100 protein-coding genes and 4 pseudogenes are annotated in these 102,273 nt (G+C 58.3%); 48 read left to right on the top strand and 56 right to left on the bottom strand.

Going from position 1 to position 102,273, the window contains the following annotated elements; translation table 11 throughout:
* The 6 genes from ACKLKD_RS13380 to ACKLKD_RS13405 form a co-directional block, all read right to left on the bottom strand.
* The coding region (locus tag ACKLKD_RS13380; protein ID WP_420061976.1) for a tyrosine-protein kinase family protein at positions 1 to 961 on the bottom strand (961 nt) is incomplete at its 3' end.
* A complete protein-coding gene (locus ACKLKD_RS13385) occupies positions 958 to 1,335 on the bottom strand; it encodes a HEPN domain-containing protein (protein ID WP_087804966.1) in 378 nt (125 codons plus the stop codon). The genes ACKLKD_RS13380 and ACKLKD_RS13385, both read right to left, overlap by 4 nt.
* A 209-nt stretch (positions 1,336 to 1,544) precedes the next feature.
* The gene (gene nhoA, locus ACKLKD_RS13390) at positions 1,545 to 2,390 is read right to left on the bottom strand and encodes an N-hydroxyarylamine O-acetyltransferase (protein ID WP_008804723.1); all 846 of its coding nucleotides are present in this window, start codon (positions 2,388 to 2,390) and stop codon (positions 1,545 to 1,547) included.
* Positions 2,391 to 2,466: 76 nt separating this feature from the next.
* Complete coding sequence (locus ACKLKD_RS13395) at positions 2,467 to 4,122, bottom strand: ABC transporter permease (protein WP_080896807.1); 1,656 nt, start codon at positions 4,120 to 4,122, stop codon at positions 2,467 to 2,469.
* 57 nt (positions 4,123 to 4,179) lie between these two features.
* The gene (locus ACKLKD_RS13400) at positions 4,180 to 5,148 is read right to left on the bottom strand and encodes an ABC transporter substrate-binding protein (RefSeq protein ID WP_065890457.1); all 969 of its coding nucleotides are present in this window, start codon (positions 5,146 to 5,148) and stop codon (positions 4,180 to 4,182) included.
* Positions 5,145 to 5,849, bottom strand: coding sequence for an ABC transporter ATP-binding protein (locus tag ACKLKD_RS13405; RefSeq protein ID WP_004189827.1), 705 nt, complete (start codon positions 5,847 to 5,849; stop codon positions 5,145 to 5,147). The genes ACKLKD_RS13400 and ACKLKD_RS13405 overlap by 4 nt, the downstream gene beginning before the upstream one ends.
* 211 nt (positions 5,850 to 6,060) lie before the next feature.
* Between ACKLKD_RS13405 and ACKLKD_RS13410 the strand changes: the two genes are divergently transcribed.
* Complete coding sequence (locus tag ACKLKD_RS13410) at positions 6,061 to 6,642, top strand: flavin reductase family protein (protein WP_004151228.1); 582 nt, start codon at positions 6,061 to 6,063, stop codon at positions 6,640 to 6,642.
* Positions 6,643 to 6,697: 55 nt separating this feature from the next.
* On the opposite strand, the pseudogene ACKLKD_RS13415 reads toward ACKLKD_RS13410, so the two are convergent.
* Positions 6,698 to 7,520: pseudogene (locus ACKLKD_RS13415) on the bottom strand (helix-turn-helix domain-containing protein).
* A gap of 205 nt (positions 7,521 to 7,725) precedes the next feature.
* Between ACKLKD_RS13415 and ACKLKD_RS13420 the strand changes: the two are divergent.
* From ACKLKD_RS13420 to ACKLKD_RS13430, 3 genes are read left to right on the top strand one after another with little or no spacing between them, the layout of a single operon-like run.
* Entirely contained in the window at positions 7,726 to 9,294 is a 1,569-nt protein-coding gene (locus ACKLKD_RS13420; RefSeq protein ID WP_080896806.1) for a family 78 glycoside hydrolase catalytic domain, read from the top strand.
* 23 nt (positions 9,295 to 9,317) lie between these two features.
* Positions 9,318 to 10,700, top strand: a complete 1,383-nt coding sequence (locus ACKLKD_RS13425; protein WP_025712686.1) for an MFS transporter — start codon at positions 9,318 to 9,320, stop codon at positions 10,698 to 10,700.
* Between the two features lie 42 nt (positions 10,701 to 10,742).
* The gene (locus ACKLKD_RS13430) at positions 10,743 to 12,359 is read left to right on the top strand and encodes a carbohydrate porin (RefSeq protein WP_025712685.1); all 1,617 of its coding nucleotides are present in this window, start codon (positions 10,743 to 10,745) and stop codon (positions 12,357 to 12,359) included.
* A 39-nt stretch (positions 12,360 to 12,398) separates the two neighbouring features.
* On the opposite strand, the gene pptA is transcribed toward ACKLKD_RS13430, so the two are convergent.
* The 3 genes from pptA to ACKLKD_RS13445 form a co-directional block, all read right to left on the bottom strand.
* Positions 12,399 to 12,626 carry a tautomerase PptA gene (pptA, locus tag ACKLKD_RS13435; protein ID WP_025712684.1) on the bottom strand — a complete coding sequence of 76 codons (228 nt, stop codon included), beginning with the start codon at positions 12,624 to 12,626 and terminating at the stop codon, positions 12,399 to 12,401.
* 70 nt (positions 12,627 to 12,696) lie between these two features.
* Complete coding sequence (locus ACKLKD_RS13440; protein WP_087804964.1) at positions 12,697 to 13,314, bottom strand: glutathione S-transferase family protein; 618 nt, start codon at positions 13,312 to 13,314, stop codon at positions 12,697 to 12,699.
* Positions 13,315 to 13,397: 83 nt separating this feature from the next.
* Complete coding sequence (locus ACKLKD_RS13445) at positions 13,398 to 14,402, bottom strand: LacI family DNA-binding transcriptional regulator (protein WP_042929427.1); 1,005 nt, start codon at positions 14,400 to 14,402, stop codon at positions 13,398 to 13,400.
* 303 nt (positions 14,403 to 14,705) lie between these two features.
* Between ACKLKD_RS13445 and ACKLKD_RS13450 the strand changes: the two genes are divergently transcribed.
* Positions 14,706 to 15,902 (top strand): L-talarate/galactarate dehydratase, encoded by a 1,197-nt coding sequence (locus tag ACKLKD_RS13450; RefSeq protein ID WP_087804962.1) that lies wholly within the window; start codon positions 14,706 to 14,708, stop codon positions 15,900 to 15,902.
* Positions 15,903 to 16,106: 204 nt separating this feature from the next.
* Positions 16,107 to 17,417: an MFS transporter gene (locus ACKLKD_RS13455; protein ID WP_080924105.1), complete on the top strand. Its 1,311-nt coding sequence runs from the start codon at positions 16,107 to 16,109 to the stop codon at positions 17,415 to 17,417.
* A gap of 65 nt (positions 17,418 to 17,482) precedes the next feature.
* On the opposite strand, the gene ACKLKD_RS13460 is transcribed toward ACKLKD_RS13455, so the two are convergent.
* The 8 genes and pseudogenes from ACKLKD_RS13460 to ACKLKD_RS13495 form a co-directional block, all read right to left on the bottom strand.
* The gene (locus ACKLKD_RS13460; protein ID WP_165931866.1) at positions 17,483 to 18,334 is read right to left on the bottom strand and encodes a transporter substrate-binding domain-containing protein; all 852 of its coding nucleotides are present in this window, start codon (positions 18,332 to 18,334) and stop codon (positions 17,483 to 17,485) included.
* A gap of 38 nt (positions 18,335 to 18,372) precedes the next feature.
* Positions 18,373 to 19,152 (bottom strand): amino acid ABC transporter ATP-binding protein, encoded by a 780-nt coding sequence (locus tag ACKLKD_RS13465; protein WP_080896803.1) that lies wholly within the window; start codon positions 19,150 to 19,152, stop codon positions 18,373 to 18,375.
* Positions 19,136 to 20,062, bottom strand: coding sequence for an amino acid ABC transporter permease (locus ACKLKD_RS13470; protein ID WP_008804709.1), 927 nt, complete (start codon positions 20,060 to 20,062; stop codon positions 19,136 to 19,138). Before ACKLKD_RS13470 ends, ACKLKD_RS13465 begins: the two co-directional genes overlap by 17 nt.
* A 9-nt stretch (positions 20,063 to 20,071) precedes the next feature.
* The gene (locus ACKLKD_RS13475) at positions 20,072 to 20,581 is read right to left on the bottom strand and encodes a GNAT family N-acetyltransferase (protein ID WP_025712678.1); all 510 of its coding nucleotides are present in this window, start codon (positions 20,579 to 20,581) and stop codon (positions 20,072 to 20,074) included.
* A gap of 11 nt (positions 20,582 to 20,592) precedes the next feature.
* Positions 20,593 to 22,856, bottom strand: a pseudogene (locus ACKLKD_RS13480) (NtaA/DmoA family FMN-dependent monooxygenase).
* 24 nt (positions 22,857 to 22,880) lie between these two features.
* On the bottom strand, positions 22,881 to 24,002 hold the full coding sequence (locus tag ACKLKD_RS13485) for a M20 peptidase aminoacylase family protein (RefSeq protein ID WP_080896799.1): 1,122 nt from the start codon (positions 24,000 to 24,002) through the stop codon (positions 22,881 to 22,883).
* On the bottom strand, positions 23,992 to 24,999 hold the full coding sequence (locus ACKLKD_RS13490; RefSeq protein WP_080896798.1) for an MsnO8 family LLM class oxidoreductase: 1,008 nt from the start codon (positions 24,997 to 24,999) through the stop codon (positions 23,992 to 23,994). The genes ACKLKD_RS13485 and ACKLKD_RS13490 overlap by 11 nt, the downstream gene beginning before the upstream one ends.
* A 91-nt stretch (positions 25,000 to 25,090) precedes the next feature.
* Positions 25,091 to 25,642: a shikimate kinase gene (locus ACKLKD_RS13495; RefSeq protein WP_080896797.1), complete on the bottom strand. Its 552-nt coding sequence runs from the start codon at positions 25,640 to 25,642 to the stop codon at positions 25,091 to 25,093.
* Positions 25,643 to 25,737: 95 nt separating this feature from the next.
* Here ACKLKD_RS13495 and ACKLKD_RS13500 point away from each other — a divergent pair, with 95 nt between their 5' ends.
* On the top strand, positions 25,738 to 26,433 hold the full coding sequence (locus tag ACKLKD_RS13500) for a class I SAM-dependent methyltransferase (protein ID WP_080896796.1): 696 nt from the start codon (positions 25,738 to 25,740) through the stop codon (positions 26,431 to 26,433).
* Between the two features lie 23 nt (positions 26,434 to 26,456).
* Here the strand turns inward: ACKLKD_RS13500 and dapF are convergent, their stop codons facing one another.
* Positions 26,457 to 27,323: a diaminopimelate epimerase gene (gene dapF / locus ACKLKD_RS13505; RefSeq protein ID WP_080896795.1), complete on the bottom strand. Its 867-nt coding sequence runs from the start codon at positions 27,321 to 27,323 to the stop codon at positions 26,457 to 26,459.
* Between the two features lie 194 nt (positions 27,324 to 27,517).
* Between dapF and ACKLKD_RS13510 the strand changes: the two genes are divergently transcribed.
* Positions 27,518 to 28,405, top strand: a complete 888-nt coding sequence (locus tag ACKLKD_RS13510; RefSeq protein ID WP_025712670.1) for a LysR family transcriptional regulator — start codon at positions 27,518 to 27,520, stop codon at positions 28,403 to 28,405.
* Between the two features lie 189 nt (positions 28,406 to 28,594).
* On the top strand, positions 28,595 to 30,049 hold the full coding sequence (gene ansP / locus ACKLKD_RS13515) for an L-asparagine permease (RefSeq protein ID WP_025712669.1): 1,455 nt from the start codon (positions 28,595 to 28,597) through the stop codon (positions 30,047 to 30,049).
* 50 nt (positions 30,050 to 30,099) lie between these two features.
* Here ansP and ACKLKD_RS13520 read toward each other — a convergent pair whose 3' ends face one another.
* Entirely contained in the window at positions 30,100 to 30,321 is a 222-nt protein-coding gene (locus tag ACKLKD_RS13520; RefSeq protein WP_025712668.1) for a YgdI/YgdR family lipoprotein, read from the bottom strand.
* 171 nt (positions 30,322 to 30,492) lie between these two features.
* Positions 30,493 to 31,554 (bottom strand): YncE family protein, encoded by a 1,062-nt coding sequence (locus ACKLKD_RS13525; protein ID WP_080896793.1) that lies wholly within the window; start codon positions 31,552 to 31,554, stop codon positions 30,493 to 30,495.
* Positions 31,555 to 31,812: 258 nt separating this feature from the next.
* Between ACKLKD_RS13525 and pqqU the strand changes: the two genes are divergently transcribed.
* Both pqqU and ACKLKD_RS13535 read left to right on the top strand, forming a co-directional pair.
* Entirely contained in the window at positions 31,813 to 33,918 is a 2,106-nt protein-coding gene (gene pqqU, locus ACKLKD_RS13530; RefSeq protein ID WP_080924110.1) for a TonB-dependent receptor PqqU, read from the top strand.
* A 197-nt stretch (positions 33,919 to 34,115) separates the two neighbouring features.
* Positions 34,116 to 35,822, top strand: coding sequence for an amidohydrolase (locus ACKLKD_RS13535; protein ID WP_080896791.1), 1,707 nt, complete (start codon positions 34,116 to 34,118; stop codon positions 35,820 to 35,822).
* Positions 35,823 to 35,920: 98 nt separating this feature from the next.
* On the opposite strand, the gene ACKLKD_RS13540 is transcribed toward ACKLKD_RS13535, so the two are convergent.
* Together ACKLKD_RS13540 and ACKLKD_RS13545 are read right to left on the bottom strand one after the other, a co-directional pair.
* Positions 35,921 to 36,220 (bottom strand): DUF406 domain-containing protein, encoded by a 300-nt coding sequence (locus tag ACKLKD_RS13540; protein WP_025714929.1) that lies wholly within the window; start codon positions 36,218 to 36,220, stop codon positions 35,921 to 35,923.
* A gap of 86 nt (positions 36,221 to 36,306) precedes the next feature.
* Positions 36,307 to 36,530: pseudogene (locus tag ACKLKD_RS13545) on the bottom strand (hypothetical protein).
* On the opposite strand from ACKLKD_RS13545, the gene rihA reads away from it, so the two are divergent.
* Positions 36,492 to 37,427: a pyrimidine-specific ribonucleoside hydrolase RihA gene (gene rihA / locus ACKLKD_RS13550; RefSeq protein ID WP_080924112.1), complete on the top strand. Its 936-nt coding sequence runs from the start codon at positions 36,492 to 36,494 to the stop codon at positions 37,425 to 37,427. The pseudogene ACKLKD_RS13545 and the gene rihA overlap by 39 nt on opposite strands.
* A 60-nt stretch (positions 37,428 to 37,487) precedes the next feature.
* Here the strand turns inward: rihA and ACKLKD_RS13555 are convergent, their stop codons facing one another.
* Positions 37,488 to 38,525, bottom strand: a complete 1,038-nt coding sequence (locus tag ACKLKD_RS13555; RefSeq protein ID WP_080896790.1) for an NADP-dependent oxidoreductase — start codon at positions 38,523 to 38,525, stop codon at positions 37,488 to 37,490.
* Between the two features lie 65 nt (positions 38,526 to 38,590).
* Positions 38,591 to 39,172, bottom strand: a complete 582-nt coding sequence (locus ACKLKD_RS13560) for a helix-turn-helix domain-containing protein (protein WP_025714521.1) — start codon at positions 39,170 to 39,172, stop codon at positions 38,591 to 38,593.
* Between the two features lie 162 nt (positions 39,173 to 39,334).
* Here ACKLKD_RS13560 and ACKLKD_RS13565 point away from each other — a divergent pair, with 162 nt between their 5' ends.
* Both ACKLKD_RS13565 and ACKLKD_RS13570 read left to right on the top strand, forming a co-directional pair.
* The gene (locus ACKLKD_RS13565) at positions 39,335 to 39,853 is read left to right on the top strand and encodes a GNAT family N-acetyltransferase (RefSeq protein WP_080896789.1); all 519 of its coding nucleotides are present in this window, start codon (positions 39,335 to 39,337) and stop codon (positions 39,851 to 39,853) included.
* Positions 39,850 to 40,299 carry a DMT family transporter gene (locus ACKLKD_RS13570; RefSeq protein ID WP_025714523.1) on the top strand — a complete coding sequence of 150 codons (450 nt, stop codon included), beginning with the start codon at positions 39,850 to 39,852 and terminating at the stop codon, positions 40,297 to 40,299. The genes ACKLKD_RS13565 and ACKLKD_RS13570 overlap by 4 nt, the downstream gene beginning before the upstream one ends.
* Positions 40,300 to 40,307: 8 nt before the next feature.
* Here the strand turns inward: ACKLKD_RS13570 and ACKLKD_RS13575 are convergent, their stop codons facing one another.
* Positions 40,308 to 40,541: a YdcY family protein gene (locus tag ACKLKD_RS13575; RefSeq protein ID WP_025714524.1), complete on the bottom strand. Its 234-nt coding sequence runs from the start codon at positions 40,539 to 40,541 to the stop codon at positions 40,308 to 40,310.
* Positions 40,542 to 40,557: 16 nt separating this feature from the next.
* The gene (locus ACKLKD_RS13580; protein ID WP_080896788.1) at positions 40,558 to 42,156 is read right to left on the bottom strand and encodes an ABC transporter substrate-binding protein; all 1,599 of its coding nucleotides are present in this window, start codon (positions 42,154 to 42,156) and stop codon (positions 40,558 to 40,560) included.
* A gap of 269 nt (positions 42,157 to 42,425) precedes the next feature.
* Here ACKLKD_RS13580 and ACKLKD_RS13585 point away from each other — a divergent pair, with 269 nt between their 5' ends.
* Positions 42,426 to 43,859: an aldehyde dehydrogenase gene (locus ACKLKD_RS13585; RefSeq protein ID WP_080896787.1), complete on the top strand. Its 1,434-nt coding sequence runs from the start codon at positions 42,426 to 42,428 to the stop codon at positions 43,857 to 43,859.
* A 13-nt stretch (positions 43,860 to 43,872) separates the two neighbouring features.
* Here the strand turns inward: ACKLKD_RS13585 and ACKLKD_RS13590 are convergent, their stop codons facing one another.
* Both ACKLKD_RS13590 and ACKLKD_RS13595 read right to left on the bottom strand, forming a co-directional pair.
* Positions 43,873 to 44,622, bottom strand: a complete 750-nt coding sequence (locus ACKLKD_RS13590) for an alpha/beta fold hydrolase (RefSeq protein ID WP_025714527.1) — start codon at positions 44,620 to 44,622, stop codon at positions 43,873 to 43,875.
* 88 nt (positions 44,623 to 44,710) lie between these two features.
* Complete coding sequence (locus ACKLKD_RS13595; protein ID WP_004202771.1) at positions 44,711 to 44,884, bottom strand: GhoT/OrtT family toxin; 174 nt, start codon at positions 44,882 to 44,884, stop codon at positions 44,711 to 44,713.
* Positions 44,885 to 45,079: 195 nt separating this feature from the next.
* On the opposite strand from ACKLKD_RS13595, the gene yncL reads away from it, so the two are divergent.
* The gene (gene yncL / locus ACKLKD_RS13600; RefSeq protein ID WP_071993330.1) at positions 45,080 to 45,172 is read left to right on the top strand and encodes a stress response membrane protein YncL; all 93 of its coding nucleotides are present in this window, start codon (positions 45,080 to 45,082) and stop codon (positions 45,170 to 45,172) included.
* A 51-nt stretch (positions 45,173 to 45,223) separates the two neighbouring features.
* Here the strand turns inward: yncL and ACKLKD_RS13605 are convergent, their stop codons facing one another.
* A complete protein-coding gene (locus tag ACKLKD_RS13605) occupies positions 45,224 to 45,475 on the bottom strand; it encodes a hypothetical protein (RefSeq protein WP_080896786.1) in 252 nt (83 codons plus the stop codon).
* Positions 45,476 to 45,964: 489 nt separating this feature from the next.
* Between ACKLKD_RS13605 and ACKLKD_RS13610 the strand changes: the two genes are divergently transcribed.
* Positions 45,965 to 46,087, top strand: coding sequence for a small membrane protein (locus ACKLKD_RS13610; RefSeq protein WP_042929916.1), 123 nt, complete (start codon positions 45,965 to 45,967; stop codon positions 46,085 to 46,087).
* A gap of 334 nt (positions 46,088 to 46,421) precedes the next feature.
* On the opposite strand, the gene patD is transcribed toward ACKLKD_RS13610, so the two are convergent.
* The 6 genes from patD to ACKLKD_RS13640 form a co-directional block, all read right to left on the bottom strand.
* Positions 46,422 to 47,849, bottom strand: a complete 1,428-nt coding sequence (gene patD / locus ACKLKD_RS13615; RefSeq protein WP_025710783.1) for an aminobutyraldehyde dehydrogenase — start codon at positions 47,847 to 47,849, stop codon at positions 46,422 to 46,424.
* Positions 47,850 to 47,871: 22 nt separating this feature from the next.
* Entirely contained in the window at positions 47,872 to 48,678 is an 807-nt protein-coding gene (locus ACKLKD_RS13620; RefSeq protein WP_080896785.1) for an ABC transporter permease, read from the bottom strand.
* Positions 48,668 to 49,597: an ABC transporter permease gene (locus tag ACKLKD_RS13625; protein ID WP_025710785.1), complete on the bottom strand. Its 930-nt coding sequence runs from the start codon at positions 49,595 to 49,597 to the stop codon at positions 48,668 to 48,670. Before ACKLKD_RS13625 ends, ACKLKD_RS13620 begins: the two co-directional genes overlap by 11 nt.
* A gap of 1 nt (position 49,598) precedes the next feature.
* Complete coding sequence (locus ACKLKD_RS13630) at positions 49,599 to 50,612, bottom strand: ABC transporter ATP-binding protein (RefSeq protein ID WP_025710786.1); 1,014 nt, start codon at positions 50,610 to 50,612, stop codon at positions 49,599 to 49,601.
* Positions 50,613 to 50,628: 16 nt separating this feature from the next.
* The gene (ydcS, locus tag ACKLKD_RS13635; protein WP_025710787.1) at positions 50,629 to 51,774 is read right to left on the bottom strand and encodes a putative ABC transporter substrate-binding protein YdcS; all 1,146 of its coding nucleotides are present in this window, start codon (positions 51,772 to 51,774) and stop codon (positions 50,629 to 50,631) included.
* 305 nt (positions 51,775 to 52,079) lie between these two features.
* Positions 52,080 to 53,492 (bottom strand): PLP-dependent aminotransferase family protein, encoded by a 1,413-nt coding sequence (locus tag ACKLKD_RS13640; protein ID WP_080924117.1) that lies wholly within the window; start codon positions 53,490 to 53,492, stop codon positions 52,080 to 52,082.
* A 530-nt stretch (positions 53,493 to 54,022) separates the two neighbouring features.
* Between ACKLKD_RS13640 and ACKLKD_RS13645 the strand changes: the two genes are divergently transcribed.
* From ACKLKD_RS13645 to ACKLKD_RS13665, 5 genes are all read left to right on the top strand, one after another.
* Complete coding sequence (locus ACKLKD_RS13645) at positions 54,023 to 55,420, top strand: cytochrome ubiquinol oxidase subunit I (protein WP_087804957.1); 1,398 nt, start codon at positions 54,023 to 54,025, stop codon at positions 55,418 to 55,420.
* Positions 55,420 to 56,430, top strand: a complete 1,011-nt coding sequence (gene cydB, locus ACKLKD_RS13650) for a cytochrome d ubiquinol oxidase subunit II (RefSeq protein WP_087804955.1) — start codon at positions 55,420 to 55,422, stop codon at positions 56,428 to 56,430. Before ACKLKD_RS13645 ends, cydB begins: the two co-directional genes overlap by 1 nt.
* Positions 56,430 to 56,555, top strand: coding sequence for a DUF2474 domain-containing protein (locus tag ACKLKD_RS13655; RefSeq protein ID WP_080896782.1), 126 nt, complete (start codon positions 56,430 to 56,432; stop codon positions 56,553 to 56,555). Before cydB ends, ACKLKD_RS13655 begins: the two co-directional genes overlap by 1 nt.
* A gap of 94 nt (positions 56,556 to 56,649) precedes the next feature.
* On the top strand, positions 56,650 to 56,955 hold the full coding sequence (locus ACKLKD_RS13660; RefSeq protein ID WP_080896781.1) for a hypothetical protein: 306 nt from the start codon (positions 56,650 to 56,652) through the stop codon (positions 56,953 to 56,955).
* Between the two features lie 151 nt (positions 56,956 to 57,106).
* The gene (locus tag ACKLKD_RS13665) at positions 57,107 to 57,331 is read left to right on the top strand and encodes a DUF2554 family protein (RefSeq protein WP_087804953.1); all 225 of its coding nucleotides are present in this window, start codon (positions 57,107 to 57,109) and stop codon (positions 57,329 to 57,331) included.
* 15 nt (positions 57,332 to 57,346) lie between these two features.
* Here ACKLKD_RS13665 and ACKLKD_RS13670 read toward each other — a convergent pair whose 3' ends face one another.
* Positions 57,347 to 59,308 carry a peptidase U32 family protein gene (locus ACKLKD_RS13670; protein ID WP_025710793.1) on the bottom strand — a complete coding sequence of 654 codons (1,962 nt, stop codon included), beginning with the start codon at positions 59,306 to 59,308 and terminating at the stop codon, positions 57,347 to 57,349.
* Between the two features lie 32 nt (positions 59,309 to 59,340).
* On the opposite strand from ACKLKD_RS13670, the pseudogene ACKLKD_RS13675 reads away from it, so the two are divergent.
* Positions 59,341 to 59,508: pseudogene (locus ACKLKD_RS13675) on the top strand (hypothetical protein).
* Positions 59,509 to 59,518: 10 nt separating this feature from the next.
* On the opposite strand, the gene ACKLKD_RS13680 reads toward ACKLKD_RS13675, so the two are convergent.
* Positions 59,519 to 60,088: a helix-turn-helix domain-containing protein gene (locus tag ACKLKD_RS13680; protein ID WP_025710794.1), complete on the bottom strand. Its 570-nt coding sequence runs from the start codon at positions 60,086 to 60,088 to the stop codon at positions 59,519 to 59,521.
* Between the two features lie 182 nt (positions 60,089 to 60,270).
* Between ACKLKD_RS13680 and ACKLKD_RS13685 the strand changes: the two genes are divergently transcribed.
* Positions 60,271 to 61,437 carry a benzoate/H(+) symporter BenE family transporter gene (locus tag ACKLKD_RS13685; protein ID WP_080896779.1) on the top strand — a complete coding sequence of 389 codons (1,167 nt, stop codon included), beginning with the start codon at positions 60,271 to 60,273 and terminating at the stop codon, positions 61,435 to 61,437.
* On the opposite strand, the gene ACKLKD_RS13690 is transcribed toward ACKLKD_RS13685, so the two are convergent.
* Positions 61,414 to 62,283, bottom strand: coding sequence for an AraC family transcriptional regulator (locus ACKLKD_RS13690; protein WP_025710796.1), 870 nt, complete (start codon positions 62,281 to 62,283; stop codon positions 61,414 to 61,416). The two genes, ACKLKD_RS13685 and ACKLKD_RS13690, sit on opposite strands and share 24 nt — an antisense overlap.
* Before the next feature lie 182 nt (positions 62,284 to 62,465).
* Here ACKLKD_RS13690 and ACKLKD_RS13695 point away from each other — a divergent pair, with 182 nt between their 5' ends.
* On the top strand, positions 62,466 to 63,362 hold the full coding sequence (locus ACKLKD_RS13695; RefSeq protein ID WP_025710797.1) for a DMT family transporter: 897 nt from the start codon (positions 62,466 to 62,468) through the stop codon (positions 63,360 to 63,362).
* Positions 63,363 to 63,409: 47 nt separating this feature from the next.
* Here the strand turns inward: ACKLKD_RS13695 and ACKLKD_RS13700 are convergent, their stop codons facing one another.
* The 3 genes from ACKLKD_RS13700 to tehA form a co-directional block, all read right to left on the bottom strand.
* A complete protein-coding gene (locus ACKLKD_RS13700) occupies positions 63,410 to 64,078 on the bottom strand; it encodes a DUF3313 domain-containing protein (protein WP_025710798.1) in 669 nt (222 codons plus the stop codon).
* A gap of 266 nt (positions 64,079 to 64,344) precedes the next feature.
* The gene (gene tehB, locus ACKLKD_RS13705; protein ID WP_025710799.1) at positions 64,345 to 64,941 is read right to left on the bottom strand and encodes a tellurite resistance methyltransferase TehB; all 597 of its coding nucleotides are present in this window, start codon (positions 64,939 to 64,941) and stop codon (positions 64,345 to 64,347) included.
* Positions 64,938 to 65,942, bottom strand: a complete 1,005-nt coding sequence (gene tehA / locus ACKLKD_RS13710; RefSeq protein WP_087804951.1) for a dicarboxylate transporter/tellurite-resistance protein TehA — start codon at positions 65,940 to 65,942, stop codon at positions 64,938 to 64,940. Before tehA ends, tehB begins: the two co-directional genes overlap by 4 nt.
* 111 nt (positions 65,943 to 66,053) lie before the next feature.
* Here tehA and ydcK point away from each other — a divergent pair, with 111 nt between their 5' ends.
* Positions 66,054 to 67,034, top strand: coding sequence for a YdcK family protein (gene ydcK / locus ACKLKD_RS13715; RefSeq protein WP_080896777.1), 981 nt, complete (start codon positions 66,054 to 66,056; stop codon positions 67,032 to 67,034).
* On the opposite strand, the gene rimL is transcribed toward ydcK, so the two are convergent.
* Positions 67,020 to 67,598, bottom strand: a complete 579-nt coding sequence (gene rimL / locus ACKLKD_RS13720; protein ID WP_025710802.1) for a 50S ribosomal protein L7/L12-serine acetyltransferase — start codon at positions 67,596 to 67,598, stop codon at positions 67,020 to 67,022. The two genes, ydcK and rimL, sit on opposite strands and share 15 nt — an antisense overlap.
* Positions 67,599 to 67,650: 52 nt before the next feature.
* The gene (locus ACKLKD_RS13725) at positions 67,651 to 69,306 is read right to left on the bottom strand and encodes a glucan biosynthesis protein D (RefSeq protein WP_080896776.1); all 1,656 of its coding nucleotides are present in this window, start codon (positions 69,304 to 69,306) and stop codon (positions 67,651 to 67,653) included.
* A 441-nt stretch (positions 69,307 to 69,747) separates the two neighbouring features.
* Between ACKLKD_RS13725 and ACKLKD_RS13730 the strand changes: the two genes are divergently transcribed.
* A complete protein-coding gene (locus tag ACKLKD_RS13730) occupies positions 69,748 to 70,836 on the top strand; it encodes an NAD(P)-dependent alcohol dehydrogenase (protein WP_080896775.1) in 1,089 nt (362 codons plus the stop codon).
* Positions 70,837 to 70,890: 54 nt separating this feature from the next.
* Here ACKLKD_RS13730 and ACKLKD_RS13735 read toward each other — a convergent pair whose 3' ends face one another.
* Together ACKLKD_RS13735 and ACKLKD_RS13740 are read right to left on the bottom strand one after the other, a co-directional pair.
* Positions 70,891 to 72,396: a carboxylesterase/lipase family protein gene (locus tag ACKLKD_RS13735; protein WP_080896774.1), complete on the bottom strand. Its 1,506-nt coding sequence runs from the start codon at positions 72,394 to 72,396 to the stop codon at positions 70,891 to 70,893.
* Between the two features lie 41 nt (positions 72,397 to 72,437).
* Entirely contained in the window at positions 72,438 to 73,781 is a 1,344-nt protein-coding gene (locus ACKLKD_RS13740) for a VOC family protein (protein ID WP_080896773.1), read from the bottom strand.
* 239 nt (positions 73,782 to 74,020) lie between these two features.
* Here ACKLKD_RS13740 and pcaH point away from each other — a divergent pair, with 239 nt between their 5' ends.
* The 4 genes from pcaH to ACKLKD_RS13760 all read left to right on the top strand — a co-directional run bounded on the left by pcaH (position 74,021) and on the right by ACKLKD_RS13760 (position 79,148).
* Positions 74,021 to 74,761 (top strand): protocatechuate 3,4-dioxygenase subunit beta, encoded by a 741-nt coding sequence (gene pcaH / locus ACKLKD_RS13745; protein WP_025710807.1) that lies wholly within the window; start codon positions 74,021 to 74,023, stop codon positions 74,759 to 74,761.
* Positions 74,758 to 75,378: a protocatechuate 3,4-dioxygenase subunit alpha gene (gene pcaG, locus ACKLKD_RS13750; RefSeq protein WP_025710808.1), complete on the top strand. Its 621-nt coding sequence runs from the start codon at positions 74,758 to 74,760 to the stop codon at positions 75,376 to 75,378. Before pcaH ends, pcaG begins: the two co-directional genes overlap by 4 nt.
* 175 nt (positions 75,379 to 75,553) lie before the next feature.
* Positions 75,554 to 76,477 carry a LysR substrate-binding domain-containing protein gene (locus tag ACKLKD_RS13755; protein ID WP_080896772.1) on the top strand — a complete coding sequence of 308 codons (924 nt, stop codon included), beginning with the start codon at positions 75,554 to 75,556 and terminating at the stop codon, positions 76,475 to 76,477.
* A gap of 298 nt (positions 76,478 to 76,775) precedes the next feature.
* Positions 76,776 to 79,148 (top strand): glucose/quinate/shikimate family membrane-bound PQQ-dependent dehydrogenase, encoded by a 2,373-nt coding sequence (locus ACKLKD_RS13760; RefSeq protein WP_080896771.1) that lies wholly within the window; start codon positions 76,776 to 76,778, stop codon positions 79,146 to 79,148.
* Positions 79,149 to 79,203: 55 nt separating this feature from the next.
* Here the strand turns inward: ACKLKD_RS13760 and ACKLKD_RS13765 are convergent, their stop codons facing one another.
* From ACKLKD_RS13765 to cybB, 3 genes are all read right to left on the bottom strand, one after another.
* The gene (locus ACKLKD_RS13765) at positions 79,204 to 80,322 is read right to left on the bottom strand and encodes an S-(hydroxymethyl)glutathione dehydrogenase/class III alcohol dehydrogenase (protein WP_025710811.1); all 1,119 of its coding nucleotides are present in this window, start codon (positions 80,320 to 80,322) and stop codon (positions 79,204 to 79,206) included.
* 24 nt (positions 80,323 to 80,346) lie between these two features.
* The gene (locus tag ACKLKD_RS13770) at positions 80,347 to 80,622 is read right to left on the bottom strand and encodes a metal/formaldehyde-sensitive transcriptional repressor (RefSeq protein ID WP_004101746.1); all 276 of its coding nucleotides are present in this window, start codon (positions 80,620 to 80,622) and stop codon (positions 80,347 to 80,349) included.
* A gap of 105 nt (positions 80,623 to 80,727) precedes the next feature.
* The gene (gene cybB, locus ACKLKD_RS13775) at positions 80,728 to 81,255 is read right to left on the bottom strand and encodes a cytochrome b561 (protein WP_025710812.1); all 528 of its coding nucleotides are present in this window, start codon (positions 81,253 to 81,255) and stop codon (positions 80,728 to 80,730) included.
* A 254-nt stretch (positions 81,256 to 81,509) separates the two neighbouring features.
* On the opposite strand from cybB, the gene ACKLKD_RS13780 reads away from it, so the two are divergent.
* Positions 81,510 to 81,872: an RND transporter gene (locus ACKLKD_RS13780; protein WP_080896770.1), complete on the top strand. Its 363-nt coding sequence runs from the start codon at positions 81,510 to 81,512 to the stop codon at positions 81,870 to 81,872.
* 9 nt (positions 81,873 to 81,881) lie between these two features.
* Here the strand turns inward: ACKLKD_RS13780 and ACKLKD_RS13785 are convergent, their stop codons facing one another.
* Positions 81,882 to 82,067 carry a hypothetical protein gene (locus ACKLKD_RS13785; protein ID WP_080896769.1) on the bottom strand — a complete coding sequence of 62 codons (186 nt, stop codon included), beginning with the start codon at positions 82,065 to 82,067 and terminating at the stop codon, positions 81,882 to 81,884.
* Between the two features lie 220 nt (positions 82,068 to 82,287).
* Here ACKLKD_RS13785 and add point away from each other — a divergent pair, with 220 nt between their 5' ends.
* The gene (gene add, locus ACKLKD_RS13790; protein ID WP_087804949.1) at positions 82,288 to 83,289 is read left to right on the top strand and encodes an adenosine deaminase; all 1,002 of its coding nucleotides are present in this window, start codon (positions 82,288 to 82,290) and stop codon (positions 83,287 to 83,289) included.
* Between the two features lie 35 nt (positions 83,290 to 83,324).
* On the opposite strand, the gene ACKLKD_RS13795 is transcribed toward add, so the two are convergent.
* Entirely contained in the window at positions 83,325 to 84,365 is a 1,041-nt protein-coding gene (locus tag ACKLKD_RS13795; RefSeq protein WP_080896768.1) for an oxidoreductase, read from the bottom strand.
* 188 nt (positions 84,366 to 84,553) lie between these two features.
* On the opposite strand from ACKLKD_RS13795, the gene blr reads away from it, so the two are divergent.
* The 13 genes from blr to gstA all read left to right on the top strand — a co-directional run bounded on the left by blr (position 84,554) and on the right by gstA (position 96,353).
* Complete coding sequence (gene blr / locus ACKLKD_RS13800) at positions 84,554 to 84,691, top strand: division septum protein Blr (protein WP_025710817.1); 138 nt, start codon at positions 84,554 to 84,556, stop codon at positions 84,689 to 84,691.
* Between the two features lie 115 nt (positions 84,692 to 84,806).
* The gene (locus ACKLKD_RS13805; RefSeq protein WP_025710818.1) at positions 84,807 to 86,177 is read left to right on the top strand and encodes a GH1 family beta-glucosidase; all 1,371 of its coding nucleotides are present in this window, start codon (positions 84,807 to 84,809) and stop codon (positions 86,175 to 86,177) included.
* A gap of 216 nt (positions 86,178 to 86,393) precedes the next feature.
* Positions 86,394 to 86,609, top strand: a complete 216-nt coding sequence (gene ydgT / locus ACKLKD_RS13810; protein WP_004202843.1) for a transcription modulator YdgT — start codon at positions 86,394 to 86,396, stop codon at positions 86,607 to 86,609.
* Between the two features lie 75 nt (positions 86,610 to 86,684).
* Entirely contained in the window at positions 86,685 to 87,125 is a 441-nt protein-coding gene (locus ACKLKD_RS13815) for a DUF2569 domain-containing protein (protein WP_025710819.1), read from the top strand.
* 78 nt (positions 87,126 to 87,203) lie between these two features.
* Positions 87,204 to 87,785 (top strand): electron transport complex subunit RsxA, encoded by a 582-nt coding sequence (rsxA, locus tag ACKLKD_RS13820; protein WP_087804947.1) that lies wholly within the window; start codon positions 87,204 to 87,206, stop codon positions 87,783 to 87,785.
* Positions 87,785 to 88,363 (top strand): electron transport complex subunit RsxB, encoded by a 579-nt coding sequence (rsxB, locus tag ACKLKD_RS13825; protein WP_025710821.1) that lies wholly within the window; start codon positions 87,785 to 87,787, stop codon positions 88,361 to 88,363. Before rsxA ends, rsxB begins: the two co-directional genes overlap by 1 nt.
* Positions 88,356 to 90,509, top strand: coding sequence for an electron transport complex subunit RsxC (rsxC, locus tag ACKLKD_RS13830; RefSeq protein ID WP_080896767.1), 2,154 nt, complete (start codon positions 88,356 to 88,358; stop codon positions 90,507 to 90,509). The genes rsxB and rsxC overlap by 8 nt, the downstream gene beginning before the upstream one ends.
* Positions 90,510 to 91,562, top strand: coding sequence for an electron transport complex subunit RsxD (gene rsxD, locus ACKLKD_RS13835; protein WP_025710823.1), 1,053 nt, complete (start codon positions 90,510 to 90,512; stop codon positions 91,560 to 91,562).
* 9 nt (positions 91,563 to 91,571) lie between these two features.
* The gene (rsxG, locus tag ACKLKD_RS13840; RefSeq protein ID WP_025710824.1) at positions 91,572 to 92,192 is read left to right on the top strand and encodes an electron transport complex subunit RsxG; all 621 of its coding nucleotides are present in this window, start codon (positions 91,572 to 91,574) and stop codon (positions 92,190 to 92,192) included.
* A 2-nt stretch (positions 92,193 to 92,194) separates the two neighbouring features.
* On the top strand, positions 92,195 to 92,893 hold the full coding sequence (locus tag ACKLKD_RS13845) for an electron transport complex subunit E (protein WP_025710825.1): 699 nt from the start codon (positions 92,195 to 92,197) through the stop codon (positions 92,891 to 92,893).
* A gap of 1 nt (position 92,894) precedes the next feature.
* Positions 92,895 to 93,530 (top strand): endonuclease III, encoded by a 636-nt coding sequence (gene nth / locus ACKLKD_RS13850; RefSeq protein WP_025710826.1) that lies wholly within the window; start codon positions 92,895 to 92,897, stop codon positions 93,528 to 93,530.
* Between the two features lie 601 nt (positions 93,531 to 94,131).
* The gene (gene dtpA / locus ACKLKD_RS13855; RefSeq protein ID WP_080896766.1) at positions 94,132 to 95,637 is read left to right on the top strand and encodes a dipeptide/tripeptide permease DtpA; all 1,506 of its coding nucleotides are present in this window, start codon (positions 94,132 to 94,134) and stop codon (positions 95,635 to 95,637) included.
* Between the two features lie 110 nt (positions 95,638 to 95,747).
* On the top strand, positions 95,748 to 96,353 hold the full coding sequence (gene gstA / locus ACKLKD_RS13860) for a glutathione transferase GstA (RefSeq protein WP_025710828.1): 606 nt from the start codon (positions 95,748 to 95,750) through the stop codon (positions 96,351 to 96,353).
* Positions 96,354 to 96,395: 42 nt separating this feature from the next.
* Here gstA and pdxY read toward each other — a convergent pair whose 3' ends face one another.
* From pdxY to anmK, 5 genes are all read right to left on the bottom strand, one after another.
* Positions 96,396 to 97,256 (bottom strand): pyridoxal kinase PdxY, encoded by an 861-nt coding sequence (pdxY, locus tag ACKLKD_RS13865; RefSeq protein WP_080896765.1) that lies wholly within the window; start codon positions 97,254 to 97,256, stop codon positions 96,396 to 96,398.
* Between the two features lie 60 nt (positions 97,257 to 97,316).
* Positions 97,317 to 98,591, bottom strand: coding sequence for a tyrosine--tRNA ligase (gene tyrS / locus ACKLKD_RS13870; RefSeq protein ID WP_025710830.1), 1,275 nt, complete (start codon positions 98,589 to 98,591; stop codon positions 97,317 to 97,319).
* 124 nt (positions 98,592 to 98,715) lie between these two features.
* Positions 98,716 to 99,372: a pyridoxamine 5'-phosphate oxidase gene (gene pdxH, locus ACKLKD_RS13875; protein ID WP_025710831.1), complete on the bottom strand. Its 657-nt coding sequence runs from the start codon at positions 99,370 to 99,372 to the stop codon at positions 98,716 to 98,718.
* A gap of 57 nt (positions 99,373 to 99,429) precedes the next feature.
* Entirely contained in the window at positions 99,430 to 99,753 is a 324-nt protein-coding gene (gene mliC / locus ACKLKD_RS13880; protein ID WP_042929030.1) for a C-type lysozyme inhibitor, read from the bottom strand.
* A 91-nt stretch (positions 99,754 to 99,844) separates the two neighbouring features.
* Positions 99,845 to 100,969: an anhydro-N-acetylmuramic acid kinase gene (gene anmK / locus ACKLKD_RS13885; RefSeq protein ID WP_080896764.1), complete on the bottom strand. Its 1,125-nt coding sequence runs from the start codon at positions 100,967 to 100,969 to the stop codon at positions 99,845 to 99,847.
* A 267-nt stretch (positions 100,970 to 101,236) separates the two neighbouring features.
* Between anmK and slyB the strand changes: the two genes are divergently transcribed.
* Positions 101,237 to 101,704: an outer membrane lipoprotein SlyB gene (gene slyB, locus ACKLKD_RS13890; RefSeq protein ID WP_002907749.1), complete on the top strand. Its 468-nt coding sequence runs from the start codon at positions 101,237 to 101,239 to the stop codon at positions 101,702 to 101,704.
* A 223-nt stretch (positions 101,705 to 101,927) separates the two neighbouring features.
* On the top strand, positions 101,928 to 102,273 hold a 346-nt coding region (locus ACKLKD_RS13895; RefSeq protein ID WP_420061977.1), incomplete at its 3' end, for an MASE4 domain-containing protein.

Consider the following 102,273-nt stretch of genomic DNA (forward strand, 5'->3'; position numbering starts at 1 on the left):
AATGTGAAAAAAGCAATTCAAAACCCAAAATGGTTTGAGGTTGATTGACACCAAAAAAGAATATATTTGCACCTAGACCAACAAGCAATGATGCGGTTGTTTCATGGAGTCCTGACCGAGCGTCAATCAAAATTATATCATAACGATTAATTTGTGAGTAATAGTCCATTAATTTTTGGACATTTGTCATAAGTAATGATTGATTCATCACATCAGATTCACTTAGGTAAGCTCGGGATATTTTACCCAACACATTTTCAGGATGTTGTAAAGATACACTTCCAAGTGCAGGAATAACGTCAACGCGCCCTTTACCATCAGATACCCACGATGATCCTACGAGATCTATCATGAATTTATCATCAACGTTATCTAAACTACTCTCCACAAAATAATCTAGTAAACCAAACTTTGGCATTACATCAGGTTTTATTAGCATTGACCCTAGACCTGGAGCTTCCAGATCCATATCAATGGTAAGTACTCTCTTGCCCTCACGAGAAAAATGTGCGGCAATAATGCAAATAGCTGTAGTACGGCCCACTCCACCTTTTATACTTGAGAACACGATCTTTGCCGGTTTAGAATTAATATTATTAACAGATGACAACCAATCTGAACCAACAATTCGGCGTTCAATTAAATTGATATTGAATGACAATCCAGAATATGAGACTTTTATCTTCCTCCATTTTTCTTTTTGCGTCAAACTATCATCAAATAAATCATCAGGTGTTGCGATGATGTAATCACGATCTAAATATGGTGATAATTTACTTGATGATTCCTTAATGAACCTCTTTATTTTATTGAATTGCAATACTTCATTTTGGTAAACAAAGGTTAATTTTCCTTGTGCATCACGAAGAAAAACATTTCTCTCCAATACATCTTTTCCAAAAACATCATTAACTATACTAACAAAGCATGCCAATGCATCATCGTAATATATTTCATTCATTTTTTACTCCTTATTTCAGCCGCAGCAAAAATTCTCTTCGTTTGTGAAATCCACTTACTAACTTCTTCCGACTGCATTGTCCCATTTGCATAATAACGATAATTAATATCCCATCCTTTTAAAACATCTTCCTTCGAAGAAAGAACGGAAAACAAAGACTTAGACTCTCTTCCTGTTAATCTTTTTTTTGCTGCCGCCAATATATATGGAAAATGCATTTTTGGATTATCATTATTATTTAATTCAATTTTATATTTAATTGCACACTCTGCTGCAAAACCGATCAGATGGCCAGCATTATCCACAGAGTTACTTTCTAAAAGTTTTTCAGAATCATTTAAATGTCTAATTGCTGCTTCTCGATAGTTTTCCATTTGCACCTACAATTTTATCGAATCTAAATGAATGAAGAGTTTTTCACCCTGTACGCATTTTTGTCAAAAGGAAAAAACAGTTTTTGTGAATTACCCATAATACACCATGCTTATAGAAGAACAAGATTTCACGCTTTTTAGAGGCTTGTGATGTGTATTGGTTAGATCTTTAATGAAATTGAGTGCTGATAATCAACACTCAATTGCTCTTACTTCCCGGCTTCCGGATGGGTATCGAACGCCGCCATCACCGCCGCCAGCGCCGCTTCACTAAAGCCATGTTTAGGATCGTCCACGCCCAGCCCGAAGCGGGTCTGCAGCGCTTCATACAGCGCGGAGACATCGGCAAAATCGATCTTCTCCACCACGTGGTTATTCTCCCAGTGGGTAAAGTGGAAATTGGTGAGGGTCATTTTGCCGCCGTCCGGCAGATGACGGCACATCAGCAGATGGTGACGGAAGTGAGACTGTGGCCAGTGCGCCGACCAGAAGTTGCCCATCACATAATCAGACGCATACTGGCGGCCTAAATCGAAATGGTACATCGACTGCCAGTGTTCGTGATGGTTGAACTGCAGCGTCCACTCATCGCCCTCATGCACCAGACGATAGCTGCCATGCGGCGTTTGCTGGGGGATATCGGCCAGCAGTTTGATCGGCGCGGTCAGCGTCTGGCCGCCGAAGCCGACGTCGGCGATCCAGCGCTCGCCCGCCACTTCCACCAGCAATAAACGGTGAGTACGCGGCGGCATCTGCGGCGGATTGGCCAGCACCACGCGGCCCAGCAGGCTGCGGACGTTAAAGCCTATCTCGCGCAGCGCGCGCTCCAGCAGACCATTCTGTTCAAAACAATACCCCCCGCGGCGGGCGGCGATCAGCTTCTCTTCCAGAGCCCGATCGTCAAGGTGGATCTCACGCGGCAGCAGGACGTCGAGGTTTTCAAAGGGGATGGCGCTGTTATGCTGCAGATGCAATTCCCGCAGGGTATCAATGGATACATCAGGCTCACCCGTCCAGCCCAGACGGGAAAAATAGGCGCGTAAAAAGGGACTCATCAAGGCCTCCAGCTGTAGGTGTCCGACATTTATAGCCTATTTTTCCGCGCCGACCGTCTTTTTTGTGCGCTTGTCGTTAACCGCGCGTGCTGCGCTGCATCAGCGCCAGCGCCGTCAGCATCAGGACCAGACCGGTCAACAGCGTCAGGCTGGCCATCGCCATGCCCTGACCGACGGAGCCCTGTTCGAACTGGCGCCAGATAAACACCGCCACGGTTTGCGTACCGGCCGGAGAGAGCAGCAGCGAGGTCACCAGCTCCCGGGAGGCCACCGCGAACACCATCAACATCGCCGCCAGCAGCGCCGGAAAGACCAGCGGCAGAACAATCAACCGCAGCGCCTGCAGTGGCGACGCCCCGTGCACCCGGGCGGCGGGCTCAAGATTGGGGCCCAGCTGGCGCAGCGCGCTGCCGACATAGCGCACCGGCCAGGGCAACAGCAGGCAGCAATAGGAGAGCAGCAACATCCACAGCGTGTTATAGGGCGAGCGCGGCCAGAAAGGCTGATTCCACAGCAGGATCAAACCGACTCCCACCACCACGCCCGGCAGCGCCGCCGGCATCAGCGACAGCGCGTCCACCATCCCGCGCCCTTTAATCTTCTGCACCATCACCAGCCAGGCGGCCAGCAGGCCCAGCACGCCGACGATCAGCACCGAGCCCAGGGCCAGCGACAGGCTGGTGCCGAGGGCCGACAGGGCATCCCCCTGCTGGTCAAACAGCGCCGCGAAGTGACGTAGCGTGACATTCTCAACACTCACGCCCCCTGAGAGCGTGCCCATCACGCTGGTGAGCATCATCGAGGCGGCGGGGACGCCGACCGCCAGGCCGCCGACGGCCGCCATCACCAGCACGGCGGGCAGCGTCATCCAGCCCAGCGATGCCCCGTGGTTCTCCCCCGGCTTACCGGTGATGCTGGTGACCTCTTTCTCCCCCACCAGCCGCCTTTGCAGCCACCAGGCGAACAACGCCACCGCCATCAGCAGCAGCGACAATAGCGCGGCGCCAGGGAGATCCACCGGCCAGTCGGCCAGCTTTTTCTCAATACCGACCGTCAGCATCACCACTCCCGCCCGGCTGCCCAGCGCCGCCGGTACGCCAAACTCCTCGATGGCGAGGGTAAACGCCAGCAGCATCCCCGCCGCCAGCGCCGGAGAGAGCATCGGTAGCGTCACGTGCCAGAAGGCGCGCCAGGCGCTGGCGCCATGGACGCGGGCGACCACCGCCAGCCGGGTCCCGCTCGCCAGCAGGCTGCGGGAGACGGCAAAGTAGACCACCGGAAATATATTAAAGGTCATCACCAGCACGATCCCGCTGCGGCTGAACAGCAGATCGTTCAGCTGCCAGCCGGTCAGCTGCTGCAGATAGCCCTGGCTTTGCAGGGCCAGCATCCAGGAGAGCGCCGAGATATAGGGCGGCGTCAGAAAGGGGATCAAAAACAGGAGATCCCACAGCCGGGGCAGCGGCAGCGAAAACATACCGCGCAGGATGCCGAGCGGCAGGCCAATCATTACGCTGACCAGCGCCACGCCGGCGGCGATCCACAGCGTACCGCCGAGCATCGCCGGCAGCTGAGGATCGGCCAGCAGCGCCGGGATGCCGCCAAAGGCGTCCCCGAGCGAACCGGCGCTAAAATGGGGAAAAATCGCCTGCAGCACAATAAACACTAACGGTAACGCGACCAGCATCACCAGGGCGGCAAGGGTCGCGCCGGAAAGGAATGTTTGTTTCACAACCGGTTCCTGAAGCTGAGGGTCCTCCGGCGGCCAGCGCCGGAGAAACGGGATCAATTACTGCGCGTACAGCTGACTGAAGCGGGCGAGCACGGTGCCCCGCTCGCTGCTGCCCTCGCTGGTGGTGGGCAGCACCTTCAGCGCGTCCAGTAGCGGACGTTTAGCCGCCACGTCGCGGCGGGCGGGCATCAGCCAGGCGTCGGCGACCTTCGCCTGACCTTCCGGCGACAGCACGTAATCGATAAAGGCTTTAGCCTCGCCGGGATGCTGGCTGGTTTTGAGGATCATCATCGGGCGCGGGGCAATCACCGTTCCGCTGGCCGGGAAGATCACCTTCAGCGACTCGCCCTGCTGAATATTGCCGTAGGAGACATAATCCACCGCGCCAAACACCGCCGCTTTCGCCCCCTGCATCACCGGCGTCACCGCCTGGGCGTTGGGTCCGCTGACTACCATGCCGTTCTTTTTCAGATCGTCAAACAGTTGCCAGGCCTGGTCGCCCATGCTGTTTTGCAGCCCGATCAGCAAATCCAGCGACGCGCCGGAGAGCGCCGGGTCGGGGGTTGTCACCTTGTCTTTAAACGCCGGCTGGGTGAGATCCCGCCACTCTTTCGGTTCCGGGGTGCCGCTTTTACTGTTCCAGACAATACCCAGGGCGGAGACGCCCTGGGCGATATAGTCCGCCGATTTCAGGTTCGCCGGTACCTGGTCGGCGTTGGCGCTCGCAAAAGGCAACAACCAGCCCCGCTGGTGCAGATCTTCGGCGGTATCCCACGAGGCGGAGATCAGCACATCCGCCTGCGGGTTGGCCTGCTCGGCCTCCAGTCGGGCCATCACTTTGCCGGTGGTGGCCTGAAAAACGGTCACCTTCACCCCGGTCTGTTGTTCAAAACCGCTGGCCAGGCTTTTCGCCAGCGAGCCGGGTCCGGCGGTGTAAACGGTCAGCGCATGGGCGCTGGAGAGCATCATGGCGGAGAGAGCCATCGCGAGTACCACTCCTTTCTTAACGGTCATAACGGTGTTCATGCAACTTCCCCTGAGGTTGGCGTAACGGCGCGGACAGCGGCCACGCGGCCCGCGGATAAATAGACAATCTGGTCGGCTAACAGCTCGGCTTCACGTCGGTCATGGGTGACATACAGGGCGGTGATGCCGAGCTGTCGCAGCAGGCGGCTCATTTCGCCACACAGCGATTCGCGTAGTTCGCTGTCCAGGTTGGAGAGCGGTTCATCAAACAGCAGCACCCGCGGCGCGGCGACGATCGCCCGCGCCAGCGCCACCCGCTGCTGCTGACCGCCGGAGAGGCCTGAAGGCTTACGTTCGGCAAAGCCGTTGAGGCCTACCCGCGCCAGTGCCTCGCTGACCCGGCGCTCGCGTTCGCTGCGGGAGACGCCGCGCATGCGCAGCGGAAAGGCGACGTTCTGCGCCACGCTCATATGCGGCCAGAGGGCGTAATCCTGAAAAACCATGCCGATATCGCGCTGCTCCGGGGGCAATCCCCATCCTGCGCGGGCGACCAGCCTGTCGCCAAAGCGGATTTCGCCGCTGGCCGGCACGCTCAGCCCGGCCAGCAGACGCAGCAGTGTGCTTTTGCCGCAGCCGGAAGGGCCCAGTAACGCCACGATGCGGCCGGGTTCGATATGCAACGTGAAGCGGTCAAGAATAGGGGTCTCTGCGAAGGCGAAAGAGACCTCCTGCAGGGTGATAGGGGTCAGCGTGCGCATCATCGCCCTCCCTTTCGGGACAGCGAGACCAGCCCGGCGGTCGACATCCGACGGGGCACGCTCACCTGGGATAGCATCAGGGGAGCCAACATATTGTGATCCTCTTTGGGACTTAGTGCTGGCGACTATAGTCAGACGAGATGACGTATTGATTACATTTTCATTGCGGCATAACGTGTTATCTGCCAACCGACCCATTATTCAAGGAACACCTATGAGCCGCTTTCGCCACGTTGAACTGCAGTATGCCAGCCGCCTGCTCAACCACGGCCCGACCATTTTGATCACCAGCTACGACGCCCCGTCCGACCGGCGCAACGTTATGGCCGCCGCCTGGTCAATGCCGGTGGAGTTCGCCCCGCCGCGGGTGGCTATCGTGGTGGATAAAAGCACCTGGACGCGGGAGATCATCGAGCGCAACGGCACCTTCGGCATTGTGGTTCCCGGCGTCGCCGCCGCCAGCTGGACCTACGCCGTCGGCAGCGTCAGCGGCCGCGATGAGGACAAATTCAATGCCTGGGGGATTCCGGTGGTGACCGGTCCGGAGCTGGGGCTGCCGCTGATCGAAGAGAAGTGTCTGGCGTGGATGGAGTGCCGCCTGCTGCCGGCGACGGCGGCCCAGACCCAGTACGACACCCTGTTCGGGGAGGTGGTGTCTGCCGCCGCCGATGAGCGCGCGTTCGTCACCGGACGCTGGCAGTTCGACGACGATAAGCTTAATACCCTGCATCATCTTGGCACCGGCAATTTTGTCGCCAGCGGCCGTCATGTGCGGGCAAACTCCCTCGACGAATAAGCGTCACTTGCCGCGGGCGGCAGGTTTTCCCCCTGCCCGGCCTGCGGCCCCCTTTTTAACCCAGCGGGCGGCGGCGATCGGCGCTGGGCGTGAGGCCAAACACTTTTATACAGGGTGGTAAAGTGATTACTGTTGGCAAAGCCGCACAGATAAGCCACTTCGGTAATAGTCATCTCCGTTTCGCGTAATTTGACCCGCGCGGAGACCAGCCGCAGACGTTTCAGATAATTATCCGGCGTCAGGCCGGTAGCCTCTTTAATATGGCGAAACGCCGTGCGGGTGGTGAGATGAAATTGCTCCGCCAGCTGCTGCCAGTTATGATCTTCAAAACAGTGTTCCTGCAGCCAGGTCAGTAATTTATGCAGCTTATAGCGGGTGCTGCTGTATTCCGCTTCCGACTCGGCAGTAAGAATGGTGGTCACCAGCTGAAAAAAGAGAGACTCCCGTAGCGGGGTATTATCCGCCGCCCTCAGCGCCGGGGAAAATATCTTTTCCACCAGTTCCCGACAATAGCTGCGGGTCTCCGGGGCCAGCCAGCCATAGCAGGCGGCGCGCTGCGCCGATAATTGCCGCAGCAATCCCTCCATTTGCTGTAAATAGTGAAAGCTCACCCCCGGGTTAATTAACACATTAATCAGCTTGAGCGTCCCCAGCTCATCATAATAATGGACATCGCCAGGCTGGACGTAAAAAACATCGCCCTGCTGAATATACAGCGGGCGGCCATTAATAACGTGTAGTCCATGCCCCTCCTCGACGATCACCAGTTCGGCAAACTCATGGCCATGCTCCTGGCTATTATCCTCCGGATCGCTGGCGTACATGCCGAGCTTATCCTGGGGATGGGTGAAATAATACTCAACGGTCAGTGTCATCATTACAGCAAATCCTGAACAACCTTATGGCGCAGGGGCACGATAATCTATTCCGGCCCTCGCCACGCGCCCGATGTGCGGATTTGTGATCGCCAGCGCCCCCACCTCATTATTCCTGCCATTTTCACTGACGGTTTGGCATTGCCAGAGTGGTGCCGTCGCCGGACGACGGCCTATGCTGCGCCTAACCTAATTGAGAGGACGCAGTATGTCACAGGCAATTCAATACAACTCCAGCGTGGCGATGATCCGCCATCCGCGCTTTTTACAGCGTGCGGCCGACCTGACGCCCGCGCTACATCACCAGCGCCAGATGCCGCAGGCCATCGTCGAGGCCGTCGCCGATCCGGCGGCGCTGAACGGCTGGCGGGGACACACCGTCTGCACGCCGGAGCAGTTTTATCAGCAGCCGCTTCGCGTCGGCGACAGCTTCATTATTGATTTTGGCAGCCATTTTGTTGGCTACCTGCAGTTCAGCTGCCGCAGCGTCGGCAGCCCGCCGGATGCCCCGGCCCATCTGCACTTCACCTTCGGCGAGACGCTGAGCGAAGTCTATGAGCCGTTCAGTGAGTACCAGGGATGGCTGAGCAGCAGCTGGTTGCAGCAGCAGGATCTGTGGCTCGATGTCCTGCCCGCCCGGGTCGCTCTCCCGCGTCGCTACTGCCTGCGCTACCTGAAGGTGGAGGTCAAAGCGCTGTCGCGCAAGTTTCGTCTGCAGTTCGATGAGATCGCCCTGGACACCGTGACCTCTGCCGGCAGTCCGCAGCTGGCGGAAATCGCCGATCCGCAGCTGAAAGCCATTGATGACGTTGCCGTTCGCACCCTGAAAAACTGCATGCAGGAGGTGTTTGAGGATGGGCCGAAACGCGACCGGCGGCTGTGGCTGGGCGACCTGCGCCTGCAGGCACAGGTGAACGACGTCACCTTCGGCCACCACGATCTGGTCCGCCGCTGCCTGTACCTGTTTGCCGGCCATACCCGGGAAGATGGCATGGTTTCCGCCAATGTCTTTGTTCAGCCGGAGGTGCGCGCCGATGACACCTTTCTGTTTGATTATTCATTGTTTTTTGTCGACGTGCTCTATAACCACCTGCAAAGCACTGGCGACACGGACACCGCCCGTGAACTGTGGCCCACGGCGCGACGGCAAATCGAGCTGGCGCTGACCCGCTGCGATCCCCAGGGTCTGGTGCGCGACAGCGATGACTGGTGGGTATTTATCGACTGGCAGGCAGAGCTGAATAAACAGGCGTCGGCGCAGGGGGTGCTTATCTACTGCCTGCAGCGTGCCCTCTGGCTGGCGCAGCGTTTTGAACCGCAGCGGGTAGCCGACTACACCGCTACGCTCGCGCAGCTGAAAGAGGCCGCCCTCCGCCACCTGTGGGATAGCGAGCGGCAGGTGTTTATCAGCGGCGCCGCGCGCCAGGTCTCGTGGGCGTCGCAGATCTGGCTGGTGCTGGCGGAGGTTGGCACCGCCGGGCAGCGTCAGGCGCTGATGCGCCGCCTGCAGCAACAGCCGCCGGCCATTGCCATGAACACCCCGTACCTGCGCCATCATCACATTGTCGCCCTGCTGCAGTGCGATCTGCGCGAGGAGGCGGTGGCAGAGATCAAAGCCTACTGGGGAGCGATGGTTGACTACGGCGCCGACACCTTTTGGGAAATTTTCGACCCACAGCATCCTGACTTTTCCCCGTATGGCAGTAAGCTCATTAACAGTTACTGCCATGCGTGGAGCTGTACCCCGGCCTGGTTTATTCGCCAGTACGGACTTTAACAACAACGATAAGCGAGTGATTTATGGCAGAAACAACGTTTACCCTGTGGCGGCAGCGCCTTGGCTATGGCATTGCCGATCTCTCCTGCAACCTTGTGTGGCAGATGATCTCTCTGTATCTGATGTTCTTTTACACCGACGTGATGGGCCTCCCGGCCTATTACGTCGGCCTGATGTTCCTGGTTACCCGGCTGGTGGACGGCGTGGCCGACGTGCTGATGGGGCTGGTAATCGACAATACCGCCACCCGCTGGGGGCGCTGCCGTCCCTGGCTGCTGATCGGCGCCCTGCCTTTTGGCCTGCTGTGTATTCTGGCCTTTTATGTGCCGGATTTCGGCACCACCGGCAAACTGCTGTACGCCTTTGTCACCTATCTGTGTCTGTCCTTCCTCTACACCCTGGTGAACATTCCGTTCTGCGCCATGCTGCCGTTTTTAACCAGTGATTCCGCAGAACGCACAACGCTGTCGGCGGTGCGCATTTTGCTGGGCTCCCTTGGCGCCACCATTGTCGCCGTGGCTACGCTGCCGCTGGTCGGTGCGCTGGGCAAGGGCAACCAGCAGCAGGGATTCCTCTATACCGCGGTGATTTTTGGCGTACTGGCGACCTTTTTCCTGCTGGTGAGCTTTCGCAACGTTGAAGAAAAGATCACGCTCAGCGGAGAGCGCATGACCCTGAAACGCGCCTGGGTGAGTCTGCGCGCTAATCGTCCGTGGTGGGTCTTCGCCAGCAATATCTTTCTGATGTGGGGCGCCTTTTTCTTTCAGACCGGGGCACTGGTGTACTTCTTCCATTATTACGTCGGGAATACCGAGCTGACGGCGGTTATCGCCGGGATCTCCACCTTCGTTCCCCTGCTCGGCACCCTCACCGTCCCGCTGCTGGCCCGGCGTATGAAAAAACGTCATGTCTATCTGGTGGCCAGCGCGGTCAATCTGCTGGGGATGGGGATTATGATGCTGTCTGGCGCTCACGCCCTGGGACTGATCGTCGGAGCGGTGATCCTCTCCCTTGGCGCCGGTCAGCGCACGGCTATCTATTTCTCGATGCAGGCCGACCCGGTGGATTACGGCGTGTGGAAAACCGGGATTAATACCGCGGGTATCCTGACCTCGATAAACGGTTTTCTCGGCAAGGTGGCGATGGCCGGCGCCGGCGCCATCACCGGCGTGCTGCTCTCCTCCGGCGGCTATATCGCCAACCAGATGCAGAGCGACAGCGCCCTGCTGGCCATCAAGGCCTGCTATTTGTACATTCCGGCGCTGTTGATCCTCGCCTCGATGCTGTGGATGGGCCGCTTCTACCGTCTCGACGATCAGTATGAGCAGATCCGTGCCGACCTTGATGCCGGACGCGGCGCCACGCCAGCCCCGGCCCCGACCACCGGAGAATCCCCCGCCATGTAAGGCGCCCCGCTGATTTAACCTCTGGATAAATTAAGGACTTTTATGCGTATCTCTGTGATTAGCGCAGCGGTTTGCTGCGCCCTTTTTCCGCTCATCAGCGTCAGCGCCGCCGGGTTGAGCGTGGAACAACGGCTGGCGCAGCTGGAAGCGCGCCTCAATCTCGCTGAACAGCAGGCCAGCGAGGCCAGCCGCCGCGCGCAGCGGGCAGAACAGCAAACCGCCGCCGCCGAACAGCGCGCCGCGGCGGCGGAGCAGCAGGTGCAGGCGCTCAGCCAGCAGACCACGGCCCGCGAACAAAAACAGCAGGCCACCAATCAGCAGCTGAGCGAACAGCTGGCGAAGCGCGCCCCGGACGACGGCTTTACCTTTAACGCCTATGCCCGTTCCGGCATGCTGGTGAACAGCCATGGCAAAGGCGCCCGCGGCGGGCCAGGCGTCTCCCCGGCCAGCTCCCTCAATGGCGATGCCCACGTCGGCCGTCTCGGTAACGAAAAAGATAATTACGCTGAGCTGAGCTTTGGCAAAAAGCTCACCTTCAACGATGGCTCATGGGCGCGCTTTAAGACCATGCTCGCCGACGGGGCCACCAACCCGGATCCGTGGGTTCAGGATAACGACAGTCACCATTTGAACATTCGTCAGCTGTACGTCGAGATGGGCGACTTCGCCGAGTTCACCGGGCCGTTAAAACGCGCCTCGATCTGGGCCGGCAAGCGCTTCGATCGGGATAACTTCGATATCCACTTTACCGATAGCGACATTATGTTCCTCGGCGGTACCGGCGGCGGGATCAATGATGTCGACTGGGGAAGCGGCCTGCGCGGCGACTATTCGGTGTATGCACGTAACTTCGGCGACCTTGGCAGCGATAATTACGCGGATAATGACATCCAGAATCTGCTGTTCACCGCCAACCATTTTTACGGCAACTGGCAGCTGATGACCACGGTGATGACCGCCCAGGGCAACGATGACCTGAAAGATAATACCTCGACCACCGGAAGCTACGCGCTGCGCAGCGATAATACCGCCAAAAACGGCTACTACGCGATGCTGGCCCTGCACGACAAACAGCAGTTCTACGGCCTCGCGCCGGGGGTATCGGAAAGTGCGCTGCAATACGGCGTCGGGCTGGGCGCCGAAGCGCGTCAGCCGGGGAGCGATGGCGATCTGACCGAGAATGCCGCCTCCCTGCGCTTTGCGTCGTACGGTATCCTGCCGCTGGGGAAAAACTGGCAGCTGGCGCCGTCGGTGATAGCCCAACACAGCGAAGACCGCTATCGCGACGGCGACCGCTACGACTGGGCGACGTTTAACCTGCGGGTATCGCAAGGGATCTCCGCCCACTTCGCCCTGCTGTATGAGGCCTCGTGGCAGTATATGGATCTCAATCCGAACGGGCGCAGCTATCGCTATAATGACAACGTTTATCAGTATCAGGCGGTGCGCGGCGATTTCTACAAGCTGACCTTCGCCCCCACTTTTAAAGTGGGCGATGTGTTTGATATCAAAGCGCGGCCGGAAATCCGCTTCTTTGCCACCTGGATGAACTGGGATAAAGCCCTGGATCGCTACGCGATAAATGACGATTTCGGCAGCAAAGGCTTTACCGCCGGCGGGACATGGAACTTCGGCGTGCAGACGGAGATTTGGTTCTGACCGAGCGTCACTGGCGGGCATCATGCCCGCCAGTGGCAATTACATGCTATAACCTGGCTGCTTAATCAACTGCGCCATCTGCGGGGCGATCTCACTGTCCCACACCGCCTGCCACGCCTCCGGCTCAACCTGAGTGAGCGCGACGCTGACGGCGCTCTCTTTGCTGTTCAGATGGCGGATCAGCACCTCAGTGATGTCGGCGGCCAGCGCGGTTTTCTGTTCGTCAGTCAGTTCACGGGGAAAACATTTAATATCTACATGCGGCATAGCAAAGACTCCTTGTGGTCAGAGCCATAACGCTACCACAGAAAGGCCGTTCTGGCTGGCATCGCGTGCGTTAAATCAGCTTGTTACGGCGAAGCGCCGCGGCCAGCTCCGGTCGCTGACAGACCGCCCGGGCGATGGCGGCGAATTTTGGCGCGTGGGCGTCAAACCAAGCCTGTCGCGGCCCCCAGCTGTACATCGCCGCGATATAGCAATCCAGCAACGTTACCGACGCGCCCAGCGCCCACGGCCCGGCGGCCAGCTGCTGTTCAAACCAGAGATAGAGATTTTTCAGGTACTGGCGACAATTCTCCACCAGTTGCTCCGCGGCGGCGGGCGCCCAGCGTTCCGGGTAATCGGCATAAGTAAAGGTAGGATAGACGTTGGCCACCAGCCAGACCAGCAGACGCTGGAACTGCTGACGCTGCGGCGTCCCTGGCGCGGGGGCTAGATCGGGACGCTGGTCGAGGATCATCAGCGCGATGGCGGCGGTTTCAGTCATGATGCTCCCGTCGGCCAGCTGCAGGGTGGGCACCTGGCACAGCGGGTTAATCTGCCGCAGACGCTCGCGCGCCGGGCCGGGCTGGTCAAAGCCCTCGACGTCAACCACCTCGTAGGGAATATCGGCCAGGGAGAGCATCAGCTCGCTAATCGTCGAGCCCCATCCCGGCACGCCATAAACGGTTATCATGGGCTGCCTCCAGGGTAAAGCCTAAGTGTAGGCAGAAAATTGCCGCTCACCCACCCGGCATATTGCGCCCTGAAAAAGCAGGGCTACGCCGATTCCCGCGCCACCAGCTGAAAGCCGATATCTATAATCAACCCGCTTTCTTCTCCCCCTTCGATACGGTCGGCCAGCAACGTAGCGGCCCGTTCGCCGATGGCATGACGGTCGACGCTGACGGTAGTGATGGCCGGACGATTGCTGGCGGCGAAATCCAGATCGCCAAATCCGATCACCGCCAGATCCTGCGGTACGCGTAGCCCCCGGCTTTCGGCTTCCATAATCGCCCCCTGGGCGAGGGTATCTGAGCTGCAGATGATCACATCAAACTCGCCGGCGGCCAGCAGCTCAGCCAGACCGCTTCGTCCCAGCGCCAGCGACGCCGGGAGCGGCACTTCAACCTGAGGCGCATCGTCCAGCCCTTTTTTAGCCAGTCGGGCGCAGAGCCCCTGCTTACGCAACATCGCGCGCGCATCGCCCGCCCACAGCAGACCCGGACGCCGATAGCCTTTCTCCAGCACGTACTCGCCAATGGTTTCGCCCACTTTTTCATGGGAAAAACCGACCAGCATATCCAGCGGCGTCGGGGTGAGATCCCAGATTTCCACCACCGGCGTGGCGGCGTTAAGAATCGTTTTCTTTAACAGCGGCGCATGCTGGATGCCGGTTAACACCACGCCATCGGGGCGCCGCGACAGTAAGGTGGAGACCAGCTCGGCTTCGGTCTGCCGGTCATAGCCCGCCACGCACAGCAGCATATGGTAGCCGCGCGCCGCCAGAGTATCGCTTAGCGCCTGGATGGTATCGACAAACATATTGTTATTGATCTGCGGCACCACGACCGCCACCAGCTTGCTGCGCCTGGAGGCGAGCCCCCCGGCCAGCGCATTGGGGATATAGCCCGTCGCCTGCACCGCCTGCATCACTTTCTCTACCGTTTTTGGCCTGACCAGCTGGGGCGTATTCAGCGCCCGACTGACCGTCATCGGCGACAACCCGGCGCTGCGAGCCACATCCTCCAGCGTCGGCGCCCGCGTCGGTTTTTTGCTTTTCACGGCTAAGCCCCTGTGTTAAGTCGTTTCCTGTGGGCATTATTGATGATGCCCCACGCAATTGCCAGCGCCCGCCGCGTCTCCCCTAACAGAATCAATGACCTGCACTCCAAAATGTTATCGCTATCATTTTAACTTATCACATTTCACAAACTGTTTGGATTGTGACCTGCACAGCAAAGTTTTCGCCTTTATAACGGCCAATTGTGATCGTTTGTACAAATTAAAACCACTAGCGTAGCGTCAAAAGCATTTCACTATTACAAATGATAGCGCAATCATTTTGTTATCAAAAAGGACACCACTATGACCTCAAGCGCCAATTCCGAGTCCGTAACCTACGCCAAAGCTTTCGGCGTCAAAACCGCCGCTGAAACCGGTGACCGCATTGACCACGTGAAACTGTCGCTGGCTTTTCTGCCGCTGGCCACCCCCGTCAGCGATGCCAAAGTGCTGACCGGTCGCCAAAAACCGCTGACCGAAGTGGCGATTATCATCGCGGAAATTCACTCCCGGGATGGATTTACCGGCGTCGGCTTTAGCTACTCGAAACGTGCGGGCGGCCAGGGCATTTACGCTCACGCTAAAGAGATTGCCGATAATCTGCTTGGCGAAGATCCAAACGACATCGACAAGATCTACACCAAACTGCTGTGGGCCGGGGCTTCCGTCGGCCGTAGCGGAATGGCGTTACAAGCTATCTCCCCTATCGATATTGCCCTGTGGGATATGAAAGCCAAGCGCGCCGGTCTACCGCTGGCCAAACTGCTGGGTTCACATCGTGATTCCGTGCAGTGCTACAACACCTCCGGTGGCTTCCTGCATACCCCCCTGGATCAAGTGTTGAAAAACGTGGCTATCTCCCGTGAAAACGGCATCGGCGGGATTAAACTGAAAGTCGGTCAGCCTAATACTGCCGAGGATATCCGTCGTCTGACGGCGGTGCGCGAAGTGCTGGGCGATGACTTCCCGCTGATGGTCGATGCCAACCAGCAGTGGGACCGTGAAACCGCCATCCGCATGGGACGTAAAATGGAGCCGTTCAATCTGATCTGGATTGAGGAGCCGCTGGATGCCTATGACGTTGAAGGCCACGCGCAGCTGGCCGCCGCGCTGGATACGCCGATTGCCACCGGCGAGATGCTGACCAGCTTCCGCGAACATGAGCAGTTGATCCTCGGCAACGCCAGCGACTTCGTGCAACCAGATGCCCCGCGCGTCGGCGGGATCTCCCCGTTCCTGAAAATAATGGATCTGGCCGCGAAGCACGGTCGCAAGCTGGCCCCGCACTTTGCCATGGAGGTGCACCTGCATCTCGCCGCCGCTTACCCGCTGGAGCCATGGCTGGAGCACTTCGAGTGGCTGAACCCGCTGTTTAACGAGCAATTAGAATTGCGCGATGGGCGGATGTGGGTTTCCGAACGTCATGGTCTGGGCTTCACCCTCAGCGAGCAGGCGCGCCGCTGGACCCAGCAGAGCTGCGAGTTCGGAACACGCCCGTAATCACGTTCCCCGGATAATGACGCCAACGCCTTATCCGGGCTACCGGTCCGCAGACCACTGATGACCCGTAGCCCCGGTAAGCGCAGCGCCACCGGGGATAAACCTCTGACCCGCTGTACTCGCTATACACGAAATCCTGCAGCCAGCATCAAGGCGGCATGGAGGACGACGTGTCTTCACAACCCTGCAAAGGAGTTGAATAACATGCAACAGCAACTAAAACGCAGCAACGTGCGTTACGGCATATTACTTTTTTTATTTCTCGCGACCGTATTTAATTATGCTGACCGGGCCACTCTGTCCGTTGTCGCGCCCATTATGAGTAAAGAGTTAGGTTTTGACCCTGAAGCCATGGGCCTGGCCTTTTCGGTGTTTGGTATTTCCTACGTCATTATGCAAATCCCCGGCGGCTGGTTGCTGGATAAATATGGTTCGCGGTTGGTCTATGGCTGCGCGCTGATTGGCTGGTCGGTCGTCACTATGTTCCAGGGCACGATTTATCTGTTTGCCAGCCCGCTGGTGGTGCTGGTGATCCTGCGTCTGATGATGGGCGCCATTGAAGCGCCCGCCTTTCCGGCCAACAGTCGCCTGAGCGTCCAGTGGTTTCCCAATAAAGAGCGTGGATTTGTCACCTCGGTCTATCAGGCGGCGCAGTATATTTCGCTGGGCATTATTACGCCGCTGATGACCATCATTCTGCATAATTTAAGCTGGCACTATGTCTTTTATTATATTGGCGCTATCGGGGTGGTGCTGGGGATATTCTGGCTGGTAAAAGTGAAGGATCCTTCACATCATCCTAAAATTAACCAACAGGAGCTCGATTATATTCGTGAAGGCGGCGGCGTACCGGAATTAGGTAGCCAGAAAACGCAGCAAAAATTAACCCTCGCGCAGATTAAAAGCGTCTGTGTCAATCGCATGATGATCGGGGTTTATATCGGCCAGTTTTGCGTCACCTCGATTACCTGGTTCTTCCTCACCTGGTTTCCGACCTACCTCTACCAGGCCAAAGGCATGTCAATCCTCAAAGTCGGGTTTGTCGCCAGTATCCCGGCGATAGCCGGCTTTATCGGCGGCCTGCTGGGCGGCGTGTTTTCGGACTGGCTGCTGAAACGCGGTTACAGTCTGACCACCGCCCGTAAGCTTCCGGTGATCTGCGGCATGCTGCTCTCCTGCATCATTGTCGTCGCCAACTACACCTCTTCGGAAGTGGTGGTGATCGCCGCCATGAGCCTGGCGTTCTTTGCCAAAGGTTTCGGAAACCTCGGCTGGTGCGTGCTGAGCGACACCTCGCCAAAAGAGATGCTCGGTATTGCCGGCGGCGTGTTCAATATGTGCGGCAACCTGGCGAGCATCATTACCCCGCTGGTCATCGGGGTGATCCTCGCCAATACCCACTCATTTGATTACGCCATCCTCTACGTTGGTTCCATGGGCGTGCTGGGCCTGTTCTCCTATCTGTTCATCGTTGGGCCGCTGGATCGCTTGACGCTCACTCCGCGCACCGTTTGATTGAAGACCCTGGCGAGCATTCGCCTCCGCTGTTTCGCATTGTACTCCGGCGAAACAGCGGTTTTTTAGTAGGTTATCCCCGGCGGGTTGACCACCGACTGCGTCACCGCTTCGCCCTGCTCTCCCCAGCGCGCCAGCACCTGCTGATATTCACCGCGGGCAATCGCCCCGTCGAAGGCCGCCTGCAGGGCATAGACCAGACCGTTGCCTTTTTTAGTGGTCGTCGCCACCCACGCTTTTTTCGGCCCCAGGCCCACCACCCGGGTCTGGCCGTTAAGGGCGGCTTTATAGGCTGCCACCGACTGCGGGCCGAAAAAGATATCCGCCCGCCCGGACTGGATATAGAGGTTGCCGGAGGCATCATCGGTCAGGTAGACCGGCTGGGCCTGCGGCCGTCCGGCGGCGCGGTTGTCCTCGTTCCAGCCCAGCAGGATCCGCTCCTGATTGGTGCCGGACCCGACGATCACTTTGCGCCCGGCGAGGTCGGCAGGTCCGTTTATCGCGGCGATGTCGCTGGTGGATTTCACCGAGAAGGCCAGGGAGTCCACCCGGTAAGTCGCAAAATCGAACTTCTCTTTGCGCTTCTCGGTCACCGCGATATTGATCAGCGCCACGTCGTAGCGGCCGGAGGCGATGCCCAGCGGCCAGTCCTCCCACGCGGTGGGCACCAGCCTGAGCTTCAGGCCAAGGCTTCCGGCCAGCAGGCGGGCCATATCCGGGTCGCTGCCGATCCGCGTGCGGTTGTCGCTGGCCAGCAGCGCCAGCGGCGGCGAATTGAGCGCCGAGATCGCCACCGTCAGCGTCCCCGGCTCGACGAAGCGATAGCCCGGCGGGATTTTCGCTATCGCCTGCGGGTCACGGGTGACCGGCAATGGCTGCTCATTGGCGCGCAGATCCAGCGCCGCGTGAGCGCTCATGGCAAAAGCGCTGAGAATAAGGGTCATTAGCGCTCTTTTCATGACGGCAGCACCCTGGATAAAAACTGTCGGGTACGCGGATGCTGCGGATGGTTGAGCACCTCGTCGCTGCTGCCCTGCTCGACGATCCTGCCGTCGACCATAAACACCACCTGGTCGGCCACCTCGCGGGCAAAGCCAATCTCATGGGTCACCACCACCAGGGTAGTGCCGGAGCGCGCCAGCTTCTTGATGACATCCAGCACCTCGCCCACCAGCTCGGGATCCAGCGCCGAGGTGGGCTCATCAAACAGGATCACCCGCGGGTTCAGCGCCAGCGCCCGGGCAATGGCGATACGCTGCTGCTGCCCGCCGGAGAGATGCCGCGACCAGGCGTCGGCTTTATTGCGCAGTCCGACGACGTCCAGCAGTTCCCAGGCACGGGCAATGGCCTCTTTGCGCGTGACCTGCTTGTGGGCGATCGGCGCCTCAATCAGGTTTTCCAGCACCGTCAGGTGCGGAAACAGGTTAAAGTTCTGGAACACGTAGCCGACGTTGATCCGCTGGCGAAGAATTTCCTTTTCTTTCATCTCATACAGCTTGTCGCCTTTGCGGCGATAACCGATATAGTCGCCATCAATCTGAATAAATCCCTCATCGACACGTTCGAGGTGATTTATGGTGCGCAGCAGCGTGGACTTGCCCGAGCCGGAAGGGCCGAGGATCACCGTCACCGTGCCCGGGGGGATCTCCAGCGACACATTGTCCAGCGCCTTGTGGCGGCCATAGTATTTGCTGACCCCGGTGATAGAGATATGGCCATTATGAGAGCTGGGCATGAACGGCCTCCTGCGGCTGTGGTTGACGTGCGGGTTGATTCAGACGGCTGCTGCGGGCGCTGTTTACCGCCGAGCGACGCTCGCTGCGCGCCAGGGCGCGTTCCACCAGATACTGAATGGCGGAGAGGACGCTGGTGATCGCCAGATACCAGGCGGCGCCGACCATCAACAGCGGGATCACCTCCTGGGTACGGTTGTAGATCATCTGGATGGTGTAGAACAGTTCCGGCATCGCCAGGACGTACACCATCGCCGTTCCCTTGGCCAGACTGATGATCTCATTGAAGCCGGAGGGCAGAATGGTGCGCAACGCCTGCGGCAGAATAATGCGCAACGTGCGTCGCCAGGCGGGAAGCCCCAGCGCGGCGGCGGCTTCATACTGCCCGTGGTCGACCCCCAAAAAGCCGCCGCGAATGATCTCCGCGGTATAGGCGCTCTGCACCAGCGTCAGGCCCACCACCGCCGTGGAGAATTGCCCCAGCACGTTAATGGTCTGATAGCTGGCCCAGGTGACGCCGGTAAACGGGATCCCCAGCGACAGGGTGTCGTAGAGATAGGAAAAGTTATAGAGAATGATCAGCACCACAATCAGCGGCAGCGAGCGAAACAGCCAGATATAACCCCAGGCGAGGCTGCTGAGCAGCCACGATGAGGATAAGCGGGCCAGCGCCAGCAGGCCGCCGAAGATCACGCTCAGCACCGTGCCGAGCAGGGTCAGGAGCAGGGTTTGTCCCAGCCCCTCGAGGATCACCGGGTCGAAGAACCAGCGGGCGAAGACGCCCCACTCCCAGCGCGGGTTAAAGGCCACCGACTGGATCACCACCGCCAGCACCAGCAGGGCGACCAGCGCCCCGACTACCCGCAGCGGGTAGCGCGCCGGCACCACTTTGATTGTTTCAGATGAATGCATCATGCCTCCTCAGGCGCTGTGACTGAAGGCGCTCACCGCCAGCGCTTTAGTGAACCGCAACCGGCCATCGTAGGGCGGCTGACTGTACTCTTCCGGGTCGCGCGTGAGGTCAAACTGCGCCTCATACCCCTGGCTGAGATAGAGCTTTACCGCCTCCGGCTGGCGGAAGCCGGTGGTCAGGTAGATATGGCTGTACCCGGCCAGCACCGCCCGCCGCTCCAGCTCCTGAACCACCTTCGCCGCCAGCCCCTGCTGGCGCAGGTCGCGGTGCGTCCAGATACGTTTGATCTCCGCGGTGTGGCGATCTTTCGGCTTATAAGCGCCGGTGGCGATAATTTCGCCCTCCCGCTCAAGGACGATAAACAGCCCCTGCGGCGGCACATACCACTCACTCAACTCCACTTCCGCATCGCGGGAAAAATAGTCGCCGTAGCGGGCGGCGTATTCGGCAAACAGCCCGCTAATAATCGGCTGTAGCTCCGGGGCGTCCGGAGAAATATCGCGGAATGCTTCGCTCATCGCGCCTCCTGTCAGTCGCCCAGTCCGGGCGGGTTGATTTCCGATTGCGGAATGCTTTCCACTCCTTCACCCCAGCGGTTAAGCACTTTGGCGTAATCCCCGCTGGCGATAGCGCCGTTCAGCGCCGCCTGGACGGCGTTCACCAGCCCGCTGTCTTTTTTCAGCGTCACCGCGATATGCGCCGCTTTCGGCCAGCCGCCATCGACGCTGCCCACCAGTTTGGTTTTGCCGGTCAGCGCCGCCTTCCATGCGCCAATCACGTTGGGGCCGAAAAAGGCATCGGCTCGTCCGGTTTGCAGAGCCAGCGTCTGGGCGGCATCATCCTTGGTGTAAACCGGGGTAAACGGCTTCAGCCCCTTTTTGACGTTCTCCGCATTCCACGCCAGCAGGATCGCCTCCTGGTTAGTACCGGAGCCGACGATAATCTTCAGCCCGGCGATGTCCTCCGCCTTGTCAATTTTGTTCAGCGGACTGGTGCTTTTGACGTAGAAGCCCAGCGAGTCTTTGCGGTAGGTGGCGAAATCGAACTTCTCTTTGCGCTCTTTGGTGACGGTAATATTGCTGATCGCGGCATCATATTTGCCGGAGGTGACGCCCAGCGGCCAGTCTTCCCATGAAGTGGGAACCACGTTCACTTCCAGTCCAAGGCTCTCCGCCACCAGCCGGGCGATATCCGTCTCGCTGCCGAGCAGGGTTTTGTTGTCATCGGCGAAGACCGTCAGCGGCGGTGAGTTCAGGGCCGCCACCGCGACGGTGAATTTCCCCGGCACCACCAGATGCAGGTCTTTCGGCAACAGGGCAATGGCCTGCGGATTTTTCGCTGTGTGAATCGGCGTTTTGTTGGCCTCCAGGCTCACCCCGGTGCCATTGATCCTGACGTCCTGGGCCCACGACGAGGCGCTAAATGCCAACGCGACGGCCAGCAAGAGTGTTGTTTTCTGCATAGCGTGATTCTCTTTTATTATTTTTGGAATTGATTAGCGGGTAGCGCCAGACCCAGACTTTCCCGCAGGGTGGTGCCCGGATAGTCGCGACGGAACAGTCCACGCGCCTGAAGCAGCGGAACCACCTCATCCACAAAGCGCGGGAAGGTTTCCGGCGTACCGCCCTGAATAATGAAACCGTCCGCCGCGTGCTGTTCGAACCACAATTGCAGGCCATCGGCGACATCGCTGGCTGTGCCGGTAAAGCGCGGACGTGGGCTCGCTGCCTCCAGGGCCACCTGGCGCAGGGTTAATCCCCGCTCGCGGGCGTGGCGTTTAATCTCGTCGGTGGTGCTGCGGAAGCTGTTCTGTCCCAGGTCGCCAATATCCGGGAAAGGTTCGTCGAGCGGGTACTGCGAGAAATCGTGGTGTTCGAAATAGCGCCCGAGATAATTCAGCGCATCCTCGATGGAAACCAGCGCCGCGGTAGTCTGGTACTGACGTTCCGCATCCTCGGCGTCATCCCCGACGATGACGCTGACGCCCTGGAAGATATGCAGTTGGTCCGGGCTGCGCTGATATGCGCTGAGTTGGCTTTTGACATCCTGATAAAATGCCTGCGCCTCGGCCAGCGATTCCTGATGGGTAAAAATGGCATCGGCGTGACGTGCGGCTAATTTTTTGCCGTCGTCCGACGCGCCGGCCTGGAAAATAATCGGTCGGCCCTGCGGCGTGCGGGCAATATTCAGCGGCCCGGCGACTTTAAAGAAATCGCCGTGGTGATCGAGCGTATGCAGTTTATTTTTATCAAAGAACTGGCCAGTCTCCTTATTGCGCACGAAGGCGTCTTCTTCCCACGAATCCCATAACCCTTTCACCACCTGCAGATATTCATCGGCAATGCGATAGCGCAGCGCATGATCCGGATGTTGGGCACGGGAGAAGTTTTTCGCCGATCCTTCCAGCGGGGAAGTGACCACGTTCCACCCCGCCCGTCCCTGGCTTAGATGGTCGAGGCTGGCGAACTGGCGGGCGGTGGTAAACGGCTCACTGTAGGAAGTGGATAAGGTCCCCACCAGCCCCAGACGCCGGGTGACCGCCGCCAGCGCGGAAAGTACCGTTAAAGGTTCGAAGCGATTTAGAAAATGGGGAATCGATTTTTCGTTAATATATAAACCGTCGGCGACAAAAATAAAATCCAGCTTCCCCGCTTCCGCTTTTAACGCCGTCTGTGTGACGAAGTCAAAATTAATACTGGCGTCCGCCTGCGCCGCCGGATGACGCCAGGCGGACATATTTCCCGATGCGCCATGTAATATCGTTCCCAGACGCAATTGTCGATTTCCAGACATAGCTACCCCTTCCCCTGTCATCCATTAAATATGTTGTAATGCCTGTTCCGCCAACTGGGCGAAATAGTGCGCTGCGGGCGCAATAAGCCGTTCGTCCGGATTAAATGCCGGATGGTGCAGACCATATTCGCTGGCGCTGCCAATGCTGACGAACGCCCCGGGAATATGCTGAAGATAGACCGCAAAATCTTCGCCGCCGAGATGCAGATCGGCGTGATGGGTGCGGTACCCGGCCTGGGCCGCCACGTCGCTGGCGAAGTCGGCCCAGCGGGCGTCGTTGACCAGGGCCGTCGGGCCGGCATACCAGAAGACGTCAATCTGTGCGCCAAAGGCGCTGGCGAAACCGGCGGCGATCTCGCTGACCCGGGCCTTGACCCGCTGCTGCACATCACTGCTGTGGGTGCGCAGCGTCCCTTCCAGCTCGACGCTCTCCGGCAGCACGTTCCAGGTATTGCCCCCCTGGATCCGCGTCACGCTGAGCACCACCGAGTCGAGGGTGTTCACTTCCCGGCTGGCCACGCTCTGCAGCACCGTCACCAGCTGGCTGGCCAGCAGGATCGCATCCTTTCCTTCATGTGGGCGCGCGGCATGCGCCCCCTTCCCGGTCACTTTGAAGACGAAGCGGTCGACGTTGGCGTAGAACGCGCCGCCGCGGGTGGCAAATTCCCCCACCGGCAGGCCGGGCTCATTGTGCATGCCAAAGATCGCCGACACATCCTCCAGCGCCCCGGCGCGGATCAGGGTTTTCGCCCCGCCAAAATTTTCCTCCGCCGGCTGAAACAGGATCCGCACCCGCCCCGGGAGTTCCGCTTCCCGCTCTTTCAGCAGCAGCGCCGCCCCCAGCATCACGCTGGTGTGAATATCATGGCCGCAGGCATGCATCACCCCTTCATTTTGCGAGCGGTAAGGCAGACCGGTCGCCTCCTCGATGGGCAACGCGTCAATGTCCGCCCGCAGAGCAATCACCTTGTCGCCGCTGCCGACTTCGGCGACCAGCCCGGTTTTCAGATCGTAGGGCAGCAGTGTCAGCCCGCCGCTCTGCAGCCAGTCGCGGATCCGCGCGGTGGTGGCTACCTCCTGCAGGGAGAGCTCCGGGTTCTGGTGCAGCTCGCGCCGCCAGCTAATCAGTTGTTGTTCAAAGGACATTCAGCACCTCCTTGCCGTAGTGAGCCTGCGCCAGCAGGCGCAGGGAGTCCAGGCGCGCTGGCCCGTCGCTAATAGGGGTATCAATGATGAGTTCATCCAGCTGATCTTCCGCCTGCAGCGCGTCAAGCCGGGCTTTAACCTGTTCGGGAGTACCGGAGATCAGTGAGGATTCGCGGCGGTGGATGCGCGTCGGCCGGCTGCCGGCCTGGCGGGCAAAAGCGGCGGCCTGAGCCTCGCTGCCGACGGTCACCCGCTGGCCGTTCTCCAGCTCGACGCCCCACACCTCGACCTGCTGCGCCAGCGCGGCGGCGGTGGCCGGATCGTCAGCCACCACCACCTGCACGGCGACAATCGCCTCACGCGGGCTGAGCTCGCGCCAGCGGTTGATCACCGTGCGGCGCAGCGCGCTGTCGCCATTGAGATGGGCGGCAAAGACAAAGTTCCAGTCAAGACGGGCGGCCAGTTCAGCACTCTCCAGGCTGGCGCCGAGCAGGAAACCGTCGGCCCGGCGCGGCGGGATCGGCGTGGCGCGCAGGCTCTCCTCTCCCCCTGGCTCAGTCAGTGACAGCCAGTTATCGAGCTGCGCCAGCTGATCGGCAAAGGTGCCTTTCTCCTCCTGATGCAGGCCCTGCTGCAGGGCGCGGGTGGAAAGCGGCAGGCCGCCAGGCGCCTTGCCCACCCCGAGATCGATGCGACCCGGGGCGATGGCGGCGAGCAGGTTAAAGTTTTCCGCGACCTTATAGGGGCTGTAGTGCTGGAGCATGACGCCGCCGGACCCGAGGCGAATGCGCCGGGTGTGGCCCAGCAGCCAGGCGATAACCAGCTCCGGCGAGGGGCTCGCCAGCTGATCGGTATTGTGGTGTTCGGCGACCCAGAAGCGGTGGTAACCCCAGGCTTCGGCGTGTTGCGCCAGCGTTAATGTACGCGCCAGCGCCTGCGCAGCGGTTTCCCCGGCGGCAAGCGGACTTTTATCCAGGATACTGATTCGATAAGACATTTCGCAGGCTCATGTGAAAGTACGTGCCTGCATTATTAAAATCTCTGCTAACTATTGAGAAACAATTAATTCACATGTGTACTGCTGAAAATTAGATATGCCCGGCTGACCGCTGCGCTTCCAGCTCGCGCAGCAGCGCCTCAGCCTGCCGCGGATTGCGCACCCGGACGAAGCGAATATGGCGATATTGCGGATCCTGCATATCGGCCAGATAGCGTCGGCGATGCTGCCGCCAGGTCTTAAGCGTCCACAGGATAATGGATTCCCGACTGCAGAACGAACGACGAAAGCTCTCGCGGTTGCCCGTGCCCGGCCACAGCTCCTGATGCCGCCACGCCCGGCTCGCCGCCCGCCATACCGCCTGGCGCAGCGTGCGCCAGAAGCCATAATCTACCCAGATCACCAGATCCACCTCGCGCCATTTAACGCTGCGGCTGCGATTATAATTGCCATCCAGCACCCAGCCCGGCGTGGCCGTCGCGGCGGCAATAGCGGCGAAAAACGCCTCATCCGGTGCGCCCTGCCAGTTCGGCCGCCAGTACAGGCGATCGAGCTCGATCCACGGCAGCCCCAGCCGGTGCGCCAGGCGCCGGGCCAGGGTGGATTTGCCTGAGCCGCTGGTGCCGACCACGTTGATGTTCATCTCTGTTTCTCCCTGGTAGCCAAACGAATACTTATATCAATGTTAAATGGCGTATACAGTAGTGATGCTTATCAATGATAAAAGGTGTTTTCAGGATGAACCCCTATGAAGCACGCTACAGACAACTGTTAGCCAACGGAGCCAGCGCCTGGGCGGGTGATGGTTTTGCCCGGGCAAAGATACAACAGGAAAAAACATTTCATTGGCTGGATGCCCATGGCTATTTACCCGCTCCCGGCGCGCCGGTACTTGAACTGGGATGTGGCAATGGTGCCATGGCAGCCCAGTATCTGGCGGAAAGAGGCTATGCCGTATCGGGTGTTGATGTGTCCGAAACGGCGATCCGCTGGGCAGAAGACCGTTTTCAGCAAGCGGGTCTGGACGCCACATTTTTCGTCGGCAACGTCTGTCATCTTTCTCAATGTGAGGATGCCCAGTATGCCTTAATCATTGATGGCAGCTGTCTACATTGTCTGCTGGAAGATGAGCGTCGCCGTTTTTTCGCCGAGGCGAGAAGATTGCTGAATCCCGCAGGCCGGCTGGTGATCGGCTCGATGTGCGGGCTTCCTCGTTATGCTGAAGACCTCGCCACTTACGATCCTGCCAGGCATCATCTCCTGAAAGAGGGGCAGCCCTGGCGTACGCTTAAACCCCTCCCGGCTTTACTGAATGAGATACAGCAGGCGCAATTTACCGTCCTTGCCACCAACGTTAAGCATAATGCCTGGTGGGACCATGCCACCATCGTTTGTTCGGCAAACGGGCCGTCGGCAGATCCACAGGAGAGTTAATTTCAGGCTGACCGCGCCATCTGTTATGCAGCGCCAGTGAAGATGGCGCTGCCGCCAACAAAGCAGTCTTTATCCAGCGTCAGGCTGGCGATTTTATGCACCGGACCACGCATAAGGACCTGAAAACCCGCGTCGAAGGCGATGTGCAGCTGACCACCAGGCATGTTGACATCCACCCGATCGTCCACCTTCCCTAACCGGCGCATCGCGCTGGCAGCCGCGCAGCTGCTGCTCCCGGAGGCCATCGTGAACCCCGCGCCCCGCTCCCAGATACCAATCTTCAGCGTATGGCGATCGATAACTTCCACGAACTGGACATTGGTGCGTTTGGGGAACAGGGAATGGTGTTCGATTTGCGGTCCTAAACGATGAACCTGCGCCAGGTCGAGCTTATCTACGAGGACAACGCAGTGGGGATTGCCCATGGAGACCAGCACGACGGACAGGGTTTCATCCGCCAGCGGCAAAGGATAATTCACCGCCTCAGGCAAATTCACTAAGGCGGGCAGCGCCGCCGGATTGAAATTCGCCCGCCCCATGTCGACGCTAATCTGATGAACATCGCCATGCACAGTGCAATGAACGTCACCGCCCGCCGTGTGTACCAGAAAGGGCTCATGGCCGACACGACCGATATCAAAAAGATAACGCGCATAGATCCGTAGCCCGTTACCGCTTTTCTCCGCCTCGGAGCCGTCCGGATTGATAATACGCAGTGTGGGATTGATCTGATCGCCGCTGTCGATCAGCAGGCCATCCGATCCCACGCCATAGTGGCGATGGCACAGAATTTGAATATGCTCGTTGCTCAACTGATCGGCAACGTCGCGATGGCATACCAGGTAATCATTACCCAGCCCGTGATATTTATGAAAGTGTAAGGGTGTCATTGTGTGGGTTCGCCTGGCGCTGCAGTTTTTTGGACATATTACATTACATTCGCCGTCTTGATGAATTAAACCCTGCGTTGTTAACCGTCGTGATCATTCTGCTCCACTGCGTCCGGCTATCAGACTGGCGCCTCCCCTCCGTCGGGCTTACACTCAGCGTACCTGTGAGCGGTATTCATCAATCCGGAAAGATTATGCTAAAAGAGAACGTAAACGATCTGCTCTCCTTTATGGTGGTAGCGCGTGAGCGCAGCTTTACCCGCGCGGCGGCCCAGCTTGGCGTGTCGCAATCGGCGCTCAGCCATGCTATGCGCCATCTTGAAGCGCGGCTCGATGTGCGGCTGCTGACCCGCACCACCCGCAGCGTGGTGCCGACCGAAGCGGGCGAGCGACTGATTCAGCGCCTCGGTCCGCATCTGGAAGAGATGGAGCAGGCCCTGGCCGCCCTGCGCGACACCCGAGAGCGCCCGGCGGGCAACCTGCGCATCACCGCCGGGGAGCATGCCGCCAGCGCGGTGCTCTGGCCGGCGCTAAAGCCATTTATGCTGCAATATCCTGATATTAACATCGAAATCACTGTTGATAATGGTCTCACGGATATCGTGGGTGACCGCTTCGACGCCGGGGTGCGTCTCGGCGAACAGGTGGCAAAAGATATGATTGCCGTGCGCATCGCCCCGGATATGCGGATGGCGGTGGTGGGTTCGCCGGCCTATCTGCAGCGGGCCGGTACGCCGCAAACGCCCTGGGATCTTGCCCGGCATCGCTGCATCAATCTGCGTCTGCCGACACGAGGGGGACTTTACGCCTGGGAATTTGCCCGCGATGGCCGGGAGATTCAGGTGCGAGTGGAGGGACAATTGATCCTCAACAGCCTGCCGCAGCGCATCGACGCGGCGGAAGCGGGCCTCGGGCTGGCCTACGTTCCGGACGATTGCGTGGCGGAGGCCTTAGCCAGTGGCCGGCTGGTGCGGGTGCTGACGGAGTGGACCCCCACCTTCCCCGGCTACCATCTCTACTACCCCAGCCGGCGCCAGCATACCAGCGCTTTCACGCTGTTACTGGAAACTCTGCGACGCTGATCTCATTGATAAATCTGTCAAATGCTATCGGTAAATGTTTTAGGTGCGTAACTATTACGTTACGTGTAGGATTCAGCGCCATGTCTGAGCTTATCTCCTACGTCAGAATGATGAGAAAGCCAGCATAATGTGCCAGCCGTCCTCCACTCCGGCTGCAAACATGGGCATTGACAGGAAACTGATACATCAATGAATACGAAACACGAAAATGCAGCGGAGCATCATGCTGCAAAACGCCACTGGCTCAACTCACATGAAGCGGGTTATCACAAAGCGATGGGCAACCGTCAGGTACAGATGATCGCCATCGGCGGCGCCATCGGTACCGGTTTGTTCCTCGGCGCCGGGGCACGTTTACAAATGGCAGGGCCAGCGCTTGCCCTGGTCTATCTGGTCTGCGGCATCTTCTCCTTCTTTATTCTTCGCGCCCTCGGCGAACTGGTTCTCCACCGCCCCTCGAGCGGCAGCTTCGTCTCCTATGCCAGGGAATTCCTCGGTGAAAAGGCCGCTTACGTGGCCGGCTGGATGTACTTCGTTAACTGGGCCATGACCGGGATCGTCGATATCACCGCCGTGGCGCTGTATATGCACTACTGGGGCGCGTTTGGCGACGTGCCGCAGTGGGTCTTCGCCCTTGGCGCGCTGGCCATCGTCGGCACCATGAACATGATCGGCGTGAAGTGGTTCGCCGAGATGGAGTTCTGGTTCGCGCTGGTTAAAGTGCTGGCGATCGTCGCCTTCCTCGTGGTCGGCACCATTTTCCTCGGCTCCGGTAAGCCGCTGGATGGCAATGCCACCGGCTTCCATCTGATCACCGATAACGGTGGTTTCTTCCCGCACGGCCTCCTGCCGGCGCTGGTGCTGGTGCAGGGCGTGGTCTTCGCCTTCGCCTCCATTGAGCTGGTGGGAACCGCGGCCGGCGAGTGTAAAGATCCAGAGTCGATGGTGCCGAAAGCCATCAACAGCGTGATCTGGCGTATCGGCCTGTTCTACGTCGGTTCGGTGGTGCTGCTGGTACTGCTCCTGCCCTGGAATGCCTACCAGGCCGGACAAAGTCCGTTCGTCACCTTCTTCTCAAAACTGGGCGTACCTTATATCGGCAGCGTGATGAACATCGTGGTGTTAACCGCGGCCCTCTCCAGCCTTAACTCGGGTCTCTACAGCACCGGGCGTATTCTGCGCTCGATGTCGATGGGGGGCTCCGCGCCGAAGTTTATGTCGAAGATGAGCCGTCATCACGTCCCTTACGCCGGGATCCTGGCGACGCTGGGGGTATATGTGGTGGGGGTGTTCCTTAACTATCTGGTGCCGTCGCAGGTGTTTGAGATCGTACTTAACGTCGCTTCGCTGGGGATCATTGCCTCCTGGGGCTTTATCGTGGTGTGCCAGATGCGTCTGCGCAAAGCGATCAAGGAAGGGAAAGCGGCAAAGGTCAGCTTCAGAATGCCGGGGGCGCCGTTCACCTCCTGGCTGACGCTGCTGTTCCTGTTCAGCGTGCTGGTGCTGATGGCCTTCGATTATCCGAACGGCACCTACACCATAGGCTCAATTCCGCTGCTGGCGGTATTGCTGGTGGCTGGCTGGTTTGGTGTGCGTAAACGCGTCCATGCCATTCACAGTACGGCGCCGACGCTGAGGAAGTAACAGGCAGGACTCCCGGTTTGTCCGTCGCGGGCAAACCGGGAGGTCAGAACTTAATTATCTTCAACCAGCTGCGAGACATCGCTGCTGTTAATTTCCCGCTTATTACCCGACTCATCGATATAGCTGGTCATCCCTGTATCTTCATCCAGCTGCGGCTTGCCGTGGGTGACAATCGTCTGACCGCTTTTGGTGGTCATCACGTAGTTGGACGTACAGCCTGCCAGCAGCGCCAGCATGGCGCCTGCGCAAAGTACCATAAATGGTTTTTTCATTTTATCTCCACTGATTACTACTGCCCGCGCCTGGCGGGAAAGGGGTAAGTGTATAACCATCAGGTTTATCAGGCCAATACGCGTTTGTAACAGAGGGTGAGGTGCCTGTCCCGGCCCGCCAGGATGCCGGGCGCGACGACCATGAACCGATCGGCGTCGCGCCCGGGCGCCTTACAGCGCGATGCGGATCACGTCGTCCGGTGCGGTAGCTTCTTTTTCGCGGCTGGACGCCTGTTTCACGCTGACGTACAGCGTTTTGCCGTCCTCGGAGAGCGCCAGGCTGTTGGGGTGAGTCGGCGTTTTAAAGGTCTTCACCACTTTATAGCGCTTACCGTCGATAACGCTGACTTCTCCGGCCTTGCGGTGCGTCACGTAGGCTTCATTACGCACCGGGTTAAACAGCACCGCCAGTGATTCCGGCGCGGCAATTTTCTCCAGCACCTTGCCGTCGCGGGTATCGACCACCAGTACCTCCGGCTGCTTGCTGTCGGTAATAAAAGCACGGTGACCAGCGGTATCCAGGCTCAGGTTAAGATAGAAATGCGCTTTACCGTCATCCTGCAATTTCTTGCGCGACACAATGGTATTGCTCTCGCTGTCGATGGTCAGCAGTTCGCCGTCGGCATTGGTGGCATAGAGACGCTTAGCCTGCGGATCGATCGCCAGACCCGTGGCCATCGCGCCGGTGCCGGTAATGGTTGTTTTCAGCTTCAGGGTCGCGCCATCCACCACCCAAATCACGCTCTCTTTGCCCAGACCGGTAATGTAGACCGTGTTGGTCTGCTCGTTCACGGCCAGCTCGCGCGGCTGCAGCGGGCGCACGGTTTCGCTGCGCTGACGCTCGTCAAGCACCAGCCGCCCCTTCACTGCCCCGGTTTTGGCGTCAATAGCGGTGACAGTGCTGTCGACGGTATTACCAAACCACAGCGTGCCGGTGGCATGGTTGATAGTGGCGCCGAACGGCTTCAGATCGTTGTGAATAATCTGCGTCACATCCAGGGTGTTAGGGTCAAGACGATAAACAATACCGCCCTTGTCCAGCGAACGGCTCTGCGACGTGGCAACCCACAGGGCATTCTCCTGCTGGCTGTAGGCCATTTCATAGGCCCCTTTCCCCACGGCCTTACGCAGCATCTCTTCTGCGGCGTGGGCGCTAAAGCTGCCCGCCAGCAGCAGAGAGGTGAATAACAGTGAATGGCGCAGACGCGGCGCGGCAAAATGACGTAGTGACATGACGACTCCCTTTGATAAACCAGTATGTGCTGACCCGACATCGCTTCCGGCGGTAAAGTCCTGGCTTTACCTTGATTTTTGAATGCGAATAGTAATCATTATTTATATCAAAGTGGAGCGCTAATTGTTGTTGTTCGGTAAATTCATCAGCAAGAAGCACTATCCGTTAACCAACGGCAGTTAATAATTTTCAAATATTTTACAAACGAGGTAACATATATACATATGTTCCATTTGGTTCGTCTCTGAGTATTATCGATGAAAATCCTGTCCGTGCGTCACGCCGCCCTGCCGGCGCTGCTGCTACCGCTGATTGCCGCGGCCCAGGCCGCAGATGAACAAACCATGGTGGTGACCGCCGCGCCAACCACGGTTTCTGAGCTGGATACCCCCGCCGCCGTCAGCGTGGTCAATGGGGATGAAATGCGCCAGGCCGCGCCGCGCGTTAATCTCTCTGAATCGCTGGGCGCCGTACCGGGCCTGCAGGTGCAGAACCGGCAAAACTATGCCCAGGATCTACAGCTGTCGATCCGCGGCTTTGGCTCCCGCTCAACCTACGGCGTGCGCGGGCTGCGCATCTATGTGGATGGCATTCCGGCGACCATGCCCGATGGCCAGGGGCAGACCTCGAATATCGATATCGGCAGCGTTGACACCATTGAGGTGCTGCGCGGCCCCTTCTCTGCCCTGTACGGTAACTCGTCCGGCGGGGTGATCAACGTCACCAGCCAGACCGGCGCCCAGCCGCCCACCGTGGAAGCCAGCAGCTACTATGGCAGCTTCGGCACCTGGCACTACGGACTGAAAGCCACTGGCGCCGTTGGCGACGGCAGCCATGCAGGCGATGTGGATTACACGGTTTCAACCAATCGCTTTACCACCCATGGCTATCGCGATCACAGCGGCGCGCGCAAAAATCTGGCGAACGCCCGGCTGGGGGTGCGCATCAACGACGTCAGTAAGCTGACCCTGCTGCTGAACAGCGTGGACATCAAAGCCAATGACGCTGGCGGCTTAACCGCCGACGAATGGCGCGATAACCCGCGCCAGTCACCGCGCGGCGACGAATACAATACCCGCAAAAACACCCGGCAGACCCAGGCCGGCCTGCGCTATGAGCGCCAGCTCAGCGCCCAGGACGATCTCAGCGTTATGATGTACGCCGGGGAACGTGAAACCACCCAGTTCCAGTCCATTCCCCGCGCGCCGCAGCTGAAGCCGAGCCATGCCGGCGGGGTGATCGACCTTACCCGCCACTACCAGGGGATCGATACCCGGCTGACCCATCGCGGAGAGCTGCTGGTGCCCGTCACCCTGACCGCCGGGCTCGACTACGAGAACATGAGCGAGCGGCGCAAAGGGTATGAAAACTTTGTGATGGTCAACGGCGCGCCGCAGTATGGCGAACAGGGCGCGCTGCGCCGTAACGAACGCAACCTGATGTGGAACGTCGATCCCTACCTGCAGACCCAGTGGCAATTAACGGAAAAACTCTCGCTCGATGCCGGGGTTCGCTACAGCTCAGTATGGTTCGATTCAAATGACTACTACATCACGCCGGGCAATGGCGATGACAGCGGCGATGCCAGCTATCACAAATGGCTGCCCGCAGGCTCGCTGAAATATGCCCTGACCGACGCGTGGAACGTCTACCTCTCCGCCGGCCGCGGCTTCGAGACGCCGACCATTAACGAACTCTCCTACCGCTCCGATAACCAGAGCGGCCTTAACTTCGGCCTGAAGCCCTCCACCAACGACACGGTGGAGATCGGTAGCAAGACGCGGATCGGCAATGGGCTGTTCACCGCCGCCCTGTTCCAGACCAATACCGATAATGAGATCGTGGTCGACAGCAGTAGCGGCGGGCGCACCAGTTATAAAAACGCCGGCAAGACCCGTCGTCAGGGGATGGAACTGGGACTGGATCAGCAGTTTGGCGAGAGCTGGCGTCTGAAGGCGGCCTGGACCTGGCTGGACGCGACCTATCGCACTAACGTCTGCGATGATGCCAGCTGCAACGGCAACCGTATTCCGGGGATCGCGCGCAATATGGGCTACGCCTCTTTCGGCTATCAGCCGGAGCAAGGTTGGTATGCCGGCAGCGATATTCGCTATATGAGCGACATCATGGCCAATGACGAAAACACCGCCAAAGCCCCCTCCTGGACGGTGGTTGGCCTGACGACCGGCTATAAATGGAGTTATGGCAAAATGGATATGGATCTGTTCGGTCGCGTCGACAACCTGTTCGACCGGGAGTACGTCGGCTCTGTCATCGTTAACGAGTCCAACGGACGCTACTACGAACCTGCACCGGGACGCAACTACGGCATCGGCCTGAACCTCGCCTGGCGCTTCGAATAACACGCCCCTGCGCCCGCCGATGGCTCTCGCTATCGGCGGGCGCAGCGCTTTTCCTTATCGTCTCTTCCACCGCCAGGCTGACACCGCCAACCACCCGCGCTTGACACTCCATCCCCTTCGTAGTCAGATAGCAATCATATAATCACCATGATGACTATTTATAGTGATCGGTATTTTCATCCGACAGGGAGGAATAAATGGATAATGTCGTTTATGCGGACTGCGTATTGATTAACGGCAAGGTCGCCACGGTGGACGCACATTTTAGTTTTAAGCGGGCCATCGCCGTAAAGCAGGGATGGATTATTAACGTGGGTGAAGACCAGGAGATTCAGCAGCATATTGGTCCCCAGACGCAGGTCATTGACCTTGAGGGCAAACTCATTTTACCCGCCGCGCATGACTCTCATATCCATATCGGCTGGCTCGCTGACAGCTGGCATTGTCTGAACTGCCAGGACGTGCGTTCCCTGGCCGAACTGCGGGAAAGACTGCGCGACCAGGCAGCGCGCACTCCGGCCGGAGAGTGGCTCCGCGTCTGTGGACTGGATCCGAATGCGATTGAGGAGTGCGCGGCCGAGCAGCGCTCCCTGACGCGCTGGGATATTGACGATGTCACGACCGATCATCCCACCCTGCTCGCCCTGTGGGACGGTCACTCCTGTATCATCAACAGCCGGGCGCTGGCGCTCTCCGGTCTTGACGCCAGCACGCCAGATCCCCTCGGCGGACATCTGGGACGAACGGCCAGTGGCGAACTGGACGGTAATTTCATCGACCTGCCCGCCCTGCATCTGGCATCCGGCACAATGCCGCGTCTGACCGTAGCGGCCCTCAAAGAGAACCTTCTGGCAGCCCAGCGCCTGATGAACAGTGAAGGCTACGCCAGCTACACCGAAGGCGCGATGGGGCCGGGGGAAAACACGCGCGAGGTGGGCGCCGCGGGGGATCGTGCCATCGCCGCGTACCGTGAACTGCAGGATGAAGGGAAACTCACCGCCCGGGTATCCATAGCCTTTTACTCCGCCGAGCGGGGCGTTCAGTCCTGCGCCACTCTGAAGCGCGATCTGGATAGCTTTGATTTCTCTCTGTTCACCGACCGGGGCTGGCTGGATTGCCGGACCATAAAGCTGTTCTGCGATGGCGTACCCACGTCGCACACGGCGTGGATGAATCAGGATTACGCCGACCGGCCGGGATATCGCGGACGCTCGGTGTTTGGTGGCCCCGGGGCAACCGAGGAAGAACAAGCTGAGGCGCTACAGCAGATGATCCTGCTGGCTCACCAGCGCGGTTTTCAGGTGGCTGTCCACGCGGTCGGCGATAAGGCGGTAAAGGCCACGGTTAACAGCTTCGTGCAGGCGATTCAGCGCTATCCGGGGGGGAGTCGGCGGCATTATGTGCTGCATGGCTCCATGGGCGATCGGCAAGATTTCGTGACGGCGGCAAAATACGGCATCCTGCTATCCGAACAACCCTCACCCGGCGGCCCGGCGTATGACTACGAACAACGTGCCCGCTACTGTGGCATCAAGGGGGAAATCTGCAAAGGACTGCGGGATATCATCGACCTTGGGGTCATCGTCGCCGGCGGGTCAGATGGCATTATGGCGCTGGTGAACTGGCGCAAAATGGTTCAGGCTGCCGTCACCCGCAAATCATCGTCCAGCGGCAAGGTTATTCGCCCGGAGCTGGCGATTAGCGTGGCGGATGGCGTGCGGATGTACACCATCAATGCGGCCTGTCAGGAAGGCAAAGAAACGGTACGCGGCTCAATTGAGATCGGCAAAGTCGCTGATTTTCAGGTGCTGGATCGCGATATTTTCGCCGTTGCCCATGAGGAAATTGGCGACAGTCGCGTGGTGATGACCATGGTTGCCGGAAACATCGTCTTTCAAGACTAACCGCGCTCACCCGGCGCAGGTCGCCGGGCGGGCAGCGGGCTGCACCAGCGGAAGGCGACTGCCCGTCAGGGGCAACGTTCTTCCGCTACGGGAGCGAATTAAAGCAGATTTCTTAGGGACAATTCGAAAATGATCTTCTCCGCCTGGCAGGAGAAGGCGATGGAGAGGTCCAGTTTCACCGCGTCGCCAGCGGCGGCAATGGTGTAATCGACCTGCGGCGGTTCACTGGCCGGCGCCGCGGCGGCGGCACGTTCGCGAACGGCGGCAACCGTGGATTCTGCTTCCTCGCGGCTCGGGAACATTTTCTCAGCCCGGTAGACGCAGTCCTCGTTATCAATGATGGTACCGACATCAATGGCGCAGCCTTTGGTGCTGCATTTATCTACTACATCTTTCATCGTAATAACCTCTCGAGTTTTCTTAAGGATAAGAATCCGCTCGCCGAAAAGCAAACCATTAATATCCGTAAGGATTAGCAATTTTTCTAGTATATCGCGCCGCGCCGGGAACCATCTTGCGCCACCGCAAGGCGGAGCATCATGGTTCCGCAGGGTCGCGCGACGCTATCGCCCCAATCGTGCTCACCATCACACTATTCTGCACACCATCTCGTCTGCCTCGACTCGCAGCGTTAGTCTGGTCACAGAACATCGCCAACAAGGAGCTGCTATGGCACTGCCGATTATGATTGATTGCGATCCGGGACATGATGACGCGATCGCCCTGGTTCTTGCCCTCGCCTCGCCGGAGCTGGAGGTCAAAGCCGTCACCGCTTCCGCGGGCAACCAGACGCCGGACAAGACCCTGCGCAACGTGCTGCGTATGCTGACGCTGCTGAACCGGCCGGATATCCCGGTGGCTGGCGGCGCGTGGAAGCCGTTGATGCGCGATCTGATCATCGCCGATAACGTGCACGGGGAAAGCGGACTGGATGGTCCGAATCTGCCGGATCCGGCCTTTGCGCCGCAAAACTGCACTGCCGTCGAGCTGATGGCCAGGGTGCTGCGCGAGAGCCAGGAGCCGGTGACCCTGGTGGCCACCGGGCCGCAGACCAACGTCGCCCTGCTGCTCGCCAGCCACCCGGAGCTGCACGCGAAGATTGCCCGCATCGTGATCATGGGGGGTGCGATGGGGCTGGGCAACTGGCAGCCGGCAGCGGAGTTTAATATTTACGTTGATCCGCAGGCGGCGGAGATGGTCTTTCAGTCCGGGATCCCGGTGGTTATGGCGGGGCTGGATGTTACGCATCGGGCGCAAATCCTTCCCGCCGATATCGAGCGATTCCGCCAGATTGGCAATCCTGTGTCGACCATTGTCGCCGAGCTGCTCGACTTCTTTATGGCCTACCACAAAGATGAAAAATGGGGCTTTGACGGCGCGCCGCTGCACGATCCCTGCACCATCGCCTGGCTCCTCAAGCCGGAGATCTTTACCACTATTGAGCGCTGGGTCGGCGTGGAAACGCAAGGACACTATACCCAGGGAATGACGGTGGTCGATTACTATCATCTGACCGGCAACCCGCCCAATACCACCCTGATGCTGGATGTGGACCGCGAGGCGTTTGTCGATCTGCTCGCCCAGCGGTTAACCTTTTATGCCTGATAGCGTTACCTGCCCCTCTCCCCGCCGGGGAAAGGGGCAATTGCCGCGTTACCCGCCAGGCTAATCGTCCGCCGCGACGCGGATCACTACCTTACCGAAGTTCTCACCTTTTAACAGGCCGATCAGCGCCTGCGGCGCCTGCTCCAGGCCATCTATCTGCTGCTCACGATATTTGATTTTCCCCTCCTGCACCCAGCGCCCCATCTGCTGCTGGAATTCGGCGATCCGATGCCCGTAATCCTGGCCGATAATAAAGCCCTGCATCCGGATGCGCTTTTTGAGGATGGTCGCCATCAGTAGCGGCAGACGATCCGGCCCGTCCGGCAGACCGGTAGCGTTATAGCCGCTTACCAGCCCGCAGACCGGTACCCGCGCGGCGGTATTCAGCAGCGGCAGCACCGCGTCAAAAACCTTGCCCCCGACGTTTTCATAATAAACGTCAATGCCCTGCGGGCAGGCCTGGGCCAGCTGTTCGGCGAAATCATCCGCACGATGGTCAAGGCAGACATCAAAGCCTAACGTCTCAACCGCATAGCGACATTTCTCCGCGCCGCCAGCGATGCCGACGGTGCGGCAGCCCTTAATGTTGCCGATCTGTCCGACCGTGGCGCCCACCGGCCCGGTGGCCGCGGCGACCACCAGCGTTTCGCCCGCCTTCGGCTGGCCAATATCCAGTAATCCCATATAAGCAGTGAAGCCCGGCATCCCCAGGACTCCCAGCGACCAGGACGGGTGTTGCGGATTGTCCCCCAGCTTCACCAGTCCGCTGCCGTCGGAGAGTTCATAATCCTGCCAGCCGCTGTAGCCCAGTACCCAGTCGCCGGGCTGATAATCGGCATGATTTGAGCTGACCACGCGGCTCACCGTTCCCCCGACCATCACCGCGCCGATAGCCACCGGCGGCGAATAGGACGGCGCGTCGCTCATGCGCCCGCGCATATACGGGTCGAGCGATAAATAAACGGTACGCAGCAGCACCTGGCCCGGGCCTGGCGTCGGCACCTCGCTCTCTTCCAGGCGGAAATTCTCTGCCGTCGGTTCACCATGGGGACGGGAAGCCAGGACCCAGCGGCGATGGCGTTGCGGTTGATCTGTCATAGCAAACTCCTCTTGTTAGCAGACTGTACTGAGGCTAGCTGCTTTATGCGCATTACGCTTTAACATTAAGAGCCGGATGGCGATTGATTAAGACGAACCACCAGATAGACGCAGGTCGCCGCGGATTCATTAATAAAGCGACAGTCGTTTGGCGGACCAAGCTCCAGACAATCTCCTGCCTGCATCTCATGGCGGGTATTGCCTTCGACGAACACCAGCTCGCCCTGCTGGAGCCAGATCAGCTGGCGGGCCAGAGCATAGGACGCCGCCGGCATGGGTACATCGCTGCCGGGCGGCAGCTCAATCTGCACCAGATCGATGGGCAGATCGCTGCGCGGCGAAACGTGGCGGCGCAGATAGTGGCTTTGCGGGTCGTGCCATACCGGCTGGCTGGCAAAGCGCAACAGCTTGCCTTCCTGCATTTCCGCACGGGCGATCAGGGTCGACATACTGATGCCGAAGGCGCCGGAAAGCCGACCCAGCATCGAGGCTGTCGGACTGCTTTCGCCGCGCTCGATTTTATGGATCATCGCCCGCGAGGCGCCGGCCCGTTCCGCGAGGTCGTTCAGCGACCAGCCGCGGGATTCGCGCTCGATGCGGATACGCGCGCTGATGCGCTGATTGAGGTTGTCTTCTATAGTATTCATAACGTAACACTATAGTAGGCGACCGTCCTTTGCACAACCGCCGCGCAGTCCGCGACAGGACGGGGTTATCAGTAAAATTTCTGCTGAAAACGGATGACAGCATGACGTTCATTATTGTAATAATAACGTACTACTATAGTGTACAGAAAACTGAGGTTTGCTATGACCATTCGCCCTGCCATTAAAGATGACTGCGCGGCGATCGCCGAGATCTATAACCATGCCGTCGTCCATACCGCCGCCATCTGGAATGATAAAACCGTGGATACCGACAACCGCATCGCGTGGTATGAGGCCCGCCAGCTGGCAGGCTTTCCGGTACTGGTGAGCGAGGAAGACGGCGTCATTACCGGCTACTCCTCCTTTGGCGACTGGCGCGCGTTTGACGGCTTTCGCCACACCGTAGAGCATTCGGTGTACGTTCACCCGGATCATCAGGGAAAAGGACTGGGTCGCCAACTGCTGGTCGCCTTGATCGCCGAAGCGCGACGGCTAAATAAACATGTGATGGTTGCTGGCATCGAGTCGCAAAACCACGCTTCGCTACATCTGCATGAAACGCTGGGCTTTATCACCACCGGACAGATGCCGCAGGTGGGCACCAAATTTGGCCGCTGGCTGGATCTGACCTTTATGCAGCTGCAGCTTGACGAGCGTCAGGAACCGGACGGCAAGGCATGAATGCGTCGCTCACCCTCACCTGCCTGATCGCCGCCGGCGTTGGCCTGGTGGTGCAGAACACGCTGATGGTGCGCATCACCCAGTCGTCATCGACGATCCTGATCGCCATGCTGCTCAATTCGCTGGTGGGGATTGTTATTTTCGTAACCTTGCTGCTGCTGCGCCAGGGCATCCCCGGATTTCAGGAACTGGCCCAGAGCGTGAAGTGGTGGACGCTGATCCCCGGCCTGCTGGGCTCCTTTTTCGTCTTCGCCAGCATTAGCGGCTATCAAAACGTTGGCGCCGCGACGACCATTGCGGTACTGGTGGCCAGCCAGCTGGTGGGCGGCCTGATCATGGATTTAGTTCGCGCCCACGGCGTGCCAGTGCGGGCGCTCATCGGACCGTTATGCGGGGCGGTGATGCTGGTGGTCGGCGCCTGGCTGGTGGCCAGACGCCAGTTCTGAGCGCATCTTCAGAGGATCGCGCCGCCTTTGGTCAACTGCTCGCGGCGCGCGTCCTGCTCTTCCTGATGCTGTCGCCCATGATGGGCAATGGCGGTGCGCAGACGCTGCTGCTGGGTATAGCGTTCCTCACGACTGAGCTGCGCATCATCGCTCAGGGCGATCAGCAGCTCATTCATATGAGCGATAACGCCCTCGGCAATGGTATTATCAACGTTGACAATAACCTCATCCAGATGTGCCATCCTGTTCTCCTTTCGCTTAATTCAGTTTCGCTTTGGAAAAATCACTTCCCATCATGCTCACAGTGTAGCCGCTGACGTTGCTGCGGGTGGCATAGAAGGTCTTGCCGGTCGCCAGGGTGATCCACGGCGCCTGCTGGTAGAAGATCTCCTGCGCCTGTTCATAGAGTTTGGCACGCGCCTGCGGATCGCTCACCAGCAGCGCTTTCTTCACCAGCGCGTCATAGGACTTATTGCACCAGCGGGCGGCGTTGGAGCCGGTCTGGATATTATCACAGCTGAGCAGCGTGCCGGCAAAGTTGTCCGGGTCGCCGTTGTCCGACATCCAGCCATACAGGGCGCTGTCGTGCTCCCCTTTGCGCATACCGGCAAGGTATTCGCCCCATTCGTAGCTGACAATCTTCGCTTTGACGCCCACTTTAGCCCAGTCGTTTTGGATCATTTCGGCGATCCGCTTCGAGTTCGGGTTGTACGGACGTTGGACCGGCATCGACCACAGGGTCACTTCCGCTCCTTGCTCCAGACCCGCCTGCTTGAGCAGCGCTTTCGCTTTCTGCGGATCGTAGTCGTAGTCAGGGAGATCCTTCTTATATCCAAGCATCGCCGATGGGATCGGTGATTTCGCTACGCTGCCGGAATCAAGGAATACCGCCTTGACGATCGCCTGCTTGTCGGTGGCATAGTTTAACGCCTGGCGTACCAGCACATTATCAAACGGTTTTTTCTCGGTATTAAACGCCAGATAGCCGACGTTCAGCGCCTCGACCGCATGCAGCGCCAGATCGTTATTGCCCTTAATCACCGGGAACTGTACCGGCGAAGGCGCAGGAATAATCTGGCACTCGTTGGTCTGCAGTTTTGCCAGACGGGTCTCGACGTTCGGCGTAATGGAGAAGATCAGGTGCTTGGTTGGTACCTCGCCTTCCCAGTAGTGGGGATTGGCGATATAACGGATTTGTGAATCGACTTTGTACTGCTGAAGCGCATACGGCCCGGTACCGACCGGCCAGTTATCGACGTTCTCTGGCGTCCCTTTCTTCAGCATCGCCTCACCATACTCCGCCGACAGAATAGAGGCGAAGTCCATGCCCCAGTCGGCAAGAAACGCCGCGTTCGGCTCGTTGAGTTCGAACTGAACGTGGTAATCATCCACCTTTTTCACCGACTTAATCAGCTTATCGAGGCCCACGTCGTGGAAGTACTCATAGTTCCCCTGCGACACCTTGTGATAAGGATGTTGGGGATCCATCTGGCGCAGCACGGAGAACAGGACGTCGTCGGCGTTAAAATCACGGGTCGGTTTGAAGAATTTATTGCTGTTGAACTTTACCCCCTGACGCAGAGTAAAGGTCCAGGTTTTGCCATCCTCAGAGACGTGCCACTCGGTGGCCAGCGACGGAATCGGTGTGTTCTTCACCGGGTCAAAAGTGACCAGACGGTTATACAGTACCTGCGAGCTGGCGACGAACGACGGGCCGGAGCTGGCGATCTGCGGATTGAAGGACTCCGGGGAGGCCTCTGAGCAGTAGACCAGTGTGTCATTGCCTGCGGCCCATGCAGCGCCGGCCGGCAGCAGTGCGCTCAGCAGCAGCGCCAGCGTGGTTTTCCCTGTAGACATGGTTATAAGTCCTGATTATTGATTATAAGAAGCGTAATAACAGCACAGCCCCTCGCCCCGGGCAAATAATCAATGGCTATCACCTTATGCTAATCACGCTGAATGTGTTGTTTTTATCGGCATCGCGCTGTTTTTTCCGCCAGACAGCGCCGGGTGGGTGTGAGCCGCTCTGAATTCCTGCAAAAAATTGTGCGATAACCGCCCGGCTCACGCTTACCGTCAGTGCCGCCCGGTACACTGGGAAAACCGCAGAACAAGAGGTTTCCATTATGACAATCACCTGCAATCTGTACCTTAACGGCCAGTGGCACGATGCCGAAAGCCGCCGCACCTTTACCCGCCGCCACCCTGCCCACGACGATGTGGCCTCGGTGGCCGCTGCCGCCAGCCTCGCCGACGCTAAACGCTGCGTCGAAGCCGCGGCCAGCGCCTTCCCACGCTGGCGTGATACGCCCCCGGCGGAACGGCGTCGCTTACTGCTCGACGCGGCGGAACATATGCTGTTGCGCGAGGCTAAATTTATCGCCGCTATGGCGGCAGAGACCGGCGCGACCGCCCATTGGGCGGGGTTTAACGTCCATCTGGCAGCGGATATTCTGCGGGAGGCGGCAGCCCTCACCACCCAGATTGAAGGACAGATCATCCCCTCTAACGTGCCGGGAAACCTGGCGATGGGCGTCCGCCAGGGGGCCGGCGTGGTGCTGGGCATGGCGCCGTGGAACGCACCGCTGATCCTCGCCACCCGGGCGCTGGCGACGCCGTTGGCCTGCGGCAACACGGTGATCCTTAAGGGCGCCGAGCTGTCGCCAGCCACACAGGGACTGATTATTGACGCTCTTGACGCAGCGGGCTTCCCGCCGGGCGTGGTCAACTACCTTACCTGCGCGCCTGAGGATGCCCCGGCGCTGGTGGAGTCGCTCATTGCCCATCCGGCGGTACGGCGGGTTAACTTTACCGGCTCCACGCCGGTGGGGCGGATTATCGCCCGCACCTGCGGGCAACATCTCAAGCCAGCGGTACTGGAACTCGGCGGTAAGGCGCCGCTGCTGGTGCTGGACGATGCCGATATCGAGCAAGCCGCGGCTGGGGCCATTTTTGGCGCCTTCGCCAACGCCGGGCAGATCTGTATGTCCACCGAACGCATTATTGTTGACAACGCCGTGGCGGAAACCTTTATTCCGTTGCTGGCCAAACGCGCCGCCGCCCTGCCCATCAGCCTCACGGGCCCGGTAGTCGATATGAACACCATTACCCGCTGCAATGCATTAATCGACGACGCGTTAGCCAAAGGCGCTCGTCTGTTAACCGGCGGGAAAGCCAGCGATACTTACATGGCTCCAACCTTACTGGACGGTGTCACACAGGAGATGCGATTGTGGCGCGAAGAGTCCTTCGGGCCGGTAAAAGCGATTATTCGCGTCAATAACGAGGAAGAGGCGCTGACCGTAGCCAACGACAGCGAATATGGGTTGTCCGCGGCGGTCTACAGCCGTGACAGCGCCAGAGCGTGGAACGTGGCGCAACGCCTGCAGACCGGCATTTGCCATATCAATGGCCCAACGGTTCACGATGAGGCGCAAATGCCGTTTGGCGGCTGCAAAGCCTCCGGCTATGGCCGCTTCGGTGGCCGGGCCGGTATCGCGGAGTTCACCGAGCTGCGCTGGATAACCCTCCAGACCCAGCCCCGCGAACTTCCTTTCTGACGCCGGTATTCCCTTAACCGTGGCTGGCGATAAGCTGCGCCAGCCCCTCCGGGTTTTCCCACGCCATCGAGTGCCCCGCGTGGGGCACAATCCCGACCGGGATGCCTTGCGCCTGCATCAGGTCGATATCGGCATAAGGCAGCGACAGCTCGCCGACAATCAGTCGTTTCTGACAGCGTAACCGACAGAGCTGGGTAAACCAGGGCGTGTCGCTGCCACGTATCAGGCTGCTGGCGGCCCGCCAGACGGCCCAGGGCGCGCTGTTTTGCAAACAGCCGGCCCACGGTGAGCGCTCTTCAGCCAGCAGCCTGGCATAGCCTTCGGCGATAAAAGCCGCTTCGGATTGCGCCGCAATGCGCCTGCTGTATTCGCCGCCGCCGGCAAACAGGTTTGGTTCGGAGACCAGCAGCGTGGTCACCCGCTCGCCCAGCAGCCCCGCCGCTTCGATGGCAACACTTCCGCCCATGCTATGCCCGAACAGCGCGAAGCGCTGCAGGCGCAGGTGGCTGAGGAGCTGCTCCACGACGACAGCCTGATCATGTATGTTGTAACTAAATCCCTGCGGTTTGTCACTGTAGCCAAAACCCGGCAGATCGATGAGTATTTTGCGCCGCCCGCCCAGGGCGGGATCGCTGACAACGCGGGGATAATCGTAAGATGACGCACAGCCGAGGCCGTGGATAAATACCACCGGAAGGCCCTCTCCCGGGAGATCGAACCAGCGCAGCGTGGCGCCAGCAGCGGACGAAAAGAAACCGTTCACCTGCATGCCTCCATGATAAGGTTACTGGTTTTTTATACAGTAACCTTACCCTTTCCGCTACCCTTTTCTGCCCGCAGCGGCCAGAAGGTTAAAACAGCGAGACCAGCAGCGCCATCGGGAAACTGAACGGCCAGGTCGCCCCGATCAATAGCGCAGCCAGCAAACGGATCACCCAGCTCTCTTTGGTTAAAAACCAGCTAATCACGGCGCATATCACGCCCATAATGGCGTAAAACACCAGCATTTTTTGATATAACGTCATTCTTGTCCTTCCTTCCCTGAGGGGCGTTCCATGGTGGAATGATTATCTGCCATGACGTCGTGATTCAGAGATACCTGTATAACAATTTCAGAAACAGGCTGAATATTCAGAATAAAGCCTGATTCGTCTTAATCCGATAGCGCAACCGCAGGCGCCGTACTATACCTTTAGGGACTTACTCATTAAGGTGGCGTTATGGATGTCTCCAGTAAAACCGTCATTCTGATTAATGTCTGCGCCGCGTTTGCGCTTATCAGCCTGCTGTCCGTAAGATTTGGCTGGTTTTAATCATTTTACTCAGCAACGAAACCTAAAAAAGCAGCCTCCAGGGCTGCTTTTTTACGCGCGAACAACAGAATCGATATTTTGCTGCCGAGCGGTGGGGGCTAACGGCCCGGCCGCTATTTCCTTATTCAAACTGGGGTTATAGCGCGGCAGAACATTAACGTTTTCACTATCCCATTCGGCGGCGGCGCAAACGGCCTGCTCCACGCCGGTGTTCTCACAGCTCTGGATACGTTTCGCCGGGGCATTACCATAGCTCAGCGTCAGGATGCCGATAGCCAATAAAATAAAAGCAAAAATTTTCACAGCCACATCAACGTTAAAATCTAATATGCGGTAAATGATCGCATGACGGATGTTGTAAAGTCAAACCTGGCGGCGCTGCGGGCGGCATTTCGGCCTCAGCGATGGAATATGCGAGAGTGAGAACAAATATCCTGCAAGGACCGCTAATATAAAAACCTTATTATTAATCCCGAAATAGATTTCGGCAACCCACGACCGGCGACAACCGACAATTAAAATATCCCGACGCTTATGTCGACCGCGAGGTAATGGCGCCCGAAAAGTTGACTAATGGTGCGATTATTCCCCCGCCCGGCAGATCCTTAACCGGAGAAAGGCTAGATTCAAGCCGTTGTAACATAAACCCTTCACGCTTTTTTGCGGCAAATATGCGCGACAGAAGGCGCTAAATGACAATAAATATCATTTGCCTTGCCCTGAGATAATACTTACATTCATAACTATTGGTAATGTTTTTGCGCTACGGCGCTTGATAAATTCGAGGTGGATATGTCCGGAATCATCACGCTGGTCATCGCGCTGATCCTGCTGATCGCGGCGGTGTATAATCTTATTTCCTATATACGGGATCGGCGCAGCGCCAGCTTGCCGAGTAAAAAAAACCGGCACTGAAAGGCAACGATGTGATGCCGCTCTGCTCCATCGAGGCCTCAGCCCTTCTACCGCAACTACGGATACAAAAAAGCCCCTGCCAGCAGGCAGGGGCCGATATTTGTTCGCGAATAGCGATGTTCCCGCCCCACCCGCCGGGCGCTGTGGGCCCAGGGTGATTGGCGGTCCCCATCCGGCGCTTATCTCCGGCACTCACGATGGCTTAGCTCTTGAAGGGGCATAAGAATAATCTCATATCCCCGGCATTGAGTTTTGACCTTTCTTGCCATTGTGACTATTAGCGAACTAACACACCCGTGGCGAAATAATCGCCTGGCGCTTAACCGGCAACACGTTAGCCATGCTTCACCATCACGTGGCGAACCACAGTGTAATCTTCCAGGCCATACATCGACATGTCCTTGCCGTAGCCCGACAGCTTCTGACCACCGTGCGGCATTTCGCTCACCAGCGTAAAGTGGGTATTGACCCAGGTGCAGCCGTACTGCAGCCTGGCGCTAAGACGATGGGCGCGACCGACATCTTTCGTCCATACCGAGGAGGCCAGACCATACTGAGAGTCATTCGCCCAGCTCAGGGCCTGCGCTTCATCGCTGAAAGGCGTCACGCTAACCACCGGGCCAAACACTTCCCGCTGGACAATAGCGTCCTCCTGCCGGGCGCCAGCGAGGAGCGTCGGCTGGAAGTAATAACCCGCGCCGTCAGCCCGACTGCCGCCGGTGACCACTTTAATATGCGGCTGCGCCCTGGCGGCTTCTACCGCCGCGCTGACGCGTTCGAGATGGGCCAGCGAACTGAGCGGCCCCAGCTCGGTAGCGGCGTCCTCCGGCGCGCCCATTTTCAGGCTGGCCACCGCCGCGCCCAGCTTCTCCACCAGCTGCTCATAAATGCCCTGCTGGGCGTAGATCCGGCAGGCGGCTGTGCAGTCCTGACCAGCGTTGTAAAAACCGAAAGTCCGTACCCCGTCGACCACCGCATCAATATCCGCGTCGTCAAAGACGATGACCGGCGCCTTACCCCCCAGCTCCATGTGGGTACGTTTAATCGACGAGGCGGTATGGCCGATAATATGGGCTCCGGTGGCAATCGATCCGGTCAGGGAAACCATCCGCACTTTCGCGTGGGCGGTCAGCGGATCGCCCACCGTTTTGCCGCGGCCAAACAGCACGTTGATCACCCCCTCCGGGAAAATATCTTTTGCCAGCTCTGCCAGCTTCAGCGCCGTCAGCGGGGTGATTTCTGAAGGTTTGATCACCACACAGTTGCCCGCCGCCAGCGCCGGGGCCAGCTTCCAGGCCGCCATCATTAGCGGGTAGTTCCACGGGGCAATGGAAGCCACCACGCCCACCGGATCACGGCGAATCATTGAGGTATGCCCTTCCAGATACTCACCGGCAGCCATTCCCGGCAGGCAGCGGGCGGCGCCGGCGAAGAAGCGGAAGACATCCGCAATGGCCGGCAGCTCATCGTTGATCACGCAGTGCAGCGGCTTACCGCAGTTCAGCGACTCCAGCTGCGCCAGGGTCTCCGCCTGCGCCACGATGACATCCGCCAGCTTCAGTAAACATTCCGAACGCGTTTTCGGCGTTGTCTGGCTCCAGGCTTCAAATGCCCGATCCGCCGCCTCGACGGCGGCATCGACCTGGGCCGCTGTCGCTTCGGCAATCTCCAGGATCACATCGCCGGTTGCAGGGTTGTATACCGGCACTTTCTCGCCTTCACCTGCCACTAACTTACCGTTTATCAATAGGTTGTGTTGCATAGCATTATCCTGTTTCATGGTTTTATTTCCCGTTTCCGGCGTCGTTATCGCCGTCGCGGGTGAGCCACCAGGCCCCTAAGATTGGTATGGTTGTTACCAGCATCACCAACAGCGCGACAACGTTGGTGACGGGCACATCGCGCGGCCGCCCCAGCTGATTCAGTAGCCACAGCGGCAAGGTGCGTTCATGCCCCGCGGTAAACGTGGTGACGATAATTTCATCAAATGACAGGGCGAATGCCAGCATTCCCCCCGCCAGCAGCGCCGACCCCAGGTTGGGCAACACCACGTAGCGAAAGGTCTGCCAGCCGGTCGCCCCCAGGTCCATCGAGGCTTCTACCAGGCTCCACGACGTCCGGCGGAAGCGGGCGATGACGTTGTTAAACACCACCACCACGCAGAAGGTCGCGTGCCCCACTACAATGGTCAGTAGCCCAGGCTCGAGACCGACGGCTTTAAACGCCGTCAGGAGCGCCAGGCCGGTAATGATCCCCGGCAGGGCAATGGGTAATAACAGCAGTAGCGATACCGCATTCTTGCCAAAAAAAGTGCTGCGCCACAGGGCACCTGCAGCCAGCGTGCCAAGGACTAAGGCAATAGCCGTCGCCAGGGCGGCAATTTTAAGTGACAACGTCACGGACTCGAGGATATCGCTGCGCCCTGCGGCCTCGCTAAACCAGCGTAGCGTCAGCCCCTGCGGCGGAAAGCTGAAGGCCGCATCCTCGGTATTAAAAGCATAGATGGCGATGATCAGCAGCGGAAAGTGGAGGAACACCACGCCCCCCCAGGTCGCCAGTTGCAGATACCAGGGTGCGCGATCAGAGTGCATCGAAGGCTCCCAGACGTTTCACGAACGCCAGATAGAGGGCAATTAATACGATAGGCACCAGGGTGAACGCCGCCGCCATCGGCATGTTGCCGATCGCCCCCTGCTGCGAATACACCATATTGCCAATGAAGTACCCCGGCGGGCCGACCAGCTGCGGTACGATAAAGTCGCCCAGGGTCAGGGAAAAGGTGAAGATTGACCCGGCGGCAATGCCGGGAATGGCCAGCGGCAGCACCACATGGCGGAAGGTCTGCCGTGGCGTCGCGCCAAGATCGGCCGAAGCCTGCAGCAACGACCCCGGAATGCGCTCCAGCGCCGCCTGTACCGGCAGGATCATAAACGGCAGCCAGATGTAGACGAACACCAGAAAGCGTCCAAGACCGGAGGTGGACAAGGTGTTACCGCCAACCGCCGGAACGCTCAACAGCGCGTTCAGGGCCCCTTCCAGACCCAGATGGCCGAGGAACCACTGCGCCACGCCATCTTTCGCCAGCAGCAGCACCCACGCGTAGGCTTTGACGATATAGCTGGCCCACATCGGCAGCATCACCGCAATATAAAAGAAAGCCTTCATTTTGCCGCTGGTGTAACGCGCCATATACCAGGCCATCGGCAGCGCCAGAATGGCGCTGGCGAGAGTGACGCACAGCGCCATCACCAGGGTACGCACAATAATGTCGTAGTTGGCGGGGTTGAACAGCGCCCGCAGATTCGCCAGCGTGAAGTCGCTGGTCACCGACATGGTGAAGTCGTCAAAAGTATAAATGCTCTGCCACAGCAGGGTCAGCAGCGATCCCAGATAGACGATGCCAAACCACATCAGCGGCCCGATCAGCAGTAAAAACAGGCCCAGCGCCGGCCGGCGCCAGAACATCCCCGATACGCGTCCGCTCTGCGCAGGAATCAACGCCATGGTCATCTCAGCCTCCGCTTTCCAGCGGGGTCATCGCCGACCGCGCCCAGGAAGCCAGTACCGTTTGTCCGGTTCGCGGTACGCTGGCGGCCGCAGCACCATCAATATTGGCCTGGCTGACCAGCAGTTTGTCGCCATCCGCCAGACGGAGCTCGATCCGCGTCGCCGCCCCCTGATACTGCACCGCCTGCACCACGCCCTGCACCTCCACCTCGCCGCCGCTCTGCAGGCGAACATGCTCCGGACGCAGCGACCAGCTGCCCGGCATACCGCACAATCGCCTGGCCGCCTCGGCTTCAAAGACGTTGGCGGTGCCGACAAAGCCAGCGACAAAGGCGGTCTTCGGGTGCAGATAGAGCGCCTGCGGCGCGTCGACCTGCTCGATACGCCCGTTGTTAAACACCGCCACGCGGTCCGACATCGACAGCGCTTCGCTCTGGTCGTGGGTAACAAAAATGAAGGTGATCCCCAGCGATTGCTGCAGCTTTTTCAGCTCCACCTGCATCTGCTCGCGTAGCTTTAAATCCAGGGCGCCCAGCGGCTCGTCGAGTAGCAACACCCGCGGCTGGTTCACCAGTGCTCTGGCAATAGCGACCCGCTGCCGCTGGCCGCCGGAAAGCTGCGAAGGTTTACGCTGATGGGCAAAGCCGAGGGCCACTTTTTCCAGCGCCTCCTGGGCGCGGGCATAGCGCGCTTTCTTCGCCATCCCTTTGACCATCAGACCATAGGCGACGTTGTCGAGGATCGACATATGGGGAAACAGCGCGTAGTCCTGGAACACGGTATTCACATCCCGTTGCCAGGGCGGCAGCTCACTGGCCGGCTGACCAAAAATACGGATAGTGCCGCCAGAGAGCTGTTCGAATCCGGCGATCAGCCGCAGACAGGTGGTTTTTCCCGAGCCGGAGGGACCCAGCATCGAGAAAAATTCGCCGTCGCGGATGCCAATGCTGACCCCATCCACCGCCCGCACATCGCCGTACAGACGCGATACATTCTGAAACTCGACCGCGTACGTCATTGTCTGCCTCCCGTCCTTAGCGGCCGCCCATTATCGCAATATAGTCCTGAGTCCAGCGGCTATAGGGAACGTATTTCCCGCCTTCGGCGACCGGTGTTTTCCAGAAATGGATGCGGGTAAACTGGTCATAGCCGTTGGTTTCACAGCCTTTTTCCCCGAGCAGCGCGCTGGCTTTACAGCCCTCAGGCACTACCGGGAGCGAGCCGAACCAGGCTGCCACGTCGCCCTGCACCTTCGGCGTGAGCGACCAGTTCATCCATTTATAGGCGCAGACCGGGTGCTTTGCTTCGCTGTGCAGCATGGTGGTGTCCGCCCAGCCGGTCACCCCCTCCTTCGGAAACACGGTGGCGACCGGCTGGCCTTCCGCCTTCAGGCCGTTGGCCTGATAGGGCCATGAGCTGGAAGCCGCCACGCCTTCGTTTTTAAAGTCGTTCATCTGCACGGTGGCATCGTGCCAGTAGCGATGGATCAGCGGCTGTTGATCGCGTAAGACTTTCAGCACTGCGTTGTACTGGGTTTCGGTCAGTTGATAGGGGTCGTTAATCCCCAGCTGCGGCTGGGTGGCTTTGACAAACAGCGCGGCGTCGGCAATATAAATTGGGCCATCATAGGCCTGCACCCGCCCCTGGTTGGTTTTACCGTCCGGCAGGTCCTGCTTAACGAACACCACGCGCCAGCTGTCCGGCGGCGTCGGGAATACGCGGGTGTTATACATCAGCAGGTTTGGCCCCCACTGATAGGGTGTGCCGTACGCTTTACCGCCGACGTTAAACCACGCTCCCTTCGCAATGCGCGGGTCAAGAGTGCCCCAGCCCGCGATCAGCGCCGTATTGATCGGCTGTACGCGTTTGCCCATGATCAGGCGCAGCGAGGCATCCCCTGACGCGGTCACCAGATCGTAACCGCCCTTGGCCATCAGGCTGACCATTTCGTCAGAGGTGGCAGCGGTTTTGACATTGACCTGACAGCCGGTCTCTTTTTCAAACTGGGTGACCCAGTCGTACTGCTTGTCGGTCTGGCCGCGTTCGATATACCCCGGCCAGGCAATAATATCGAGACGCCCTTCTGGTTTATCCAGCGACGTGAGCGGCTCGGCAGCCTGAACGGTCAAACAGGCCATACTCAGCACATAAAGGCTGCAACGGGCAAATTTTTTGCTCATCAGGTGTTACTCCTGTCACAAAGGAATTAGCGGCAGCCGTGCCGTAAAAATATCTCCTGAAATAAGGGTAGTCAGCAGTTTAACGCCCCCGGGGGAATTTATGCAGGTTGTGACCCGGGACGCATTACGCAAAAATCGCCAACACAAAAATGACTTTATGGATTATAGACAACGAGTTAGACAAAAAGGAGGGGTATGCATATTTCCTATGGTGGGCGCCGGTAAAATAATGACCGGCTTCGATTAAAAGTCACCTGCGTTTATTTTTTGCCAGCGTTTATTGTGCGCCAAAATAGCCTGACGGGTCAGGAAAGCTGCTCACGAATAAGCTCCCCCAGCCGTTTAACCCCCTGTTCTTCACGTTCCCCCCAGCCCCAGGCGGTATTAAAACGGAAAAAAGAGGTCCAGCTGGCGGTGGTGGAAAACATTTTTCCCGGCGCGATACTGATATGCGATGCCAGCGCCCGGGCGCTGAGCGCGCTGGCGTCGGCGCCTTCCGGTAGCTCGATCCACAGAAAATACCCGCTGTCGCTATGGTGGATGGTCACCTCCGGCGGCAGATGGCGCAGCAGCGCCTGCCAGGCCAGCTGTTTACGCTCCGCCAGCTGGCGACGTAGACGACGCAGATGGGCGTCATAGCGCTTGGTGGACAGGTAATCCACCAGGGCTAACTGCATCGGCGAGCTGGTGGAGAGCGTGCTCATCAGCTGCAGCTGCTGGATCCGTCGCGCCTGTTTACCGGCTGCCACCCAGCCGATGCGAAATCCGGGTACCAGACATTTGGAGAACGAGCTGCAGTGCAGCGTCATGTCGTTATGGTCCCAATACTTCGCCGGTAACGGTTTCTCACGGCCAAAATAGAGTTCGCTATAAACATCATCTTCAATAAGCGTGACGTTATAGCGCGCCAGCAGCGCCACCAGTTGCGTTTTTTTCGCCGCGCTGAGGGTGAACCCGAGCGGATTCTGACTGTTGGTCATCAGCCAACAGGCCTTGACCGGGTAGTTTTCCAGAGCGGCTTCCAGCGCCGTCAGGTCAATGCCTTCCTTAACGTCAGTCGCCACCGACAGCGCTTTCAGACGCAGTCTTTCCAGCGCCTGCAGGGCACCGTAGAAACAGGGGTTTTCCACCACCACCCAGTCTCCCGGCTCGGTTACCGCCTGCAGGCTGAGGTTAAGCGCCTCCAGCGCTCCGGCGGTGATGACGATCTCGTCCGGCGAGACGTTCATTCCCTGCAGGGCATACCGGCGGGCAATGGCGTGCCGGAGCTCCGCATTGCCCGGCGGCAGGTTCTCAATGACGCTCATGGCGGTGGCGGTTTTACTCACCTGCGCCAGCGAGCGGTTGAGCTGCTGCAGCGGGAAGAGGCGCGGATCCGGAAAGGCTGAGGCAAAGGGCAACATCGACGCCTGGCGGCTGGCCTGTAGGACTTCAAAGATATAGGTATTGATATCAACGGCTTCATCGCGGGTCACCTGGGCAGGCGGCGCCGGCTGCCGGAGCTTCACCGGCTGGGGGGCGACATAATAACCCGACTGTGGACGGGCGACGATGCGCCCCTGGCTTTCCAGCAGTTGATAGGCATGGCTGACGGTCATAAAGCTCATGCCGCTGCTGACCACCTGCTCGCGCAGCGACGGCAGCCGATCGCCAGGCAACCAGACGCCAAGCGCGATCTGTTCGGTCAGCTGCTGCGCCAGCTGTTGATACTTTTTCATTGCGGCCGTTCCCGTACGATAACCTCCCTTTATCATATATCAGTTAATAAAAAATAATAGGTTTTGATAACTGTTATGCCTGCGAAGGCGTCCATGATGCCCCTGTCCTCCGGACCAGAGGCGTTTAAAATATCATCACCCAACATAGCGTGATTAAAACAAACCAGAAAATCAGCATGGCACCAAGCGTAATACACAAACTCTGTAATCCTTTTTCAGACATTGGCATTCCCTTATTTCATTATCCGGTTAATACAGTACGAAGAGTCTAATGACTGGACAATTTAATATTTTTTAATTCACTATTAACTGGCTCATCCTTTTTACTGATTCTCATATTAATGAATGATAATAAATCAGGCCGAAGAGGGTCATACCCCGTCAAAAGATATCCGGGCACAGACATGTCCGGACGGTCAAAAACATAACAGTGGCCAACTGTTATCGTAAAAAATGGCCGGACTGTTTCTGCCCCCTCACTCCCACGCTGCCTAAAATTGCGCTGAATCAATTTTGTTGTGGAGTCCTGCATGTTCGGTCTTGATGCATTCCATCTGGCGCGAGTTCAATTCGCCTTTACGGTCTCGTTTCACATTATTTTCCCCGCCATTACCATCGGACTGGCCAGCTATCTGGCGGTGCTCGAAGGCTTATGGCTAAAAACAAAAAATCCTGTCTGGCGCTCGCTGTACCATTTCTGGTCGAAGATATTCGCCGTCAACTTTGGCATGGGGGTGGTTTCCGGGCTGGTGATGGCCTATCAGTTTGGCACCAACTGGAGCGGATTTTCAGAATTCGCGGGCAGTATCACCGGCCCTCTGCTGACCTATGAAGTTCTGACGGCGTTCTTTCTGGAAGCGGGCTTTCTCGGGGTGATGCTTTTCGGCTGGAACCGCGTGGGGCCGGGGCTGCACTTTTTCGCCACCTGCATGGTGGCGCTGGGCACCATTATCTCGACGTTCTGGATCCTCGCCTCTAACAGCTGGATGCAGACCCCGCAAGGGTTTGAGATTGTTGATGGCCAGGTGGTGCCCGTCGACTGGCTGGCAGTGATCTTTAACCCGTCATTCCCCTATCGTCTTCTGCACATGACGGTAGCGGCGTTTCTCAGCAGCGCGCTGTTCGTCGGCGCCTCAGCGGCCTGGCATCTGCTGCGCGGCAATCAGTCGCCGGCGATCCGTAAGATGTTTTCGATGGCGCTGTGGATGACGCTGCTTGTCGCCCCCGTTCAGGCGCTGATTGGCGATATGCATGGCCTGAATACCCTGAAGCACCAGCCGGCTAAAATCGCCGCCATTGAGGGCCACTGGGAAAATCCGCCGGGGGAGCCGACGCCGCTACTGCTTTTTGGCTGGCCCGATATGGAGCAGGAGCGCACCCGCTACGGTCTCGAGATCCCGGCCCTGGGCAGTCTGATCCTCACCCACAGTCTTGATAAACAGGTGCCGGCATTGAAGGCGTTCGCGCCTGAGGATCGTCCGAACGCTACCGTGGTGTTCTGGTCGTTTCGCCTGATGGCCGGGCTGGGCATGTTGATGCTGCTGCTCGGCGTGCTGGCCCTGTGGCTGCGTCGCGGCGGCCGGCTATACCACTCGCGGCCATTTCTGCGTTTTGCCCTGTGGATGGGGCCATCCGGCCTGATTGCCATTCTCGCCGGCTGGGTCACCACCGAGGTGGGCCGCCAACCCTGGGTGGTGTATGGCGTTCAGCGCACCGCTGATGCCGTTTCCGCCCATGGCGATCTGCACATGTCGGTGAGTTTGTTGACCTTTATCGTGGTGTACAGCGCGGTGTTCGGCGTCGGCTACAGCTATATGCTGCGCCTGATCCGTAAAGGGCCGCAGGAGATGCACCCGGCGACATCCGGAACCCCTGCCCGCCCGCTGTCCGCCGCCACTGAAGGCTATCTGCAGAAGGAGTCCCGCTAATGGGTATCGAATTATCGGTGATTTGGTTTGTGATTATCGTCTTTGCCACGCTGATGTACATCGTCATGGACGGCTTTGACCTGGGTATCGGCCTGCTGTTCGGCACGGTGCGGGGCGGTGAGGATCGCGACATCATGGTTAACAGCGTCGCCCCGGTATGGGATGGCAATGAGACCTGGCTGGTGCTCGGCGGCGCCGGACTGTTTGGCGCCTTTCCCCTCGCCTACGCGGTGATCATCGACGCCCTGTCGATCCCCCTGACCCTAATGCTGATCGGCCTGATTTTTCGCGGCGTCGCTTTTGAGTTTCGCTTCCAGGCCACGCCGTCGCACCGACCGTTCTGGGATCGCGCCTTTTTTGGCGGCTCCCTGCTGGCGACCTTCAGCCAGGGCGTGGTGGTCGGAGCGGTGATCAACGGTTTTACCGTCAGCGGTCGCGCCTTCAGCGGCGGCATGTTTGACTGGCTGACCCCGTTCACCCTGTTTTGCGGACTGGGGCTGTGTGTAGCCTATGCGCTGCTGGGCGCGACCTGGCTGGTGATGAAAAGTGAAGGCGCGCTGCAACTGCGGATGCGCGAAGCGGCGCGCTGGCTACTGGTCGCCCTGCTGGCGGTGTTTGCCGTCATCAGCCTCTGGACGCCACTGGCGCACCCGGCCATTGCCGACCGCTGGTTCAGCCTGCCGAATCTCTATTTCCTGCTGCCGGTGCCGCTGCTGGTGATCCTGATTAGCGCCTGGCTGTGGCGCACGCTGCTTCAGCGCGACCGCCATGTTTCGCCTTTCACGCTGACGCTGGGGCTGGTTTTCCTTGGCTTTAGCGGGCTGGGGATCAGCATCTGGCCGCATATTATTCCGCCATCCATCACCCTGTGGCAGGCGGCCGCCCCGCTGCAAAGCCAGGGCTTTATGCTGGTGGGCGCGCTGTTGATTATTCCGGTGATCCTGGGCTACACCTGCTGGAGCTATTACGTTTTTCGCGGCAAAGTCCAGCCCGGGGAGGGCTATCACTGATGAAGACGGTCTGGCCTAAACGTCTCTTCTGGCTGATCGCGCTGTGGGGAGGCAGTGTGCTGACGCTGGCCGCGATCGGCCTGCTGTTCCGCCTGCTGATGACCGCCGCGGGGCTAAAAGTCTGAGGGGATGCAGAGAAGTCCGAAAATGGACTTCTCCATTTTATCTTCACTTTTGCCTGCTGAAATACCGTGACACATCAGAAGAAAGGATATTGCTATGAAGAAGTTAGCTTTACTCTCCGCCGTAATGACGCTGGGATTATCGTCATGGGCTTTTGCGGCAGATAACCCGCCGCCGCCGCCGGAAAAAGGGGCTCAGCATGACGGCCAGGGCGCCCATCACCAGGGTCAGCCACCGGCGAAGAACGGTCAGCACGACGGTAAACAGCCGCCGCACGACGGCAAACAGCCGCAGCATAACGGCAAACAACCGCCGCACGACGGCAAGCAGCCGCAGCATGATGGCAAGCAGCCGCCCAAAGGCGGCGAGCACAACGGGAAACCGTTGCCGCCGAAAGCGTAATTCCTCCGGCCTGGCCCTCTGCGCCAGGCTTTTTTTTCGCCCTCCTTCAGCCGCCGTTGACAAACGCTTGCCCTTCTTTGAAGTAACGATAAATAAACCTGCGCTACGCCAGGCATAGTAGGCCTACGTTTTTGATTCGCAGAGAAAAGGTATGTTGAGGAGAAGCATGAGCGCGCTGCTGTTGCTGTGTGCGCTTTTTTCAGGACATCTGCTGGCTCACCGCCAGGGACACGATTACTTTCCGGTGCAAAGCCTCGAACAGCAGCTGCTGCACGAGGCGGATAGCGATGAGCTGCGCAGCCGGTGTGAAGAGGTTGCTGCCGAACTGCGCGAGCATCACCGCTGGCAGGACGCCCACAGGCCGCGGGCGCCCTAAGCCAGTAGCGTCGAATCAGGCGCCTTTGCGCTTCGGCAGGGTTTTCAGCAGCTCGTCCGGACTGACGGAAGCCACAATGCTCCCCGGGTGCGGCATTTTGAGGATATGATTTTTAATCTTGCCCACCACGTGCATTTCGCACGGCCGGCAGTCAAATTTCAGGGTCAGCACTTCATCGCCATGAATCAGCTGCATCGGCGTCGCTTTCCAGCTCTTGATGGAGCCTTTGGCCTGTTTCGGACAGAGATTAAAGGCAAATCGCAGGCAATGTTTGGTGATCATCACCGGCACATCGCCCTTCTCTTCGTGCGCCTCATAGGCCGCGTCAATAAGCTGCACGCCATAGCGCTGGTAAAACGCCCGCGCCTTATGGTTATAGACGTTGGCGAGGAAGGAGAGATGCGTCTCCGGATAGACCGGCGGCGGCACAGAGACCGGCTTGCGGGTACCGCGCTGCCAGGCGTTGAGGCGGGCTTCATCCAGCATCTCCGCCGTTTCCCGGCGCAGCTGGTTGAGCAGGCTGTTGGGAACAAACAGCGGCGGCAGATTAACCTGCACGTCGCGCGCATAGTAGATGGTTTGCCCCAGTTTGGTGACACCGTCACGCAGATTGGCCAGCGCCTTTTCCGCCTGGTTGGCTTCGGCAAACTCTCCGTCGAGTGTATGGGTCACGCTGATGCCATCTTCACAGGTCATGGTTAACACCAGCTGTTCCTGCCAGCCGCTTAGCGTTATGTCCACAGCAATACGGCGTTCGCTGGAGGTTTTCAGCAGCGCCTGCTGCCAGTTATGATCGAGATTGCGGTTGAGCGCCTGATGCGGACGCACTTTATGCAGATCCGCCGGCATCTCGTTCGGCCACACCCGATAGCGATTTTCGCCGGTTTTTTCCACCGTATTGGCGCGAAAGCCCACCACTTCACGCTTAATCATCACGTTGAGACCGTCGCCGTTAGTTAACGGTTCGCTGACCTCAACGTCGAGATGGTCTTTACCCACCTTCAGCACTTCGCCCACCGGCAGGCCGATAAATTTTGGCGAATCAAACGCGCCGATATCACCTTTGCGGGCATTAACAAAGTAGTCGGTACTGCCGCGGTGGAAGGTTTTATCGGTGGACGGAATAAAGAAGTGCTCGGTGCGTCCGGCCGAGGCGCGCGCCAGGTCGCCACGATCGTCGATAATAGCATCCAGCATCTGCCGATAGTGGGCTGTGATGTTTTTCACGTAGCTCATGTCTTTGTAACGACCTTCAATTTTGAAGGAGCGAACGCCAGCATCGATCAGCGCTGCCAGGTTGGCGGTCTGGTCGTTGTCTTTCATCGACAGGAGGTGTTTTTCATAGGCTACCACTCGCCCCTGATCGTCCTTCAGGGTATACGGCAGGCGGCAGGCCTGCGAGCAGTCGCCACGGTTGGCGCTGCGCCCGGTCTGGGCGTGTGAAATGTAGCACTGGCCGGAATAAGCCACGCACAAGGCGCCATGGATAAAAAATTCGATAGTGGCGTCAGTATGATCGTAAATGGCTTTGATCTGACTAAGGTTCAGTTCGCGCGCCAGCACGATCTGGCTGAAACCCGCGTCAGAAAGAAATTTCGCTTTTTCCACGCTGCGAATATCGCACTGGGTGCTGGCATGCAGCTCAATCGGCGGCAGATCCAGCTCCATAATCCCCATATCCTGCACAATCAGCGCGTCAACGCCTGCTTCATAGAGATCGGTAATCAGCCGCTGCGCCGGCGCCAGCTCATCGTCATGCAGAATGGTGTTCAGCGTCACAAAGACCTTCGCGCCATAGCGATGGGCAAAAGGCACCAGCCCGGCGATATCGCTCAGACTGTTGCTGGCATTATGCCGGGCGCCAAAACCGGGTCCACCGATGTAAACGGCATCGGCGCCGTGGAGGATCGCTTCGCGAGCGATACCGACGTCGCGAGCAGGACTAAGAAGTTCAAGACGATGATTGTGCAGGCGCATACGCGTGTTGTTATCCAGTATAAGGGGTCGAAATGGCGGCTATTGTAGTCAGAACCGGGCGCGGACGAAAACCTTTTCCGCCCTGGTGAAACAACGAATTTTCACTTTTCAGCAAAGTATTGAAGGAAAAGATATTTCCCTCAATTCACGCCGCGGAGTACGGTGGTCACGTATTCCGGATTTTCCTCGTCACGTTGTGAGTGGTTATCATCAGTCATCTTGTCTGGCCGCGGGCTCGCCCGCGGTTTTTTCTTTTGGATAATGGATAAGTGAATGGAAATGCGCCACCTGAACGTCGCGGTTGCGATACGCATGGGCCGCATCGCCGGCGAAGCGCCGTCCCTCTCCTGCCTGCAGTGAATGCCACTCCCCCTGTACACAGAGATCCAGAGTGCCGCTAATCACCACTACATGTTCAATCACCCCTTTTTCATGCGGCGTCGATTCGCTCAGCGCCCCGGGGGCGAGCGTTATTGAGAAATGGTCAAAGCGCAGCTCCGGGTCCCATGGAAAAACCGGGGTCACCACCATCGCCTGCTGCTGCGGATCAAACGCGGCGGGCGCAGCGCTGGCGTCAGGCACGATAAACGCCGAAAACGGCACGTTCAGCCCGGTGGCAATCTTCCACAGCGTTGCCACCGTCGGGCTCGATTCATTACGCTCAATCTGCCCGAGCATGGCTTTCGACACGCCAGTCTCTTCCGCCAGACGGGACAGACTCCAGCCGCGCTGCTGGCGCAGGGTTTTAAGCGTTGCCGCCAGATGTTGCGCAATATTCATTCTACCTCCTGATTAAGCTGACCAAAGTATACCCGCATTGGCCTGATTCTTCAGGGTATTTAGCGGCGTCACCGGCCGTTGCGGCCATCATTACTTGCCGGATATCCGGAGAATCTCTCTGCTTGTGCGCTATAGCGCACAATGCTAGAGTAACTGGACGTTATAACGCACAAGGGATTACTATGCGCCCCTTTACTGTTCCGCTTCCTACCCTGTTTGCCGGCTTCGTCGCCGTGCTGGTGGGTTACGCCAGCTCCGCTGCCATCATCTGGCAGGCCGCCGCCGCGGCCGGCGCTACGCCCGGACAAATCGCCGGCTGGATGACGGCGCTGGGTCTCGCTATGGGGATCAGCACCCTCGTCCTGACCGGCTGGCGTAAAGTTCCGGTGCTCACCGCCTGGTCAACGCCGGGCGCAGCGCTGCTGGTCAGCGGCCTGCAGGGCGTTACCCTTGCTGAAGCCGTCGGGGTGTTTATCTTCGCTAACGCGCTGATCGTCCTCTGCGGCGTGACTGGCCTGTTTGCCCGGCTGATGAAGGTCATTCCCCATTCGCTTGCCGCGGCGATGCTGGCCGGCATTCTGCTGCGGTTTGGTTTGCAGGCCTTCGCCGGCTTGCAGGATCATCTGCTGCTGTGCGGCGGCATGCTCGCCGCCTGGCTTCTCTGTAAAGCACTATGGCCCCGCTTCGCGGTGGTGGCCGCGCTGGTCGTCGGGGCGCTGATCGCGGCGGCATCCGGGGACGTCGCCAGCGCCGCCGTGCCGCTGACGTGGGTGGCACCGGAATGGATCGCCCCGCAGTTTACGCCATCGCTGCTGCTCAGCGTCGGCCTACCGTTTTTCCTCGTCACCATGGCCTCACAGAACGCTCCCGGGTTCGCCACCCTGCAGGCAGCGGGCTACACCGTGCCGGTGTCGACGCTGATCGTCGCCTGCGGCGGGCTGGCATTATTGCTGGCCCCTTTCGGGGTCTATTCCATCTGTATCGCGGCCATCACTGCCGCCATTTGCCAGAGCCCGGAAGCGCACCCGGATCCAAACCAGCGCTGGCTGGCGGCAATGGCGGCGGGCGTTTTTTATCTGCTGGCCGGGCTTTTCGGCGGGTCGATCACTGCCCTGATGTCAGCCCTGCCGACGGCGTGGATCCAGATGCTGGCGGGACTGGCGCTGCTCGGCACCATCGGCGGCAGCCTGTTTCAGGCGGTGCATCAGGCCAGTGAACGCGACGCGGCGGTGCTGACCTTTCTGGTAACCGCCAGCGGCGTGTCGCTGGCGGGAATTGGCTCGGCCTTCTGGGGCGTGGTGCTGGGAGGGGTGAGCTACGGCGTGTTATCCGCGCTGCGCCGCTCGTAGCTGGGAGGGCGTCAGGCCGGTGGCGGCTTTGACCCGGTGGCTGAAATGGCTGGCGGAGCTGAACCCGCACGCGAACGCAATCTCGGTTAACGGCAGCGTGCTATGGCAGATCAGGTGTTGCGCCTTCGCCATTCGCTGCTGCATCACGTACTGATGCGGGGCCATATTCAGCGACTGACGGAACATTCGCGCAAAATGAAACTCACTCAGTCCCGCCTGCTGCGCCAGGTCGGCCAGGGTCAACGGCTGATCGAGATGGGCGTCGATCCAGGCCAGCACGTGACGCTTTACGCCCGGCGCCAGCCCCCCGGTGACCGACGGCAGACGCCACTGTACGGTGGAATAGCGCTGAATCAAATGGGTAAGCAGTAAGCTGCTGGCGGCGCTGAGGATCAGCTGGTTCGCCGGCTGACGCCAGTCGTTAGCCAGCAAAAACTGACGATATACCGCGGTGATTTTATCATCGCTGGCGAAGGTCTTTTCCTGCAGGGTGAAGGTCGCCGGGCTGCGGTCCCACACTTCCTCGCCGACGCGACGCAGGTGCTCATCGGTACAGTAGAGATGCACAAACGACAGATCGCCGCGGATATCCCAGACGCTCTCATCGCCTTTCGGCATCAGACAAAAACGGTCCGGGCCGCCGCCATTTTTCCAGCCGTGCGGGGTTTTTTGATAGCTTTCGTAGCCATCGGCCACGTACAGACTCAACGTATGATGATCGCTGCGGACCGTTATGGTATCACAATGGTTATACCAGGCGGCCAGTTGAATACCGGAATTCAGCTCCACGGTTCCCTTCAGCACCGCGTTCTGTCGCCGTAATGTTTCAAACGTCCCGTAACTCATCGCCTTCACGCATTTATCTGTAAAAAACCTAGTCTAGGGAGACTGTGGCGCGGTTTCCAGTCTTCCGCATACCTTTATGACAAATAAGCGCAAGAATTTGCAAGCCGACAACAAACTGGTGAAAGCCGCGGATGGCGACAGGCAGCATACTGCTTCCTTCAACAAGGCTAAGGAGAACCAGGGTGAACGCATTACTCTATGCACTCGTTGTCGTCATCTGGGGTACAACGTGGATTGCGATTTTTTTACAGCAGGGACCGGTGGCTGCGCCGGTATCGATTTTCTGGCGTTTCGCTGTTGCCAGCGTGACAATGCTGACGATTCTGCTCGTCACACGACGCCTGCGGCCGCTGCGCGCCAAAGACCATCTCTGCTGCCTGCTGCAGGGCTGCTGCGTCTTCTGCTTTAATTTCTGGTGCTTTTATACCGCCGCCGCCTGGATTAACACCGGGCTGGAATCGGTGATCTTTTCGATGGCGGTGTTGTTTAACGCCATCAACAGCTTTCTCTTTTTCCGCCAGCAGCCGCCGGGGCGCTTCTGGGCCGCCGCCGCGCTGGGTCTGGCCGGTATCGTCACCCTTTTCTGGGATGACCTGCTGGCTAACGGGCTGAACGCCTCGCTGCTGTGGGGGATCGGCCTGAGCGCGCTGGGCACCTACGGCTTTTCGCTGGGCAATATGTTCAGTATTCGCCACCAGCGCCGCGGCCTGGAAACCCTGACCACCAACAGCTGGGCAATGCTGTACGGCACGCTGGTGATGGGGGCGATCGCTCTGCTGCGCGGCGATAACTTTATGCCGCAATGGACCGTCAGCTACCTTGGCGCCCTGCTTTATCTGGCGCTGTTCGGCTCGGTGATCGCCTTCGGGGCCTATTTCACTCTGGTGGGGCGCATTGGCGCCAGTAAAGCCGCCTATAGCACGCTGCTGTTTCCACTGGTCGCACTGTCTATTTCCACTGTCTACGAGGGATACGTCTGGCACAGCAATGCCGTGATCGGACTGGCGCTGATCCTGCTGGGTAACCTGGTGATGTTTGCCAGACCGGAACAGCTATTGCTACGACGGAAGCTGGCCTGAAGCGGCGGGCAGAAGAACAGCGCCGTCATCAGACGGCGCTGTGATAATTAATGCTGAGAAGGGTCGAATTTCACGGCGTCGACCGCCATATCATCGATAACCTGCTTCATGGTTTCGACGGTCAGCGGCGTGTTTTCATTGGCCAGGGTCTTTCCTTCCCCTTTACGAACAACCTTGATCACCGGCTTGTTAGTGCTGGCGTCGATCAGTTCGGCTTCAAAATAGAGGTCGGTGTCCATGGTACGATGGCCGGTCGCAGCCTGAGTACCAGCAACGATCATAGCCACCGGGATCACTTCATAGAACTGCAGCCCTTCTTTGCTGGAGTCCACCCCGGTGATCGCCCCGCGGAAAATGAGGCTGCGCTTGCCAGCCGTGGTGGCCAGCGGTTTACGCTCGGAAATAGCCTGTTTCAGCTCTTTGTTGGTGTAATTAAGAATATCCTGCAGCGCCTTCTCCCCTACCTGGGTGGTCGGCTTCGGTACCGGATAGTAGGTCACCGGATGGTAAACAACGTTGTCGTAGTTAGCCGGATTGTAATTTGGATCGATCCAACGCAGCTCCGACTTGCCGGAAGCGGTAGTGGTTTCTTTCAGGTTGGAATAATCTTTTAAGAAGCCCGAATATTGATTCGGTTGCGCCAGTTTCGACGCACAGCCAGTCAACGCTAACATCCCCGCCAGAGCGGCGACTTTCAGTAAAACGCGAGTACGCATAGAGAGATCCCTGTAAATGCAGTTTTTTTCGGCAGACGTTATAGCAAATAGGACCTACTAGTTTTGTGACAAAAAAAGGGCTTCGTCAAGCAAGATTTATAAATATTGATGGTCTGAACATTACGTTATTAAATAATCACTTAAAAAAAGAAACGACCTGCATTATATCGCTCTTTACTGGCTGATTTTTTACTCAGCGGAGTCGTGTTTTATGGCGAAATAAGCGGCGCAGGCACCGCATGTATTTCCTGCGCCGACAAGATTGATTAGGCTGGTTTGCGCGCCAGGAGCGTAGCGAAGCGCAGTTTAATACGGTTGCCGCTGGCGTCGGTCCGATGCAGTTCTCCGACGTCTTCATTGTATTTCACCCGCTCCCAACCACGGTAGTAGTCGCGCAGCTCGTTAGGTTTAAAAGCAAACGGGAAGCCGACGGTGCAGGGATAGTCTTCGGTGTCCATCGCCGCCACAATCAGGTTATAACCGCCGGCGGCGGTGCAGCGTTGCATATTGGCGATCAGTCCCGGGATGGTAGCAGGCTCCAGGAACATCATCACCACGGTGGAGAGGATCAGGTCATACTCGCCGTCAAAGCTCAGACTGTTGAGGTCTTTCACCGCCGTATGCAGATTTTCCAGCCCCTCGGCGGCGCGAATGCTCTCCAGATTATTGATGCTCATCGGATTTTTATCCCAGGCTGTCACTGTGAAGCCGTTCGCCGCCAGATAAAGGCTATTGCGACCGTTGCCGCAGCCCAGATCCAGCGCCCGCCCCGGCGGCACCACCGTCGCGGCGTGCAGTACCTCGGAATGGGTGCGGGTCAGGCTATATTTTTCAGTAAAATAATCCGCGTCACGTATTGTCATGATCCTTCCTTCTTATTCAGGAGTGTTTCCTGGTCGACCTTTACCAACAGTTTCCCGCTGACCAACAGCAACACTGTGCGTAACAACAGCAGGCCGACAACCAGATTGCTAAAAATAAACAGCGGCATCGTCAGATAATGAAAAAAGCCGTCCGCCTTTGCGCGGCCAAGATGCAGGCCGGTGGTGGCCAGGGCGGAAATACCGAACGAGAAGCTCCAGAAGGAAGCATTGAACGGCTGGCGAAGGTACCAGGGCATCAGGCGCAGCATGAACAGCAGCTGCAGCAGACCGTAACCAAACAGCAGCTTAGCGAAGGTATCGGCCTCGCCGCCGTTGACGCTAAGCCAGGCGCTGCAGGCCACCAGCGCAGGCGCCAGCTGGATCCCCAACGAGGTGCGTAACGGCGGGGGCAGTTCACCCGCGCTGCGCAGACGCTGGAGGATTGCCGGCTCGAGGCTCAGCCAGGAGAAGACCCCGGCGCCGAGGAACACCAGTCCGGCATCGGTAAACCCCAGCGCACCACAGGCCATCGCGCTGATGAAATTGTTGGCTACCGTCGGCAGATACAACCCCGGCGTAGTGGCCTCGTGAGGATGCGTCCCCCGCCACAGTCCGGCGCTTTGCCAGGCGGCATAGGTAAGCTGCAGCGCCACGCCCGGCACAAACAGCCCCAGCGCCAGCGGCCGGCACCACGGCACCAGCCCGATCGCCACCAGCAGCGTGGTGGCCGGAAACAGGCTGACAAAGCTGCTGCTGACCGGATGACGCATCTCCTCCAGCACGCTCGCCGGAAAGCGAATCGCCCGGCAGAGAAACGCGATGCTGAGCAGCGCCCACATCGCTATCGCCAGCGTCACCAGACTTTCGCCGATGCTGCGGCTGACCGGCCAGAGGGTGCTGGCATAGCGCCAGGCGAAGCCCATGCCGATGGTGCCGAGCACCATGCCAAAATAGCCTGCCGGCAGGTTCAGCACCTGCCTGGGCCTTTGCTTATTCTTCATTTTGTTGATGATATCAATTTAATTTGAAGTTGCATTTTAAAGGAACCTTATCCCGCACGCTACGGCGATCTTTGCTATGTTTATGTTAACCAAAAGTAATGAGGATCGGCCATGCGTAAATACCGTCTCAGCGGACAGACCCGGCAGTATTGTTATCAGGAAGAGCATGGCAAACAAAGCGTCACCCTGCGCCAGATCGTGGCGCTAATTGATTTCGCTGACGTGAAAGCAGGCAGTGAAGGCGGCTGGGTGGATACGGAAAGCGCTCTCAGCCAACAGGGTCTGTGCTGGATCTACGATGCCAACAGCGTGGTTTTCGCCGGGGCAAGTATCCGCGACGATGCCCGGCTCACCGGCCCCTGCGTGGTCAGTCATGGGGCCACCATCCGGGGACAGGCCTGTATCGAGGCCTCGCACATCAGCCACGAGGCAGATATAAGTGACAACGTCACGGTTTATCATAGTCAGGTGCGCGGTTATTGTCGCCTCGCCGACGAGGCGCGGCTCCTGCCCCACTGCCAGGTGATTGCCGCCCGCGGACTCACCGCCGATCGCGACAAAATACTGCAGATTTATCAGCGAGCCACCGTCAGTGCCTCACGTATTCTTCATCAGGCTCAAATCTATGGAGACGCCTTCGTTGAGCACGCCTTTGTCGAACATCGGGCAGAGGTGTTCGACCAGGCAAGACTTGAGGGGAATGAAGAAAACGACGTCTGGGTCTGCGATAACGCCCGGATATACGGCCATGCCCGTCTGATCGCCGGTCGCGGAGAAGATGCCATTCCCACGGTGCGCTACAGTTCACAGGTGGCGGAGAATGCGGTGATTGAGGGCAACTGCCTGCTGAAGCATCGGGCAATGGTCGGCGGCGAGGCGCAACTGCGCGGCGGGCCAATTCTGCTGGATGATGAGGTGCTGATCCAGGGCCGGACAATCATCGTCGGCGATGTGATCGTTGAGCATCAGGTGACGATAAGCGACGATGTGCAGATCGTCGCACGTGAAGGCGAAGCCATTCATCTGCGCGGCCCGAAGACGCTGGTCGCGCAGGAGCAGATCACCCGAACACCGCTGTTAGGCGCGCTGTAACGCCTCATCGCGGTCAATAATGCGCGCGTAGATATTCTGATCGTCATAGCTGCCGTTCAGATATTCAGCCTGCCTCAGACAGCCTTCAAGGACAAACCCATTGCGCAATGCCACCTGGTTGCTGCGGGTATTGGCCACCCGGCATTTGATCACAAACCGGCGCACCAGCCCGCTGCGGGCGTAATGGTGGATAAAGGCCTGCAGGGCGCGGGAAAGCAGCCCCTGCCCCTGGTGCTCTTCATCGATCCAGTAACCGATATAGGCCGTTTTATTCTGCGGTTCGATCTGGTTGAACGCCAGGACGCCAACGAGACGATGGTCGAGAAACAGCAAAAACATTTTGGCGTAGTCCCGCTGATGCAGCATCACGTTACCCTGCACGTGGCGGCGGGTTTCCTCTTCACTGCGCACCTCGGCGGGCCAGCTAAGCGACTGCGTTAGCCAGCGCTGGTTTTTCACCACCAGCTGGTGTAACTCGCTAATATACTGCTCATCAATGGCGATAAGCTTCAGCGCCTCGGTCACCGGGATCGACTCAGGTGCTGTTGGGATAGATGTGGTCATGGCGCTCTCTTCTGGCCCGCAGGGGTTGCCTGCGGGGGTCAGCTGTCATGGGTTATTTCATGATCCGGTCGTCAACGTAGTTACGTTTATCCGCTGCCGGCGGGAAATACTGATAAAGCCAGGTTTCGCTGATAGCGGCCCCCTGACAGCGCAGGAACAGACGCATCTCCACCGGGTCGGTCGAATTCGAGGTCGGATACCAGTCAAAGAGGATACGATAGCCATCGAACGGCTCGACGTAGAGGATCTCTATCTGCTTCGCTTCCCCACTGGAAAGGGTGATCACCGGTTCAATACCGCGCGGCGCGGCGGCCTTGAGATCGCCGCCGACAAAGTCGATGGCGAAGCGACGCGCCCACTTATCCGGGTAATGTTCACCCGGCGCCCATCCCTCAGGGAAGCCCCCCATCCCGGTGCGGGTGGCGAGAACGCGCGCCAGCGGCGTGCTCACCGGCGGTTGCGCGCTCCAGTATAGGCGATAGCGGAAGTCCAGCTCGTCGCCGGCTTTCACCGTCTTTTCTGGTTGCCAGAAGCAGACGATGTTATCCAGTGTCTCGCCGGTGGTCGGGATCTCCATCAGACTGACCGCCCCTTTGCCCCACTGATTACGCGGCTCAACCCACAGGCTGGGACGCTTGTTATACCAGCCCATCACGTCCTGATAGTGGGAAAAATCGCGGTCCAGCTGCAGCAGACCGAAGCCGCGCGGGTTCTTGTCCTGGAAAGCATTGAACTGTAGCTTCTGCGGGTTATTCAGCGGTCGACAAACCCACTCGCCGTTGCCCAGCCACATCGACAGCCGATCGGAGTCGTGGATCTGCGGGTGAATGGTATCGCACATCCGGCGCTCGTTGTTGCCGCAGCTGAACATACTGGTCATCGGGGCGATACCCAGCTGTTTGATGTCCTTGCGGGCGTAGAGGTGGTTCTCTACGTCCATAATGACCTGCGTATCCTGGCAGTGGATAGTGAATTTATAGGCACCGGTGATGCTCGGGCTGTCCAGCAGCGCGTAAACGGTAAACACCGTGGCATCCCCTTTGACCGTTTCGAACCAGAAGGAGGTGAAGTCGGGGAACTCTTCCGGGGTATCGGTAAAGGTATCTACTGCCAGACCACGGGCCGACAGGCCATATTGATAGGTGCTGTCTACGGCGCGGAAGTAGCTGGCGCCGAGGAACGCCACGATATCACGGCGTGCCAGTTCGGGCGCTTTAAACACCCGGAACCCGGCGAAGCCGAGGTCTGACTGGCCCTCCAGCTGGCGGGTGTCAACGCCAGCGTCGTTGTACTTAAACAGCTCCGGGCGGAAGTGGATTTCGCGCGCCTGTTGGGTATTAGCGTCTAAAGAGAACATCCGCACGCGGCGACGGAACCCCATCCCGACGTGGAAAAACTGGATGTCCAGTTTGCGTTCTTCAATGTTGTTCCACAGCGAGTGGTTGGCGTCGTACTGGATGCTGTTGTAGGCCTGCGGAGTGAGGTTGGCCAGCGTCGGTGGCAGATCGCGCGGGGCGCCGCCCCACGGTTGACGCGCCAGGTCGTGGGCCATGGCCTGCAGCACGGTGTAATCGAAACGACGCGTTTGCCCGTCGGCAATGCCCGCGTCCCCGGCAAAAGCGGCCTGGCTGAATAAGGAAGCGACTCCTGACGTTCCGCATACGGCGGCAACAGCCATGGAAGATTTAAGAAAACGTCTGCGGTTCATGCCTGAGAAAGCGTCCTTCTACACGGGTGAATTGATACGCAACGCCACATCACGTTGCGTGATAAATTCCGCCCACTCTAGACAAAAACGATTAATAATCCAATTGTTGGCCGCAGAAAAAAGGGTAAAAAAGCCCTGTCCAGCGGAACTGCCTGTATTTTTACTTTTGCCAGCGAGTCTGCACGAGCTGCAGACTCGCCCCCTGCGGCTTGCCGCGCTGAATTATTGACCGGATAGCTATTCTCTGTCGCTGAATATTTATTACATTTATACCTCCCCACCATGCGCTATTTTTAGGCACGATTCGCGTAAATTTCCGCCACGCCTGGTGCTAAGTTTTGATGGATAACCGCGCAATATCTTTATGTTAGCGGCCAACACGGGAGCGCCGTCCGGGCTATCCCTTCACGCTCTCCAGGGAATTCATTCAGGAGTCATGCTATGCAAGTAAAAGCAGCCGTCACGCTGGGCTATCAGCAGCCTTTCGTCATTAAAGACATCGAGGTCGCCCGGCCGGGCAAGGATGAGATATTGGTCAAAATCGCCGCCACCGGCGTGTGTCACACCGACGCGGTGATGCGCGACAACCCCGGGGTGGTGCCCATGCCGGCGATCCTCGGTCATGAAGGAGCCGGGGTGGTAGCCAGCGTCGGAGAAGCGGTCACCGGAATTAAGGCAGGCGATCATGTGGTGCTCAGCTACGCCGCCTGTCACCATTGCGAAAACTGTTTAAGCAACCATCCTTCCGCCTGCGAAGAGTTTAATCCACTTAACTTTGGCGGTCGCCGTGAGGATGGCACCACCCCTTATCGCCTGGGAGACCAGGATCTGTCCCTGTTTTTTGGCCAGTCATCGTTCAGCCAGTATGTGGTCACCCGCGCAACCAATGCCATCGTGGTCGACCCGGAGGTTGATCTTACGCTACTCGGCCCGCTGGGCTGCGGCATCCAGACCGGCAGCGGGACGGTGCTTAACCGCCTGAAACCGGTCGTGGGGGAATCACTGGTGGTGTTTGGCTGCGGCGCGGTGGGGCTCAGCGCGATCATGGCGGCGAAATTAACCGGCTGCTCGCAGATTATCGCGGTGGATATCCATGACAATCGCCTCGCCCTGGCCGCTGAACTGGGCGCCACGCATCAGATCAACGGCACAGCACAAGATGCCGTTGCCCGCATCAAAGCGATCACCGGTAAAGGGGCGCACTACGCGGTGGAAACCACCGGCGTGTCGGCTATCGTGCTGCAGGCCGTGCACGCGGTAAAACCGTTAGGCACGGTGGCGATAGTGGGCTTTACCGGCGATATCACCTTTAACGTGCAGAACGACCTGATGGCGGAAGGCAAATCGCTGGTCGGGGTGATTGAAGGCGATGCCGTTCCGGCCCTGTTCATTCCACTGCTGGTTCAGCTTTATAAGCAGGGCAAATTCCCGGTTGATAAGCTCATCCAGCGCTATCCGCTGGCCGAGATCAACCAGGCGTTTGCCGATTCAGCTTCCGGCAAGGTGATCAAGCCGGTAGTGGTCATGTGACATGACGCCGTCACCATCCGGTGGCGGCGGTCACTCCCTTCGCCATGGCGACATTTAGTCCAGCGTCACATGGTGCTTCATCACCCGACGAAACAGCGCCAGCCGCGCGCGCATAAAGCGATTCTCCACTTTAAACCCGGCACGTTTATGCAACCCAATGCGCAACAGACGGTCCCGTCCGCGCAGGCAGGCCGGCCAGCGCACCGCGCCGGCAAGCGCCTGTTCGCCGCTGGCGACGCGGGCAAACTGGACCCAGTAGTCAGCGACCTGGGCGGCAAAGGCCAGATCCGCTGCGCTGGCGTACTGCCGGACGGGTTCTGTCAGCTGCAGGTTATCAAACACATAGGGCACTTCGTTGCCATGCCAGGCGCCGTGTGGATAGGTGTCATGCTCCGCTTGCGCGACATAATCAAACCAGTAACGCCAGCACGGCTGGCCGACGCGCTGCTGGGCCTGCATCACCACATAGCCGAGAGTAGTAAACGCCATATCCCGGCAGACTTCCCGTCCCAGCGCTTCATCACCCTTCACGCCGGGATAGAGGAGTTTGATAAGCCCCAATCCCAGACGGCGCTCGCGGCGCAGCTTCTGGATCTGCCCGGCGATATCGACGCCAAACACCGCCATCACGCTGGCTTCATCGCTGTTGGAGCCGATCATCACCGGCATCGGGTGCTGGCGCCCGGCGAAAAAAGTCTCCAGCATCGGCTGCGGGAGGACTATGTCCCCGGCAATGGGGGCCGGGCCCGTATTGAGCGGCGCGGTGAGCGACCAGAACGCCTCCGCCGGGATCGCGCGCAGCTGGTCTGCGCTGGCATTAGGCAAGGCGAAATGTTCCGCCAGCAGGCGGCCTTTCTCCAGCGCCCTCTCCCGCGGCAGGTCGGGTAACGTATACCCGCTCTGGATAATCGCCTTATGGAACAATCCTTTGGCTTTGGGCGAAGCCATCAGCGACAGTACGCTGCGCGCCCCGGCGGATTCGCCAAACAGCGTGACATTAGCGGCATCCCCGCCGAAGGCGTGGATATTCTCCTGGACCCACTGTAGGGCGGCAATCTGGTCGAGTAGCGCGAAATTGTACAGGCGTTCGCCTGCCTCTTCCTCCAGCGCCGGATGAGCAAAAAAGCCGAGATGTCCCAGACGATAGTTGACCGTCACCACCACCACGTCACGGCTGGCAAGCGCTTTGCCATCGTAAGGCGGCAGGCTGCCGGCGCCGATGGTAAACCCGCCGCCGTGCAGCCAGACCATCACCGGCAGCGGCTGCGCGGCGCTGGCGGGGGCCCAGACGTTGAGATATAAGCAGTCTTCACTGAAACGGCCGGGATCGCCGCCGCCGAGTTCACGGCAGTAGTCAATGTCCTGCCAGCTGGCGGCGGAAAAGGCGTCGGCCTGGCGGACGCCCTGCCAGCGCGCAGGGGGCTGTGGCGCACGCCAGCGCAGCGGGCCGACGGGCGGCGCAGCGTACGGAATACCGCGCCAGATATAAATCCCCTGCTCTTCGCACCCGGCCAGACTTCCCTGCCGGGTTTTCGCCAACGGTTTCGACGGATGTTGCATAACCTGCTCCCTGTAAGGCTGATGCCAGCAGGGTACTGATTTTACAGCAGACCGCAACGTCGTTTGCTGCGCTCCTCCGCCTGCCGGTACAGTTCAAACTCATCCTGCACCGGGCAGCCCAGCGCCGCCTCAAAGACCTCGCGACTGGCATTCCCGTGGCTGCGCGCCTGAATTTCATTGCCCAGATTAGACTGAAAAATACCCGCCGCGCTGACCGGTAAAAAGTCTTCATAAATAATCGGCTGGGCGACCACCCACCCGCGCTCAATCAGCGGCTGCGGATCGTCCCCCGGGCGAAATGCCTGGCGATGCGCCTCACCGGCGGGGGTCAGGCGGTAACGAAACCAGGCCAGCCCCTGCTGACGCAGCAGAAATTCACTGTCGGGAAATTCACGAAACACCTCCTGCAGATGCAGCTGGTGGCTGAGATTGTCTTTGCCGGTCCCTGCCGCCTGCAGCAGTCGGTCATACAGCGCGCGTCCTTTTGGCGTCAGCGCCACGCCGCGCTGCTCAATTTCGCCAAAGCGAGCGCTGTGGGTACCTTTATGTTCGCCGGCGAACATTACCGGCTCCTCAAGCGCCTTAAAGCTGGTCTGCCGCAGGAGGATCGGAACCTCCCGGCGCGGTGGCCCTTCAATCAGCGCTTTGGGCTCAATGCCGCACTCTGGCATCAGGGCCTGGGCGCGGTCAATATCCAGCGTCCGCGGCGTCAGGTGGTTGATATGGCATCCCGGAAAGCAGACCACATCGGCTATCAGGCGGTGCTCGCGATGCAGAGCGTGGTACGTTTCCTCATCGACGGTGGCATGCCGGTGCCAGCGAAAGGTCTCCAGCGCCTCCTGCACAAACTCGCGCGCGTCGGCAGAGGTGAATTCGCCCTCAGCTTCATACTGCGCAATCAGCGCCAGACAGCGGGGAGTGAAGATGTTGCGCCGGGCGAGGATCGCCGTGGCCCGCTCGCGCAGAGCACGATTTTCAATCAGCTCCAGGCGCAGCAGCGAGGTGAAAACCCGAAACGGATTGCGCGACAGCGCGGCATCGTCGATAGGACGAAACGCCGTGGAGTGCACCGGCACCCCCGCCTGCGAAAGATCGTAATAACTCACGGGATACATCCCCATGATGGCAAACATGCGACGCAGCGTCGCCAGTTCCTCCGCCGTGCCCACGCGGATCGCGCCGTGGCGCTCCACGTTCAGGCGCGCCAGCTCGTCGGCATTGGCCAGTTGTTCATGCAGCTGTGGATTATTTTCCAGTACCGCCAGGTTGACGTCAGCCACCAGCTCCAGCAGCGCCCCGTACTGCGGAACTTCCTGCTGGTACATGGCCGACATGGCCTGCGAAAAGTGCTCCCGAATCTCATCAGCCGTGATGGTGTTCGCCATGATGTGTTACCTCCAGTGAATACTTCCTGGAGTGTAGGAAAGCTGCCTCCCGGCGGGGGGAAGAATTTACAAACTGTGATGGCGATAACCTGCTTCACTCCAGTGACGCGGCGCGGGGCATAACCCACAGTTATGAAAAACACCCTGTAATTTCACTTTAAATTAACAATGCATTTACACACACTGATTCTGGCGACATTACAACAACATGCCCCTCTACCGTCTATACGGAGTACCCGATGAACGACAAATGGTCACCACGCGAGGTTATCCATCGCGACTACAGTAGTCACCCGCCCGCTTACGCGCCGGGCTATAAAACCAGCGTCCTGCGCTCCCCGAAAAACGCCCTGATCTCCCTGCAGAATTCATTGTCAGAGATCACCGGGCCGGTTTTCAGCCACGACGATCTGGGCCCTCTGGATAACGATCTTATCCTCAACTACGCCAAAGAAGGCCTGCCGATTGGCGAGCGAATCATCGTCCACGGCTATGTCCGCGACGGCTTTGGCCGGCCGATGAAAAATACCCTGGTGGAAGTCTGGCAGGCCAATGCCGGCGGCCGTTACCGACATAAAAAAGATCAGTATCTGGCCCCGATTGACCCAAACTTCGGCGGCTGTGGCCGGGTGCTCACCGATGACAACGGCTATTACTGTTTTCGCACCATCAAGCCCGGCCCTTATCCCTGGCGCAACCAGGCCAGCGACTGGCGTCCGGCGCATATTCATTTCTCGCTCTCAGGCGACGCCTGGGCGCAGCGCCTGATCACCCAGATGTACTTCGAAGGCGATCCGCTGATTAAACAGTGCCCGATCGTCCGAACCATTAATAATGACGACGCCGTGCGCACGCTGATCGCCGAGCTGGATATGCACGCTGCCGTGCCGCTGGATTGTCTGGCCTACCGCTTCGACCTTGTTCTGCGCGGCCATCGCGCCACGCTGTTTGAAAATCGCACTCAGGGGGCCGCCCGATGAAAGAGTATCTGCCTGAAACCGCCTCGCAGACGGCGGGACCTTATGTTCATATCGGTCTGGCGCCGGACGCCGCGGGTTTTCATATTTTTGAGAAAAACTTTGGTCCGGTCCTCACCACCGCCGATACAGCCGGGGAGCGAATTACCATTGAAGGCCGGGTTATCGACGGTTCCGGAACGCCGGTCCGCGACGTGCTGCTGGAGATCTGGCAGGCCAACGCCGCGGGTCGCTATAACCATCCTGACGACCGTCAGCAGCAGAAAGCCGTCGACCCGGCCTTCCGCGGCTGGGGACGTACCTGTTCTGATTTCACCTCCGGCGTCTGGCGTTTTGAAACCATTAAGCCTGGCCCGGTGGTTGGCCGCGACGGCCGCCTGATGGCGCCGCACGTCAACCTGTGGGTCGTCGCGCGGGGGATCAACATCGGCCTGAACACGCGGATGTATTTTGCCGATGAACACGAGGCCAATGCCAGCGACCCGGTGCTCAATCTCATCGAGTGGGAGGTGAGACGCAAAACGTTGATCGCCGAGCGTGAAGTTCGCGGTGCAGAAGTGGTCTATCGCTTCGACATTTATCTGCAGGGCGAAAACGAAACCGTCTTTTTCGATATTTAGCGTCGCGCTGACCCCCCTTCGCCCCGTCTCTGTGGGGCGAAGGCGTTTTTAAATCACCGGGAAAGATCTTGTAATATAACCAGGTCAAATGTTAATAATATTTTGCTATCTGGTTATCAAATTTAAACAAGGCCGCTTGTCTCTTTCACCGCTGTGTTTTTAACATCATCTTACTATGGAAAAAAATGGTCTCTTCAGTCAGCGCATTCGCTTGCGCCATCTACACACCTTCGTGGCCGTCGCTCAACAGGGAACGCTGGGGCGCGCGGCTGAAACATTAAATCTGAGCCAGCCAGCACTCTCGAAAACGCTTAACGAGCTAGAACAGTTGACCGGTACCCGGCTGTTTGAGCGAGGCCGTCTGGGAGCACAGCTGACCCTGGTCGGTGAACAGTTTCTGACGCATGCCGTTAAGGTGCTTGATGCCCTTAACTCCGCCGGCCAGGCGCTGAACCGCAAAGAGGGTATGAATAACGACGTCGTGCGCATCGGCGCGCTGCCCACCGCCGCGCTGGGGATCCTGCCTACGGTGATCGGCCAGTTCCATAAGCAGCAAAAAGATATCACGCTGCAGGTCGCCACCATGAACAACACTATGCTGCTTGCCGGGTTAAAATCCGGGGAGATTGATATCGGCATTGGACGCATGTCCGATCCTGAATTGATGAGCGGGCTGCATTACGAGCTGCTGTTCCTTGAATCCCTGAAGCTGGTGGTTCGTCCGGGACACCCCCTGCTTCAGGAGACGGTGACCCTTAGCCGGGTCATGGACTGGCCAGTGGTGGTCTCACCGAAGGGCACTGTACCGCGGCAAAATGCTGAGGCACTCCTGCAGAGTCAGGGCTGTAAAATGCCCGCCGGCTGCATTGAGACCCTCTCGGCCTCCCTGTCGCGGCAGCTGACGGTCGATTTCGACTATGTGTGGTTCGTGCCTTCCGGGGCGGTGAAAGACGATCTTCGTCGTGGCGTGCTGACCGCCCTGCCGATCGCCACCCAGGGCGCCGGGGAGCCCATCGGCATTCTGACCCGCGTCGATGCGACACTGACCCCGGGGACACAAACGCTGCTTAGCGCCATCCGCAAATCCATGCCTGCCTGATCCTCTTTCTCCCCGGCCTGCGCTGGTCGGGGACTCACCTTTCTGCCTCTCCCCCGTCCGCGCGCCTTGAACACATTCAGCAAAATAATCATTTAGTGCGAAATTATTTATTAACAATTGCGCAAATTTCTTTAACAGATCTATCATATCGTGATTTCACCAAATGGTTCACTCGAAATCAGATTTGGCAATAAAGACGTATTTACGAAGGTTCAAACCACTTCATTCATAAATGAAATAATTAGAATGTGTTTCATTTGGTTCGCTCTGAGGTGGTGGGTGTGGTTAAGGAGATTACATGGCAACTGGCAACGCGCCGCGCGGATTCCCCCGGATCCTGCAGTGGCTTCTCGCCGGACTGATGCTCATCATCGGTCTGGCTATCGGTATTCTTGGGGTAAAACTGGCTACCGTCGGCGGCACGCTGTACTTCGCACTGATGGGCTTGGTGATGGTCATCGCCGCAGTGCTGATTTTCCGTCACCGCCGCGGCGGCATTGTATTGTACGCCGTGGCGTTTATCGCCTCGGTGATGTGGGCGATTAGCGACGCTGGCTGGAACTTCTGGCCGCTCTTCTCGCGCCTCTTCGCCCTGGGCGTGCTGGCTTTTCTCGCCGCCCTGGTCTGGCCTTTCCTCGCCAGCCCGCCGGCGAAAAAAGGCCCGGCTTTTACCATCGCCGCCATTTTTGCCGTGGCGCTGGCGGTGAGCTTTGGCTGGATGTTCAAACCCGAACCGCTGGTCAGCGCCAGCGAAGCGGTACCGGTGAAGCCTGTCGCGCCGGGCGAACAGCAGAAAAACTGGGCGCACTGGGGTAACACCACCCACGGCGACCGTTTCGCCGCGCTGGATCAGATCAACAAACAAAACGTCAACCAGCTGCAGGTGGCCTGGGTGGCGCATACTGGCGATATCCCGCAGAGCAATGGCTCCGGCGCGGAGGATCAAAATACGCCGCTGCAGATTGGCGATACGCTGTACGTCTGTACCCCTTACAGCAAAGTGCTGGCGCTGGATGTGGACAGCGGGAAAGAGAAATGGCGCTATGACTCCAAATCCTCTTCGCCAAACTGGCAGCGCTGCCGCGGCTTAGGCTATTACGAAGATAGCCAGGCGCAATCTACGCCAGCGTCAGGCACGCAGCCTGCCGCCTGTTCCCGTCGTCTGTTCCTGCCGACCATCGACGCCCGCCTGATCGCCATTGATGCCGACACCGGGAAACTGTGTGAGAGCTTCGGCGATCGCGGTATTGTCGACCTCAGCGTCGGGATGGGAGAAGTCAAAGCAGGCTACTATCAGCAGACCTCTACCCCGCTGGTGGCAGGCAATGTGGTGGTGGTGGGTGGCCGCGTCGCGGATAACTACTCGACCGGCGAACCGCCTGGGGTGGTCCGCGCGTTTGACGTCCACACTGGCAAACTGGCCTGGGCGTGGGATCCGGGCAATCCAGCGCTGACCGGCGTACCGCCGGAAGGCCAGACCTATACGCGCGGCACGCCAAACGTCTGGTCGGCGATGTCCTACGACGCGAAGCTGAACCTGATCTATCTGCCAACCGGCAACGCCACACCCGATTTCTTCGGTGGCGAACGTACCGCACTGGACGATAAATATAGCTCGTCTATCGTTGCCGTAGATGCCACCACCGGCCAGGTGCGCTGGCACTTCCAGACCACTCACCACGACCTGTGGGATTTTGACCTGCCTTCCCAGCCGCTGCTGTACGACCTGCCTGACGGCAAGGGCGGCACCACGCCGGTGCTGGTGCAGACCAGCAAGCAGGGCATGATCTTTATGCTCAACCGCGAGACCGGCGAGCCAGTGGCGAAAGTGGAAGAGCGTCCGGTACCGGCGGGCAACGTCAAGGGTGAACGCTACTCACCGACGCAGCCTTACTCTGTAGGGATGCCGATGATCGGCAACCAGACGCTGACCGAGTCCGATATGTGGGGAGCGACACCGATCGACCTGCTGCTGTGCCGTATCCAGTTCAAAGAGATGCGTCATCAGGGCGTCTTTACCCCACCAGGTGAAGACCGCTCTCTGCAGTTCCCGGGCTCGCTCGGCGGCATGAACTGGGGCAGCGTTTCGGTGGATCCGAACAACAGCCTGATGTTCGTCAACGATATGCGCCTGGGCCTCGCCAACTACATGGTGCCACGCGCGAAGGTGGCGAAAGACGCCAGCGGGATTGAGATGGGCATTGTGCCGATGGAAGGCACGCCGTTTGGCGCGATGCGCGAACGTTTCCTGTCGCCGCTGGGCATTCCGTGTCAGAAACCGCCGTTCGGCACCATGTCCGCGGTGGATCTGAAAACCGGGAAACTGGTGTGGCAGGTGCCAGTGGGCACCGTAGAAGATACCGGGCCGCTGGGGATCCGCATGCATATGCCCATTCCGATCGGCATGCCGACCCTTGGCGCCTCACTGGCGACACAGTCCGGACTGCTGTTCTTTGCCGGTACGCAGGATTTCTACCTGCGCGCCTTTGATACCGCGAACGGCAAAGAGATCTGGAAATCGCGTCTGCCGGTCGGCAGCCAGTCCGGCCCGATGACCTATGTCTCACCGAAAACCGGTAAGCAGTACATTATTATCAATGCCGGCGGCGCCCGTCAGTCACCGGATCGCGGCGATTACATCATCGCCTACGCGCTCCCTGACCAGCACTGATCGACCTAAGCAAAAGGGCCCATCCGGGCCCTTTTTTATGAGTGACGATACGCGATTACTGGTCGCCAAAATGGATGACGGTACGAATCGATTTGCCTTCATGCATCAGATCGAAGGCTTCGTTAATCTGCTCCAGCGGCAGGCGATGAGTAATAAACGGGTCGAGGCGAATTTTACCCGCCATCGCGTCTTCCACCATTCCCGGGAGCTGACTGCGTCCTTTCACGCCGCCGAAGGCGGAACCGCGCCACACGCGGCCGGTTACCAGCTGGAACGGACGGGTCTTGATCTCCTGCCCAGCCCCTGCGACGCCGATGATGACGCTCTCACCCCAGCCTTTATGGCAGCACTCCAGCGCGGCGCGCATGACGTTAACATTGCCGATGCACTCGAAGCTAAAATCCACGCCCCCGTCGGTCAGCTCGACAATCACATCCTGAATCGGCTTATCGTAGTCGTTCGGGTTAATAAAGTCGGTTGCGCCCATCTCTTTTGCCAGGGTGAACTTATCCGGGTTGGTATCGACCGCCAGAATACGCCCGGCCTGCGCCTGCACCGCGCCCTGGATCACCGCCAGACCAATGCCGCCCAGACCAAAGACCGCGACGCTATCCCCGGCCTTGACCTTCGCCGTGTTGTGCACCGCGCCGATACCGGTGGTCACGCCGCAGCCCAGCAGGCACACTTTATCCAGCGGCGCCTGCGGATTCACTTTCGCCAGCGAGATCTCAGCGCAGACCGTGTATTCACTGAAGGTGCTGGTGCCCATGTAGTGATAGATCGGTTCGCCGTTGTACGAGAAACGGGTGGTGCCGTCCGGCATCAGCCCTTTGCCCTGGGTGGCTCGCACCGCCTGACAGAGGTTGGTTTTACCCGACTTACAGAACTTGCACTCACCGCATTCCGCAGTATACAGCGGGATCACGTGGTCCCCCGGCTTAAGGCTGGTGACGCCCTCGCCTACTTCCACGACCACGCCGCCGCCTTCATGGCCCAGCACCGCCGGGAAGACCCCTTCCGGATCGTCGCCGGAGAGGGTAAAGGCATCGGTATGGCAGACGCCGGTGTGGGTGATTTTCACCAGAACTTCGCCTTTCTTCGGCGGCGCGACGTCAATCTCAACGATTTTTAACGGCTGGCCGGGACCAAAGGCAACTGCTGCGCGTGATTTCATAACTGTCTCTTCCTCGTCGTGATGTTATTTTAAATAGGATCGTAGCAGATGACCGACCTCTGCCATTCTCGCGGCCCGCTGGTCCGGGGTGGTCTCGCCGCTAACCAGCTCGTCCTGCAGGTGGATCTCCACCATTTCGCCCATCAGGCCATTTGCCGCCCCGCGAATCGAAGCAATCTGCTGCAGGATTGTCATGCAGGGTTCGCCAGACTCCAGCGCGCGCTCGAGGGCTTCAACCTGGCCGCGAATGCGTCGTACGCGACTGAGCGCCCGTTTTTTATCTTCAGGTGAATGTGGCACGATTACGCCTCCGTATCATATAGGGGGGTATACTATATTTTATTACTCATAAAGGCAAAAAAAACCCCGTCGCGGGACGGGGTCAGGCAAAACGGTAACCATCGTTTAGCGCTTACGGGGCATCATCCGCAGCAGGGTATTATCTTTCCACCAGTAATGATGGAGCAGCGCGGCAAGGGCATGCAGGCCGATCACAAAGTACCCGGCGTTGGCTAACCATTCATGGATCGCCTTCAGGCTATCTACCCGCTCAAAATCGCTCTGTGGCGCATAGGGCATGGTCAGGCCAAAGGCGTACCAGGGATTTCCGCGCCAGTACATCATCACCATCCCGATCAGCGGCAAGGCAATAAACAGCAGATAGATAACCAGATGACCGAGATGCGCAAAGCCGGTCATCATCGGCGACGGTTTCGGCACGATCGGCGGCGCTGGCGACTTCAGCCGCACCAGCAAACGCACCACCATCAGCACGCAGATGGCGATCCCGCAGGAAACATGAATCATATTAATCAGCGGCCGGTCGCTACGGGGGAAAAAACCTCGCAGCTCCATCGCGGCATAGGCCACCACCACCAGCAAAAAGACCAGCCAGTGGATGCCGATCTGCAGGCCCGAATATTTATCGCGCATGGAATATCCTTAATGGAAAATGTGATGCAGCCAACATAGCCGCCTTGCCTTAAATTTTCATTAACCTTTACGTTGAATTAACAATTGATTACCACATGCACTGGCCTGCGCGGCGTGCCTTAAACAGGTAGAGATTGCGGGCCAAAGATTATCCCTCGGTCCTTACAAAATTAAACAGTTTTGTCACCTGCCGCTACGTTGCGCCTTCTATAGTAGAAAACATCTGTCGGGCCACACTGCGCAGGGAGATGAAAATGAAGAAAATCGGCTTATCGTTATTGCTACTGACCACGCTGGCCAGCCCGGCTTTTGCCGCAGACTGTCAGCCAAACGGCATTGGCGGCTCGTTTTGCATTAACGATGACGGCACGACCACCGACACGGTGCCTAATGAAGTGAATGGCATGGATACGTACTCGAATAATGGCGGGTATACCAGCTCCCTGCCCGATCGGTCAGGGGCAGATGAAGCACTGGAAGGTTCATCGCTTTCGGCGCAGCAAGGCGTCAGCAGCGGCCAGAGCGACAGCGCGCTGGCGGGTCGCGACTGGCATTCGCCGTCCAATCTGAATGATGGCGCCGCCACCTCCAGCATGAGCCTGCTGGATACCCCCTGAGAAGGGAGGCTAAGCAAAGCTCCAGCCTGCGGCGCCGATGGCCACAGCGAACAGCAGGCAGGCCAGCGCCGTTTTGCGTAACAGCACGGTATAAAATGAAATCGCGACGCCAATAAACACCACAATCAGAATGGGCCACATGCTTAATAACATCAGCAGAAAACCCGCAATATTGTTATGGATTACGCTCTCCACATCCGCATCCTTGCCTCATCGTCGATAAAGTAAGCAGAATTTAATATGTTACATGAATACATTCAAATAAAATATAAATGTAAATAATTATGCAGCGCATTCTGCGGCGCCGGACGGCCCTGGCGCAGGCTTCTGTATCTGTTGCCTTTTTCAATCGTTTTAAAGCAACAGGCATCTGTTGTATAATGACGTGCACTTTAACTAAAAAAAGAGTGCGACCATGATTGATTCTTCATTGCCATTAACCGACATTCACCGCCACCTTGACGGTAACATCCGGGCTCAAACCATCCTCGATCTTGGCCGCGAGTTTAATATTGCCCTTCCCGCTACCACCCTTGAATCGCTGCGTCCCCACGTCCAGGTCACCAGCCTCGAACCGGATCTGGTCAGTTTTCTCGCTAAGCTCGACTGGGGGGTGAAAGTCCTGGCCTCGCTGGAAGCTTGTCGCCGCGTGGCGTACGAAAACGTGGAAGATGCCGCGCGCAATGGCCTGCACTATGTCGAGTTGCGCTTCTCTCCTCGCTATATGGCGATGACCCACCAGCTTCCCGTCGACGGCGTGGTTGAGGCAGTTATCGCTGGCGTACGTGAAGGGAGCCGCGATTTTCAGGTCGTGGCCCGCCTGATCGGCATTATGAGTCGTACCTTCGGCGAAGCCGCCTGTCAGGAAGAGCTGGCGGCGCTGCTCGCTCACCGCGAGGGCATCACCGCACTCGATCTGGCCGGCGATGAGCTCGGTTTCCCGGGCGCGCTGTTCCTTAATCACTTTAACCAGGCACGCGACGCTGGCTGGCATATCACCGTCCATGCTGGCGAAGCGGCTGGTCCGGAAAGTATCTGGCAGGCTATCCGTGAGCTGGGCGCTGAGCGCATCGGCCATGGAGTGAAAGCGGTACAGGATCCGGCCCTGATGGACTACCTGGCCGAGCACCGCATCGGGATCGAATCGTGCCTGACCTCGAATGTGCAAACCAGCACCGTGGCCTCCCTGGCCCAGCATCCGCTGAAGCAGTTCCTTGAGCACGGCGTGCTGGCCAGCCTCAACACCGACGATCCGGCGGTCCAGGGGGTCGATATCATTCACGAGTATACCGTGGCGGCGCCAGCGGCAGGCCTGAGCCGGGAACAGATCCGTCAGGCACAGATCAACGGACTGGCCCAGGCGTTTCTGAGCGAACAGGAAAAAGCCGCGCTCATTCAGCGGGTTGCTAAAGGCTGAAGACAGGCCCGGCGGCTGTGCTGTCGGGCAACGCCTCACACCAGGCTGAGCGTGGCGCGATGCCTGGCCGACTCGAGACCCAGCTCAATCAGGGTCATGATCTGAATCGCCTCGCTGGCCGGGACCGGGTTTTCCCCCGCCCCGTTAAGCGCGTCGCGGATTGCAGCATAGTAAGCGGGATAATTTCCCGGTAGCGTCAGCCAGGTCTCCTGGCGGCGTTCGTCACCTTCGGCGCGGGTCAGCGTACCGTCGCGCATATCATATCCCCAGTCCTCTTGTGGCAAACGTTCGCCATTTTTAAGCCGTTCCTCTTGCGGGTCGAGACCATACTTTATATAGCTGGCCCGCGAACCATGAACGATAAAGCGCGCAGTCTCCGCGGCGGCGAGTAGCGTACCGTGCAACACCACCCGCCGCTGGGGATAAACCAGCACGGCGTGGAAATAGTCAGTGGATTGCGCGCCGGGCCGCAGCTGAGCGAGATCCACGGTAATGCTCACCGGCAGGCCAAACAGCACTACCGCCTGGTCGAGCAGATGCGGCCCCAGGTCATACCAAATTCCGCTCCCGGGGCCCGCCTGCTCCCGCCAGCGCTGGCGCACCTGGGGGCGGAAGCGGTCGAAATGTGATTCGAAATAACACACTTCCCCCAGCTGACCTTCGTTAATCAGCGCCCTGACGGTTAAAAAATCGCTGTCCCAGCGGCGATTATGAAACACCGACAGCACGCGGCCGCCGTGCTTAGCCAGGGCCTCCAGCTCACGAGCTTGTGACAGTGTCACGGTAAAGGGTTTATCGACTACCGTATGCTTCCCTGCCTCCAGCGCCGCTTTGGCCAGAGGGAAATGGGTGTCATTCGGGGTGGCGATGACCACCAGGTCGATGTCAGGATCGGTAAGTAACTCACTCGCCTGGCTTATCACCTTCACGCCTGGCCAGTCCGCATGAACGTTATCGGCGTCGCGGCTGGCGATCGCCGCCAGCGCCATGCCCGGCGTGCCACTGATTAACGGCGCGTGAAACGTTTTGCTGGCGTAGCCGTAGGCTATTAGCCCTACCCGAATCGCGTCACTCATGTTACCGCCTCGCTTTCATCTGATGTCAGGAGCAGGTTAATGAAAATAATCTTACAAATAGTGAGCAGGATTTATCATTTTTTAACCTGCGCTTTTTCCGCACACTTGCAAAATCAGACAGATACCCCTTGTGATCTGCTGACCATGGAGTAACATTTCATGCTGTGTTCAAAGGATAATGAAGCATGATGACAACTGTTTTTACCCGTATTGTAGAACTTATTGGCTGGGTTGTTTTTGGTATTTCCGCTCTGCTTTTGGTTATCGCGCACCATATTGATAACTACCAGACGCCACCGCCTGCGGATGTGGTGCAGACTAAGTAGCACCGTCGGGAAACAGTGACCCGCCTCGCAACTGTGCAACCGGTTTCAGAAACCGGTTGCACGTACATCCCGCCTTTTATTAAACTCCCTCTATCATTAGACAGGGAGCTTTCTCATGGCCGCTTTTCCGCAACATTTTTTATGGGGTGCCGCAACCGCAGCGTATCAGGTTGAGGGTGGGCACAATGCTGACGGTAAGGGACCGTCAATCTGGGATATCTACTCCCACCTGCCGGGAACTACCTTTGAGGGAACCACCGGCGATGTCGCCGTCGATCACTATCACCGCTTTCGTGAAGATGTGGCGTTAATGGCCGAAATGGGCCTGCAAAGCTACCGTTTTTCCATTTCATGGCCCCGGCTGTTGCCCGCAGGCCGTGGCGAAGTTAATGAAGCAGGAGTGCAGTTTTACAGCGATCTGATTGATGAACTGCTGGCGCATAATATTGAACCAATGATCACTCTCTATCACTGGGACCTGCCGCAGGCGCTGCAGGATGAGGGCGGCTGGGAAGCGCGCAGTACCGCCGAAGCCTTCGCGGAATACGCCCGCCTGTGCTACGCGCGCTTTGGTTCCCGAGTAAAGCTTTGGGCGACCTTTAACGAGACGATTGTGTTTATCGGCCACGGCTATATAAACGGCCTGCATCCACCGGCAGTCCGCGATCCGGCACGCGCTATTCAGGCCTGCCATCATGTGTTTATCGCCCATGCGCTGGCGGTGAAGGCCTTTCGCGAAATGGCCGTGGCGGGCGAGATTGGCTTCGTCAATGTGCTACAGCCGCATACCCCACTCACCGACAGCGAGGCGGACATAAAGGCCACTGAACTGGCTGACGCCATCCATACCCACTGGCTGTACGATCCGGTACTAAAAGGCACCTATCCTGCCGAGCTGCTGGCGCAGACTCAGGCCCTGTGGGGCGTACCGCGCTTTGCCCCGGGAGACGATGCGCTGCTCCGCGACAATCGCTGCGACTTTATTGGTCTGAACTACTATCGTCGGGAAACGGTATCCGCGCAGCCGCCCGAAATCGCTACCGGCGGCGAGCCTGGCGTAGAGGGTTTGTTTTATTTTGTGCGTAATCCACAGAGCACCTATACCGAATGGGGCTGGGAAATCTGGCCGCAGGGGCTGACCGACGGCATTATGATGATCAAGGCGCGCTATGGTGATATCCCTATCTATATCACCGAGAATGGTCTGGGGGCGAAAGACCCGATCATTGCCGGTGAAGTGGTCGACGACCCGCGAATTGATTACCTGAGCAGCCATATCGGCGCCCTGGAACAAGCGCTGGCGCTGGGGGCAGACGTGCGGGGTTATTATCCGTGGTCGTTTATCGATCTGCTGAGCTGGCTCAACGGTTATCAAAAGCAATACGGCTTTGTCTATGTCGATCACCAGCAAAATCTGGCGCGGAAACGAAAGAAGAGTTTTTATTGGTACAAATCTGTTATTGCCAGTCACGGCGAACAGCGTTAATCTTCTCCTGCGGGCGCCATTCGGCGCCCGGTCTGGTTTTAGAATATTCTTAAACATCTCCCTACTCTTCAAGGCTGGCTTTGCCCCTTGTCATGGGTTTATATAACCTGAATCATTCCATGCGGCCCCAGCAGAAGGCGCCATTGGTTGAGAGTAGGTTTAGTGAATGCTGATAATATTCAATGTAATTATTCCGATTATAAAATGGATACGAAAATGACCGTTCTGGACTATTTATTAAAATTCCGCAAAATCAGTTCGCTGGAAAGTCTTGAAAAACTTTTTGATCACCTTAACTACTCCCTGACCGACACCGAAGAGATCGTGAATATGTATCGTGCGGCCGACCATCGACGGGCGGAGCTGGTTTCTGGCGGTAAATTGTTCGATGTGGGCCAGGTGCCTAAATCCGTTTGGCGATTCGTGCAGTAAGGCTGTCATCCTTCACGCCAGTTGCTTATACTTCCCGGCCTGCTTTTACTCACTGGCGTTGAATAGGGGAGAATCATGACGTCTCAATCTGCGGAACGCATCGGCGGATGGCTGCTGGCACCGCTGGCCTGGTTGCTGGTGGCGCTGTTAAGCGCCTCGTTATCGCTGCTGTTTTTTGCCGATGCCCTCATGTCGCCGCAGACCTATGCGCTGCTGCATGCGATGAGCGCCGGACACCTGGCGCTGTGGATCGCCTCGCTGCTCTTTGCCCTGGCCATGTGGTATTACACGCTCTGGCTGACCATTGCATTTTTCAAGCGACGTGCGGTAGTGCCGAAACACTATATTATCTGGCTGCTGATTACTCTGCTGCTGGCGATCAAGGCTTTTGCCTTTTCTCCCGTTTCAGATGTACTTGCTCTGCGTCAGCTGCTGTTTCCGCTGCTGGCTGCCGCGCTGCTGGCACCCTATTTCCGCCGCTCGCAGCGGGTAAAACGGACCTTTGTTAATCCGTAATAACCCCACACTTAACCTGTTGTCGCCGGTATCGATTTATTCGATAATAAGCGGCTTTTTTTCGTTTCAGGTCGCATGATGGCTGATTATTTACTGCTCTTTATTGGTACAGTCCTGGTCAATAACTTCGTTCTGGTGAAGTTTCTTGGTCTGTGCCCGTTTATGGGGGTTTCCAAAAAGCTGGAAACCGCAATGGGGATGGGGCTTGCCACCACCTTCGTGATGACCCTGGCCTCTATTTGCGCCTGGCTGATTGATACCTGGATCCTTATCCCGCTAAACCTGGTCTATTTACGCACCCTGGCCTTTATTCTGGTTATTGCGGTGGTGGTCCAGTTCACTGAGATGGTGGTACGTAAAACCAGTCCGGCGCTCTATCGCCTGTTGGGGATCTTTTTGCCACTTATCACCACCAACTGCGCGGTGCTCGGGGTGGCTTTGCTGAATATCAATCTGGGCCACAATTTCCTGCAGTCCGCGTTGTACGGCTTTGCCGCCGCCGTCGGCTTCTCGCTGGTGATGGTACTGTTCGGGGCGATCCGCGAACGTCTGGTGGTGGCCGATGTACCCGCGCCGTTTCGCGGGAACGCCATCGCCCTGGTTACCGCCGGTTTAATGTCTCTCGCCTTTATGGGCTTTAGTGGTTTGGTGAAGTTGTAATGAGCGCAGTCTGGATAGCCGTGATCGCCATCAGCCTGTTGGGGCTGATTTTCGGCTTAATACTGGGGTATGCCTCCCGCCGTTTCGCGGTGCAGGATGATCCGGTAGTAGAAAAAATTGATGAGCTGTTGCCGCAGAGCCAGTGTGGGCAGTGCGGCTATCCTGGCTGCCGCCCCTATGCGGAAGCGGTCGGTGCCCAGGGGGAAAAAATTAACCGCTGCGCCCCAGGTGGGGAAGCGGTGATGTTAAAAATCGCCGCCTTACTGAACGTCGATCCGCAGCCAGTCGACGGCGACGAGCACGAGGCGGAGCCGGTTCGCATGCTCGCGGTGATAGACGAGCCGAACTGCATTGGCTGTACCAAATGTATCCAGGCGTGTCCGGTGGATGCCATAGTTGGCGCGACCCGCGCCATGCATACCGTGATGAGCGACCTGTGCACCGGCTGCAATCTGTGTGTGGCCCCCTGCCCGACCCAGTGCATATCACTCGTTCCGGTGGCGACGACCCCGGAAACCTGGAAATGGGATCTGCATGCGATCCCGGTGCGAAATATTCCTGTGGAACAACATGTTTAAGTTATTTTCCGCTTTCCGAAAAGATAAAGTCTGGGATTTTAACGGCGGTATTCATCCCCCGGAAATGAAAACCCAGTCTAACGGCACCCCGCTGCGCCAGGTATCGCTGCCGCAGCGTCTTGTTATTCCATTGAAGCAGCACATTGGCGCCGAGGGCGAACTGTGCGTCAAGGTGGGCGATCGGGTGCTGCGCGGCCAGCCATTGACTCGCGGCTGGGGCAGAATGCTCCCCGTTCATGCCCCGACCTCCGGCACCATTGCCGCCATCGCCCCGCACACCACCGCCCATCCGTCAGCGCTGGCGGAGATGAGCGTCATTATTGACGCCGACGGCGAAGATCGCTGGATCGAACGCGACGGCTGGAGCGACTATCAGACCCGGACGCGTGAAGCGCTTATCGAACGTATTCATCAGTTTGGCGTCGCGGGCCTCGGCGGCGCCGGCTTCCCTACCGGCAGCAAACTGCGCGGCGGCGGGGATAAAATCAAAACGCTGATCATTAACGCCGCTGAGTGTGAGCCTTATATCACGGCGGACGACCGCCTGATGCAGGACTGCGCGGCGCAGATTGTCGAGGGGATCCGTATCCTCGCTCATATTCTGCAGCCGGACGAAGTGCTGATCGGTATTGAAGACAACAAGCCGCAGGCCATCTCAATGCTGCGGGCGGTGCTCTGCGACGCCCATGGTATCTCGCTGCGGGTGATCCCTACCAAATACCCCTCCGGTGGCGCCAAGCAGCTGACTCAAATTCTCACCGGCAAGCAGGTGCCGCACGGCGGCCGTTCGTCGGATATTGGCGTGCTGATGCAGAACGTCGGTACGGCCTACGCGGTAAAACGCGCTGTCATAGACGGCGAACCGTTAACAGAGCGCGTGGTCACCCTCACCGGTGAGGCGGTGACCCGTCCGGGCAACGTCTGGGCGCGCCTTGGCACGCCGGTGCGCCATCTGCTGGATGACGCCGGCTTTTGCGCCAGCGCCGAACCGATGGTGATCATGGGCGGCCCGCTGATGGGCTTTACCCTGCCGTGGCTGGATGTTCCGGTGGTGAAGATAACCAACTGCCTGCTGGCGCCTTCCGCCAGCGAGATGGGCGAGCCGCAGGAAGAGAAAGGCTGCATTCGCTGTAGCGCCTGCGCCGACGCCTGCCCGGCCGATCTGCTACCGCAGCAGCTGTACTGGTTCAGCAAAGGCCAGCAGCACGATAAAGCCACCGCCCACAACCTGGCGGACTGTATCGAATGTGGCGCCTGCGCCTGGGTTTGCCCAAGCAATATTCCGCTGGTGCAGTACTTCCGTCAGGAAAAAGCCGAGATCAGCGCGATTCGTCAGGAAGAGCAGCGCGCCGCGGAGGCCAAAGCACGATTCGAAGCCCGACAAGCGCGCCTGGAGCGCGAGAAAGCGGCCCGCGCCGAACGGCATAAAAAAGCTGCCGTTCAGCCTGCCGCCAAAGATCAGGAGGCGATTAACGCCGCCCTGGCCCGGGTACGTGACAAGCAGCGTGACGCCGCGCAACCGATCGTTATCCAGGCTGGCGCCAAACCGGACAACAGCGAGGCGATTGCCGCTCGTGAAGCGCGTAAGGCTGAAGCTCGGGCGCGCAAAGCGCAGCAGCAGGCCGCGCCGGTGGACGCTCCAGTGACAGACACCGTCGATCCGCGTAAAGCCGCGGTGGAAGCTGCTATTGCCCGCGCCAAAGCGCGTAAAGTCGAGCAGCAGGCCGCACCGGTGGACGCTCCGGTGACCGACACCGTCGATCCGCGTAAAACCGCGGTGGAAGCGGCTATTGCCCGCGCTAAAGCGCGTAAGGCCGAGCAGCAGGCCGCACCGGTGGACGCTCCGGCGACCGAACCGGTCGATCCACGTAAAGCCGCGGTGGAAGCGGCTATTGCCCGCGCCAAAGCGCGTAAAGCCGAGCAGCAGGCCGCACCGGTGGACGCTCCGGCGACCGAACCGGTCGATCCGCGTAAAGCCGCGGTGGAAGCGGCCATTGCCCGTGCCAAAGCGCGTAAGCAACAGGCAGCCCAGGCGGAGATCGCGTCAGCCGCAGCCAATGACGACCCACGCAAAGCGGCTGTCGCCGCCGCGATCGCCCGCGTTCAGGCGCGTAAAGCAACACAGCAGGCCGTTAACGAGGAATAAATGGTTTTCAGAATCGCAAGCTCCCCTTATACCCATAACCAGCGGCAGACCTCGCGCATTATGCTGCTGGTGCTGCTCGCCGCCGTGCCTGGCATCGTGGTCCAGACCTGGTTTTTCGGCTGGGGCACCGTCCTGCAGATCGTCCTCGCCGCCCTGACGGCCTGGGCGACGGAAGCCGCTATCCTTAAACTGCGTAAGCAGCATATTGTGGCGACCCTGAAGGATAACTCCGCCCTGCTCACCGGCCTGTTGCTGGCGGTGAGTATTCCGCCGCTGGCTCCCTGGTGGATGGTGGTGCTCGGCACTGCCTTTGCCGTGGTGATCGCCAAGCAGCTGTACGGTGGATTAGGCCATAACCCGTTTAACCCGGCGATGATCGGCTATGTCGTGCTGCTGATCTCGTTCCCGGTGCAGATGACCTCCTGGCTGCCTTCGTATGAGATTGCCGCCCATATCCCGGCGTTCAGCGATGCGCTGCAGATGATCTTCACCGGCCATACCGCCGCCGGGGGCGACATGAGTAGCCTGCGGCTGGGTATTGATGGCGTCAGCCAGGCCACCCCGCTGGATACCTTTAAAACCTCTCTGCATGCCGGACATAGCGTCCAGCAGGTGTTACAGTTGCCGGTTTACGGCGGGGTACTGGCAGGTCTGGGCTGGCAGTGGGTCAATATCGCCTGGCTGGTGGGCGGCCTGTTCCTGCTGTGGCAGAAGGCGATCCGCTGGCATATCCCGGTCAGCTTCCTTGTTAGCCTCGGCATGTGCGCCGCTCTCGGCTGGTTTTTCTCGCCGCAGAGCCTGGCCTCACCACAGATGCATTTGCTCTCCGGGGCGACCATGCTTGGCGCCTTCTTTATCCTGACCGACCCGGTGACAGCCTCAACAACCAACCGCGGCCGCCTGATCTTTGGCGCCCTCGCCGGCCTGCTGGTCTGGCTTATTCGCAGCTTCGGCGGTTACCCGGACGGCGTGGCATTTGCCGTTCTGCTGGCGAATATTACCGTTCCACTGATCGATTACTACACACGCCCCCGCGTGTATGGCCACCGTTGAGGAGCGATGATGTTAAAAACAATGCGTAAACACGGTGTCACGCTGGCGCTGTTTGCCGCCGGCTCCACCGGGCTGACGGCGGCGATCAATGAGCTGACCAAAAGCACTATCGATCAGCAGGCGGCCCTGCAGCAGAAAGCATTATTCGACCAGGTCTTACCTGCCGACCGCTATAATAACGATCTGCTCAAGAGCTGCTATCTGGTCAGCGCCCCGGCGCTGGGGAAAGGTCAGCATAAGGTGTGGATTGCCAAAAATAACGACCAGCCGATCGGCGCGGTCATGGAAACCACCGCGCCGGATGGCTATTCCGGGGCGATACAGTTGCTGGTTGCCGCCGATTTCAGCGGCACCGTCCTCGGCACCCGCGTGACCGAGCATCATGAAACGCCAGGTCTTGGCGATAAAATCGAGCTTCGCCTGTCGGACTGGATCACGCATTTTGCCGGGAAAGTCATTCACGGCCAGGGCGACAGCCACTGGGCGGTTAAAAAAGACGGCGGCGATTTTGACCAATTCACCGGGGCCACCATCACTCCCCGGGCGGTGGTCAATGCCGTTAAGCGCGCAGGCCTGTATGCACAAACGCTGCCTGAGCAACTTCCTGAATTCACCGCCTGTGGAGAGTAACCATGAGCGAAGTTAAAGACGTCATCGTCCAGGGCCTGTGGAAAAATAACTCCGCCCTGGTTCAGCTGTTAGGCATGTGTCCGCTGCTGGCGGTCACCTCGACCGCCACCAACGCTCTCGGGCTGGGCCTGGCCACCACCCTGGTGTTAACCCTGACCAACCTGACCATCTCCAGCCTGCGCCGCTGGACCCCGGCGGAGATCCGGATCCCCATCTATGTCATGATCATCGCCTCGGTGGTGAGCGTCGTGCAGATGCTGATCAACGCCTATGCCTTCGGCCTCTACCAGTCGCTGGGGATTTTCATCCCGCTTATCGTCACCAACTGTATCGTGGTGGGCCGCGCCGAAGCCTTTGCCGCTAAAAAAGGGCCGGCGCTGTCGGCGCTGGATGGCTTCTCTATCGGCATGGGCGCCACCTGCGCGATGTTTGTGCTGGGCTCCCTGCGCGAGATCCTTGGCAACGGCACGCTGTTTGACGGCGCCGACAGTCTGCTTGGCAGCTGGGCTAAGGTGCTGCGCATCGAGGTTTTCCATACGGATACCCCCTTCCTGCTGGCTATGCTGCCGCCAGGCGCCTTTATTGGCCTCGGTATGATGCTGGCGGTAAAATATCTCATCGATGAACGTAGCAAGCAGCGAAAGGCGCAGGCGGCCCGTGCCGGCTCTGTCGCCCCGTCTGATGTGACAGGGAAAGCGTAATATGAACAAAGCCAAACGCCTGGCGATCCTCACCAGGCTGCGGGAAAACGATCCCCACCCCACCACGGAGTTGCACTTCAGCTCCCCGTTCGAGCTGCTGATCGCCGTTCTGCTCTCGGCGCAGGCCACCGACGTCAGCGTCAACAAAGCAACAGCAAAGCTATATCCGGTGGCGAATACGCCCGCAGCGATGCTGGCGTTGGGTGTAGAGGGCGTTAAATCCTATATTAAGACCATTGGTCTGTTTAACAGCAAGGCAGAAAACGTCATCAAAACCTGTCGGATCCTGCTTGAACAGCACAACGGCGAAGTGCCGGAGGACAGAGCGGCACTGGAGGCCCTGCCTGGCGTGGGTCGTAAAACCGCAAACGTGGTGCTGAATACCGCGTTTGGCTGGCCAACGATTGCCGTAGATACTCACATTTTCCGCGTGTGTAACCGCACACAGTTCGCTCCGGGGAAAAACGTTGAGCAGGTGGAAGAGAAGCTTCTGAAGGTGGTACCCGCCGAGTTTAAGGTCGACTGTCATCACTGGCTTATTCTGCACGGACGTTATACCTGCATCGCCCGCAAGCCGCGCTGCGGCTCCTGCCTGATAGAAGACCTTTGTGAATTTAAAGAGAAAGTCTACGCCTGATCTCTGCTGCCGAGCCATTACCTAACCCTGAGTTATGGCTCGGATTTATGCATTTAACCCGCCGTTAACACCATAAAACCCGGCGTATTATGGCTAATAATCCGGCTATATAACGAACAGTCAGTTCTTTCTTTTTTTCTCAACGCAAAATTTCTATACATTTGTGATCGAGATCATACTCGCAACTTATTGTTGATCTGTTGTTGCCAAATTGAAAATAAAAGTCAGGGATTACAATGGGTGGACAAAGTTTACCAGGATAATTACCCATTATTTTTTAGGATAATGGTCCATATCACTACCCTTTCGCTTAATCAGTAGAATATATCGCCTTTTCGCCACACCTGCGCTGAGGATTAAGATAAAAATATCATCGATAGCGAAACGGTGAAATTTAACTCTGGATAACATTCATATGTCCGGAGCATTATACCACCTACAATATGTGTAACAGATTATTAAAAAAGCCTTGCCTGATGCGCCAGGATAGTGAACATTACTTGCCGTTTTCCCTCCAAGAATAACTATAAAGGCGGCGGTCCAACGAGATTGCGCCCCGAACACCCCCCAGTAAATATGGGATGTAAAAAAAGAGGTATATGTGTCTACTGCAAACAATAAACCAGCAGAAAGCGTGAGTCTGAACGCTTTCAAACAACCACGCGCGTTCTATCTCATTTTCTCGATCGAGTTGTGGGAGCGTTTTGGTTATTACGGCCTGCAAGGGATCATGGCCGTTTACCTGGTAAAACAGCTGGGTATGTCGGAAGCGGATTCCATTACTCTGTTCTCTTCTTTTAGCGCGCTGGTCTACGGCCTGGTTGCTATTGGCGGCTGGCTCGGCGATAAAGTGCTGGGCACCAAACGTGTCATCATGCTGGGTGCTATCGTGCTGGCCATCGGCTATGCGCTGGTGGCCTGGTCCGGCCATGATGCTGCCATCGTCTATATGGGTATGGCGACCATCGCCGTCGGTAACGGCCTGTTTAAAGCCAACCCGTCTTCCCTGCTTTCGACCTGCTATGACAAAAACGACCCGCGTCTGGACGGTGCATTCACCATGTACTACATGTCCATCAACATCGGTTCGTTCTTCTCTATGCTCGCAACCCCGTGGCTGGCCGCTCGTTTCGGCTGGAGCGTGGCGTTTGCCCTCAGCGTAGTGGGGATGGTGATCACGATTATTAACTTTGCCTTCTGCCAGAAATGGGTAAAACAGTACGGCTCCAAACCGGACTTTGCCCCGGTACACATGGGCAAACTGCTGGCGACCATCGCTGGCGTAGTGGTGCTGGTCGCCATCGCCACCTGGCTGCTGCACAATCAGGGTATCGCACGTATGGTGCTGGGCGTCGTCGCGCTGGGTATCGTCGTGATTTTCGCCAAAGAAACCATGGGCCTGAAAGGCGCCCCGCGTCGTAAAATGATCGTCGCCTTCCTGCTGATGGTAGAAGCGATTGTCTTCTTCGTACTGTACAGCCAGATGCCGACGTCCCTGAACTTCTTCGCCATCCGTAACGTGGAGCACTCGATCCTCGGACTCGCCTTCGAGCCGGAACAATATCAGGCGCTGAACCCGTTCTGGATCATGATTGGTAGCCCGATTCTGGCCGCCATCTACAACAAGATGGGCGATCGCCTGCCGATGCCGCATAAGTTTGCTATCGGTATGGTACTGTGCTCTGGCGCGTTCCTCGTCCTGCCTTTAGGAGCGAAGTTCGCCAGCGACGCCGGTATCGTCTCGGTGAACTGGCTGATTCTGAGCTACGCGCTGCAGTCTATCGGTGAACTGATGATTTCCGGCCTCGGCCTGGCGATGGTCGCTCAGCTGGTTCCTCAGCGTTTGATGGGCTTCATTATGGGTAGCTGGTTCCTCACCACGGCAGGTGCGGCGATCATCGCCGGTAAAATCGCTAACCTGATGGCGGTCCCGGAGAATGTTACCGATCCGCTGGTGTCGCTGGAAGTGTACGGTCACGTATTCCTGCAGATTGGTATCGTCACTGCGGTTATCGCCGTCCTGATGCTGCTGACGGCGCCGAAACTGAATCGTATGACTCAGGACGACAGCGCCGACATTAAAGCACGCGAAACCGCGGCAGCCTGACGCCGCAGGGAAAACTAAATATTTTTAAGCCGCTAACGTTAGGTTAGCGGCTTTTTTTTTACCCCTGGCAGGACTAACATACACAAAACTGCAGCCACGAGGAGTCACGCATGAAACTGTTCTACAAACCCGGCGCCTGTTCCCTTGCCTCGCATATCGCCCTGCGCGAAAGCGGTCTGGATTTCACTTTACAGAGCGTAGATCTGGCCAAAAAACGGCTGGAAAACGGGGATGACTATCTTCTGATCAACCCGAAAGGTCAGGTTCCGGCACTGCTGCTGGATGATGAGATCCTGCTTACCGAGGGCGTGGCCATTATGCAGTACATTGCAGACCAGGTTCCGGATCGTCACCTGCTGGCACCGGTGGGTACTATTGCCCGCTATCAGACGCTGGAGTGGCTCAACTACGTGGCGACGGAGCTGCATAAAGGCTTTACCCCGCTGTTCCGCCCTGACACCCCGGAGGACTATAAGCCCGTCGCCCGCGCCCTGCTGGAGAAGAAGCTGGAGTACGTTGACGCAACGCTGGCGGATAAACAGTGGCTGACCGGCCATCGCTTCACGATTGCCGATGGTTATCTGTTCACGGTGCTGCGTTGGGGCTACGGGATCAAACTGAATATGGCTGCCTACGGTCATATCGGCAGCTGGATGGCGCAGGTCGCAGCGCGTCCGGCGGTGGCTGACGCACTGGCGGCGGAAGGCGTCAAGTAAGCCCTGGAGCTGCCCGGCGGCCTGCCGGGCAGAAACGAAACATTACAAGCGGGTGGCGCTGAAGCAATGTTCCGGCACGGCGATACGATCCTGCGCCGCCACCACCTGCAGTTCATACTCCTGCATGTTTTTGGTGGTCAACATAATCTCGTACACTGCGGCAGTAACGTGCTCGAGCGCATCACGCAGGCAGGCGCCCTGCAACAGTTTTACCAGCAGTAAACCGCTGGTCACATCGCCAACGCCGACCGGCTGACGCAGGCCAAAATCCACCAGCGGCCGGCTGATATGCCAGGCTTCATCAGCCGTCACCAGCAGCATCTCAAAACGATCCATGCTCAGACCCGCACGAGCGAGATGCTTGACTAATACCACTTCCGGACCCTGAGCAATCAGCTCCCGCGCCGCAGCCACCGCGTCGTTCACGCTGGCGACCGGATGACCGCACAGGATCTCCAGCTCCACCAGATTCGGCGCAATGATATCGCTGGCCGGTAGCGCATAGCGCACGTGGAATTCCGCCACGCCCGGCGCGACGATGCAGCCTTTCTCGGGATGGCCCATCACCGGGTCGCAAAAATACTTCGCCGCCGGATTGGCCGCTTTTACCTGACGCACGATACCGAGGATATGCTCGCCCTGCTCAGCGGAGCCGAGATAGCCGCTCAGTACCGCGTCACAAGTCTGCAGCTTATCAATAGCGGCAATGCCCTGGACGATCTCCGTCAGGTGTGCAGGCGGCATGACGCAGCCGGTCCATTTGCCGTACTGCGTATGATTAGAGAACTGCACGGTATTCAGGGGCCAGACATTGGCGCCCAGACGGCGCATCGGAAACTCGGCGGCGCTGTTGCCGGCGTGGCCAAATACAACGTGAGACTGAATGGCGAGGATGTTCTTCATTTTCTTACCACAACCCTAAAAAGAAAAAGGGCGTGGTTTCCCACGCCCTGGTAGTATTTATTATTTCCAGCACACCAGGCAGTAATTTTTCTTACCGCGGCGCAGCAAGGTGTAGCGGCCAAACAGACGGTCGCTGTCGGCAAAAACATATTCCGGGTCGGCCTGTTTTTCACCGTTGATGGTAACCGCATTAGAAGCGACGGTTTTACGCGCCTGTCCGCGGGACGGCTGCAGCTCGGAATCCACCAGCGCCTGCAGCAGATCGGCGCCTTTTTCCATTTCGATCATCGGCACGCCATCCTGCGCCAGCTGCTCGAAATCGGCTTCGCTCAGATCGCTCAGATTACCATTGAACAGGCTTTCGGTAATGCGCTTCGCCGCTTCCAGCCCTTCTTCGCCGTGCACCAGGCGCGTCACCTGCTCTGCCAGCACATACTGGGCGCGCGGCGCTTTACCGCTGTTTTTGTCTTCTTCTTCCAGAGCATTGATCTCAGCAATGTCCATAAAGGTGAAGAACTTGAGGAAGCGATAAACGTCCGCATCCGCGGTGTTGATCCAGAACTGGTAGAATTTATACGGACTGGTTTTCTTCGGATCCAGCCATACCGCGCCGCCCTCGGTTTTACCGAATTTGGTGCCATCGGCTTTGGTGATCAGCGGAACCGTCAGGCCAAACACCTGGTTCTGGTGCAGACGACGGGTCAGATCGATACCGGAGGTAATGTTGCCCCACTGGTCGGAACCGCCGATTTGCAGCGCCACGCCGTGCAGCTTGTTCAGGCAGGCGAAGTCATACCCCTGCAGCAGGTTGTAAGAGAACTCGGTAAAGGAGATACCCTGATCGTCACGATTCAGGCGCTGTTTCACCGCTTCTTTGTTAATCATCTGGTTAACAGAGAAGTGTTTACCGATATCGCGCAGGAAGGTCAGCACGTTCATGCTGCCAAACCAGTCATAGTTGTTCGCCGCAATCGCCGAATTGTCGCCGCAGTCAAAATCAAGGAACGGGGCCACCTGTTTGCGGATTTTATCCACCCACTGCTGCACGGTATCCTCGGTGTTTAGCTTACGCTCAGCGGCTTTGAAGCTTGGGTCGCCAATCAGACCGGTTGCGCCGCCCACCAGCGCCACAGGTTTATGACCTGCCTGCTGGAAGCGTTTCAGGCATAACAATGGAACAAGATGCCCCAAATGCAAGCTGTCAGCGGTAGGATCGAAGCCGCAATAGAGCGCGATCGGGCCTTGCGCCAGTCGCTCTGCTAACGCTTCCTCGTCCGTCACCTGGGCTACCAGCCCCCGCTCTTGCAATTGTTTAATCAAGTTACTGCTTGCCATCAAATTCTCCATGTATAAACGACTGCACCTCTGCCGGTACACGACTTTTCGCCAGATGCGAAAAGTACATAGAATAAAGCGCCGGCCCATTCAGCGCCAGCGCTTCGATAACTAATTTCGGCGTTTACGGCGCCAGGCGGTCTATTTTCCAGGCACCATTATCGCGCTGGTATAAAAAGCGGTCATGCAGGCGGTGTTCTCCACCCTGCCAGAACTCCATCTGCTCAATGCTGACCCGGAAGCCGCCCCAGAAACTCGGCAGTGGCACTTCGCCCTGCTGGAATTTTTGTTTCAGTTCGAGAAATTTACTTTCCAGAATACCGCGAGCGGAGATCCGGCTCGACTGTTTCGAGACCCAGGCGCCAATCTGGCTGTCGCGTGGGCGGCTATGGAAATATTTGACCACTTCCAGCGTCGACAAACGCTCCGCTTTGCCGATCACCATCACCTGGCGCTCCAGCATATGCCATGGAAAAAGCAGGCTCACCTGCGGATTGTTTTCAATCTGATGGGCTTTGCGGCTGCCAAGGTTGGTATAAAACACCAGCCCTTTTTCGTCGTAATGCTTCAACAGAACGATGCGCTGGTAGGGTTGACCGCGCTCATCCACGGTGGCAACCACCATGGCCGTCGGGTCAGCGAGTTTCGCGTCGCAAGCCTGGCGTAACCAGCGTTCAAACAGCGGCAGGGGTTCAGCAGGAAGATCGTGGCGACGCAAACCGCCACGGGTATATTCACGGCGCAAATGCGCAATTTGCTGGAGTTCGTCGTTATCAGACATGGCCATTGAGGAAGTAGTCATAAGGTGGCGTTATTGTGCGCCCCCCCGACAGAAATCTCAACGTTTGGCCGTCTGGAGCTGACAGTTATCGAGGACGATGCGGTCACGCTTATAGACGGTAGCGGTATCGCCCTTCGACCAGAAGACATAGACGCCATCGGTGTAGCGCGCGCCGGAGGCCGACAGCCCCTCAGCCAGATTCAACTGCTGATTATCATAGATAAAGCTAACCTGCTGACGCGCATTATTGCGATGGACCGTCAACGGTTTCTGGTCGCACTGATACTCAAGCGTGTCCGTCTGCATCCGCTCAACGAACTGGTTGTAGTAGCTACAGCCCGCCAGCATAAAAGGTACAACTGCGATAAGAATTTTTTTCATTCGTTTGCCTTCGACTTTCCCGGTCACGGAGGGCGCTCACCCTCCCCTTAACCGGTCCAGTTTACTGGTAGCGTCCTGGTTAATATTTCAGTTAACTCCGATTCTGCGGTGGATTAGCGGGAAATATAGCCCCCAGCACCGTGGCTTCACTGGCTCCCGTGACTGACGGCAGATTGCCCGGTAAACCGGCAAGCGTGCGCCAGGCAAGCCAGGCGAAGGCCAGAGCTTCCATATCATCACCGCTGATACCCGCCTCGTCGGTGGTCGACACTTCCGTTCCCGGCAGCAGAGCCGCCAGGCGCGCCATCAACAGCGGGTTGCGTGCACCGCCGCCGCACACTAACAAACGCTCGCAGCCGCCGCTTAACAATACCTGCTCACTGATGGTGACAGCGGTCAATTCCGCCAGGGTAGCTTGCACGTCCTGCCCGCGAAGTTCTGGGTAACGAGCCAGATGTTGCTCCAGCCAGCCGTAATTGAAATATTCACGACCGGTGCTTTTCGGCGCCGGCAACGCAAACCACGGATCGCTTAGCATATCCTGCAGCAGCGGCAGCAGCACTTTCCCTTCGCTGGCCCATTGCGCATCCTTGTCATAGGGTTTCCCCTGCTGACGCCAGATCCAGGCATCGAGTAACATATTGCCGGGTCCGGTATCATAGCCGCGCACCGGCTGGCCTGGCACCAGTAACGAGACGTTGGCGATCCCGCCGATATTGAGCACCATCCGCCGCTCAACCGGATGGGCCAGCAACGCATGATGAAATGCCGGAACCAGCGGCGCACCCTGCCCGCCTAGCGCCATATCACGGCGACGAAAATCACCGACGACAGTGACCCCGGTATGGGCGGCAATTTGGTTGTTATCGCCAATTTGTAGCGTGTGCGGCGCATCGCCAAGCGGTTCGTGCCATACGGTTTGCCCATGGCAGCCAATGGCAATCACATCTGTCGGTTTGAGGTTCTCCTGGCGCATCAATGCCTGTACGGCCTCGGCAAACAGCCGTCCCAGACGAGTATCCAGACGCCCCAGCTGTGACAGGGTCAGCGACTGCCCCTGACAAATAGCGAGGATCTCTTCTTTTATCGCGTGCGGGATGGGCCAGCTGAGACTGGCCTGCTGCGCCACCAAATTTTCGTTAATGGCGGCTAACACGACATCGATACCATCAAGGCTGGTACCGGACATAACGCCAATAAAGCGACCCGATCTCATACGTTTTCCTTCATTCCATGACCCTCGTATGCCCCTCACTCCATCATAAAGTGCTCGCTAATGCTATGTTGTAATAATACTTTTTAACAATAGAGCGACAATTCAGAGAACATCGTAAAGAAGCGGCGTTTAGTTTAGGTTGAAGCACCATTAATTATTATTTTTTGTATAGTCCGAGGAGAACCTATGCCCGCCGACGACTAAATGCCATATAATTAACCGTATGGACGTTCAATTGAACACCTTCGGTGAACAGGAGATTCATAAATGATTTTACGTGTTTTGGCTGTATCGATGATTGGTTTTACGCTCGCAGGCTGCGTCAGCAGCAGCGGCCTGTCCGGCGACGTTTATTCCGCATCTGAAGCCAAACAGGTGCAGAGCGTGACATACGGTACGATTGTCCATACGCGCGCCGTACAGATCCAGAGCGGTGATGACAGCAATGCGATTGGCGCGATTGGGGGTGCTGTGCTGGGCGGGTTCCTCGGGAACACCATCGGCGGCGGTACCGGTCGCTCCCTGGCAACCGCGGCAGGTGCGGTCGCCGGTGGCGTAGCGGGTCAGGGTGTACAGGGTGCGATGAATAAAACGCAGGGTGTCGAGCTGGAAATCCGTAAGGATGACGGCAACACCATCATGGTAGTGCAGAAACAAGGCAGCACGCCGTTCTCCGTCGGCCAGCGCGTGGCGATTGCCGGAAGCGGCAGCCAGGTCACCGTCTCTCCTCGATAATCACCCTTACGATGCGGCCGATAGCGCCGCATCGTATTTTTCGGCGTCGTTTATTTCCACGTAACAGATTCGTATTAGCCCTCAGACTTATTAATTTAATTAATCCATCAATCATTGCGCCTGCGCAATATCTTGTCCTGCTCACCCCACTACTCTCAACGGGTAATAACATTTTTGTCGCCTGAATGTCGATATTGCTGCTTTTTGTTGTGGAATCTTCTCTATGCGCATACCTGCGAATCATCTTACAAAACGTATCATCATTTATATTTTTATTTGTATCTTAGCGGGGGTAGGCATCGCCGGATTGACGGTTTTTTTTCATAGCAGCCTCAGCAGCACTTCTTCAATATTATTTCCTCTGCTTACCAGCTTTTTGATGGTATTTCACATTACTATCGCCTGCTTTATGGGGATGAAGTACTGGAGCAGTAAACGCCGTTTGTATCTGACCCCTATTGCATTCGCTTTCGCCTGTTCCGCACTTCTGATGCTGGGCACCCTCAGCAGTTATCCGGACTGGTGGACCTGCATGACGACTCCAGTGGTCAAACACAATGACGCCGTTA

The sequence above is a fragment of the Klebsiella sp. 10982 genome (assembly GCF_048589245.1).
Classification (GTDB): domain Bacteria; phylum Pseudomonadota; class Gammaproteobacteria; order Enterobacterales; family Enterobacteriaceae; genus Klebsiella; species Klebsiella quasivariicola.

Coding starts and splice junctions, on each gene's coding strand:
- ACKLKD_RS13385 (WP_087804966.1), bottom strand. CDS start 1,335: ATGGAAAACTATCGAGAAGCAGCAATTAGACATTTAAATGATTCTGAA.
- nhoA (WP_008804723.1), bottom strand. CDS start 2,390: ATGAGTCCCTTTTTACGCGCCTATTTTTCCCGTCTGGGCTGGACGGGT.
- ACKLKD_RS13400 (WP_065890457.1), bottom strand. CDS start 5,148: ATGAACACCGTTATGACCGTTAAGAAAGGAGTGGTACTCGCGATGGCT.
- ACKLKD_RS13405 (WP_004189827.1), bottom strand. CDS start 5,849: ATGATGCGCACGCTGACCCCTATCACCCTGCAGGAGGTCTCTTTCGCC.
- ACKLKD_RS13410 (WP_004151228.1), top strand. CDS start 6,061: ATGAGCCGCTTTCGCCACGTTGAACTGCAGTATGCCAGCCGCCTGCTC.
- ACKLKD_RS13420 (WP_080896806.1), top strand. CDS start 7,726: ATGTCACAGGCAATTCAATACAACTCCAGCGTGGCGATGATCCGCCAT.
- ACKLKD_RS13425 (WP_025712686.1), top strand. CDS start 9,318: ATGGCAGAAACAACGTTTACCCTGTGGCGGCAGCGCCTTGGCTATGGC.
- ACKLKD_RS13430 (WP_025712685.1), top strand. CDS start 10,743: ATGCGTATCTCTGTGATTAGCGCAGCGGTTTGCTGCGCCCTTTTTCCG.
- pptA (WP_025712684.1), bottom strand. CDS start 12,626: ATGCCGCATGTAGATATTAAATGTTTTCCCCGTGAACTGACTGACGAA.
- ACKLKD_RS13440 (WP_087804964.1), bottom strand. CDS start 13,314: ATGATAACCGTTTATGGCGTGCCGGGATGGGGCTCGACGATTAGCGAG.
- ACKLKD_RS13450 (WP_087804962.1), top strand. CDS start 14,706: ATGACCTCAAGCGCCAATTCCGAGTCCGTAACCTACGCCAAAGCTTTC.
- ACKLKD_RS13455 (WP_080924105.1), top strand. CDS start 16,107: ATGCAACAGCAACTAAAACGCAGCAACGTGCGTTACGGCATATTACTT.
- ACKLKD_RS13460 (WP_165931866.1), bottom strand. CDS start 18,334: ATGAGCGCTCACGCGGCGCTGGATCTGCGCGCCAATGAGCAGCCATTG.
- ACKLKD_RS13465 (WP_080896803.1), bottom strand. CDS start 19,152: ATGCCCAGCTCTCATAATGGCCATATCTCTATCACCGGGGTCAGCAAA.
- ACKLKD_RS13470 (WP_008804709.1), bottom strand. CDS start 20,062: ATGCATTCATCTGAAACAATCAAAGTGGTGCCGGCGCGCTACCCGCTG.
- ACKLKD_RS13475 (WP_025712678.1), bottom strand. CDS start 20,581: ATGAGCGAAGCATTCCGCGATATTTCTCCGGACGCCCCGGAGCTACAG.
- ACKLKD_RS13485 (WP_080896799.1), bottom strand. CDS start 24,002: ATGTCCTTTGAACAACAACTGATTAGCTGGCGGCGCGAGCTGCACCAG.
- ACKLKD_RS13490 (WP_080896798.1), bottom strand. CDS start 24,999: ATGTCTTATCGAATCAGTATCCTGGATAAAAGTCCGCTTGCCGCCGGG.
- ACKLKD_RS13495 (WP_080896797.1), bottom strand. CDS start 25,642: ATGAACATCAACGTGGTCGGCACCAGCGGCTCAGGCAAATCCACCCTG.
- ACKLKD_RS13500 (WP_080896796.1), top strand. CDS start 25,738: ATGAACCCCTATGAAGCACGCTACAGACAACTGTTAGCCAACGGAGCC.
- dapF (WP_080896795.1), bottom strand. CDS start 27,323: ATGACACCCTTACACTTTCATAAATATCACGGGCTGGGTAATGATTAC.
- ACKLKD_RS13510 (WP_025712670.1), top strand. CDS start 27,518: ATGCTAAAAGAGAACGTAAACGATCTGCTCTCCTTTATGGTGGTAGCG.
- ansP (WP_025712669.1), top strand. CDS start 28,595: ATGAATACGAAACACGAAAATGCAGCGGAGCATCATGCTGCAAAACGC.
- ACKLKD_RS13520 (WP_025712668.1), bottom strand. CDS start 30,321: ATGAAAAAACCATTTATGGTACTTTGCGCAGGCGCCATGCTGGCGCTG.
- ACKLKD_RS13525 (WP_080896793.1), bottom strand. CDS start 31,554: ATGTCACTACGTCATTTTGCCGCGCCGCGTCTGCGCCATTCACTGTTA.
- pqqU (WP_080924110.1), top strand. CDS start 31,813: ATGAAAATCCTGTCCGTGCGTCACGCCGCCCTGCCGGCGCTGCTGCTA.
- ACKLKD_RS13535 (WP_080896791.1), top strand. CDS start 34,116: ATGGATAATGTCGTTTATGCGGACTGCGTATTGATTAACGGCAAGGTC.
- ACKLKD_RS13540 (WP_025714929.1), bottom strand. CDS start 36,220: ATGAAAGATGTAGTAGATAAATGCAGCACCAAAGGCTGCGCCATTGAT.
- rihA (WP_080924112.1), top strand. CDS start 36,492: ATGGCACTGCCGATTATGATTGATTGCGATCCGGGACATGATGACGCG.
- ACKLKD_RS13555 (WP_080896790.1), bottom strand. CDS start 38,525: ATGACAGATCAACCGCAACGCCATCGCCGCTGGGTCCTGGCTTCCCGT.
- ACKLKD_RS13560 (WP_025714521.1), bottom strand. CDS start 39,172: ATGAATACTATAGAAGACAACCTCAATCAGCGCATCAGCGCGCGTATC.
- ACKLKD_RS13565 (WP_080896789.1), top strand. CDS start 39,335: ATGACCATTCGCCCTGCCATTAAAGATGACTGCGCGGCGATCGCCGAG.
- ACKLKD_RS13570 (WP_025714523.1), top strand. CDS start 39,850: ATGAATGCGTCGCTCACCCTCACCTGCCTGATCGCCGCCGGCGTTGGC.
- ACKLKD_RS13575 (WP_025714524.1), bottom strand. CDS start 40,541: ATGGCACATCTGGATGAGGTTATTGTCAACGTTGATAATACCATTGCC.
- ACKLKD_RS13580 (WP_080896788.1), bottom strand. CDS start 42,156: ATGTCTACAGGGAAAACCACGCTGGCGCTGCTGCTGAGCGCACTGCTG.
- ACKLKD_RS13585 (WP_080896787.1), top strand. CDS start 42,426: ATGACAATCACCTGCAATCTGTACCTTAACGGCCAGTGGCACGATGCC.
- ACKLKD_RS13595 (WP_004202771.1), bottom strand. CDS start 44,884: ATGACGTTATATCAAAAAATGCTGGTGTTTTACGCCATTATGGGCGTG.
- yncL (WP_071993330.1), top strand. CDS start 45,080: ATGGATGTCTCCAGTAAAACCGTCATTCTGATTAATGTCTGCGCCGCG.
- ACKLKD_RS13610 (WP_042929916.1), top strand. CDS start 45,965: ATGTCCGGAATCATCACGCTGGTCATCGCGCTGATCCTGCTGATCGCG.
- patD (WP_025710783.1), bottom strand. CDS start 47,849: ATGCAACACAACCTATTGATAAACGGTAAGTTAGTGGCAGGTGAAGGC.
- ACKLKD_RS13620 (WP_080896785.1), bottom strand. CDS start 48,678: ATGCACTCTGATCGCGCACCCTGGTATCTGCAACTGGCGACCTGGGGG.
- ACKLKD_RS13625 (WP_025710785.1), bottom strand. CDS start 49,597: ATGACCATGGCGTTGATTCCTGCGCAGAGCGGACGCGTATCGGGGATG.
- ACKLKD_RS13630 (WP_025710786.1), bottom strand. CDS start 50,612: ATGACGTACGCGGTCGAGTTTCAGAATGTATCGCGTCTGTACGGCGAT.
- ydcS (WP_025710787.1), bottom strand. CDS start 51,774: ATGAGCAAAAAATTTGCCCGTTGCAGCCTTTATGTGCTGAGTATGGCC.
- ACKLKD_RS13640 (WP_080924117.1), bottom strand. CDS start 53,492: ATGAAAAAGTATCAACAGCTGGCGCAGCAGCTGACCGAACAGATCGCG.
- ACKLKD_RS13645 (WP_087804957.1), top strand. CDS start 54,023: ATGTTCGGTCTTGATGCATTCCATCTGGCGCGAGTTCAATTCGCCTTT.
- cydB (WP_087804955.1), top strand. CDS start 55,420: ATGGGTATCGAATTATCGGTGATTTGGTTTGTGATTATCGTCTTTGCC.
- ACKLKD_RS13655 (WP_080896782.1), top strand. CDS start 56,430: ATGAAGACGGTCTGGCCTAAACGTCTCTTCTGGCTGATCGCGCTGTGG.
- ACKLKD_RS13660 (WP_080896781.1), top strand. CDS start 56,650: ATGAAGAAGTTAGCTTTACTCTCCGCCGTAATGACGCTGGGATTATCG.
- ACKLKD_RS13665 (WP_087804953.1), top strand. CDS start 57,107: ATGTTGAGGAGAAGCATGAGCGCGCTGCTGTTGCTGTGTGCGCTTTTT.
- ACKLKD_RS13670 (WP_025710793.1), bottom strand. CDS start 59,308: ATGCGCCTGCACAATCATCGTCTTGAACTTCTTAGTCCTGCTCGCGAC.
- ACKLKD_RS13680 (WP_025710794.1), bottom strand. CDS start 60,088: ATGAATATTGCGCAACATCTGGCGGCAACGCTTAAAACCCTGCGCCAG.
- ACKLKD_RS13685 (WP_080896779.1), top strand. CDS start 60,271: ATGCGCCCCTTTACTGTTCCGCTTCCTACCCTGTTTGCCGGCTTCGTC.
- ACKLKD_RS13690 (WP_025710796.1), bottom strand. CDS start 62,283: ATGAGTTACGGGACGTTTGAAACATTACGGCGACAGAACGCGGTGCTG.
- ACKLKD_RS13700 (WP_025710798.1), bottom strand. CDS start 64,078: ATGCGTACTCGCGTTTTACTGAAAGTCGCCGCTCTGGCGGGGATGTTA.
- tehB (WP_025710799.1), bottom strand. CDS start 64,941: ATGACAATACGTGACGCGGATTATTTTACTGAAAAATATAGCCTGACC.
- tehA (WP_087804951.1), bottom strand. CDS start 65,942: ATGAAGAATAAGCAAAGGCCCAGGCAGGTGCTGAACCTGCCGGCAGGC.
- ydcK (WP_080896777.1), top strand. CDS start 66,054: ATGCGTAAATACCGTCTCAGCGGACAGACCCGGCAGTATTGTTATCAG.
- rimL (WP_025710802.1), bottom strand. CDS start 67,598: ATGACCACATCTATCCCAACAGCACCTGAGTCGATCCCGGTGACCGAG.
- ACKLKD_RS13725 (WP_080896776.1), bottom strand. CDS start 69,306: ATGAACCGCAGACGTTTTCTTAAATCTTCCATGGCTGTTGCCGCCGTA.
- ACKLKD_RS13730 (WP_080896775.1), top strand. CDS start 69,748: ATGCAAGTAAAAGCAGCCGTCACGCTGGGCTATCAGCAGCCTTTCGTC.
- ACKLKD_RS13735 (WP_080896774.1), bottom strand. CDS start 72,396: ATGCAACATCCGTCGAAACCGTTGGCGAAAACCCGGCAGGGAAGTCTG.
- ACKLKD_RS13740 (WP_080896773.1), bottom strand. CDS start 73,781: ATGGCGAACACCATCACGGCTGATGAGATTCGGGAGCACTTTTCGCAG.
- pcaH (WP_025710807.1), top strand. CDS start 74,021: ATGAACGACAAATGGTCACCACGCGAGGTTATCCATCGCGACTACAGT.
- pcaG (WP_025710808.1), top strand. CDS start 74,758: ATGAAAGAGTATCTGCCTGAAACCGCCTCGCAGACGGCGGGACCTTAT.
- ACKLKD_RS13755 (WP_080896772.1), top strand. CDS start 75,554: ATGGAAAAAAATGGTCTCTTCAGTCAGCGCATTCGCTTGCGCCATCTA.
- ACKLKD_RS13760 (WP_080896771.1), top strand. CDS start 76,776: ATGGCAACTGGCAACGCGCCGCGCGGATTCCCCCGGATCCTGCAGTGG.
- ACKLKD_RS13765 (WP_025710811.1), bottom strand. CDS start 80,322: ATGAAATCACGCGCAGCAGTTGCCTTTGGTCCCGGCCAGCCGTTAAAA.
- cybB (WP_025710812.1), bottom strand. CDS start 81,255: ATGCGCGATAAATATTCGGGCCTGCAGATCGGCATCCACTGGCTGGTC.
- ACKLKD_RS13780 (WP_080896770.1), top strand. CDS start 81,510: ATGAAGAAAATCGGCTTATCGTTATTGCTACTGACCACGCTGGCCAGC.
- add (WP_087804949.1), top strand. CDS start 82,288: ATGATTGATTCTTCATTGCCATTAACCGACATTCACCGCCACCTTGAC.
- ACKLKD_RS13795 (WP_080896768.1), bottom strand. CDS start 84,365: ATGAGTGACGCGATTCGGGTAGGGCTAATAGCCTACGGCTACGCCAGC.
- blr (WP_025710817.1), top strand. CDS start 84,554: ATGACAACTGTTTTTACCCGTATTGTAGAACTTATTGGCTGGGTTGTT.
- ACKLKD_RS13805 (WP_025710818.1), top strand. CDS start 84,807: ATGGCCGCTTTTCCGCAACATTTTTTATGGGGTGCCGCAACCGCAGCG.
- ydgT (WP_004202843.1), top strand. CDS start 86,394: ATGACCGTTCTGGACTATTTATTAAAATTCCGCAAAATCAGTTCGCTG.
- ACKLKD_RS13815 (WP_025710819.1), top strand. CDS start 86,685: ATGACGTCTCAATCTGCGGAACGCATCGGCGGATGGCTGCTGGCACCG.
- rsxA (WP_087804947.1), top strand. CDS start 87,204: ATGGCTGATTATTTACTGCTCTTTATTGGTACAGTCCTGGTCAATAAC.
- rsxB (WP_025710821.1), top strand. CDS start 87,785: ATGAGCGCAGTCTGGATAGCCGTGATCGCCATCAGCCTGTTGGGGCTG.
- rsxC (WP_080896767.1), top strand. CDS start 88,356: ATGTTTAAGTTATTTTCCGCTTTCCGAAAAGATAAAGTCTGGGATTTT.
- rsxD (WP_025710823.1), top strand. CDS start 90,510: ATGGTTTTCAGAATCGCAAGCTCCCCTTATACCCATAACCAGCGGCAG.
- rsxG (WP_025710824.1), top strand. CDS start 91,572: ATGTTAAAAACAATGCGTAAACACGGTGTCACGCTGGCGCTGTTTGCC.
- ACKLKD_RS13845 (WP_025710825.1), top strand. CDS start 92,195: ATGAGCGAAGTTAAAGACGTCATCGTCCAGGGCCTGTGGAAAAATAAC.
- nth (WP_025710826.1), top strand. CDS start 92,895: ATGAACAAAGCCAAACGCCTGGCGATCCTCACCAGGCTGCGGGAAAAC.
- gstA (WP_025710828.1), top strand. CDS start 95,748: ATGAAACTGTTCTACAAACCCGGCGCCTGTTCCCTTGCCTCGCATATC.
- pdxY (WP_080896765.1), bottom strand. CDS start 97,256: ATGAAGAACATCCTCGCCATTCAGTCTCACGTTGTATTTGGCCACGCC.
- tyrS (WP_025710830.1), bottom strand. CDS start 98,591: ATGGCAAGCAGTAACTTGATTAAACAATTGCAAGAGCGGGGGCTGGTA.
- pdxH (WP_025710831.1), bottom strand. CDS start 99,372: ATGTCTGATAACGACGAACTCCAGCAAATTGCGCATTTGCGCCGTGAA.
- mliC (WP_042929030.1), bottom strand. CDS start 99,753: ATGAAAAAAATTCTTATCGCAGTTGTACCTTTTATGCTGGCGGGCTGT.
- anmK (WP_080896764.1), bottom strand. CDS start 100,969: ATGAGATCGGGTCGCTTTATTGGCGTTATGTCCGGTACCAGCCTTGAT.
- slyB (WP_002907749.1), top strand. CDS start 101,237: ATGATTTTACGTGTTTTGGCTGTATCGATGATTGGTTTTACGCTCGCA.